The sequence below is a fragment of the Pseudomonas sp. B21-015 genome (genome assembly GCF_024749285.1).
In the GTDB taxonomy this organism is placed as follows: Bacteria; Pseudomonadota; Gammaproteobacteria; order Pseudomonadales; family Pseudomonadaceae; genus Aquipseudomonas.
Map to the genome: position 1 here is coordinate 4,401,233 of NZ_CP087196.1, position 115,343 is coordinate 4,516,575.

General features: G+C 59.4%; 92 protein-coding genes, 1 tRNA gene, 1 other RNA gene and 6 pseudogenes (2 of these 100 running past the window's edge). 52 read left to right on the forward strand and 48 right to left on the reverse strand.

Translation table 11 applies throughout. The features are described from left to right. From ccoN (LOY38_RS20065) to LOY38_RS20145, 17 genes are all read left to right on the forward strand, one after another. Positions 1 to 510, forward strand: partial view of a cytochrome-c oxidase, cbb3-type subunit I gene (gene ccoN, locus LOY38_RS20065; RefSeq protein WP_258696736.1) — the end only. The gene continues 915 nt to the left of window position 1, outside the view; only the last 510 of its 1,425 coding nucleotides appear in the window; the start codon falls outside the window, past its left edge; the stop codon is at positions 508 to 510. A 10-nt stretch (positions 511 to 520) separates the two neighbouring features. Further along, the gene (ccoO, locus tag LOY38_RS20070) at positions 521 to 1,129 is read left to right on the forward strand and encodes a cytochrome-c oxidase, cbb3-type subunit II (protein WP_258696737.1); all 609 of its coding nucleotides are present in this window, start codon (positions 521 to 523) and stop codon (positions 1,127 to 1,129) included. A gap of 5 nt (positions 1,130 to 1,134) precedes the next feature. Next, a complete protein-coding gene (locus LOY38_RS20075) occupies positions 1,135 to 1,341 on the forward strand; it encodes a cbb3-type cytochrome c oxidase subunit 3 (protein ID WP_258696738.1) in 207 nt (68 codons plus the stop codon). Further along, positions 1,338 to 2,291: a cytochrome-c oxidase, cbb3-type subunit III gene (gene ccoP / locus LOY38_RS20080; RefSeq protein ID WP_258696739.1), complete on the forward strand. Its 954-nt coding sequence runs from the start codon at positions 1,338 to 1,340 to the stop codon at positions 2,289 to 2,291. The genes LOY38_RS20075 and ccoP (LOY38_RS20080) overlap by 4 nt, the downstream gene beginning before the upstream one ends. Before the next feature lie 482 nt (positions 2,292 to 2,773). Next, entirely contained in the window at positions 2,774 to 4,216 is a 1,443-nt protein-coding gene (gene ccoN / locus LOY38_RS20085; protein ID WP_258696740.1) for a cytochrome-c oxidase, cbb3-type subunit I, read from the forward strand. After that, a complete protein-coding gene (ccoO, locus tag LOY38_RS20090) occupies positions 4,216 to 4,824 on the forward strand; it encodes a cytochrome-c oxidase, cbb3-type subunit II (RefSeq protein WP_009042961.1) in 609 nt (202 codons plus the stop codon). Before ccoN (LOY38_RS20085) ends, ccoO (LOY38_RS20090) begins: the two co-directional genes overlap by 1 nt. A gap of 5 nt (positions 4,825 to 4,829) precedes the next feature. Continuing rightward, complete coding sequence (locus tag LOY38_RS20095; protein ID WP_003175465.1) at positions 4,830 to 5,015, forward strand: CcoQ/FixQ family Cbb3-type cytochrome c oxidase assembly chaperone; 186 nt, start codon at positions 4,830 to 4,832, stop codon at positions 5,013 to 5,015. Beyond that, positions 5,012 to 5,995 (forward strand): cytochrome-c oxidase, cbb3-type subunit III, encoded by a 984-nt coding sequence (gene ccoP / locus LOY38_RS20100; RefSeq protein WP_258696741.1) that lies wholly within the window; start codon positions 5,012 to 5,014, stop codon positions 5,993 to 5,995. Before LOY38_RS20095 ends, ccoP (LOY38_RS20100) begins: the two co-directional genes overlap by 4 nt. A 178-nt stretch (positions 5,996 to 6,173) precedes the next feature. Continuing rightward, positions 6,174 to 6,395 carry a hypothetical protein gene (locus tag LOY38_RS20105; protein WP_258696742.1) on the forward strand — a complete coding sequence of 74 codons (222 nt, stop codon included), beginning with the start codon at positions 6,174 to 6,176 and terminating at the stop codon, positions 6,393 to 6,395. Between the two features lie 388 nt (positions 6,396 to 6,783). After that, positions 6,784 to 8,199, forward strand: coding sequence for a cytochrome c oxidase accessory protein CcoG (gene ccoG / locus LOY38_RS20110; RefSeq protein WP_258696743.1), 1,416 nt, complete (start codon positions 6,784 to 6,786; stop codon positions 8,197 to 8,199). Between the two features lie 11 nt (positions 8,200 to 8,210). After that, positions 8,211 to 8,750 (forward strand): FixH family protein, encoded by a 540-nt coding sequence (locus LOY38_RS20115; protein WP_258696744.1) that lies wholly within the window; start codon positions 8,211 to 8,213, stop codon positions 8,748 to 8,750. Between the two features lie 140 nt (positions 8,751 to 8,890). Continuing rightward, complete coding sequence (locus LOY38_RS20120) at positions 8,891 to 11,341, forward strand: heavy metal translocating P-type ATPase (RefSeq protein WP_258696745.1); 2,451 nt, start codon at positions 8,891 to 8,893, stop codon at positions 11,339 to 11,341. Positions 11,342 to 11,363: 22 nt separating this feature from the next. Next, positions 11,364 to 11,582 (forward strand): cbb3-type cytochrome oxidase assembly protein CcoS, encoded by a 219-nt coding sequence (gene ccoS / locus LOY38_RS20125; protein ID WP_007905420.1) that lies wholly within the window; start codon positions 11,364 to 11,366, stop codon positions 11,580 to 11,582. Beyond that, complete coding sequence (locus tag LOY38_RS20130) at positions 11,575 to 12,258, forward strand: sulfite exporter TauE/SafE family protein (RefSeq protein WP_258696746.1); 684 nt, start codon at positions 11,575 to 11,577, stop codon at positions 12,256 to 12,258. The genes ccoS and LOY38_RS20130 overlap by 8 nt, the downstream gene beginning before the upstream one ends. A 200-nt stretch (positions 12,259 to 12,458) precedes the next feature. Further along, positions 12,459 to 13,841 carry an oxygen-independent coproporphyrinogen III oxidase gene (hemN, locus tag LOY38_RS20135; protein ID WP_258696747.1) on the forward strand — a complete coding sequence of 461 codons (1,383 nt, stop codon included), beginning with the start codon at positions 12,459 to 12,461 and terminating at the stop codon, positions 13,839 to 13,841. A gap of 94 nt (positions 13,842 to 13,935) precedes the next feature. Continuing rightward, entirely contained in the window at positions 13,936 to 14,670 is a 735-nt protein-coding gene (fnr, locus tag LOY38_RS20140; protein ID WP_258696748.1) for a fumarate/nitrate reduction transcriptional regulator Fnr, read from the forward strand. Between the two features lie 79 nt (positions 14,671 to 14,749). After that, on the forward strand, positions 14,750 to 15,298 hold the full coding sequence (locus LOY38_RS20145; RefSeq protein WP_258696749.1) for an adenine phosphoribosyltransferase: 549 nt from the start codon (positions 14,750 to 14,752) through the stop codon (positions 15,296 to 15,298). 22 nt (positions 15,299 to 15,320) lie between these two features. On the opposite strand, the gene recR is transcribed toward LOY38_RS20145, so the two are convergent. From recR to dnaX, 3 genes are all read right to left on the reverse strand, one after another. Next, positions 15,321 to 15,923, reverse strand: a complete 603-nt coding sequence (gene recR, locus LOY38_RS20150; RefSeq protein ID WP_258696750.1) for a recombination mediator RecR — start codon at positions 15,921 to 15,923, stop codon at positions 15,321 to 15,323. Positions 15,924 to 16,248: 325 nt separating this feature from the next. Continuing rightward, entirely contained in the window at positions 16,249 to 16,587 is a 339-nt protein-coding gene (locus tag LOY38_RS20155; protein ID WP_008028561.1) for a YbaB/EbfC family nucleoid-associated protein, read from the reverse strand. 67 nt (positions 16,588 to 16,654) lie between these two features. Beyond that, positions 16,655 to 18,736: a DNA polymerase III subunit gamma/tau gene (gene dnaX / locus LOY38_RS20160; RefSeq protein ID WP_258696751.1), complete on the reverse strand. Its 2,082-nt coding sequence runs from the start codon at positions 18,734 to 18,736 to the stop codon at positions 16,655 to 16,657. 269 nt (positions 18,737 to 19,005) lie between these two features. Here dnaX and LOY38_RS30385 point away from each other — a divergent pair. Beyond that, positions 19,006 to 19,182: pseudogene (locus LOY38_RS30385) on the forward strand (amino acid ABC transporter substrate-binding protein); the annotation flags it as partial. 63 nt (positions 19,183 to 19,245) lie between these two features. Here the strand turns inward: LOY38_RS30385 and LOY38_RS20170 are convergent. Then, the gene (locus tag LOY38_RS20170; RefSeq protein WP_258696752.1) at positions 19,246 to 21,006 is read right to left on the reverse strand and encodes a bifunctional diguanylate cyclase/phosphodiesterase; all 1,761 of its coding nucleotides are present in this window, start codon (positions 21,004 to 21,006) and stop codon (positions 19,246 to 19,248) included. 407 nt (positions 21,007 to 21,413) lie between these two features. On the opposite strand from LOY38_RS20170, the gene LOY38_RS20175 reads away from it, so the two are divergent. Then, complete coding sequence (locus LOY38_RS20175; protein WP_258696753.1) at positions 21,414 to 21,728, forward strand: helix-turn-helix domain-containing protein; 315 nt, start codon at positions 21,414 to 21,416, stop codon at positions 21,726 to 21,728. Between the two features lie 186 nt (positions 21,729 to 21,914). Here LOY38_RS20175 and ffs read toward each other — a convergent pair. The 6 genes from ffs to LOY38_RS20205 form a co-directional block, all read right to left on the reverse strand. Continuing rightward, positions 21,915 to 22,011, reverse strand: an RNA gene (gene ffs, locus LOY38_RS20180) — signal recognition particle sRNA small type. A 199-nt stretch (positions 22,012 to 22,210) separates the two neighbouring features. Next, the gene (locus tag LOY38_RS20185) at positions 22,211 to 23,374 is read right to left on the reverse strand and encodes a putative zinc-binding metallopeptidase (protein ID WP_258696754.1); all 1,164 of its coding nucleotides are present in this window, start codon (positions 23,372 to 23,374) and stop codon (positions 22,211 to 22,213) included. Between the two features lie 187 nt (positions 23,375 to 23,561). Continuing rightward, the gene (ligA, locus tag LOY38_RS20190) at positions 23,562 to 25,919 is read right to left on the reverse strand and encodes an NAD-dependent DNA ligase LigA (RefSeq protein WP_258696755.1); all 2,358 of its coding nucleotides are present in this window, start codon (positions 25,917 to 25,919) and stop codon (positions 23,562 to 23,564) included. 161 nt (positions 25,920 to 26,080) lie between these two features. After that, a complete protein-coding gene (gene zipA, locus LOY38_RS20195) occupies positions 26,081 to 26,932 on the reverse strand; it encodes a cell division protein ZipA (protein ID WP_258696756.1) in 852 nt (283 codons plus the stop codon). A 258-nt stretch (positions 26,933 to 27,190) separates the two neighbouring features. After that, positions 27,191 to 30,679 carry a chromosome segregation protein SMC gene (gene smc, locus LOY38_RS20200; protein WP_258696757.1) on the reverse strand — a complete coding sequence of 1,163 codons (3,489 nt, stop codon included), beginning with the start codon at positions 30,677 to 30,679 and terminating at the stop codon, positions 27,191 to 27,193. Positions 30,680 to 30,681: 2 nt separating this feature from the next. Next, a complete protein-coding gene (locus tag LOY38_RS20205; RefSeq protein WP_258696758.1) occupies positions 30,682 to 31,341 on the reverse strand; it encodes a GntR family transcriptional regulator in 660 nt (219 codons plus the stop codon). Positions 31,342 to 31,607: 266 nt separating this feature from the next. Between LOY38_RS20205 and xdhA the strand changes: the two genes are divergently transcribed. The 4 genes from xdhA to guaD all read left to right on the forward strand — a co-directional run bounded on the left by xdhA (position 31,608) and on the right by guaD (position 37,735). Beyond that, positions 31,608 to 33,062, forward strand: coding sequence for a xanthine dehydrogenase small subunit (gene xdhA / locus LOY38_RS20210; protein WP_258696759.1), 1,455 nt, complete (start codon positions 31,608 to 31,610; stop codon positions 33,060 to 33,062). Continuing rightward, the gene (gene xdhB / locus LOY38_RS20215) at positions 33,055 to 35,451 is read left to right on the forward strand and encodes a xanthine dehydrogenase molybdopterin binding subunit (protein WP_258696760.1); all 2,397 of its coding nucleotides are present in this window, start codon (positions 33,055 to 33,057) and stop codon (positions 35,449 to 35,451) included. Before xdhA ends, xdhB begins: the two co-directional genes overlap by 8 nt. A 125-nt stretch (positions 35,452 to 35,576) precedes the next feature. Further along, positions 35,577 to 36,422, forward strand: coding sequence for a xanthine dehydrogenase accessory protein XdhC (gene xdhC / locus LOY38_RS20220; protein WP_258696761.1), 846 nt, complete (start codon positions 35,577 to 35,579; stop codon positions 36,420 to 36,422). 8 nt (positions 36,423 to 36,430) lie between these two features. Then, positions 36,431 to 37,735, forward strand: a complete 1,305-nt coding sequence (gene guaD / locus LOY38_RS20225; RefSeq protein ID WP_258696762.1) for a guanine deaminase — start codon at positions 36,431 to 36,433, stop codon at positions 37,733 to 37,735. A 176-nt stretch (positions 37,736 to 37,911) separates the two neighbouring features. On the opposite strand, the gene LOY38_RS20230 is transcribed toward guaD, so the two are convergent. Next, complete coding sequence (locus LOY38_RS20230) at positions 37,912 to 38,676, reverse strand: GntR family transcriptional regulator (protein WP_223484660.1); 765 nt, start codon at positions 38,674 to 38,676, stop codon at positions 37,912 to 37,914. 269 nt (positions 38,677 to 38,945) lie between these two features. Here LOY38_RS20230 and LOY38_RS20235 point away from each other — a divergent pair, with 269 nt between their 5' ends. Next, positions 38,946 to 40,136, forward strand: a complete 1,191-nt coding sequence (locus tag LOY38_RS20235) for a benzoate/H(+) symporter BenE family transporter (protein ID WP_258696763.1) — start codon at positions 38,946 to 38,948, stop codon at positions 40,134 to 40,136. An 84-nt stretch (positions 40,137 to 40,220) separates the two neighbouring features. Here the strand turns inward: LOY38_RS20235 and LOY38_RS20240 are convergent, their stop codons facing one another. Continuing rightward, positions 40,221 to 40,565, reverse strand: coding sequence for a YggL family protein (locus tag LOY38_RS20240; RefSeq protein ID WP_258696764.1), 345 nt, complete (start codon positions 40,563 to 40,565; stop codon positions 40,221 to 40,223). 234 nt (positions 40,566 to 40,799) lie between these two features. Between LOY38_RS20240 and dacB the strand changes: the two genes are divergently transcribed. Beyond that, positions 40,800 to 42,260 carry a D-alanyl-D-alanine carboxypeptidase/D-alanyl-D-alanine-endopeptidase gene (dacB, locus tag LOY38_RS20245; RefSeq protein WP_258696765.1) on the forward strand — a complete coding sequence of 487 codons (1,461 nt, stop codon included), beginning with the start codon at positions 40,800 to 40,802 and terminating at the stop codon, positions 42,258 to 42,260. Positions 42,261 to 42,434: 174 nt separating this feature from the next. Here dacB and LOY38_RS20250 read toward each other — a convergent pair whose 3' ends face one another. Both LOY38_RS20250 and rlmKL read right to left on the reverse strand, forming a co-directional pair. Then, positions 42,435 to 44,825 carry a GGDEF domain-containing protein gene (locus LOY38_RS20250; protein ID WP_258696766.1) on the reverse strand — a complete coding sequence of 797 codons (2,391 nt, stop codon included), beginning with the start codon at positions 44,823 to 44,825 and terminating at the stop codon, positions 42,435 to 42,437. Positions 44,826 to 44,969: 144 nt separating this feature from the next. Next, positions 44,970 to 47,240 carry a bifunctional 23S rRNA (guanine(2069)-N(7))-methyltransferase RlmK/23S rRNA (guanine(2445)-N(2))-methyltransferase RlmL gene (gene rlmKL / locus LOY38_RS20255; protein ID WP_258696767.1) on the reverse strand — a complete coding sequence of 757 codons (2,271 nt, stop codon included), beginning with the start codon at positions 47,238 to 47,240 and terminating at the stop codon, positions 44,970 to 44,972. A gap of 530 nt (positions 47,241 to 47,770) precedes the next feature. Here rlmKL and rmf point away from each other — a divergent pair. Continuing rightward, the gene (gene rmf, locus LOY38_RS20260) at positions 47,771 to 47,986 is read left to right on the forward strand and encodes a ribosome modulation factor (RefSeq protein WP_003223300.1); all 216 of its coding nucleotides are present in this window, start codon (positions 47,771 to 47,773) and stop codon (positions 47,984 to 47,986) included. Positions 47,987 to 48,134: 148 nt separating this feature from the next. Here the strand turns inward: rmf and LOY38_RS20265 are convergent, their stop codons facing one another. Beyond that, a complete protein-coding gene (locus tag LOY38_RS20265) occupies positions 48,135 to 49,163 on the reverse strand; it encodes a quinone-dependent dihydroorotate dehydrogenase (RefSeq protein ID WP_258696768.1) in 1,029 nt (342 codons plus the stop codon). Positions 49,164 to 49,392: 229 nt separating this feature from the next. On the opposite strand from LOY38_RS20265, the gene LOY38_RS20270 reads away from it, so the two are divergent. From LOY38_RS20270 to cobA, 8 genes are all read left to right on the forward strand, one after another. Continuing rightward, positions 49,393 to 50,604 carry a CmpA/NrtA family ABC transporter substrate-binding protein gene (locus LOY38_RS20270; protein WP_258696769.1) on the forward strand — a complete coding sequence of 404 codons (1,212 nt, stop codon included), beginning with the start codon at positions 49,393 to 49,395 and terminating at the stop codon, positions 50,602 to 50,604. A gap of 15 nt (positions 50,605 to 50,619) precedes the next feature. Beyond that, positions 50,620 to 51,195 carry an ANTAR domain-containing response regulator gene (locus tag LOY38_RS20275; RefSeq protein WP_007940646.1) on the forward strand — a complete coding sequence of 192 codons (576 nt, stop codon included), beginning with the start codon at positions 50,620 to 50,622 and terminating at the stop codon, positions 51,193 to 51,195. A 392-nt stretch (positions 51,196 to 51,587) separates the two neighbouring features. Continuing rightward, complete coding sequence (locus tag LOY38_RS20280) at positions 51,588 to 52,799, forward strand: NarK/NasA family nitrate transporter (protein WP_258696770.1); 1,212 nt, start codon at positions 51,588 to 51,590, stop codon at positions 52,797 to 52,799. A gap of 7 nt (positions 52,800 to 52,806) precedes the next feature. Then, complete coding sequence (locus LOY38_RS20285) at positions 52,807 to 54,477, forward strand: bifunctional protein-serine/threonine kinase/phosphatase (protein WP_258696771.1); 1,671 nt, start codon at positions 52,807 to 52,809, stop codon at positions 54,475 to 54,477. 403 nt (positions 54,478 to 54,880) lie between these two features. Further along, a complete protein-coding gene (gene nirB, locus LOY38_RS20290) occupies positions 54,881 to 57,334 on the forward strand; it encodes a nitrite reductase large subunit NirB (protein WP_258696772.1) in 2,454 nt (817 codons plus the stop codon). Continuing rightward, on the forward strand, positions 57,331 to 57,648 hold the full coding sequence (gene nirD, locus LOY38_RS20295; RefSeq protein ID WP_007902067.1) for a nitrite reductase small subunit NirD: 318 nt from the start codon (positions 57,331 to 57,333) through the stop codon (positions 57,646 to 57,648). The genes nirB and nirD overlap by 4 nt, the downstream gene beginning before the upstream one ends. Then, a complete protein-coding gene (locus LOY38_RS20300) occupies positions 57,648 to 60,365 on the forward strand; it encodes a nitrate reductase (protein ID WP_258696773.1) in 2,718 nt (905 codons plus the stop codon). The genes nirD and LOY38_RS20300 overlap by 1 nt, the downstream gene beginning before the upstream one ends. A gap of 10 nt (positions 60,366 to 60,375) precedes the next feature. Continuing rightward, complete coding sequence (cobA, locus tag LOY38_RS20305; RefSeq protein WP_258696774.1) at positions 60,376 to 61,131, forward strand: uroporphyrinogen-III C-methyltransferase; 756 nt, start codon at positions 60,376 to 60,378, stop codon at positions 61,129 to 61,131. Positions 61,132 to 61,299: 168 nt separating this feature from the next. Here cobA and LOY38_RS20310 read toward each other — a convergent pair whose 3' ends face one another. The 8 genes from LOY38_RS20310 to ppsA form a co-directional block, all read right to left on the reverse strand. Next, complete coding sequence (locus LOY38_RS20310) at positions 61,300 to 62,334, reverse strand: OmpA family protein (RefSeq protein ID WP_258696775.1); 1,035 nt, start codon at positions 62,332 to 62,334, stop codon at positions 61,300 to 61,302. A gap of 107 nt (positions 62,335 to 62,441) precedes the next feature. Next, the gene (gene sigX / locus LOY38_RS20315) at positions 62,442 to 63,032 is read right to left on the reverse strand and encodes an RNA polymerase sigma factor SigX (RefSeq protein ID WP_017337463.1); all 591 of its coding nucleotides are present in this window, start codon (positions 63,030 to 63,032) and stop codon (positions 62,442 to 62,444) included. An 86-nt stretch (positions 63,033 to 63,118) separates the two neighbouring features. After that, positions 63,119 to 63,943 carry a mechanosensitive ion channel family protein gene (locus LOY38_RS20320; RefSeq protein WP_007902078.1) on the reverse strand — a complete coding sequence of 275 codons (825 nt, stop codon included), beginning with the start codon at positions 63,941 to 63,943 and terminating at the stop codon, positions 63,119 to 63,121. A 2-nt stretch (positions 63,944 to 63,945) separates the two neighbouring features. Further along, positions 63,946 to 64,194 (reverse strand): hypothetical protein, encoded by a 249-nt coding sequence (locus LOY38_RS20325; protein ID WP_007940635.1) that lies wholly within the window; start codon positions 64,192 to 64,194, stop codon positions 63,946 to 63,948. Between the two features lie 63 nt (positions 64,195 to 64,257). Beyond that, a complete protein-coding gene (locus tag LOY38_RS20330; protein ID WP_258696776.1) occupies positions 64,258 to 65,253 on the reverse strand; it encodes a zinc transporter ZntB in 996 nt (331 codons plus the stop codon). A 38-nt stretch (positions 65,254 to 65,291) separates the two neighbouring features. Continuing rightward, positions 65,292 to 65,783 carry a ribonuclease E activity regulator RraA gene (rraA, locus tag LOY38_RS20335; protein WP_258696777.1) on the reverse strand — a complete coding sequence of 164 codons (492 nt, stop codon included), beginning with the start codon at positions 65,781 to 65,783 and terminating at the stop codon, positions 65,292 to 65,294. Positions 65,784 to 65,975: 192 nt separating this feature from the next. After that, positions 65,976 to 66,965 (reverse strand): lysophospholipase, encoded by a 990-nt coding sequence (locus LOY38_RS20340; RefSeq protein ID WP_258696778.1) that lies wholly within the window; start codon positions 66,963 to 66,965, stop codon positions 65,976 to 65,978. 93 nt (positions 66,966 to 67,058) lie between these two features. Continuing rightward, the gene (gene ppsA, locus LOY38_RS20345; protein WP_258696779.1) at positions 67,059 to 69,434 is read right to left on the reverse strand and encodes a phosphoenolpyruvate synthase; all 2,376 of its coding nucleotides are present in this window, start codon (positions 69,432 to 69,434) and stop codon (positions 67,059 to 67,061) included. A gap of 174 nt (positions 69,435 to 69,608) precedes the next feature. Here ppsA and LOY38_RS20350 point away from each other — a divergent pair, with 174 nt between their 5' ends. Next, positions 69,609 to 70,427 (forward strand): pyruvate, water dikinase regulatory protein, encoded by an 819-nt coding sequence (locus tag LOY38_RS20350; RefSeq protein WP_258696780.1) that lies wholly within the window; start codon positions 69,609 to 69,611, stop codon positions 70,425 to 70,427. Between the two features lie 133 nt (positions 70,428 to 70,560). Here LOY38_RS20350 and prpD read toward each other — a convergent pair whose 3' ends face one another. The 6 genes from prpD to LOY38_RS20380 all read right to left on the reverse strand — a co-directional run bounded on the left by prpD (position 70,561) and on the right by LOY38_RS20380 (position 79,185). Further along, positions 70,561 to 72,045: a 2-methylcitrate dehydratase gene (prpD, locus tag LOY38_RS20355; RefSeq protein WP_258696781.1), complete on the reverse strand. Its 1,485-nt coding sequence runs from the start codon at positions 72,043 to 72,045 to the stop codon at positions 70,561 to 70,563. A gap of 203 nt (positions 72,046 to 72,248) precedes the next feature. Next, positions 72,249 to 73,451 carry a 2-methylaconitate cis-trans isomerase PrpF gene (prpF, locus tag LOY38_RS20360; RefSeq protein ID WP_258696782.1) on the reverse strand — a complete coding sequence of 401 codons (1,203 nt, stop codon included), beginning with the start codon at positions 73,449 to 73,451 and terminating at the stop codon, positions 72,249 to 72,251. A gap of 51 nt (positions 73,452 to 73,502) precedes the next feature. Next, complete coding sequence (gene acnD, locus LOY38_RS20365; protein WP_258696783.1) at positions 73,503 to 76,100, reverse strand: Fe/S-dependent 2-methylisocitrate dehydratase AcnD; 2,598 nt, start codon at positions 76,098 to 76,100, stop codon at positions 73,503 to 73,505. A 204-nt stretch (positions 76,101 to 76,304) separates the two neighbouring features. Continuing rightward, the gene (gene prpC, locus LOY38_RS20370; RefSeq protein WP_258696784.1) at positions 76,305 to 77,432 is read right to left on the reverse strand and encodes a 2-methylcitrate synthase; all 1,128 of its coding nucleotides are present in this window, start codon (positions 77,430 to 77,432) and stop codon (positions 76,305 to 76,307) included. 143 nt (positions 77,433 to 77,575) lie between these two features. Continuing rightward, a complete protein-coding gene (prpB, locus tag LOY38_RS20375) occupies positions 77,576 to 78,466 on the reverse strand; it encodes a methylisocitrate lyase (protein ID WP_258696785.1) in 891 nt (296 codons plus the stop codon). Beyond that, positions 78,463 to 79,185: a GntR family transcriptional regulator gene (locus LOY38_RS20380; protein WP_007902102.1), complete on the reverse strand. Its 723-nt coding sequence runs from the start codon at positions 79,183 to 79,185 to the stop codon at positions 78,463 to 78,465. The genes prpB and LOY38_RS20380 overlap by 4 nt, the downstream gene beginning before the upstream one ends. Positions 79,186 to 79,482: 297 nt before the next feature. On the opposite strand from LOY38_RS20380, the gene LOY38_RS20385 reads away from it, so the two are divergent. The 4 genes from LOY38_RS20385 to pabB all read left to right on the forward strand — a co-directional run bounded on the left by LOY38_RS20385 (position 79,483) and on the right by pabB (position 84,086). Then, positions 79,483 to 80,019, forward strand: coding sequence for an ATP-dependent zinc protease (locus LOY38_RS20385; protein WP_258696786.1), 537 nt, complete (start codon positions 79,483 to 79,485; stop codon positions 80,017 to 80,019). Between the two features lie 5 nt (positions 80,020 to 80,024). Then, positions 80,025 to 81,560 carry an inactive transglutaminase family protein gene (locus LOY38_RS20390; protein ID WP_258696787.1) on the forward strand — a complete coding sequence of 512 codons (1,536 nt, stop codon included), beginning with the start codon at positions 80,025 to 80,027 and terminating at the stop codon, positions 81,558 to 81,560. Further along, positions 81,560 to 82,546 (forward strand): alpha-L-glutamate ligase-like protein, encoded by a 987-nt coding sequence (locus LOY38_RS20395; protein WP_258696788.1) that lies wholly within the window; start codon positions 81,560 to 81,562, stop codon positions 82,544 to 82,546. The genes LOY38_RS20390 and LOY38_RS20395 overlap by 1 nt, the downstream gene beginning before the upstream one ends. A 202-nt stretch (positions 82,547 to 82,748) precedes the next feature. Then, a complete protein-coding gene (pabB, locus tag LOY38_RS20400) occupies positions 82,749 to 84,086 on the forward strand; it encodes an aminodeoxychorismate synthase component I (RefSeq protein WP_258696789.1) in 1,338 nt (445 codons plus the stop codon). 52 nt (positions 84,087 to 84,138) lie between these two features. On the opposite strand, the gene thrH is transcribed toward pabB, so the two are convergent. Further along, positions 84,139 to 84,756 (reverse strand): bifunctional phosphoserine phosphatase/homoserine phosphotransferase ThrH, encoded by a 618-nt coding sequence (gene thrH, locus LOY38_RS20405; RefSeq protein ID WP_258696790.1) that lies wholly within the window; start codon positions 84,754 to 84,756, stop codon positions 84,139 to 84,141. A gap of 173 nt (positions 84,757 to 84,929) precedes the next feature. Between thrH and LOY38_RS20410 the strand changes: the two genes are divergently transcribed. From LOY38_RS20410 to LOY38_RS20420, 3 genes are all read left to right on the forward strand, one after another. Next, a complete protein-coding gene (locus LOY38_RS20410; protein WP_008074131.1) occupies positions 84,930 to 85,670 on the forward strand; it encodes a phosphoadenylyl-sulfate reductase in 741 nt (246 codons plus the stop codon). A 578-nt stretch (positions 85,671 to 86,248) separates the two neighbouring features. Then, positions 86,249 to 87,790: an NCS1 family nucleobase:cation symporter-1 gene (locus LOY38_RS20415; protein ID WP_258696791.1), complete on the forward strand. Its 1,542-nt coding sequence runs from the start codon at positions 86,249 to 86,251 to the stop codon at positions 87,788 to 87,790. Between the two features lie 13 nt (positions 87,791 to 87,803). Continuing rightward, positions 87,804 to 88,532, forward strand: coding sequence for an aspartate/glutamate racemase family protein (locus LOY38_RS20420; protein ID WP_258696792.1), 729 nt, complete (start codon positions 87,804 to 87,806; stop codon positions 88,530 to 88,532). Positions 88,533 to 88,785: 253 nt separating this feature from the next. Here LOY38_RS20420 and LOY38_RS20425 read toward each other — a convergent pair. Beyond that, positions 88,786 to 88,902 (reverse strand): annotated as a pseudogene (locus tag LOY38_RS20425) (IS5/IS1182 family transposase); the annotation flags it as partial. A 251-nt stretch (positions 88,903 to 89,153) separates the two neighbouring features. On the opposite strand from LOY38_RS20425, the gene LOY38_RS20430 reads away from it, so the two are divergent. Continuing rightward, positions 89,154 to 91,232: a bifunctional diguanylate cyclase/phosphodiesterase gene (locus LOY38_RS20430; RefSeq protein ID WP_258696793.1), complete on the forward strand. Its 2,079-nt coding sequence runs from the start codon at positions 89,154 to 89,156 to the stop codon at positions 91,230 to 91,232. Between the two features lie 112 nt (positions 91,233 to 91,344). Here the strand turns inward: LOY38_RS20430 and LOY38_RS20435 are convergent, their stop codons facing one another. Further along, positions 91,345 to 92,721: an IS30 family transposase gene (locus LOY38_RS20435; RefSeq protein WP_258696794.1), complete on the reverse strand. Its 1,377-nt coding sequence runs from the start codon at positions 92,719 to 92,721 to the stop codon at positions 91,345 to 91,347. A 65-nt stretch (positions 92,722 to 92,786) separates the two neighbouring features. Next, a pseudogene (locus LOY38_RS20440) lies at positions 92,787 to 93,466 on the reverse strand (IS3 family transposase); the annotation flags it as partial. 95 nt (positions 93,467 to 93,561) lie between these two features. On the opposite strand from LOY38_RS20440, the pseudogene LOY38_RS20445 reads away from it, so the two are divergent. Continuing rightward, a pseudogene (locus tag LOY38_RS20445) lies at positions 93,562 to 93,711 on the forward strand (transposase domain-containing protein); the annotation flags it as partial. 131 nt (positions 93,712 to 93,842) lie between these two features. Here LOY38_RS20445 and LOY38_RS20450 read toward each other — a convergent pair. After that, entirely contained in the window at positions 93,843 to 94,751 is a 909-nt protein-coding gene (locus tag LOY38_RS20450) for a hypothetical protein (RefSeq protein ID WP_258696795.1), read from the reverse strand. A gap of 420 nt (positions 94,752 to 95,171) precedes the next feature. On the opposite strand from LOY38_RS20450, the gene LOY38_RS20455 reads away from it, so the two are divergent. Beyond that, positions 95,172 to 96,152 carry an IS5 family transposase gene (locus LOY38_RS20455; RefSeq protein ID WP_258696796.1) on the forward strand — a complete coding sequence of 327 codons (981 nt, stop codon included), beginning with the start codon at positions 95,172 to 95,174 and terminating at the stop codon, positions 96,150 to 96,152. Positions 96,153 to 96,712: 560 nt separating this feature from the next. Then, a pseudogene (locus LOY38_RS20460) lies at positions 96,713 to 97,781 on the forward strand (IS630 family transposase). Positions 97,782 to 97,902: 121 nt separating this feature from the next. Here the strand turns inward: LOY38_RS20460 and LOY38_RS20465 are convergent. Next, positions 97,903 to 98,103 (reverse strand): hypothetical protein, encoded by a 201-nt coding sequence (locus LOY38_RS20465; RefSeq protein WP_258696797.1) that lies wholly within the window; start codon positions 98,101 to 98,103, stop codon positions 97,903 to 97,905. A gap of 5 nt (positions 98,104 to 98,108) precedes the next feature. Next, a pseudogene (locus LOY38_RS30390) lies at positions 98,109 to 98,264 on the reverse strand (hypothetical protein); the annotation flags it as partial. Between the two features lie 561 nt (positions 98,265 to 98,825). On the opposite strand from LOY38_RS30390, the gene LOY38_RS20470 reads away from it, so the two are divergent. After that, positions 98,826 to 99,572 (forward strand): 3-oxoacyl-ACP reductase family protein, encoded by a 747-nt coding sequence (locus LOY38_RS20470; protein WP_258696798.1) that lies wholly within the window; start codon positions 98,826 to 98,828, stop codon positions 99,570 to 99,572. A gap of 117 nt (positions 99,573 to 99,689) precedes the next feature. Here LOY38_RS20470 and LOY38_RS20475 read toward each other — a convergent pair whose 3' ends face one another. After that, on the reverse strand, positions 99,690 to 100,385 hold the full coding sequence (locus tag LOY38_RS20475) for an HAD-IA family hydrolase (protein ID WP_258696799.1): 696 nt from the start codon (positions 100,383 to 100,385) through the stop codon (positions 99,690 to 99,692). Between the two features lie 263 nt (positions 100,386 to 100,648). Between LOY38_RS20475 and LOY38_RS20480 the strand changes: the two genes are divergently transcribed. Beyond that, entirely contained in the window at positions 100,649 to 105,514 is a 4,866-nt protein-coding gene (locus LOY38_RS20480; protein ID WP_258696800.1) for an RHS repeat-associated core domain-containing protein, read from the forward strand. Between the two features lie 3 nt (positions 105,515 to 105,517). Next, on the forward strand, positions 105,518 to 105,916 hold the full coding sequence (locus LOY38_RS20485) for a hypothetical protein (protein ID WP_258696801.1): 399 nt from the start codon (positions 105,518 to 105,520) through the stop codon (positions 105,914 to 105,916). A gap of 94 nt (positions 105,917 to 106,010) precedes the next feature. On the opposite strand, the gene LOY38_RS20490 is transcribed toward LOY38_RS20485, so the two are convergent. From LOY38_RS20490 to LOY38_RS20530, 9 genes are all read right to left on the reverse strand, one after another. Further along, positions 106,011 to 106,361 (reverse strand): hypothetical protein, encoded by a 351-nt coding sequence (locus LOY38_RS20490; RefSeq protein WP_258696802.1) that lies wholly within the window; start codon positions 106,359 to 106,361, stop codon positions 106,011 to 106,013. A gap of 101 nt (positions 106,362 to 106,462) precedes the next feature. Further along, complete coding sequence (locus LOY38_RS20495) at positions 106,463 to 106,678, reverse strand: hypothetical protein (protein ID WP_258696803.1); 216 nt, start codon at positions 106,676 to 106,678, stop codon at positions 106,463 to 106,465. 107 nt (positions 106,679 to 106,785) lie between these two features. Further along, a complete protein-coding gene (locus LOY38_RS20500; RefSeq protein ID WP_258696804.1) occupies positions 106,786 to 106,956 on the reverse strand; it encodes a hypothetical protein in 171 nt (56 codons plus the stop codon). A 128-nt stretch (positions 106,957 to 107,084) separates the two neighbouring features. Beyond that, positions 107,085 to 107,510: a glycine zipper domain-containing protein gene (locus LOY38_RS20505; RefSeq protein WP_258696805.1), complete on the reverse strand. Its 426-nt coding sequence runs from the start codon at positions 107,508 to 107,510 to the stop codon at positions 107,085 to 107,087. 185 nt (positions 107,511 to 107,695) lie between these two features. After that, positions 107,696 to 108,061: a hypothetical protein gene (locus tag LOY38_RS20510; RefSeq protein WP_008072998.1), complete on the reverse strand. Its 366-nt coding sequence runs from the start codon at positions 108,059 to 108,061 to the stop codon at positions 107,696 to 107,698. A 348-nt stretch (positions 108,062 to 108,409) separates the two neighbouring features. After that, entirely contained in the window at positions 108,410 to 108,604 is a 195-nt protein-coding gene (locus tag LOY38_RS20515; protein WP_258696806.1) for a hypothetical protein, read from the reverse strand. A gap of 168 nt (positions 108,605 to 108,772) precedes the next feature. Beyond that, positions 108,773 to 109,093, reverse strand: coding sequence for a YbjQ family protein (locus LOY38_RS20520; RefSeq protein WP_258696807.1), 321 nt, complete (start codon positions 109,091 to 109,093; stop codon positions 108,773 to 108,775). Positions 109,094 to 109,373: 280 nt separating this feature from the next. Then, a complete protein-coding gene (locus LOY38_RS20525; RefSeq protein WP_258696808.1) occupies positions 109,374 to 109,556 on the reverse strand; it encodes a hypothetical protein in 183 nt (60 codons plus the stop codon). 330 nt (positions 109,557 to 109,886) lie between these two features. After that, a tRNA-Ser gene (locus LOY38_RS20530) sits at positions 109,887 to 109,976 on the reverse strand. 308 nt (positions 109,977 to 110,284) lie between these two features. On the opposite strand from LOY38_RS20530, the gene LOY38_RS20535 reads away from it, so the two are divergent. The 3 genes from LOY38_RS20535 (at position 110,285) to LOY38_RS20545 (ending at position 113,061) form a co-directional block, all read left to right on the forward strand. After that, positions 110,285 to 110,974 carry a crotonase/enoyl-CoA hydratase family protein gene (locus tag LOY38_RS20535; RefSeq protein WP_258696809.1) on the forward strand — a complete coding sequence of 230 codons (690 nt, stop codon included), beginning with the start codon at positions 110,285 to 110,287 and terminating at the stop codon, positions 110,972 to 110,974. 214 nt (positions 110,975 to 111,188) lie between these two features. After that, positions 111,189 to 111,911 (forward strand): 1-acylglycerol-3-phosphate O-acyltransferase, encoded by a 723-nt coding sequence (locus LOY38_RS20540; protein WP_258696810.1) that lies wholly within the window; start codon positions 111,189 to 111,191, stop codon positions 111,909 to 111,911. Positions 111,912 to 112,089: 178 nt separating this feature from the next. Beyond that, entirely contained in the window at positions 112,090 to 113,061 is a 972-nt protein-coding gene (locus LOY38_RS20545; RefSeq protein WP_258696811.1) for a magnesium and cobalt transport protein CorA, read from the forward strand. Positions 113,062 to 113,192: 131 nt separating this feature from the next. On the opposite strand, the gene LOY38_RS20550 is transcribed toward LOY38_RS20545, so the two are convergent. Then, positions 113,193 to 113,927, reverse strand: coding sequence for an amidotransferase (locus LOY38_RS20550; RefSeq protein ID WP_258696812.1), 735 nt, complete (start codon positions 113,925 to 113,927; stop codon positions 113,193 to 113,195). Between the two features lie 108 nt (positions 113,928 to 114,035). Continuing rightward, positions 114,036 to 115,343, reverse strand: partial view of a 3-hydroxyacyl-CoA dehydrogenase NAD-binding domain-containing protein gene (locus tag LOY38_RS20555; protein ID WP_258696813.1) — the 3' portion only. Its footprint extends 837 nt past the window's final position; 1,308 of the gene's 2,145 nt are visible here — the last part of the coding sequence; its start codon lies beyond the right edge, outside the window — the gene reads right to left on this strand; its stop codon occupies positions 114,036 to 114,038.

Here is a 115,343-nt window from a genome sequence, read left to right on the forward strand (position 1 = left end):
ATCCTGCGTTTCCTCGTGGTCTCCCTGGCGTTCTACGGCATGTCGACCTTCGAAGGGCCGATGATGGCAATCAAAACGGTCAACGCCCTCTCCCACTACACCGACTGGACCATCGGCCACGTTCACGCCGGCGCGCTCGGCTGGGTGGCGATGATTTCCATCGGCGCGCTGTACCACATGATCCCGAAAGTCTTCGGCCGCGAGCAGATGCACAGCACCGGCCTGATCAATGCGCACTTCTGGCTGGCGACCATCGGCACCGTGCTGTACATCGCCTCGATGTGGGTCAACGGCATCGCCCAGGGCCTGATGTGGCGCGCCGTCAACGAGGACGGCACGCTGACCTATTCCTTCGTCGAAACCCTGGTGGCCAGCCACCCAGGTTTCGTCGTACGGCTGGTGGGCGGTGCGATCTTCCTCAGTGGCATGTTCCTGATGGCTTACAACACCTGGCGCACCGTGCGGGCCTCACAGCCTGCCGAAGCCGCCGCTGCTGCGCAGATCGCCTGAGGAGTCCGCCATGAAACACGAAACAATCGAGAAAAACGTCGGCCTGCTGCTGTTGCTGATGGTGCTGGCCGTGAGCATCGGCGGCCTGACCCAGATCGTCCCGCTGTTCTTTCAGGACGTGACCAACAAACCGGTGGAAGGCATGAAGCCCTACACCGCGTTGCAACTGGAAGGTCGCGACATTTACATCCGCGAAGGCTGCGTCGGTTGCCATTCGCAGATGATCCGCCCGTTCCGTGCCGAAACCGAGCGCTATGGCCACTACTCGGTGGCCGGGGAAAGTGTGTGGGATCACCCGTTCCTTTGGGGTTCGAAACGAACCGGACCTGATTTGGCGCGAGTGGGCGGTCGCTACTCCGAAGACTGGCATCGCGCGCACTTGTACAACCCGCGCAACGTGGTGCCGGAGTCGAAGATGCCGGCCTACCCGTGGCTGGTGGCCAATCCGGTCGACAGCAGCCACACCGAAACCAAGCTCCGCGCCATGCGTACTCTCGGCGTGCCGTACACCGATGAGGACATCGCAGGCAGTGTCGAGTCGCTCAAGGGCAAGACCGAAATGGACGCGCTGGTTGCCTACCTTCAAGTGCTCGGCACTGCCATCAAGAGCAAGAGGTGAGCCCCATGGTCTTTGAAATGAGCAGTGGAATGATCCGCGGCCTGGGCACGGTCGTGGTGTTCGTGGCCTTCGTCGGCCTGACGCTGTGGGTGTTCAACGGCAAGCGCGATCCGGCATTCGCCGAAGCGCGCCTGCTGCCGTTCGCCGACGAACCGCAACAAGGCAACGCCACCACCCAAGAACCTGCAACAACAAGGAGTACCCGGCCATGACCACCTTCTGGAGTACGTGGATCTGCGTACTGACCATCGGCAGCCTGATCGGCCTGACCTGGCTGCTGATCGGCACGCGCCGAGGGGAAACCAAGGGCAGCACCGACCAGACCATGGGCCACAGTTTCGACGGCATCGAGGAGTACGACAACCCGCTGCCGCAGTGGTGGTTCATGCTGTTCGCCGGCACGCTGGTGTTCGCCGTGGGCTACTTGATCCTTTACCCGGGCCTGGGCAACTGGAAAGGCATCCTGCCGGGTTACGAGGACGGCTGGACCGGCGTCCACGAGTGGGAAAAAGAGATGAACAAGGCTGACGCGAAGTTCGGACCGATCTTTGCCAGGTTTGCGGCCATGCCCGTGGAAGAAGTTGCCAAAGACCCGCAAGCGCTGAAAATGGGCGGTCGTCTGTTTGCGTCCAATTGCTCGGTGTGCCACGGCTCGGATGCCAAGGGCGCGTTCGGCTTCCCCAACCTGGCGGACAGCGATTGGCGCTGGGGCGGGGGCGCCGAGACGATCAAAACCACGATCATGGGCGGTCGCATGGCTGCGATGCCGGCGTGGGGTGAAATCCTCGGGGACGCGGGCGTGAAAAACGTCGCGGCGTATGTGCGTCACGAACTGGCCGGCCTGCCCTTGCCGGAAGGCAGCACCGCCGATCTGCAAGCCGGACAGCAAGTGTTCAGCACCACCTGCGTAGCCTGTCATGGGGCAAACGGCCAGGGCACTGAAGCCATGGGCGCGCCGAATCTGACGCACCCGGCCGGTTTTATCTACGGTACTAGCCTGGCGCAACTGCAACAGACTATTCGCCATGGCCGCCAGGGCCATATGCCAGCGCAAAACGAACTGCTGGGCAACGACAAGGTGCAATTGCTGGCCGCTTACGTGTACAGCTTGTCCCACGGAGTCAGCACCGAGCGTTTGCAGGCACAAGGCAAAAGCGAATAATTTTTGACCGCTCTACTGCCGCATTCTGCGGAATGCGGCAGTTCCCTGCCTCTTTGCGACCCATTGTCGCACCCTCCCATTCCCCTTCCTTTCGGTTCACCAGATTCGGGTCTAAGCTTCCTCGGTGCGGACTGGCATGAGTCGGTTCCAGGTCGATTTTACCCGATGTGTTCGACGATTCTGCTCGATGACAGGCCGCAAAGGCTGGTAGATACCGGCTGTCGCGCACATTGCCGTCTGTCCCTCGATCTTTGCGTTTGAACACACACCGTTACATCTGACCTGACCCCTTCGCTTTTTTCATCCGCTGCGACATTTTGTCAGAGGGCAATTTTGTCCTTACGCGGCGCATGGAAAGGCCGCAGAATCAGCTTTTGAAAGCATTGACCCAGGTCATGGCGCGTTGCAATGACCCCCCGCTTTCTACATACTTGCGGCCGATTTTTACTCCTAATAAAACACCCAAACCGTGGAACCTTAGAATGAGCACAGCAATCAGTCCGACTGCTTATAACTATAAGGTAGTCCGCCAGTTCGCCATCATGACGGTGGTCTGGGGGATCCTTGGCATGGGGCTTGGTGTCTTCATCGCCTCACAGCTCGTATGGCCGGAATTGAACTTCGGTCTGCCGTGGACGACTTTTGGACGCTTACGCCCGTTGCACACCAACCTGGTGATTTTCGCCTTCGGTGGTTGTGCCCTGTTTGCCACTTCCTATTACGTCGTGCAGCGAACCTGCCAAACGCGACTGATTTCCGACAGCCTCGCGGCCTTCACCTTCTGGGGTTGGCAAGCGGTGATCGTCGGCGCGATCGTTACCTTGCCGCTGGGTTACACCACCACCAAGGAATACGCGGAACTGGAATGGCCTCTGGCTATTCTGCTGGCCATCGTCTGGGTCACCTACGGTCTGGTGTTCTTCGGCACCATCGTCAAGCGCAAGACCAAGCACATTTATGTCGGTAACTGGTTCTACGGTGCTTTCATCGTCGTGACCGCGATGCTGCACATCGTCAACCACATGTCGCTGCCGGTCAGCCTGTTCAAGTCCTACTCGGCCTACTCGGGCGCGACGGACGCGATGATCCAGTGGTGGTACGGCCACAACGCCGTGGGCTTCTTCCTGACCACCGGCTTCCTGGGGATGATGTACTACTTCGTGCCGAAACAGGCCGAGCGTCCGATCTACTCCTATCGCCTGTCGATCGTGCACTTCTGGGCGCTGATCACCCTGTACATCTGGGCAGGCCCCCACCACCTGCACTACACCGCACTGCCGGACTGGGCTCAGTCCCTGGGCATGGCGATGTCGATCATCCTGCTGGCACCAAGCTGGGGCGGCATGATCAACGGCATGATGACCCTGTCGGGCGCCTGGCATAAGCTGCGCACCGACCCGATCCTGCGTTTCCTCGTGGTATCGCTGGCGTTCTACGGCATGTCGACCTTCGAAGGCCCGATGATGGCCATCAAGACCGTCAACTCGCTGTCGCACTACACCGACTGGACCATCGGCCACGTTCACGCCGGCGCGCTCGGCTGGGTAGCGATGATCTCGATCGGCGCGATCTACCACATGATCCCGAAACTGTTCGGTCGCGCGCAGATGCACAGCATCGGCCTGATCAACACGCACTTCTGGCTCGCGACCATCGGTACCGTTCTGTACATCGCGTCGATGTGGGTCAACGGCATCACCCAAGGCCTGATGTGGCGTGCAATCAACGACGACGGCACCCTCACCTACTCGTTCGTCGAAGCGTTGCAAGCCAGCCACCCTGGTTTCATCGTTCGCGCCCTGGGCGGTGCGTTCTTTGCCAGCGGCATGCTGTTCATGGCCTACAACGTGTTCCGTACCGTTCGTGCCTCGGACCCGGTTGAAGCCGAAGCCGCCGCCAAGATTGCTGTAGTTGGAGCTCACTGATGAAGCATGAAGCAGTCGAGAAGAACATTGGCCTGCTGGCCTTCTTCATGGTTATCGCCGTCAGCATCGGCGGCCTGACCCAAATCGTTCCGCTGTTTTTCCAGGACGTCACCAACAAGCCGGTCGAGGGCATGAAGCCTCGCACCGCCCTTGAGCTGGAAGGCCGCGACGTGTACATCGCCAACGGTTGTGTCGGCTGCCACTCGCAGATGATCCGCCCGTTCCGTGCTGAAACCGAACGTTACGGCCACTACTCGGTCGCCGGTGAAAGCGTTTGGGACCACCCGTTCCTGTGGGGTTCCAAGCGCACCGGTCCGGACCTGGCCCGTGTCGGCGGTCGTTACTCCGATGACTGGCAGCGTGCGCACTTGTACAACCCGCGCAACGTAGTGCCTGAGTCGAAAATGCCGGCCTACCCGTTCCTCGTGGAAAACAAGCTCGACGGCAAAGACACCGCCAAGAAAATGGAAGTCTTGCGCACGCTCGGCGTCCCTTACACCGACGAAGACATCGCCGGCGCCAAGGATGCTGTGAAGGGCAAAACCGAAATGGACGCGCTGGTGGCCTATCTGCAAGGCCTGGGCACCATCATCAAAAGCAAACGGTGATTTAGATGGATATCGGGATGATTCGTGGCCTGGGCACCGTTGTTGTGATGGTGGCCTTCATCGGTCTGGCGTTGTGGGTGTTCAGCCCCAAGCGCAAGTCGGAGTTTGAAGACGCGACCTTGCTGCCTTTCGCGGATGATCCCGAAGCCATCAAGCACGTCGAGCAAGCTTCTAGGAGTAACAAAGAATGACTACGTTCTGGAGTCTGTACGTCACAGTCCTCAGTCTCGGCACCATCTTCGCCCTGACCTGGCTGCTGCTGTCCACCCGCAAAGGTCAGCGCGCCGAGCAGACCGACGAGACGGTCGGCCACTCCTTCGACGGGATCGAGGAGTACGACAACCCACTGCCGAAATGGTGGTTCATGCTGTTCGTGGGCACCATCATCTTCGCCTTGGGCTACCTGGTCCTGTATCCGGGCCTGGGTAACTGGAAAGGCCTGCTGCCGGGTTATAACTACCTCGATAACGACAAGCAGACCGCGTTCGCCAACGGCCAGACCGGCTGGACCGGCGTCCACGAGTGGGAAAAGGAAATGCTCAGGTCGGACGCCAAATTCGGCCCGATCTTCGCCAAGTTCGCTTCCATGCCGATCGAAGACGTGGCAAAAGACCCGCAAGCCCTGAAGATGGGTGGCCGCCTGTTCGCCTCCAACTGCTCGGTCTGCCACGGTTCCGACGCCAAAGGCGCCTACGGTTTCCCGAACCTGACCGACGCCGACTGGCGCTGGGGCGGCGAAGCACAAACCATCAAGACCACTATCATGGGCGGTCGTCACGCCGTGATGCCAGCCTGGGCTGAAGTGATCGGCGAACAAGGCGTGAGCGACGTTGCCGCTTACGTGCTGACCACCCTCGATGGCCGCAAGCTGCCGGAAGGCGCCAAGGCTGACCCGGTTGCCGGCCAGAAGCTGTTCGCTGCCAACTGCGTGGCGTGCCACGGTCCGGAAGGCAAAGGCACCCCAGCCATGGGCGCCCCCAACCTGACCCACCCGGCGGCGTTCATCTACGGTTCGAGCTTCGCTCAACTGCAGCAGACCATCCGTTACGGCCGTCAGGGCCAGATGCCTGCGCAAGAACAGCTGCAAGGCAACGACAAGGTTCACCTGCTGGCCGCTTATGTCTACAGCCTGTCTCACGGTGAGAAGGCTTCGGCGGCGGATGCCCAGTAAGACACGCGTTTGATGCAATAAAACGGCCCCGCCCATGAAAATCGGCGGGGCTTTTTTTGTCTCGGCAATGTGCTCATGACTTGAGACAAATGCTCAATAGACTCGAACTTCAGTGCCCTATAGCGTTCATTCCCACCCCGATGACCAACGTCAGGGCCAACTTACATGGAAGAACTACATGTCAAAGAATGACGACAACACTATGCATGACGACTTTGAACCAGCGCTTCAAGACGCTGTAGACGTTGAACCTGAAGACTCAACGACAGGTGCGAGCGCGCAAAATGCTCGAATCAGGTCTTTCACCCACATAACTGACGTAGATGACGCCAATGGCGTAGATAAAAAACGTGGTAACGGCAGTGGTCTGGATAACCTGGGAGGTGGCAGGCTGCCCTGATTCCCGGCACCGACCACCAAACAGTGACCGAAGCCACAAAAACGGCCCCCTCATCTGATGGGGCCGTTTTCGTGCAAGCCGACAGCGTTAAAGGTCGTGATCTCCGAAGCGGGTGACCACAAGCAGGGGTGAGCGATTTTCAGTCCAGCGGTGCTGCACTGATCAATCCATGGGACGAATGAGCTCGCCGCCCCTTCAAAACCGACCATAATTCACAAGTCAATTGATTCAAGTCACTACACTGTCAGTTGATTTCCACCAACGTGACCAAAGGTCGCACCCTTGTGCCAGAGCGACAGGCGTATCATTGCACCACTGCAACACCTCTTTTTGACCGCGGTTGGCACGTACTGACCGGGGCATTTTTCCACTGCCGTGGGATGCAATGATGAGCAATCAGATTCCGGTACACGACGTCACTCCGCCTGCCAAGAACGCGAACAACAGCGTCGACCTCTACGCCTCTCGAGAAAAGATCTACACCCGCGCCTTCACCGGCCTGTTTCGCAACCTGCGGATGATGGGTGGTGCCGCGCTATTTCTGCTGTATTTCGGCACGGTGTGGCTGAACTGGGGCGCTCATCAAGCCGTCTGGTGGAACCTGCCAGAACGTAAATTCTTCATTTTTGGCGCGACCTTCTGGCCTCAGGATTTCATCCTGCTCTCGGGCATTCTGATCATCAGTGCCTTTGGCCTGTTCTTCATCACCGTGTATGCCGGTCGTGTCTGGTGCGGCTACACCTGCCCGCAAAGCGTCTGGACCTGGATCTTCATGTGGTGCGAAAAGGTCACCGAAGGCGACCGCAACCAGCGCATCAAGCTCGACAAGGCGCCGATGAGCGCCAACAAATTCCTGCGCAAATTCAGCAAGCACACGATGTGGCTGCTGATCGGTTTCGTGACCGGCATGACCTTCGTCGGCTACTTCTCGCCGATTCGCGAACTGGTGATCGACTTCTTCACAGGCGAAGCCGATGGCTGGTCGTATTTCTGGGTCGGTTTCTTCACCCTCGCCACTTACGGCAACGCCGGTTGGTTGCGCGAGCAGGTGTGCATTTACATGTGCCCGTACGCACGCTTCCAGAGTGTGATGTTCGACAAGGACACGCTGATCGTCTCCTACGACCCGCGTCGTGGCGAAAGCCGTGGCCCGCGCAAGAAAGGCATCGACTACAAGGCTCAGGGCCTGGGCGATTGCATCGACTGCACCATGTGCGTCCAGGTCTGCCCCACCGGCATCGACATCCGCGACGGCCTGCAAATCGAATGCATCGGCTGCGCGGCGTGCATCGATGCCTGCGACAGCATCATGGACAAGATGGATTACCCGCGCGGCCTGATCAGCTACACCACCGAGCACAACCTGTCGGGGCAAAAAACCCATAAACTGCGCCCGCGCCTGATCGGCTATGCCCTGGTGTTGCTGACCATGATCGCGTTGCTGGTGACCGCGTTCTTCATGCGCTCGCTGGTCGGTTTCGATGTCAGCAAAGACCGCGTGTTGTATCGCGAGAATGCCGAAGGCCGGATCGAAAACGTCTACAGCCTGAAGATCATGAACAAGGACCAGCGCGACCACACGTACGTGCTGGAAGCCACCGGCCTGCCGGACCTCAAGCTGCAAGGCAAGCGTGAGATCAAAGTCGCCGCCGGGGAAATTTTCAGCCAGCCGGTCGAGTTGTCCAGTGCACCGGAGCAACTGCCGTCGAGCACCAACGAGGTGAAATTCATCCTCAAGGATGCCGACGACGCCAACGTCCACGTTGAAGCCAAGAGCCGATTCATCGGCCCACAAATTCGTTGAGAGAAATGATCATGCCCGCAGCAACTGCCGCAAGCCCCTGGTACAAGCACCTTTGGCCGTGGATCATCATCGCCATCCTGGCCTGCTCGGTGACCTTGACCCTGTCGATGGTGATCATCGCGGTGAACAACCCGGACAACCTGGTCAACGATAACTATTACGAGGCCGGCAAAGGCATCAACCGCTCCCTGGACCGTGAACTGCTGGCCCAGACCCTGCAACTGCGTGCCAGCGTGCACCTGGATGACGTGACCGGCGAAGTCGATCTGCGCCTGAGCGGCAACAGCCAGCCCAAAACCCTTGAGCTGAACCTGATTTCACCCACCCAGCCGGAGAAAGATCGCAAGATCACCCTGGCCCGCAGCGAAACCGAACAGGGCCGCTACATCGGCCAGTTGAGCGACAAGGTTGAAGGCCGCCGTTTCGTCGAATTACTGGGCGTGCAGGATGACAAGATCTGGCGCATGTTCGAGGAAGAACAGGTCAGCCATGCCAAGGATCTGCTGCTCGGTGATGAGCCGTTGCAAGGCGCGGAAGACCTGAAAAAATAAAGTCGCGCTTCGCGCATCGCGAGCAGGCTCGCTCCCACAGTAGATCTGCGGTGTACATGCATTTTGTGCACGACATAGATCAAATGTGGGAGCGAGCCTGCTCGCGATGAGGCCCTCCCGGACGATATAGATTCCAGCTCATGAGTACCCCAACCCCCTGCTACCACTGTGCCCTGCCCGTCCCGGCCGGCAGCCGCTTCACGGCCGCCGTCCTCGGGGATACCCGCGAGTTCTGTTGTCCGGGTTGCCAGGCGGTGGCCGAGGCCATCGTGGCCGGTGGGCTGGAAAGCTATTACCAGCATCGCAGCGAAGCCTCGGCCAACCCCGAAGCATTACCGGTGCAATTGGTAGATGAGCTGGAGCTCTATGATCGCGCCGATGTGCAGCAACCCTTTGTTCGTCACGAAGGCGAACTCGCCGAAACCACCCTGTTGATGGAAGGCATCAGTTGCGCCGCCTGCGGCTGGTTGATCGAAAAGCATCTTCGCAGCCTCCCGGCAGTGGCCGAAGCACGCTTGAATTTGTCCAACCATCGTCTGCATGTACGCTGGGCCGATGCGCAATTGCCATTGAGCCAAGTGCTCAGCGAATTGCGCCACATCGGTTACGCCGCCCACCCTTATCAGGCCGACCGCGCCAGCGAACAACTGGCCAGCGAAAACCGCCTGGCCCTGCGTCAACTCGGGGTCGCGGGGCTGCTGTGGTTCCAGGCGATGATGGCGACCATGGCCACCTGGCCGGAATTCAACATCGACCTCAGCCCGCAGCTGCACACCATCTTGCGCTGGGTCGCGCTGTTTCTGACCACCCCGATCGTGTTTTACAGCTGCGCGCCGTTCTTCAAAGGGGCGATGCGCGATCTGCGCACCCGTCACCTGACCATGGACGTTTCGGTGTCGCTGGCGATCGGCAGTGCTTACATCGCAGGGATCTGGACCTCGATCACCGGGGTCGGCGAGCTGTATTTCGATGCGGTGGGGATGTTTGCGCTGTTCCTGCTGGCCGGGCGCTATCTGGAACGCCGCGCACGGGAACGCACAGCCGCCGCAACCGCACAACTGGTCAATCTGTTGCCCGCCTCCTGCCTGCGGCTGAGTGCTGACGGCCAGAGCGAGCGAATTCTGCTCAGCGAATTGCGCGTGGGCGATCAGGTGCTGGTGCATCCCGGCGCGACTCTGCCAGCCGACGGCAAGATCCTCGACGGCCAGTCGAGCATCGACGAATCCCTGCTCACCGGCGAATACCTGCCACAACCACGAACCCTGGGCGATGCCGTCACCGCCGGCACCTTGAACGTTGAAGGTGCACTGACCGTGGAAGTCTTGGCGCTGGGTCAGGACACGCGCCTGTCGGCCATCGTCCGCCTGTTGGATCGCGCCCAGGCCGAGAAGCCGCGACTGGCGGAAATCGCCGACCGCGCCGCGCAGTGGTTTTTACTGCTGACGCTTATCGCAGTGGCCGCCATCGGCCTGCTCTGGTGGGAACTGGACTCATCGCGAGCGTTCTGGATTGTCCTGGCGATGCTGGTTGCCACCTGCCCATGCGCTTTGTCCCTGGCCACGCCGACCGCCCTCACCGCCGCCACCGGCACGCTGCACAAACTGGGGCTTTTGCTGACGCGCGGCCATGTACTGGAAGGCCTGAACCAGATCGACACAGTGATTTTCGACAAGACTGGCACCCTCACCGAAGGTCGCCTGGCCTTGCGTTCGATCCGCCCGCTTGGGGCCCTGGCCAGTGATCAATGCCTGAGCCTCGCCGCCGCCCTGGAAAACCGCTCCGAACACCCGATCGCCCGGGCGTTTGGCCGCGCGCCGCTGGCCGCCGAAGAAGTCCACAGTACGCCGGGCCTGGGGCTTGAAGGGTTGGTCGGTTTACAACGCCTGCGCATTGGCCAACCGGGGTTTGTCTGCGAGCTCAGCGGTGCTCAAGTGCCGGTGATGCCCGATGAGCCCGGCCAATGGCTGCTGCTCGGCGACAGCCAAGGGCCGCTGGCGTGGTTCGTGCTCGACGACCGTTTACGCGCCGACGCACCCGCCCTGCTGGCGGCGTGCAAGGCGCGCGGCTGGCGCACACTGCTACTGTCCGGCGACAGCTCGCCGATGGTCGCCAGTGTCGCCGCCGAATTGGGCATCGACGAGGCCCGTGGGGGCTTGCGTCCGGACGATAAATTGCAGGTGCTGCAACAGCTGCACCAGGAAGGTCGCAAGGTGTTGATGCTCGGCGACGGGGTCAACGACGTACCGGTGCTGGCCGCCGCCGACATCAGCGTGGCGATGGGTTCGGCCACCGATCTGGCGAAAACCAGTGCCGACGCGGTGCTGCTGTCGAACCGCCTCGACGCGCTGGTGCAAGCCTTCAGCCTGGCTTGTCGCACCCGCCGGGTCATCATCGAGAACTTGCTGTGGGCAGCGCTGTACAATGGCCTCATGTTGCCGTTCGCCGCCCTCGGCTGGATCACTCCAGTATGGGCCGCAGTCGGCATGTCCATCAGTTCGTTGACCGTGGTGCTGAATGCCTTGCGCCTGACTCGCCTGCCGTGCGCGCCGGCTGCCGGCACCACGCCAGAAACCCGTCCGCTGCCGGCCTGAGCCGCACGGGCATGGAGTCCAGATGCCAGCTCTCTACGTGATGATCCCCGCCGCGCTGCTGATCGTGGCCATCGCTATCTACATCTTCTTCTGGGCGGTCGATAGCGGTCAGTACGACGACCTCGACGGCCCGGCCCATAGCATCCTGTTCGACGACCAGGACCCGAACCACAAGGCTGCGGTCGACGAGGCCAGCGGCCATCCGGCCAAACCGGACGACAAGGCGCCGCCCCATGCTTGAATTGGCGCCACTGCTGGTATCGGCGCTAATCCTCGGCCTGCTCGGTGGCGGACATTGCCTGGGCATGTGCGGTGGCTTGATGGGCGCGCTGACCCTGGCGATCCCCAAGGAACAACGCAGCCGACGCTTTCGATTGTTGCTGGCCTACAACCTGGGGCGAATTCTCAGCTATGCCGCTGCCGGCCTGCTGATCGGCCTGGCCGGCTGGGCCGTGGCCAATAGCCCGGCGGCAATGTTCATGCGCATCCTCGCCGGGCTGCTGTTGATCGCCATGGGGCTGTACCTGGCCGGCTGGTGGAGCGGCCTGACCCGCATCGAAAGCCTCGGTCGCGGCCTGTGGCGGCATATCCAGCCGATTGCCAACAGACTACTGCCGGTATCGAACCTGCCCCGCGCCCTGCTGCTGGGCGCGCTGTGGGGCTGGCTGCCGTGCGGGCTGGTTTACAGCACATTGCTGTGGTCGGCGAGTCAGGGTAATGCGCTGGACAGTGCGTTGCTGATGCTGGCATTCGGGCTGGGCACCTGGCCGGTGCTGCTCGCCACAGGGCTGGCGGCCGAGCGCGTCACGGCACTGCTGCGCAAACGCAGTGTGCGCATGACCGGCGGCTTGCTGGTGATGGTGTTCGGTATCTGGACCTTGCCGGGGCCGCATCAGCATTGGCTCATGGGCCACTGACCTGTGGCGAGGGAGCTTGCTCCCGCTGGGGCGCGAAGCGACCCCAAGAAATGGGACTGCTGCGCAGTCCAGCGGGAGCAAGCTCCCTCGCCACAGAAACCCACCACAACCACCAACCACCGTTGATTCAAATCAAGATGCCTCAACGCCGCCCCCCCTAGACTCGCCGACACTGCCAGCCTATCCGGGGGAATGCCCGCATGCTCGACGCCATTCGTTGGGACACAGATCTGATCCGCCGTTACGACCTGGCGGGACCGCGCTACACCTCGTATCCGACCGCCGTGCAATTCGACAGCCAGGTCGGCACCTTCGATCTGTTTCATGCCCTGCGCGACAGCCGCAAGGCCCTGCGGCCGCTGTCGCTGTATGTGCACGTGCCGTTCTGCGCGAACATCTGCTACTACTGCGCCTGCAACAAAGTCATCACCAAGGACCGCGGCCGCGCCCTGCCCTATTTGCAGCGCCTGGAACAGGAAATCCAGCTGATCGCCTGCCACCTCGACCCCACGCAGAAAGTCGAGCAACTGCATTTCGGCGGCGGCACGCCAACCTTTCTCAGCCACGACGAACTGCGCCAGTTGATGGCTCAGCTGCGCAAGCATTTCAATCTGCTGAATAACGATTCCGGCGACTATGGCATCGAGATCGACCCTCGCGAGGCCGACTGGTCGACCATGGGCCTGCTCCGGGAACTGGGCTTCAACCGGGTCAGCATCGGCCTGCAAGACCTCGACCCGGCGGTGCAACGAGCGGTCAATCGCCTGCAAAGCCTGGAAGAAACCCGCGCCGTGATCGACGCCGCCCGAACCCTGCAATTTCGCTCGATCAACATCGATCTGATCTATGGCCTGCCGAAGCAGACGCCCGAGAACTTCGCCCGTACCGTCGACGAAGTCATCAGCCTGCAACCGGATCGGCTCTCGGTATTCAACTACGCCCATCTGCCGGAACGCTTCATGCCGCAACGGCGAATCAACGGCAACGATCTACCGGCGCCGGCGCAGAAGCTGGAAATGCTCCAGCGCACCATCGAACAGCTGACAACCGCCGGTTACCGCTACATCGGCATGGACCATTTCGCCCTGCCCGACGATGAACTGGCGATTGCTCAGGAAGAATCGACCCTGCAACGTAACTTCCAGGGCTACACCACCCACGGTCATTGCGATCTGATCGGTCTGGGGGTATCGGCCATCAGCCAGATCGGGGATTTGTACTGCCAGAACAGCAGCGACCTGACCCAGTACCAGAACGCTTTGGCGTCTGCGCAACTGGCCACCAGCCGTGGCCTGGTGTGCAACGCTGACGATCGCTTGCGCAGAGCAGTGATTCAGCAACTGATTTGCCATTTCAGCCTGGAATTCACGGAAATCGAGCAGGCCTTCAATATCGATTTTCGTGGTTATTTCGGTGAACTTTGGCCACAGCTGCAGGACATGGCCGAGGACGGGCTGATTAAGCTGAACAACGATCGAATCACCGTACTCCCCGCAGGCCGGCTGCTGGTGCGCTCGGTGTGCATGGTGTTCGACGCGTATCTGGAACACACCAATCGCCAGCGTTTTTCACGAGTTATCTAGACCCCCTATGGCTAAATTGTCGCAGGCTGGCCCGAATGTCCTCCCGTAGGGTACCCTTACGGCTTATGTGTGTTTTCCCACAAGGATTAAAGAAATGTCCGAGCCAGTAAAACTGCGCGCTCATAACCAGGCCCATTGCAAGGATTGCAGCCTGGCCCCTCTCTGCCTTCCACTTTCTCTGAATCTGGAAGACATGGATGCGCTGGACGAAATCGTCAAACGTGGCCGACCGCTGAAAAAAGGCGAGTTCCTGTTTCGCCAGGGCGACACGTTCGATTCCGTTTATGCAGTACGCTCCGGCGCCCTGAAGACCTTCAGCCTGAGCGATGGCGGCGAAGAACAGCTCACCGGTTTCCATTTGCCGAGTGAACTGGTCGGCCTGTCAGGCATGGACACCGAAAAACATCCGGTTTCGGCGCAAGCCCTGGAAACCACCTCGGTGTGCGAAATTCCTTTCGAACACCTCGACGAACTGGCCCTGCAATTGCCACAACTGCGCCGTCAGTTGATGCGGGTGATGAGCCGCGAAATTCGTGACGATCAGCAAATGATGTTGCTGCTGTCGAAGAAAACCGCCGACGAGCGCATCGCCACCTTCCTGGTCAACCTGTCGGCACGTTTCCGCGCCCGGGGGTTCTCGGCCAACCAGTTCCGGCTGAGCATGTCGCGCAACGAAATCGGCAATTACCTGGGCCTGGCGGTGGAAACCGTGTCCCGGGTGTTCACCCGCTTCCAGCAAAACGAACTGATCGCCGCCGAGGGCAAGGAAGTGCACATCCTCGACCCGATCCAGCTCTGCGCCCTGGCCGGCGGCTCGATCGACGGCTGATCCTGGCGACGGCGGCTGAGCGAAACGGTTCAGCCGCCGTTATACTGCGACGTTTGCAGCCCGCCAGGACACTTCGACGATGGTCATCGACTCCTTCGACATCAAATCCCTGATCCGCCCCGTGATCGACTTCCCCAAGCCGGGCGTGATCTTTCGCGACATCACCCCACTGTTCCAGTCGCCCACGGCCCTGCGCCTGGTGATGGACAGCTTTGCCCATCGTTACGTCGAGGCCGACTTCACCCACATCGGCGCCATGGATGCCCGTGGCTTTCTGATCGGTTCGATCCTGGCCTACCAGTTGAACAAGCCGCTGGTGCTATTCCGCAAGCAGGGCAAATTGCCCGCCGACGTGCTGGCCGAGGGTTATCAGACCGAGTACGGCGAAGCCTTCCTCGAAGTCCACGCCGACAGCCTGTGCGAGGGCGATTCGGTGGCGATGTTCGATGACCTGATCGCCACCGGCGGCACCCTGATTGCGGCGGCCAACCTGATCCGGCGCATGGGCGCGCGGGTGCATGAAGCGGCGGCGATCATTGACTTGCCGGAGCTGGGTGGCTCACAGCGCCTGGAAGACATGGGGATTCCGACGTTTTGCCTGACGCAGTTTGCGTTGAGCGATAAGTAACGCGAAGGCGTCAGTTCAGGCGCTACAAGGCAATCGGCTTACGCCCGGCAAACGAATGCGCCAATGTCCCGCCATCCACCAGTTCCAGCTCGCCACCCAACGGCACGCCATGGGCGATGCGCGAGGCGATCAGGCCTTTGTTGCTGAGCAACTGGGCGATGTAATGCGCCGTGGCCTCGCCTTCCACCGTGGGGTTGGTGGCGAGGATAACTTCGGTAAACGTGCCCGCCTCTTCGATTCGCGCCATCAGTTGTGGAATGCCGATGGCTTCCGGCCCCAGCCCGTCCAGAGGCGACAAGTGGCCCTTGAGCACGAAGTAGCGACCGCGGAAACCGGTCTGCTCCACCGCATAAACGTCCATTGGACCCTCCACCACACACAGCAAGGTGTCGTCGCGGCGTGAATCAGCGCATTGCGGGCACAGATCGTCTTCGGTCAGCGTGCGGCACAAGCGGCAGTGGCCCACCCCTTCCATGGCCTGGCTCAGCGCTTGAGCCAGTCGCAAGCCGCCGCTGCGATCACGCTCAAGCAGTTGCAATGCCATGCGCTGGGCAGTTTTCTGACCCACACCCGGCAAAATTCGCAGGGCATCGATCAGTTGGCGAATCAAAGGGCTGAAGCTCATGGGGAAAAAGTCCGACATAACAACGAGACGCGGTTTATACCCGTGCCTCTGTTTAGCGTCAAATAACAGCGTCTCCTTGATCGACGAATCCGACCGAATAGGGAGCAGACCTTTGTGGGGGTGTCGCGTTCGATGTTTCGTCAGTGGTACCGAGGTGACTTCATCGCGGGCAAGCCACGCTCCCACAGGATTTAGGTGATCCCTGTGGGAGCGGGCTTGCCCGCGAAGGCTGCCTCACAGGCACCACACTTCCAACAGACAGAAACAAAAATGCCAGGCGCGATGCCTGGCATTTTTTGTAACCGATCCAATGCGCGTTGGCGAATCAGAATGGCAGTTTCATACCCGGTGGCAGTTGCATGCCAGCGGTCATGCCGGACATTTTGTCCTGGCTGTTGGCTTCGATCTTGCGCACAGCGTCGTTGACGGCAGCGGCGAATACAGCTTCCAGCATCTCTTTGTCGTCTTCGCTCAGGCCTTCGACCAGGCTTGGGTCGATGGTCACGCGCTTGACGTCGTGACGACCGGTCATTACCACGGTGACCATATCGCCACCGGCTTTACCGGTGACTTCGGCGTTGGCCAGCTCTTCCTGCATCTTGGCCATTTTTTCCTGCATCTGCTGCGCCTGCTTCATCAGGCCGGCCATGCCACCTTTCATCATGGGAATCACCTCAAAAGTACTTGGATAAAAACAGCGCCCGGCCGTTGGGGCCAAGCGCCTTCAGTTATTAGCCCTGACTGACCAGAGCCTCGACAGGTTCAATAGTATCGTGACGGACCACCGCCCCGAACTGCTGCATCATTTGCTGGATGAACGGATCGCCATGGATCGACTCCTCGGCCTCGCGCTGACGGTTGGCCCGACGCCGGGACGCGGCCTGGGCCGGGGTTTCCTGCTCGGGCTTGATCAGCTCCATGCTCAGGGTCAGCGTACGCCCATGAAACTGGTTCAGCGCATCATTGAGGCGACGTTGTTGCGTGGCGTTGAACAAGGCGCTGTGGGCCGGGTCCAGGTGCAACAGCCAGTTGTCGCCATCGACGGCGATCAGCGTGCAGTTGGCGGCGATGCTGCCGGTCATGCCGGACACCGGCAATTTCGGGAACAGCTCCAGCCATTGCAGGGCCAGGCCCGTGGCTGGCATCGCGGCCGGTTCAGGCTCGGGTTCCGGCGCAGGTTCGGCGGTGTGCTCACTGGCCAGATCGTCGAGGTAGCTGTAGGCCGAATCCATGTCCGGCTCGATGTAATCCTCGTCCAGCGGCGGCTCGTCGTCCGGGTCCATGCCTGGCGTCGCGGCATCGACTTCGGCCACGGACGGTTCCGGGATCGGCGCAGCGGCCCATTCCGGGGCGTCCGGCACCACGCTGTCCGGCGTCGGCATGGGCATCGGTGGCAATTCGGGTTGTTCGCCGGCCGTTTCCAGCACCGGCTCGACAGCGGGTTGCTGGACAACCTCGGGCTCTACCGGATCGTTCCAGGGCAGATCAACGACTTCCTCGATCGCTACGGGCTCGACCACAGGCTCGGGCTCAGGCACGGCCACGACCACGGGCGCAATTGATTCAGGCTCAACTGCCGGGACAGGGGCCAGTGCAACCACGGGCGCCACCGGAGCCGGTGCAACCGCCGCAACGACTACCGGCGCGGCAGCCACTGAGTTTGCGGAATCAACTGTGGCCTGGCTGATCCCCACTGGCTTTAGCGGTTGCCTCGGCGCGTCCGAGGTGTCTGCCGGCCGGAACGCGAGCATTCGCAGCAGGACCATTTCGAAGCCGCCGCGCGGGTCCGGTGCCAGCGGCAAATCCCGGCGACCAATCAGGCCCATCTGATAATAGAACTGCACGTCTTCGGCCGGCAGCGCCTGGGCCAGTGCCAGCACCCGATCGCGATCGCCATGGCCGTTGTCGACACCTTCAGGCAAGGCCTGGGCGATGGCGACGCGATGCAGCACGTTGAGAATTTCCGAAAGCACGCCGTTCCAGTCCGGGCCTTGTTCGGCCAGATGCCGCACGGCCTCGAGCAACGCCTTGGCGTCGCCTTCGATCAGCGCATGCAGGACGTCGTAGACCTGGCCATGATCGAGGGTACCAAGCATTGCGCGCACGTCGGCGGCCAGCACCTTGCCTTCACCGAAGGCGATGGCCTGGTCGGTCAGGCTCATGGCGTCACGCATCGAACCGTCGGCAGCGCGGCCCAGCAGCCACAGTGCGTCATCTTCGAACGGCACGTTCTCGACGCTCAGCACGTGGGTCAGATGCTCGACCACCCGCTCCGGGGTCATGTTCTTCAGGGAGAATTGCAGGCACCGCGAGAGAATCGTTGCCGGAAGTTTCTGCGGATCGGTGGTGGCCAGGATGAACTTGACGTAGGGCGGCGGCTCTTCGAGGGTTTTCAACAGCGCATTGAAGGAATGGCTGGAGAGCATGTGCACTTCGTCGATCAGGTAGACCTTGAAGCGCCCACGACTCGGCGCGTACTGCACGTTGTCGAGCAGCTCGCGGGTGTCTTCGACCTTGGTCCGGCTCGCGGCGTCGATCTCGATCAGGTCGACGAAGCGGCCTTCATCGATCTCGCGGCACACCGAGCACTCGCCACAGGGGGTCGAAGTGATACCTGTTTCACAGTTCAGGCATTTGGCAATGATCCGCGCGATGGTGGTCTTGCCGACCCCGCGCGTACCGGTAAACAGGTACGCGTGGTGCAGCCGCTGGCTGTCCAAGGCATTGATCAGAGCCTTGAGCACATGGGTCTGGCCGACCATTTCGCCGAACGAGCGCGGACGCCATTTACGTGCAAGAACCTGATAACTCATCGAAAACCGTCGCAACGAAGGAACAGAAGCGGCTAATGCTAGCGGAGCAAGGCCAAAATTGCATCCGGTGCGCTCGTCTAATCTGGCTAAGCTGCATGTTGAAGAGCTTTTATCGGCCCAGGATTGAGCCGTTCCGGAGCATTTATGCGTTTTGCCTTGGGGGCACTGCTATGGGTCAGCCTGAGCGTCGCGGCCGCCGAAGCGCCGTTGCGCTTCGTGGTGGCCGACAGTTTGGCCATGCCCATGGCGCAAATCGAGCACGGCCGGCCGACCAGCAACTGCAAAGCCTGGCGCTGGTGCATGAACAAGCCGTCGGTTGTTATGTGCGCAACGACCCCAAGGTGCCTGTACAACGCATTCTGCGTACGTTGCTGCAAATGAAAATGTCCGGGGAGATCGATGACATCATCCGGCTCTATACCGGCATCCCTGATACCAACCCGTAGCAGCTGCCGAAGGCTGCGTTCGGCGGCGTAGCCGTCGTCAGAACAGGCTCTGCGGTCTTTCAGTTAAACCGTGAACTCAGGATTTACGACTGCTGCGCAGCCTTCGGCAGCTGCTACAGGGAGCGCTTGATCGCGGTCGAGTGCCTGCCATTGCAACGGAGCGACAAACCCCGCCACCCAGTCCAGCACTTCCCCGGGCGGCATGGGGCGGGCGATGAAATAGCCTTGAGCAACGTCGCATCCCAGCCGCAACAGCAATGCACCGTGCTCAAGGCTTTCCAGCCCCTCGGCGATCACCTGCCGGTCGAACGCCCGGGCCAGGCCAATGACCGCCGTGGTCAGGGCCAGATCGTCACGATCGATCAGAATGTCGCGCACAAACGACTTATCGATCTTGATGGTTTGGGTTCGTAAACGCTTGAGGTAGCTCAGGGACGAGCACCCCGTGCCAAAGTCACCCAAGGAAAACTGCACCCCCAACGCCTGACAGGCCTGCAAACAGGCGCTGACATGCTGAATATTCTCGATCGCCACCGACTCGACGATTTCCAGATCGAGCATCTGCGGAGCGACCTGGGCATGTCGAGCGAGTACGTGCCTGAGCCGGTCGACGAAATCCGCGCGCTGAAAATGTCGCGCCGCAATGTTGATGCTGACCGGCCAGCCCTGCCCCACTTGCTGCCAACGATGCAACTGCGACAGCACCTGGTCCATCACCCATTCGCCGATATCGATGATCAGGTCCGTATCCTCCACCAGCGGCAAAAACTCCCGAGGTGGCACCATGCCGTTTTGCGGATGCTCCCAACGCAGCAATGCCTCGAAACCGACGACCTCGCCACGGCGCATGTTCACCTTGGGCTGAAAATGCAGGCGCAACTCACCGGCGACCAGCGCTTGACGCACCCGCTCGACGGTCTGGTGAGTGGCCTTGACCTCCTGATCCCGGGAAACATCGAACAGATGAAAGCGGTTTCGCCCGCTCTGCTTGGCCACATACATCGCCTGATCGGCGTGCCGCAGAAGGGTTTCGGCATCTTCGTTGTCGTGGGGGAACAGGGTGACGCCGATACTGGCGAACACATTGATGTCCTTGCCGTGCAGCGTGTAAGGCGCCGAGATCGCCCCCAGCACACGGTTCAGCGCCCCGCACAATTCCGGCAGATCACGCACGTAACGCAACACCAGCACAAATTCGTCACCGGCCAGTCGCGCTACCACGTCTTCGCCGCGCACAATGTCGCGCAGACGCTTGGCCACTTCCACCAGCAACATATCGCCACTGGCATGACCGTAACCATCGTTGACCGCCTTGAACCCGTCGAGGTCGAGCATGCACACCGCCAGCGGAATGTTTTCATCCCGAGAGAATTCCAGCGCCTGATCCAGCAAATCCGACAGGAAAGCGCGATTGGGTAGCCCGGTCAGCACATCATGCCCGACCCGCCATTGCAGGGATTGCAGCAGTTGGCGTTTCTCGCTGATATCGAAACGAATCGACAGGTATCGGTGAATGCACCCGGTGTCATTATCGAGCACTGGCACCATGGTGCTGTCGACCCAATACAGGCTGCCATCCTTGGCGCGATTACAGATTTCGCCCTTCCAGATATTGCCCAGGGCGATGGTGCGCCACATGGCGGCGAAGAAATCAGCGGAATGCAGGCCGGAGTTCAGCAAGCTATGGTTCTGCCCGAGCAACTCCTCGCGGCTATAGCCGGACACAGCACAGAATTGATCGTTGACGTAGGTAATCCGGCCGTTCAGATCGGTCTCGGAAAAAATGGCGGCAGCATCCACGGCCCTGCGGTATTTCTCATCCATGAGTCAGGCTCACTGTCGCTAGCGGTGGTACCGCTCGACCAGCGCAGGATGCCCGGAAGAGATGTTTTGAGACGTACTGCGCAGAGACACGTTATCACTCCATGAACAGCATTTGATGGCCCCCGGACCAAACAGGCTCAAAGGCCTCGGGCAAGGCAGCAACACCGACTCTGGTAACATTTCGCGAGGATTTCAGATCGCTAACGGCTTCTCCATATACCCGCCAAAGGAGGACAATGCTGGCTGTTTCATATCGCCTAAACTTCAGAAAGCAGCTCATCAAAACCTCCTTCGAAGCGGCGATTCTACGAAATGCATCACATTTTGCAAAGCAAGGTGATGGATCATGCAGTTGCCTAATGCAAAAATCTATCGTTAAGTTCTTGATTCTAAATGGGAATTGAGCGATGCAAATTTCAAGTTTGGGTCTGGCCATCCGACGCTACCGCAAGGTCGCAGGGCTTACTCAGGCTGAACTCGGCGAAAAAACCGGTTTTGACCCCAAAACCATCAGCCGCTTCGAAACCGGCACCTATACCCCCAGCGTGGAAGCACTGTTTTTGCTAGCCGACGTGCTGGGCGTGAAGCTGAAAGCCTTTTTCGCAGATCTGGGCGACGAAGATGAACAGCGGGCGTACCTGTTCAGCGTCATACACAAAGCCACCCCGAAGGATCTGGGAAAGCTGATCGCAGCGGTTGACCAGGCCTTGTCCAAGCCTTAGTGCCAGTAAATGAAAAAAATAGAGGCCGAGCTGTCGAATGCGACAGATCGGCCTCTTTTTTATATCCCGCTCTTCAATTCGGAAACGACGAAACACCGCCCTGGATGAGCTCCATGGCAGGGGAAACAAAACAGTATTTTTAGATAGAAAACACGAAAGAGGGTTCGTGTTGCGTTATGGAGGCAACCCCACCAGCCACACCCCGGCACACAATGTTCCCGCTGTGGCTGCTGCCTTCCGGCTCTGACCAGGTTCACGGGTAATCGTTGCGGGGGGACCGATGGGGTCACCATAACGACGCTCACCTGACGGCGAGCCGCGCCATTGTACCTATCTGAGACGAAGTTACAACCGTTCGGGTGGATTAAAAAATATGAGCCGCTTCAAGGACATGCGCCGACCTTAAAAGATCGCAGCCTGCGGCAGCTCCTACATGGATCGGCGCACATCAAGGAGCTGCCGAAGGCTGCGATCTTTTGATCCTATTGCGCCAACACCTCATCCGCCCTGCCGCCCTCTTGCTGGATCACCAAGTGAATGAAGTGCAACTTGGCAATCACCGCCGATGGCAGGACGAACGGATAGAAATCCGGCTGGCCCATGCTGCGTGACAATTCATTGAGCATGCCGGCCAGTTCGATCCATGCATTGACGAACGACAGGAACGCCGGGGCGCCGGGGTGCTGCGGATCGAATAGCGTGCTGGGCGCAAACGGCTGGTAATCGAAATCCATTTCCCGGGCACTCATGCCAAAACCCAGCGCAGTGTCCACCGCATCCATCATGTGCAGGTAGTGAGCCCAGGTTTCCGCCCAGTCTTCCCAGGGGTGCATGGTGGCGTAGGCGCTGACGTAATGTTGCTGCCAGTCGAGCGGCGCGCCTTGCCGGTAATGCCGATCGAGGGACTCGGCATAACGCTCACGCTCGTCGCCGAACAGGCTGCGGAACGGTTCCAGCCAACCACTGTTGGCGAGCAGCCGATCCCAATAGTAATGCCCTGTTTCATGGCGAAAATGCCCCAGCAGCGTGCGATAGGGTTCGTGCATTTGCACGCGAACCTGCTCGCGGTGGGCGTCGTCGGCCTCTTTGATATCGAGGGTGATCAAACCGTTGGCATGCCCGGTGGTCGGCGTTTTGCCTTTGAGGTCGATACCGATGAAATCGAAGGCCAGACCGGTCTCTTCGTCCACGGCTTTCGGAATGACCTGCAATCCCAGACTGAGCAACTGCGCCACCAGACGACGCTTGGCGATTTCCACTTTGCGCCAGCGCTCGTGATTTTCCGGGACCGACAGATCGGGGATGGTGCGATTCAGGCTACAGGCGATGCACAACCCGTCATGATCATTGGCCGGCAGCAGCCAGTTGCAGGCGGCCGGGGAATCGAGATTGGCGCAACGGCGGAACACACCGGCGTCAGGATCGGCGTCGAGCAACCAGGTATCCACTTGCGGGCCAGATTGCAACGACGACAAGCGACTCTGCTGCGGCTGATAGCCCAGCGCCGCCGAGCAGGCCAGGCACTGGCTGTTGCGAAAGAACAGCGACTGCCCGCAGCGACAATGCCAGACCTTGCCATTGCGCGAATGCTCTCCCATGAAGGGCGCGGCGATGCGCGAGCTGAGCTGTTCGAAGAAGCGGTACATGGCGATCTCTCCCTGGGGCCTGCAAAGACTAGATCATTCCCACACGAAGATCTTGTGGCGAGGGAGCTTGCTCCCGTTGGGCTGCGTAGCAGCCCCAGAACCAACAACCGCGATTTGTCAGACATACGCAGGTCTTGCGACGGCTTCGCCGCCGAACGGGAGCAAGCTCCCTCGCCACAGGTCTCTGTTAGATCGAGATGTTGTATTCCTTCAGACGAGCCACAAACGCTTCTTCATCCAGCACCTTCAACCCCAGCTCATTGGCCTTGGCCAGCTTCGAGCCCGCGCCCGGCCCGGCGACCACGCAATAGGTCTTGGCCGACACGGAACCGGCCACCTTGGCGCCGAGGCTTTCAAGTTTGTCCTTGGCCACATCGCGACTCATCAGCTCCAGCGAACCAGTCAGCACCCAGGTCTGCCCGGCCAGCGGCAACCCTTCGACGACCTTTTTCTCGCTCTGCCAATGCATACCGAAATCACGCAGCTGCTTTTCCGCCGCCTCGGCGAGTTGACGATTTTCCGTGCCCGCAAAAAACTCGCGAACCGAAGTCGCTTGTTTCTCCGGTAGCGCCTGACGCATGTCCAGCCAATCAGCACTCATCACCGCCTCGAGCGAGCCGAATTTGTCGGCGAGTTTCTGCGCCCCGCCCGGCCCGACCGAAGGAATGTGCAACTTGTCGAGGAAGCCGCCCAGTGTGGTACTGGCGGCGAACTCCGCACCCAGCTCGCCCTGATCCTGAATCTGCAAGCCGTGCTTGAGCAGATCCTTGATCACTTGCCGGTTATGCGCGTCTTCAAAGAAGCTGTGAATCTCGTGAGCCACTTCCAGCCCAACATCCGGCAAGTACGTGAGCACCTGCGGCAACGCCTGCTGAACCCGCTCCAGCGAGCCGAGAGAACGTGCGAGCACCTTGGCCGTTTCTTCACCGACATCGGGAATGCCCAAGGCGTAGATAAACCGCGCCAGACTTGGTTGCTTGCTGTCTTCGATGGCGCCGAGCAGGTTCTTGCTCGACAGCTCGGCAAAGCCTTCCAGGTCGACGATCTGCTCGAACGTCAGGGCATAGAGATCGGCCGGCGAACTCACCAGGCCCTCGTCCACCAGCTGCTCGACGCTCTTCTCGCCCAGCCCTTCGATGTCCATCGCGCGGCGCGAAACGAAGTGAATGATCGCTTGCTTGAGTTGCGCACCGCAGGCCAGACGACCCACGCAGCGATACACCGCGCCTTCGCTGATGGTCTCGCGCCCCTTGCTGCGCTTGATCAGTTGCGTGCGTTCGACATGGGAACCGCAGACCGGGCACTGCTCGGGAATCTGTACTGGCCGGGCATTCTCCGGACGGCGCTCGGCGACCACTTGCACCACTTGTGGAATCACGTCACCGGCGCGGCGGATGATCACGGTGTCACCGATCATCAGCCCCAGCCGGGCAACTTCATCCATATTGTGCAACGTCGCATTGGCCACGGTGACACCCGCGACCTTGACCGGCTTCAAACGTGCCACCGGCGTCACGGCACCGGTGCGGCCGACCTGGAATTCCACATCGAGCAATTCGGTGAGCTCTTCCATGGCCGGAAATTTGTGGGCAATCGCCCAGCGCGGCTCGCGAGCGCGAAACCCCAGCTCGCGCTGGGACGCAATGCTGTTGACCTTGAACACCACGCCGTCGATCTCATAGGGCAACGCGATACGACGCTCGCCGATGTCACGGTAGTAATCCAGGCATTCATCGATGCCATGGGCCAGTTTCAGCTCATGGCTGATCGGCATACCCCAGGCTTTGAGTTGCTGCAGATTGCCAATGTGCGTGTCGGCAATATCCGCCGAAATCTGGCCGATACCGTAGCAGCAGAATTCCAGCGGACGGTTGGCGGTGATCTTCGAATCCAGCTGCCGCAAGCTGCCCGCCGCCGCGTTACGCGGGTTGGCGAAGGTCTTGCCGCCGACTTCCAGTTGCGTGGCGTTGAGCCGCTCGAAACCAGCCTTGGACATGAACACTTCGCCGCGCACTTCCAGGGTCGCCGGCCAGCCGCTGCCATGCAGTTTGAGCGGGATATTGCGCACGGTGCGCACATTGACGCTGATGTCTTCGCCGGTGGTGCCATCGCCGCGAGTGGCGCCACGCACCAGCATACCGTCCTGATACAGCAGGCTGACCGCCAGACCATCGAGCTTGGGTTCGCAGCTGTATTCCACCGCCGCGCCAGCGCCGAACAGGTCACCGACCGGCAGGTCCAGCCCTTCCGTTACCCGACGATCGAATTCGCGCATGTCGGTTTCTTCGAATGCGTTGCCAAGGCTGAGCATCGGCACTTCATGACGCACCTGAGTGAACGCCGACAGCGCCGCGCTGCCGACACGCTGGGTTGGCGAGTCGCTGGTGATCAGTTCGGGATGGGCTGCTTCGAGGGCTTTGAGCTCATGGAACAACCGATCGTATTCGGCGTCCGGAATGCTTGGTTCGTCCAGCACGTGGTAACGGTAGTTGTGCTGATCGAGCTCGGCGCGCAGCTCTAGAATGCGGGTTTTGGCGGCGGTCATGGGTGTTCTCTCATAAAGCAAAAGAGCAGCCGAGGCTGCTCTATCTCATTTCATCAAGATCAAGATCAAGAGATCGCAGCCTCGTTTCACTCGACAGCTCCTACAGAAAATCGCGAACCCTGTAGGAGCTGTCGAGTGAAACGAGGCTGCGATCTTTTGACTCAGCGCTTCTGGGTCAGGGCGCGACGTTCGAACTCGACGATGCGCTGACGGTAGTGCTCAATCGTTTGGGCAGTCAGTACGCTGCGCTGGTCGTCTTTCAGTTCACCATTCAGTTCCTGGGACAGTTTGCGTGCCGCAGCCACCATCACGTCGAAGGCTTGCTTCGGATGACGCGGGCCTGGCAGGCCGAGGAAGAAGCTCACCGCCGGAGTGCTGAAATGATCGATGTCATCCAGGTCGAAGACACCCGGCTTGACCGCGTTGGCCATGGAGAACAGGACTTCGCCGTTACCGGCCATGCTTTCGTGGCGGTGGAAAATGTCCATCTCGCCGAAACGCAGACCGCTTTCCAGAATGTTCTGCAACAGCGCCGGGCCCTTGAAGCCTGCCGGGTCGCGGCAGATCACGCTGATCACCAGCACTTCTTCGGCTTGCGGCTGATCTTTATCGGCCGGGCCGGCGGATTTGGTGTCATCCGGGAAATCGTTGTCACGGCTGCTGAAGCTCGGGCCGCCATCGAGGTCCAGGTTGAGGTTCAAGTCGCCTTGCGATGGCTCGCCATGGCCACGCTTGCCGCGCTTGGAACCCGACTCGCGAGGTTCACGGGCAGGCATGCTCACCGACGGCAGATCGTGCTCGTCCAGTTGCGGTTCTTTATGGGTATCCAACACCCGGGGCGGGCCCAACAGCTCGGCGCTGGTGTCCTCGTCCGGCAGGTTGGACAGACTTCGGTCAAGACGGAATTTCAGTTTTCCCTTGCCGCCGCGCATGCGACGCCAGCCATCGAAAAGAATACCGGCAATGACAATAATGCCGATGACGATCAGCCACTCGCGCAGACCGATTTCCATGTAATCCCGTGCCTCTATAAAAAATGCTGAAAAATAAGGGGTTTACATTGTGTAAACCGCTTTAAAACGTGGCGCCAACTCTATGTTCTGACAGGCGTTTTGCCCACGTATACGAAAAATTGACATTAAACTAGCACGACCAAAGATAACTTTACACCGTCTGTCACAGTGGCTTGCGCGAATTATGTCGAATGGCCAGCAAGTTAAGGCAGGTAAAAAGCCCTACAACTCAAAATTACTTGCCCTACATGCAATGACTCAAGCGTCCACCATCGCCATCGCCTCCTCCACATCCACTGCCACCAGACGCGAGCAACCCGGTTCGTGCATCGTCACCCCCATCAATTGGTCGGCCATTTCCATGGCGATCTTGTTGTGGGTGATGTAGATGAACTGCACCGTCTGCGACATCTCTTTGACCAGCCGTGCGTAGCGCCCGACGTTAGCGTCATCCAATGGTGCGTCAACCTCATCGAGCATGCAGAACGGCGCCGGGTTCAACTTGAAGATGGCAAATACCAGGGCCAATGCGGTCAGGGCCTTTTCGCCACCGGAGAGCAAATGGATGGTGCTGTTCTTCTTTCCTGGCGGCTGCGCCATGATCGTTACCCCTGTATCGAGTAGATCTTCGCCCGTCAGTTCCAAATACGCGCGTCCTCCACCGAAAACTTTTGGGAAAAGGGCCTGTAAACCGCCATTGATCTGATCAAAGGTATCCTTGAAGCGGTTTCGGGTTTCCTTGTCGATCTTGCGAATCACGTTCTCGAGGGTGTCCAGCGCTTCCACCAGATCGTCGTTCTGCGCATCCAGATAACGTTTACGCTCGGATTGCTGCTGGTATTCGTCGATGGCCGCGAGGTTGATCGCGCCGAGGCGCTGAATCCGCGCGGCAATGCGCTCGATTTCTTCCTCGGCGTCTTTCTCGTTGGCCCCGGCCACCAGCGTGGCGAGCACGCCATTGAGGTCGTAGCCGTCCTCGAGCAATTGATCCTGCAAGGTCTTGCGCCGCACCGTCAGCGCTTGCCATTCCATGCGTTGCTGTTCGAGCTGACTGCGAATCAACTGGGATTGCTGCTCGGCCTGGGTACGGCGCTTTTCCGCATCGCGCAGTTCGCGGTCGGCGTCTTCCATGGCGATTTGCGCGGTCTTGAGTTCTTCGTCGACGGTCATGCGTTTGTCGAGCAACTCTTCGAGCTTCAGCCGCAGCTCTTCCAGCGGCGCCTCGCCCTCTTCCAGGTTGAGGCTCAGCTGCTCGCGCTTCTCGGTCAGGCGCTCGGACTGCATTTCCAGCCGCTCCAGCGCCTGACGCGTCGAGTCGTGTTGCGCCTTCAGCGAACCGAGGCGCACCGCCAATTGATGCGCATGGTCCTTGTGCTGCCGGGCTTCCTGACGCACCCGATCGAGGCGCTCGCGCAGGCTGTCGCGCTGGGCCAGCAGCAACTCGCGCTGCTCGGTATCCAGCGCCATGGCGTCGAGCGCTTCCTGCAATTGCAGGCGCGCTTCGCCGATGTTTTCGTGTTCCAGGGCGCGCTGCTCGCTCAGCTCCGTGAGCTCTTCATCGAGACGGGTGCGGCGCAGGGTCAACTGTTCGACCTTGGCTTTGCCGGCGGACAACTGGGCTTTCAATTCGCCTTGCTGACGGGCTTCGTCTTGCAGCAGACGACGCAAATGTTCGCGGCCGTTTTCCTGCTGACGCTGTTGCGCCCTGAGATTCTGAAGTTGGGTTTCCAGGGTTTCGACCGTGGCTTCGCGCTCTTCGCGCTCAAGGCCCAGCCGCTGGATTTCCTGACCACGGGCGAGCACGCCGCTTTCCGCTTCGCTGGCCCGGCGCACACGCAAGAAGTGTCGGCCGACCCAGTAACCGTCGCGGCTGATCAGGCTTTGCCCGGCGGCCAATTGCCCGCGCAAGGCCAAGGCCTGCTCAAGGCTGTCGACCGGCTTGACCTGCCCCAGCCACGGCGACAGATCGATCTGCGCCTCGACCTTGTCGAGCAAACTGCCGGGCACGCGCGCGCCATCGCTGGCCGGGCTGAGCAAACGCAAATCGCCTTGGGCAAACCCGGCCAGATCGAAATCACCGAAGTCATCCACCAGCACCGCTTGCAGGTCGGCACCGAGTACGGTTTCCACCGCCAGCTCCCAACCGGCCTCGACCTTCAGGCCTTCGGCCAGACGCGGACGATCCGCCAGATGCTGTTCGCGCAGCCATTCGGCGGTGCCGGTACCCGGATCGAGCGCGGCTTGCTGCAAGGCCTCAAGCGATGCGAGACGCCCGTTGAGCCGCTGCAAATCACCCTGCGCCTGCTGCTGCGCCGAGAGCGCTTGCTGCAATTCCTGACGCAGTTGCTCGAGGCGTTCGACTTGCGCTTCTTCACTGGCCTGCAAGTCTTCGAGCGTGGCCTCGGACGCGGCCAACTGCTCGCTGAGTTCCATGATCGCCGCGTCTTCCGGGTCCGCAGAAAGTAACGCGCGCTCTTCGCCAAGGCGCTTCTGGCGATCGGCCAAACGCTCCATGCTGGTTTCCAGCTGCTGGATCCGCGACTGCTGAACTTCGGCCTGACGGCGCGGCTCGGCGGCGGTGAGGTTGAAGGTGTCCCACTGCTCCTGCCAGCCGTGCATGGTGGTTTCGGATTCTTCGAGCGCGGCAGCCGCTTCTTCGGCGGCGGCGCTGGTGACTTCCTGTTCCGGCGTGAGCATGTCCAGCTCTTCACCCAAGGTCAGCAGCAACGTGCGGTCGTGGCCCAAGTGAGACTCGGTTTCCAGCCGTGCGCGCTCGGCTTCTTTCAGGTCGTCCTGCAATTGACGCAAGCGCTGCTGACCGTGCTGGATGCTCTGCTCGACCCGGGCGATGTCGCCGCCGACCGAGTAGAAACGCCCCTGCACCAGATTGAAGCGCTCGGACAAGTCGTGATGCCCGTCACGCAGACGCTCGATGGCCGCGTCGGCGTTGCGCTGCTCGGCCACCAGGGCTTCGAAGGTGATTTCCTGGGTGCCGATGATCGACTCGCGCTGGCCGACCTGCTCGTTCAACGCCTGCCAGCGCAGAGCCGACAGCTGGGCCTTGAGCTGACGCTCTTCGCCCTTGTATTCCTGATACTTCTTGGCGGCCTCGGCCTGGCGGTGCAAGCGTTCAAGCTGACGCTCGAGCTCTTCGCGCAGGTCGGTCAGGCGGGCAAGGTTTTCGTGGGTGCGACGGATGCGGTTTTCGGTTTCGCGTCGGCGCTCCTTGTACTTGGAAATGCCCGCCGCTTCTTCGATAAAGTTACGCAGGTCTTCGGGCTTGGACTCGATCAGCTTGGAGATCATCCCCTGCTCGATAATCGAATAGCTGCGCGGGCCGAGGCCGGTACCCAGAAAGATGTCGGTGATATCGCGGCGGCGGCACTTGGTGCCGTTGAGGTAGTAGGTGGTCTGGCTGTCGCGGGTTACTTTGCGGCGAATGGAAATTTCCGCATAAGCAGCCCATTCGCCGAGCAGGGTGCCGTCGGAGTTATCGAACACCAGCTCGATGCTCGCCTGGCTCACCGGTTTACGGCTGGTCGAGCCGTTGAAGATGACGTCGGTCATCGACTCGCCGCGCAGGTTCTTGGCCGAGCTCTCGCCCATCACCCAACGCACGGCGTCGATGATGTTCGACTTGCCGCAACCATTGGGCCCGACCACCGCCGCCATGTTACTGGGGAAGTTCACCGTGGTTGGGTCGACGAAGGATTTGAACCCCGCCAGCTTAATGCACTTGAGCCGCACGCTTAAGCGACCGTCAAGGCAGAAACCACCAGATCGCAACTGCGCTGGGCATACGCCGTCAGCACCACACGGATCTGCGCAAAGTTACGGGCCAGCACGGCGGCGAGCAAGCGTTCGAACAGCTCCAGAAACTCGCTCATCGAGGCCTTGCGCTGGTCCAGTGCGAGGAAATACGCGCGGCTCATGGCCGGCTGCAGATTCTCGACGGTTTCCTGCAAGTACGGGTTATTGGCGAACGGATACGCAGCGCGCATCACGCTGAAGCTGTCGTCGACGAAGGTGCGGATATCCTGGCGCTCGTAGCTGGCGGTCAGGCGCTGCTGGATCTGCACGAACGGCGCCATGTCGGCCTGGACTTGCCAGCCGCTGGCCACGGCGTTGCCAAGCAGGATGTACAGCTCGCTCATCAGCGTGCACAGGCTCTGCACCTTGTGCGCCGTCAGCTCGGTCACATGGGCGCCACGTCGCGGCAAAATCGCGATCAAGTGGCGGCGCTCGAGGATCAGCAAGGCCTCACGGACTGAACCGCGGCTGACATTGAGGGCCAGCGTGACCTTCTGTTCCTGGATGCGCTCCCCCGGCTTCATTTCGCCGCGAATGATACGTTCGGCGAGGTGGTGAGCGATTTGCTCGGCGAGGCTGTCCGGCGCCTTGAACGTCATGGTTTTCCTTCAAACTCTTCGATCTGCACAAGCGGCGCAGTGTAGCGCAATTGATGGGTCATGGCGGAGTGCCCACCCAGCGGTTTTTGGCACGATTCAAGCAAAAAGCAGGCTATCGCGTGAGGGTCAATAATGAAGGAACGAGTCGTTGATCGACAAAATGCCTTTTCCTGACCTTTAAGTCAGAAAATTATTGACCGAAAAGTCAGACCTGATAAATTCGGCGCATGTCGGTTAACAACAATAATGAGTTTGCGAGGCCTTCCGTGATCCAGTTTTTACTCAACCAGGAACTCCGTAGCGAGCACGCCCTGGACCCGAACCTGACCGTGCTCAATTATCTGCGCGACCATGTGGGCAAACCCGGCACCAAAGAAGGCTGCGCCAGCGGTGACTGTGGCGCGTGCACTGTGGTGGTCGGCGAGCTGCAGACGGATGACGATGGCCGCGAACACATTCGCTATCGCAGCCTCAACTCGTGCCTGACGTTCGTCTCCTCCTTGCACGGCAAACAACTGATCAGCGTCGAAGACCTCAAGCACAAAGGCCAACTGCACAGCGTGCAGAAAGCCATGGTCGAGTGCCACGGCTCGCAATGCGGCTTCTGTACTCCCGGCTTCGTCATGTCGCTGTTCGCGCTGCAAAAGAACAGCGACGCACCGGATCATCACAAGGCCCACGAAGCCCTGGCCGGCAACCTCTGCCGCTGCACCGGCTATCGGCCGATCCTCGCCGCTGCCGAACAAGCTTGCTGTAGCAAACAACCGGACCAGTTCGATGCCCGCGAGGCCGACACCATCGCTCGCCTGAAAGCCATCGCCCCCACCGACATCGGCGAACTCAACAGTGGCGACAAGCGCTGCCTGGTGCCGTTGACCGTAGCCGATCTGGCCGACCTCTACGACGCTTATCCACAGGCTCGCCTGCTGGCTGGCGGCACCGATCTGGCACTGGAAGTCACGCAGTTCCATCGCACCTTGCCGGTGATGATCTACGTCGGCAACGTCGCCGAAATGAAACGCATCGAACGCTTCGACGATCGCCTGGAAATCGGCGCCGCCACCGCCCTCTCCGACTGCTACGACGCCCTGAAGGCCGAGTACCCGGACTTCGGTGAATTGCTGCAGCGCTTCGCTTCGTTGCAGATTCGCAACCAGGGCACCCTCGGCGGCAACATCGGCAACGCTTCGCCGATCGGTGACTCGCCACCGCTGCTGATCGCCCTTGGCGCGCAGGTCGTGCTGTGCAAAGGCGAGACTCGCCGCACCATGGCCCTGGAAGATTACTTCATCGATTACCGGGTCACCGCGCGCCAGGAAAGCGAGTTCATCGAGAAGATCATCGTGCCGCGTGCCAGCGCCGAACAACTGTTCCGCGCCTACAAGGTGTCGAAGCGTCTGGACGATGACATTTCCGCGGTCTGCGCGGCGTTCAACCTGCATATCGACAATGGCGTGATCGCCGACGCCCGGGTCGCCTTCGGCGGCATGGCGGCGATCCCGAAACGCGCCAAAAGCTGCGAAGCCGCGCTGGTTGGCGCACCGTTCAACAACGCCACCATTGAACGCGCCTGCGCTGCATTGGCCGAAGACTTCACGCCACTCTCGGACTTCCGCGCCAGCAAGGAATACCGCCTGCTCAGCGCACAGAACCTGCTGCGTAAATACTTCATCGAACTGCAAACACCGCACATCGAGACTCGGGTGACCGCTTATGTCTAATCATCATGCCGTAGAGAAGACCCAAGCCGAACTGGCTGAATTGTTCGCCAAGGACCTGACCACCGGTGTCGGTCGCAGCGTCAAGCACGACAGCGCCGACAAGCATGTATCCGGTGAAGCGCAGTACATCGACGATCGGCTGGAATTCCCCAATCAGCTGCATGTTTACGCTCGGCTGTCGGACCGCGCCCACGCGAAAATCATCAGCATCGACACCAAGCCCTGCTACGCCTTCGAAGGCGTGCGCATCGCCATCACTCACAAAGATGTGCCAGGCCTGAAAGACATCGGCCCACTGTTGCCGGGCGACCCATTGCTGGCCATCGATGACGTGCAATTCGTCGGTCAACCGGTACTGGCCGTGGCGGCGAAAGACCTGGAAACCGCGCGCAAAGCGGCCATGGCCGCGATCATCGAATACGAAGATCTCGAACCTGTATTGGACGTGGTCGAAGCCCTGCGCAAACGCCACTTCGTGCTCGACAGCCACACCCACCAGCGCGGCGATTCGGCCACCGCGCTTTCTACTGCAGAGCATCGCATCCAGGGCACGCTGCACATCGGCGGCCAGGAACACTTCTACCTGGAAACCCAGATCTCTTCGGTGATGCCGACCGAAGACGGCGGCATGATCGTTTACTGCTCGACCCAGAATCCCACCGAAGTGCAGAAACTGGTGGCGGAAGTGCTGGACGTGTCGATGAACAAAATCGTCGTCGATATGCGCCGCATGGGCGGTGGTTTCGGCGGCAAGGAAACCCAGGCGGCAAGCCCGGCGTGCCTGTGCGCGGTGGTTGCGCACCTGACCGGCCAGCCGACCAAAATGCGCCTGCCGCGGGTCGAAGACATGCTGATGACCGGCAAGCGTCACCCGTTTTACGTCGAGTACGACGTAGGCTTCGACAGCACCGGTCGCCTGCACGGCATCGCCCTGGAACTGGCCGGCAACTGCGGTTGCTCGCCGGACTTGTCGGCATCGATTGTCGACCGCGCGATGTTCCATGCCGACAACTCGTACTACCTGGGCGACGCGACCATCAACGGTCACCGCTGCAAGACCAACACCGCCTCGAACACCGCTTACCGTGGTTTCGGTGGCCCGCAAGGCATGGTCGCCATCGAAGAAGTGATGGACGCCATCGCCCGCCGTCTGGGCCTCGATCCACTGGCGGTGCGCAAGGCCAATTACTATGGCAAAACCGAGCGCAACGTCACCCATTACTACCAGACCGTCGAGCACAACATGCTCGAGGAAATGACCGCGGAACTGGAAGAAAGCAGCCAGTACGCCGAACGTCGCGAAGCGATTCGTCGCTACAACGCCAACAGCCCGATCCTGAAAAAAGGCCTGGCGCTGACCCCGGTGAAATTCGGTATTTCCTTCACCGCCAGCTTCCTCAATCAGGCCGGTGCACTGATCCACATCTACACCGACGGCAGCATCCACCTGAACCACGGCGGCACCGAAATGGGCCAGGGTCTGAACACCAAGGTTGCGCAAGTCGTGGCTGAAGTGTTCCAGGTGGAAATGGACCGGGTGCAGATCACAGCGACCAACACCGACAAGGTGCCGAACACTTCGCCAACCGCTGCTTCGAGCGGCGCCGACCTCAATGGTAAAGCTGCGCAAAACGCGGCCGAAATCATCAAGAAACGCTTGGTGGAATTCGCCGCGCGGCAGTACAAGGTCAGCGAAGAAGACGTGGAATTCCACAACGGTCACGTGCGGGTTCGCGATTACATTCTGACGTTTGAAGCGTTGATCCAGCAGGCGTACTTTGCTCAGGTTTCGCTGTCGAGCACCGGCTTCTACAAGACCCCGAAAATCTACTACGACCGCAGTCAGGCCCGGGGTCGGCCGTTCTATTACTACGCCTTCGGTGCGGCCTGTGCCGAGGTGATCGTCGACACCCTGACCGGCGAGTACAAGATGCTGCGCACCGACATCCTCCACGACGTCGGCGACTCACTGAACCCGGCCATCGACATCGGTCAGGTCGAGGGTGGTTTCATCCAGGGCATGGGTTGGCTGACCATGGAAGAACTGGTGTGGAACAACAAAGGCAAACTGATGACCAACGGCCCGGCCAGCTACAAGATCCCGGCGGTGGCGGACATGCCATTGGACCTGCGAGTGAAGCTGGTGGAAAACCGCAAGAACCCGGAAGACACGGTGTTCCATTCCAAAGCCGTGGGTGAGCCGCCGTTCATGCTCGGTATCGCCGCGTGGTGCGCGATCAAGGACGCCGTGGCCAGTTTGGGCGACTACCAGCATCAACCGAAAATCGACGCACCGGCAACGCCGGAGAGGGTGTTGTGGGGCTGTGAGCAGATGCGTCAGTTGAAAGCGGTGAAAGCCGTGGAAGCTGAATCCGAGGTGGTGGTTTGATCGTTCCCACGCTCTGCGTGGGAATGCAGCCCGCGACGCTCTGCGTCGCATTGTGAACAGCGGACGCGGAGCGTCCAGAGATGCATTCCCACGCAGAGCGTGGGAACGATCTTGAGAGGTGAAACATGTACAACTGGATCGACGCCCTCGCCGACCTGCAAACCCGGGGTGAACCCTGTGTGTTGGTGACCATCATCGAAGAGCTCGGCTCGACGCCGCGCAATGCCGGTTCGAAGATGGTCATCAGCGCCACGCAAACGTTCGACACCATCGGTGGCGGGCATCTGGAATACAAGGCCATGCAGATCGGCCGCTTGATGCTTGCCAGTGGCCGGCAGGACACCCATCTGGAGCGCTTCAGCCTCGGCGCCAGCCTGGGCCAGTGCTGCGGTGGCGTGACCGTGTTGCTGTTCGAACCGATGGGCCAGGTCCAGGCGCAAATTGCGGTATTCGGCGCCGGCCACGTCGGCCGGGCACTGGTGCCACTGCTCGCCAGCCTGCCGTGCCGGGTGCGCTGGATCGACTCGCGGGAAGCGGAATTCCCCGAGCAGATCCCCCACGGCGTGCGCAAAATCGTCACCGAAGAACCGCTGGATGAAGTCGATGACCTACCCACCGGCAGCTACTGCATCGTCATGACCCACAACCACCAGCTCGACCTTGAACTCACCGCCGCGATCCTCAAACGCAACGACTTCGCCTACTTCGGCTTGATCGGTTCGAAGACCAAACGGGTGAAGTTCGAACACCGCCTGCGTGATCGCGGTTTCGACAGCACCGTGCTGCAACGCATGCGCTGCCCGATGGGCCTGGGCGAAGTCAAAGGCAAGTTGCCTGTGGAAATCGCCATCTCCATCGCCGGCGAAATCATCGCTACCTATAACGCCAATTTCGGCCAGCACACTGCCAGCGCCGGATCATCGATTGCCAAATTGCTGCCTGCTTCACGCCGCAGCCAGGCAACCAATTGAGAACCCCCATGCCTCTGACTCGCAAAGCCTACCGCGCCACCATTCTGCACAGCATCGCCGACCCTGCCGAAGTGGGCATCGAAGCCTCTTACGAGTATTTCGAAGACGGCCTGCTGGTGGTCGAGAACGGCCAGATCAGCGCCATCGGCCACGCCAGCGAATTGCTGCCGACCCTGCCGGCCGACATCGAGATCACTCATTACCAGGACGCGCTGATCACCCCAGGCTTCATCGACACCCACATCCACCTGCCGCAAACCGGCATGGTCGGCGCCTACGGCGAGCAACTGCTGGACTGGCTCAACACCTACACGTTCCCATGCGAAAGCCAGTTCGCCGACAAGGCCCACGCGGATGAAGTCGCGGATATTTTCATCAAGGAACTGCTGCGCAACGGCACCACCACCGCGCTGGTGTTCGGCAGCGTGCATCCACAATCGGTGAATTCGTTTTTCGAGGCCGCCGAACAGCTGGACCTGCGGATGATCGCCGGCAAGGTGATGATGGACCGCAACGCGCCGGACTACCTGATCGACACCGCCGAATCGAGCTACGTCGAAAGCAAGGCGCTGATCGAGCGCTGGCACGGCAAGGGCCGCTTGCACTATGCAGTTACCCCACGCTTCGCCCCGACCAGCACCCCGGAACAACTGACTCTCGCCGGTCAGTTGCTCAGCGAATACCCGGATCTGTACATGCAGACCCACATCAGCGAGAACCTCAAGGAAGTCGAGTGGGTCAAGGCACTGTTCCCGGAGCGCAAGGGCTACCTGGACGTCTACGATCACTACCAATTGCTCGGTGAGCGTTCGGTGTTCGCCCACGGCGTGCACCTGTGCGACGACGAATGCGCGCGCCTGGCGCAGACCGGGTCGGCCATCGCCTTCTGCCCGACCTCCAACTTCTTCCTCGGCAGTGGCTTGTTCAATCTGCCGATGGCCGAGAAGCACAAACTCAATGTCGGCCTCGGTACCGACGTCGGGGGTGGCACCAGTTTCTCGCTGCTGCAAACCCTGAACGAAGCCTACAAAGTCATGCAACTGCAAGGCGCGCGGCTGAGCCCGTTCAAGTCGCTGTACCTGGCCACCCTCGGCGGCGCCCGCGCGCTGCGCCTGGAAGACAAGATCGGCACCTTGCAACCAGGCACCGACGCGGACTTCCTGGTGCTGGACTACAACGCCACGCCACTGCTCAGCTATCGCCTGAAACAGGCCAATAACATTGCCGAAACGTTGTTTGTATTGATGACACTGGGGGATGACCGGACGGTGTTGCAGACGTATGCGGCGGGGAATCTGGTGCATCAGCGCTAAGATCTTCCGGGCTGATCGTTCCCATGCTCCGCGTGGGAATGCCTCTAGGGACGCTCCGCGTCCAGTGACGCGGAGCGTCACGGGCTGCATTCCCACGCAGAGCGTGGGAACGATCTGATACTCAAAAAAATCCCCCGCAACCGGAAGGCTGCGGGGGATTTTTTATCATCGGTACTTCAGAGCTTCGCGACAGGCCGCCCCGGCTTCTTGGTCTGCAACAAATGCGAAAACACCGCATGCAAATCATCCGACGCACTTTCTTCGTCGAGGTTGAGCTTGCTGTCGATGTGGTCCATGTGATGCATCATCAGGTCCACCGCCAGGGTCGCGTCCCGCGCTTCGATGGCGTTGATCAACTGGGTGTGTTCATCGTAGGAACAGTGGGAACGGTTGCCGCTCTCGTACTGGGCGATGATCAACGAAGTCTGGGACACCAGGCTGCGCTGGAAGCTGATCAGCGGCGCGTTTTTCGCCGCTTCGGCCAGCTTCAAGTGAAACTCGCCCGACAGACGGATTCCGGCGCCACGATCGCCACGGGAGAAACTGTCGCGCTCGTCGTTGACCATCTGCCGCAAGTCGGCAATCTCCTCGGCCGTGGCATGCTGCACCGCCAGTTCAGTGATCGCCCGCTCCACCAGACGCCGTGCCATAAACACCTGACGGGCCTCTTCGACACTCGGGCTGGCGACGACAGCACCGCGATTCGGTCGCAGCAACACTACGCCTTCATGGGCCAGACGCGACAGCGCACGGCGAATGATGGTGCGGCTGACCCCGAAAATTTCCCCCAGCGCTTCTTCGCTCAACTTGGTGCCGGGCGCCAGACGCTGTTCGAGGATGGCCTCGAAGATATGCGCATAGACAATATCGTCCTGGGTACCGGTGCGGCCGGCTTTGCCTGCTCGCGGTTGTTTCTTGAGGGGTTGCAACTGTTCGTTCATGGGCACTCGAGTCGGGAGAACTGCGGCGAATTGACCGTGACTGTAATACGGCACAGTGGGTCGCTGGCAAGTATCGCGTAAAAAACACTGCAATTGTACACAATGGACGGTGGCAACACGACTGTACGGCTGTTTGTCGCCTTCGCTGTATTGCAACGACCGGTTACTTTTCAGTTTAGGCTTGAACGCAGAATCCGCAGCCTGAACACAATCCCACAGGGTTCAGCGTCGCTTCGGACATCTTCACCCGTATAAGGAACGCCGCTGTCATGACCGACGCCACGCACACGCAGCTTCGCCCCCTGACTGATACGTCACCTTCGGCCATCGTCGCCGGGTTCATCGCCATGATGACCGGCTACACCAGCTCACTGGCGCTGATGTTCCAGGCCGGGCAAGCGGCGGGCCTGAGCAGCGGGCAGATTTCGTCGTGGATCTGGGCGATATCCATCGGCATGGCGGTGTGCTCGATCGGCCTGTCCCTGCGCTACCGCACCCCGATCACCATCGCCTGGTCGACCCCCGGCGCGGCGTTGCTGATCACCAGCCTGGGCGGTGTCAGCTACGGCGAGGCCATCGGCGCCTACATTACTTGCGCGGTGCTGGTGACCCTTTGTGGTTTGACCGGCAGTTTCGAACGGCTGGTGAAAAAGATTCCGGCCTCATTGGCGGCGGCGTTGCTGGCGGGGATTCTGTTCAAGATCGGCAGCGAGATTTTCGTCGCCGCCCAGCACCGCACCGCGCTGGTCCTGGGGATGTTCTTCACGTATCTGCTGGTCAAGCGCCTGTCACCGCGCTACGCCGTGCTGGCGGCACTGTTGATTGGCACCGCGCTGGCCGGTTTCATGGGGTTGCTGGATTTCAGTGGTTTTCACCTTGAAGTCGCGACGCCGGTCTGGACCACGCCGCATTTCTCCCTGGCCGCGACCATCAGCATCGGTATCCCGCTGTTCGTGGTGGCGATGACCTCGCAGAACATGCCGGGCATCGCCGTATTGCGCGCCGACGGTTACAACGTGCCGGCCTCGCCGCTGATCACCACTACCGGCATTGCCTCGTTGCTGTTGGCGCCGTTCGGTTCCCACGGGATCAACCTGGCCGCCATCAGCGCGGCGATCTGCACCGGGCCGCATGCCCATGAAGATCGCAACAAGCGCTACACGGCAGCGGTCTGGTGCGGGATTTTCTACGGGATTGCCGGGGTGTTCGGTGCGACATTGGCGGCGTTGTTTGCCGCATTGCCTAAGGAACTGGTGCTGTCGATTGCCGCGCTGGCGCTGTTCGGCTCGATCATCAATGGCTTGAGCATTGCCATGGCGCAAGTGCAGGAACGGGAAGCGGCGTTGATTACCTTTATGGTGACGGCGTCGGGGCTGACGCTGTTTTCCATCGGTTCGGCGTTCTGGGGGATTGTGGCGGGGGTGTTGACCTTGCTGATCTTGAACTGGCGCAAGGCCTGAGGGCCCCTTCGCGGGCCAAGCCATGCGCCTACAAAAAGCAGGCATAAAAAAACGGCGACCCTTGGGGCGCCGTTCTTTAGAACATCAAGCTACCGGATTGATCGGCTTTTCCGGGTACCAGACGTCGATCAGCGGGCTGACAGTCGCTTCTGTCAGTTCGCTGCGGCCTTTGAGCCAGGTTTCAACAGCGGCACGCTGCTCTTCGGATACCGAGCCACGCTTCTGCAGGCAAACCAGACCGAAATCGTCGCCGCCGACATAGCCCAGACCGTTGGCTTCCATGGCTTCTTTCAGGAACGCGTCGAGGAAAGCATCAATGGCTTCATCAGCCAAATCTTCTTTGAAATCCAGGTTCAGCTCGAAACCCAGCTCTTGAAATTCATCGACGCACAGTTTTTTGCGCAGACGCTGGGAACGGTTAGTCGCCATTGGAACAATCCTCATAAGTAATAACGGGCCGCACTTTAGCAGTTTAAGGCGCCGATTGCCCGCCTCAGAACGGTGCGACGCCTACCGTCGGTAAAAAAATACCGGATTAGGCGACCAAGGTACGGCACAAGCCGTTCCACCTTGGGGCATAATGCCGACACTTTCATGACCGCTGAGGGAGTTTATCGCCATGCCCTCGTCTTTTTTCCCCTCGGCTGTAGGGTTTTATTTCAGATGATCAAATCTTTGCGTCCATTGCTGCTGGCCAGCCTTCTTCTGCCTCTGGCCCTTCCTGTTTCCGCCGCGCCGATCAACACCGCCCTGTCACCCAACGTCGAAAAGGCCCTCAAGGCCAGCAAACTGCAGGACAGTGCCCTGTCGCTGGTGATGATCCCGCTCAACGGCCCGGGCACCCCGACCATTTTCAATGCCGACGTTTCGGTCAATCCGGCCTCGACCATGAAGCTGGTCACCACGTATGCCGCGCTGGAAATGCTTGGCCCCAACCACCAGTGGAAAACCGAGTTCTACACCGATGGCACCCTCAGCGGTGGCATCCTCAACGGCAACCTCTACCTCAAGGGTGGCGGCGATCCGAAGCTGAACATGGAAAAACTCTGGCTGCTGATGCGCGACTTGCGCGCCAATGGCGTGACCCAGGTCACCGGCGACCTGGTGCTGGACCGCGGCTTCTTCACACAACCGCAACTGCCCCAATTCAATGACGACGGCAATGACGAGAACAAACCGTTCCTGGTCAAGCCCGACGCGCTGCTGGTCAATCTCAAGGCCCTGCGCTTCGTGGCGCGCAACGACTCGGGCAAGGTCCTGGTGTCGGTCGAGCCGCCGATTGCCAGCATCCGTATCGACAATCAGGTCAAGGCGCTCAACTCCAAGCAATGCACCGGGGGCGTGCGCTACAACCCGGTGACCCAGGCCGATGGCAGCGTCACCGTGACCGTCGGCGGCCAGTTGGGCGAAGGTTGCAGCTCCCAGACCTACCTGTCGCTGCTCGACCATGCGACCTACACCGCCGGTGCTGTGCGGGCGATCTGGAAGGAGCTGGGCGGCAGCATCCAGGGCCAGGACCGTCTGGCACCGACGCCGAGCAGCGCCAAAGTGCTGGCCCGAGCCTACTCGCCAGACCTGGCGGAAATCATTCGCGACATCAACAAATACAGTAACAACACCATGGCTCAGCAGTTGTTCCTGAGCCTGGGCCAGAAGTTCCGCACTGACGCCGACGGTGACGACGCCAAGGCGGCCCAGCGTGTGGTGCGTCAGTGGCTGGCGCAGAAAGGCATCACCGCACCGCACCTGGTGATGGAAAACGGCTCCGGCCTGTCCCGCGCCGAGCGAGTGAGCGCCCGTGAAATGGCCGCGATGCTGCAAGCCGCCTGGCACAGCCCGTATGCCGCCGAGTTCATCAGCTCAATGCCGATTGCCGGCACCGACGGCACCATGCGCAAACGCCTGAAGACCACCGCGATGCGTGGTGAAGCCCACGTCAAGACCGGCACCTTGAACACCGTGCGCGCCATTTCCGGCTACAGCCGCGACATCAATGGTAATACCTGGGCAGTGGTGGCAATCCTCAACGACAAGGCGCCATTTGGCGCCTCCTCGGTGCTGGATCAGGTGCTGCTGGATCTGTATCGCCAGCCGAAACTGCCGACTACGGCTTCGGTGCTGTAATCCCCAACCTGATCGTTCCCACGCTCTGCGTGGGAATGCAGCCGGTGACGCTCCGCGTCCCTGCCGAAGCGGACGCGGAGCGTCCATTGAGGCATTCCCACGCAGAGCGTGGGAACGATCACAAGCCCCCTCGCCACATAGGCTCGCTCCCACAGGGATTGCATGCAGCCTGGGTTAATTCATCTGCCCCTCAACCCGATCCCGGCCCGCCTGCTTCGCCGCATAAACCCCCGAATCCGCCCGCAACAGCAACGCATCCGCGCCCTCTCCGGCCTTCCAGCTGGCAATCCCGAAACTCGCGGTGACGATCCCGACCTCGTCGATCGGCGCACTGCGCAACCCTTGCCACAACTCCACGGCTAATACATGAGCCCGTATGCCGTCGATATCTGGACAGAGCACCATGAACTCTTCGCCCCCCAGGCGGCAGAACACATCGGTGCGTCGCAGGCGACCGCCAATGCGCTGACACACCGCCTGCAACACGCGATCGCCCACGGCATGACCGTGCTGGTCATTGATGCGCTTGAAGTGATCGATGTCGAGCATGATCACCGACAACTCGCCCCCACCACGCTCGACTCGAGCCATTTCGGTGATCAGGCGCTCCTGGAAGTAGCGGCGGTTATGAATCCCGGTCAGGGAGTCGGTCACTGACAGTGCGCGCAATTCCTCTTCCACGCGCTTCAGGTCAGAGATGTCGGAAATGTAGCCATGCCACAGCACGCCACCACCGGGCAGTTCCTCCGGAGTCGCTTCGCCGCGGACCCAGCGCAGGCCACGCTCGGGCAATTGCACGCGGTACTCTTCACGCCAGGGGCTGAGGGTGTCAGCCGAGGCCAGGATCGAAGCGCGGACCCGACGTGCGTCCTGAGGATGAATCCGCGCGAACACCGCTTCGGCATTGCGCAGCAGCACATCCGGCTCGAGTTCATAGATATCGCGCATACCGTCGCTGGCGTAGATCACGCTGAAGCGCCCATCGAATTCCATCTTGAACTGGTAAATCCCGCCGGGCACATGGGCGCTGAGCTTCTTCAACAACAGGTCCCGTGCCGCCAGGGCTTCGTGGACGCGCTTGCGCTCGGTGATGTCGATACAGATCGCCAGGTGCCCGACCCACAAGCCTTGCTCGTCAAGGACCGGGGTCGCCAGCATGTTCACCGCCAAGTGACTGCCGTCGTGGCGGACCAGCGTCCACTCCCGGGCTTCGTGACCGCCCTCTTCCCCGCCTTCGACCAGCATCGCCTGACACGTCGGGATCGGCTTGCCATAGCGCGCGCTCAACTCCGCCGACCGCGCCTCGAGTTCCCGGGGCAGGTGCAGGTTTTCCAGGGTCATGTGGCCCACGGCCTGTGCACTGGAGTAACCGAGCATGTGCTCTGCACCGGCGTTGAAGGTGCTGATGATCCCACGCAGGTCGGTGGCGATGATTGCCACCTGAGTCGCGGCATTCAGCACACCGCGTAACTGGCCATGAGTGCCGCGCAACTCTTGCTCCCGGGAGCGTAGTTCCTGGGTCCGCTGTTCCACCACCTGCAGCGCCCGTTGGCGCTGGCTGACCAACACATAGAGCAACACAGTGAGCAGCAGACTGAGCAAACCGCCGAGCACCACCAGGCTGGTCACCGAAGAATGGTTGGCTTGCAGGAACGCGATGCTGGGCCGCATATCCACTTGATATTCGTGGTCCGCCAGACGCAGCAATCGCGTGGAGGACAAGTCACTGGCCCCTGCCGTGTTGCTCGACTCGTACAACACTTCGTGCTGATCATCGGTGGATAAGTCGAGGATGCCCACCGAGAGAAAGTCATGATCGTCTTCCGGCAGCCCATCCGCCAGCAGCTGGCGCATGCTAATCACCGCCATGACATATCCGTCGGATACGGCGCTCGGGGTTTTCTGACGGTTGACCGGCGCCACCAGCAACACGCCTCGCGAATAGGCGGGCTCGATGCCTGCCAGATGCAACGGTTGCGACACGACCATGCTGCCATTGCGATCGGCCCGTTCCAAGATCGAACGACGCAGGGGCTGGGCCAGCAGGTCGTAACCCAGCTGCGTGGGCAGTCGGCTCTGGGTTTGAGTATAGAGCACCGGCACGTACTCGCCCCGCTCGCCGGCCTGTTGCAACTGGCCGTCGGCGTTGAGTTCGCGAAAGGTAAAATCGTTGAAGCCTTCTTCACGCACGGCGCGCTCAAGCATTGGCCGTTCGGTGCCGGAAACCCGCGGTGCCCAAGAGTAGGCCTGGGTGCGACGCAAAAGAGGTTTGGCGTACCCGTCGAATTCCTCGCGGGACACCGACTTGGAATTGGCGAAGAACCGCCGCAGGCCGTCGAGGCGCTGCTCCTGATCTTCGAAACGCTCTTCGATACGGCTGTAACGTTCACTGGCGAGCAACTGGAAACGTTGCCGCAATTGCTGGTGAAACTGATTGAGCGTCGCCCAGGCCAGCAAACCCGTGAGAATCCCGCCCACGAGCAATACCAGCAGTGCGACCAGCCAGGCCGAAACATCTTCGCGGATAAAACCCAGGATCTTGGGGCGCACGGCGTGCAACGACATAGAGACAGCTCAAAACGCCAGGTGCCGGAAAAGCCCATTGGCCGTGGGATGAGTTATAGCTATTAGCCACTAATTTGACCAGCACTGAAAGAACCCAAGAGCCTTTAAAAATCAAGGCTCTGTGGATCCAATCGTGCTCAAGTGTCAGCGAGCAGTGATTTTCCAGGCACGGTGGATCTTGCCATTGCGGGCGAAATCCGGATCGATGGTCTGGGTGGTGATTTCTTCAACGGCATAACGCTCGGTGAGGTTTTCCTCAAGCGCGAACTTGCGGAAGTTGTTGGAGAAGTACAACACCCCGCCCGGCGCGAGCCGCGCCATGGCCAGGTCGATCAACTGCACCTGGTCACGCTGAACGTCGAAGATCCCTTCCATCCGCTTGGAGTTGGAGAAGGTCGGCGGGTCGATGAAGATCAGGTCGTACTCTTCACGGCAGGCGTCGAGCCAGGCCATCACATCGCCCTGCTCCAGACGGTTCTTGTCGGAGAAACCGTTCAGCGACAGGTTGCGCCGCGCCCAGTCCAGGTAGGTTTTCGACAGGTCGACGCTGGTGGTGCTGCGCGCGCCGCCCTTGGCCGCATGAACGCTGGCGGTCGCGGTGTAGCAATACAGGTTGAGGAAGCGCTTGCCGGCCGCCTCTTTCTGAATTCGCATGCGCATCGGCCGGTGGTCGAGGAACAGCCCGGTGTCGAGGTAGTCGGTGAGGTTCACCAGCAGCCTCACGCCGCCTTCATTGACTTCGTTGAACTTGCCCTGAGCGCTCTGGCGTTCGTACTGCTTGGTGCCGCTCTGACGCTCACGACGTTTGACCACCACGCGGCTCTTGTCGATGTTCAACGCTTGCGGGATTGCCGCCAGGGCATCGAACATCCGCGCCGAGGCTTTTTCCGGGTCGATGGATTTCGGCGCGGCGTATTCCTGAACGTGGACCCAGTCGTGATACAGGTCGATGGCCATGGAATATTCCGGCATGTCGGCATCGTAAACGCGGTAGCAGTCGATGCCTTCACGCTTGACCCACTTGCCCAGCGCCTTGACGTTCTTTTGCAGACGGTTGGCAAACATCTGCCCGCCTTCGCTCAGGCGCGGCTGCTCGACCACCACCGGTGCCGGTTTGATCGGGTTGCCGTTCTTGTTGTACTTCTCGTACTTGCCCGGCGCTTCGATGTTCGACGGTGCATTGGACTCAGCCTGTTCGCGTTCGATCTGGCGTTGTTCCGGGGTGCGACGCTCGCCAGTGACGAACTGGTCCGGCGTGACCTTGATCAGTAGCAACTTGCACGGCAAGGCGCCGTTCCAGAACGAATACTGCTTGTGGCTGCGGATGCCCATGCGCTTGCCCAGGTCCGGGGCGCCAGTGAACACCGCTGCTTCCCAGTTCAGGCAGGCCTGACGCAGACGCTCGCCAAGGTTCTGATAGAGGTAAAGCAGGCTCGCCTCGTCGCCCAGACGCTCACCGTACGGAGGATTGCAGATCACCAGGCCTTTCTGATTCTGGTCCGGGCGCGGCTCGAAAGTCGCCACTTCGCCCTGGTAGATCTTGATCCACTCGCTCAGACCGGCACGTTCCACGTTGTTGCGGCCCGGTTGAATCAGCCGTGGGTCGGCTTCGTAACCGCGAATCCACAGCGGTGGCTTGGCCAGGCCGGCCGCGGCGCGTTCGGTGGCTTCTTCGTGGAGCTTTTTCCACAGCGCCGGCACGTGACCGAGCCAGGCGGTGAAGCCCCATTGCTCGCGACGCAGGTTCGGCGCCATGTCGGCGGCGATCATGGCGGCTTCTACCAGGAACGTGCCGACACCGCACATCGGGTCAGCCAACGCGCCGCCATCGGCGGCAATCCGTGGCCAGCCGGAACGGATCAGAATCGCCGCCGCGAGGTTTTCCTTCAGCGGCGCCGCGCCCTGCTGCAAGCGATAACCGCGCTGGTGCAGGCTATGGCCGGAAAGGTCGAGGGACAGAATCGCTTCGCCACGGTCCAGGCGCAGGTGAATGCGCAGGTCCGGGTTGAGCTTGTCGATGGACGGGCGATCACCTTGTGGAGTGCGCAGTTTGTCGACGATGGCGTCCTTGACCTTCAAGGCGCCGAAATGGGTGTTATCAATGCCCGAACCGTGACCGCTGAATTCGACAGCCAGGGTGCCATCATTGAGCATGTGGTCTTGCCACTCGATGTCCAGCACGCCGTGGTAGAGGTCTTCGGCGTCTTTCATCGGGAAGCGCTTGAGCACCAGCAGCACCCGGTTCGCCAGACGCGACCACAGGCACAGGCGATAGGCGGTTTCCATGGTGGCCATGCCGCGCACAGCCGAGGTGTGCTCGCGTGCGTCTTCAAGGCCAAGCCCGACGGCTTCCTCGATGAGCAGGCCTTCAAGGCCTTTGGGGCAAGTGAGGAAGAGTTCGAAACGATCGGACATGGTAATTCCAGAGCCTTTAGCTAAGTGAACCGGCAACGCATTGCCGATCCGGTTTTCAATCAGGCGCTTTTCTAAAAGAGCGCCCGCGTGGCACGAAGGTGTGCCGTCCCACCCTGACTGCTCGGGTTAAAAGAGCTTAGATGCCAGGGCAGATAAAAAAGTTGATGCAACAAAATGTCATAAGTCGACCCTTCGTCGAATAGTCCCCAAGAGCAACGGGTGTCATTCTCGTTAAAGGCCCAACCCCATCACCCTGCGCAGGGCCGATCATACCGGGGTTTGGCCAATAAACACGGGACAAATATCGTGTTACTTATGGCCATAGCATCTTTATGGTTACGTTCTTATGACAAAACGATCATTCCCTCGATGTGACGCATTGGTTAGAACTCAACTCAGGTTGACGTCGCAACGGCGTCAACACCTTGGCTCGCGACGCCGGCAGCGAGCCACCAACGGCAGAGTTTTTCTGCCTGACCTCGATTGAGGTCGACGCGATAAATACAGTCAACAAGTGAGGGCAACACCCTATGAGAAGACTTAAGCGTGATCCGTTGGAAAGAGCATTTTTGCGCGGATATCAATATGGCGTTGGTGGTAAATCCCGTGAGCTTTGCCCTTTTACTCTACCGTCGGTACGCCAAGCCTGGATCAATGGCTGGCGAGAAGGACGCGGCGACAATTGGGACGGTATGACCGGCACTGCGGGAATCCACAGACTCAACGAACTTCACGCCGTCGGCTAATACAGGGCACACACTCCGACACGACAATCTGATTACGTAACGACTTAACCACGCACGTCCCATCCGGACGGCGGGCTTCGGCCCAGGGGCTCCTTCGAGGAGCCCTTTTTTATGCCTGCCAGAAACTCAATCTCGAGCTGCAAACACATTATCTGTGGGAGCGCAGGGCGGCGATGGCATCCACCGATTCACGAATCAGCGCCGGGCCTTTATAGATAAAGCCGGAGTAGATCTGCACCAGGCTCGCACCCGCAGCGATTTTTTCAGCCGCGTGATGGCCTTCGGTAATGCCGCCCACGGCGATGATCGGCAAGCGACCGGCCAGTTCCGCGGCCAGCACCTTCACGGTGTGGGTGCTCTTTTCGCGAACCGGCGCACCGGACAACCCGCCCGCCTCATCACCATGTTCCAAGCCTTCGACGCCGACGCGGCTCAGGGTGGTATTGGTGGCGATCACGGCGTCCATCCCGGTTTCGATCAATGCCTGGGCGACTTGAACGGTTTCTTCATCGGTCATGTCCGGCGCGATCTTGATCGCCAGCGGAACATGCTTGCCGTGGCGCTGGGCAAGTTCCGCCCGGCGCGTGGCCAGGTCGGCGAGCAATTGTTTGAGCGAGTCGCCGAATTGCAGGCTGCGCAGGCCCGGGGTGTTCGGTGAGCTGACGTTGACCGTCACGTAGCTGGCGTGGGCGTAGACCTTGTCCAGGCAGATCAGGTAATCGTCGACCGCACGTTCAACCGGAGTATCGAAGTTCTTGCCGATGTTGATGCCCAACACGCCCTTGTACTTGGCCGCCGCCACGCGAGCGAGCAAGTGATCGACGCCGAGGTTGTTGAAACCCATGCGGTTGATGATCGCCTCGGCTTGCGGCAAGCGGAAAATCCGTGGTTTCGGGTTTCCCGGTTGCGGGCGCGGGGTAATGGTGCCGATTTCGACGAAACCGAAACCCAATTGGGCAAACCCGTCGATTGCCGCGCCGTTCTTGTCCAGACCGGCCGCCAGCCCCACCGGGTTCGGAAACTCCAGGCCCATGACCGTCACCGGCAGTTTCGCCGGTGCCTTGCACAGCAAGCCGTTGAGGCCCAAACGCCCGCCCGCGCCGATCAGGTCCAGGGACAGATCGTGGGAGGTTTCCGGGGAAAGTTTGAACAGCAGCTGACGGGCCAGGGTGTACATGGGCAGGCTTGACTCGGTTGACGATGAGAGGCGGCGATTATAGCCGTGCATCGGCTCCACAGGCGAGGCACGCGACAAAATCAGCCAGCGATGGCATATGCCTTGCACCGTTACAGGCATCAGCACTCATGCCAACGACGGAATGAGTGGAAGGACAATGGCGTCGTCACCCGGCTTTGCGCACGCAAGGGCCTTGGGACGACGCTTTTTTTTGGAAGGTGCGAAATCGATGAACGAACCATCAGCCGGCCCACTGGCCTGGGTCAACGGCAGCGATGCCCCGGAAAAAACCGCAATCAACCTCGGCTTCATGGCCCTGAGCGACTGCGCCTCAGTGGTGGTCGCCGCCACCCAGGGCTTCGCCCAGCCCTATGGCCTGACCCTGAACCTCAAGCGCCAGTCGTCGTGGGCCAACCTGCGGGACAAACTGGTCAGCGGCGAACTCGACGCCGCCCACAGCCTGTACGGCCTGATCTACGCCGTGCACCTGGGCATCGGCGGCGTAGCGTCCACCGACATGGCCGTGCTCATGGGCCTGAACCAGAACGGCCAGAGCATCAACCTCTCCCACGGCTTGCAGGCCCTGGGCGTGACCAGTCCTGAAGCACTGGATCGGCACGTGCACCAAAGTCGCCCAAAACTGACCTTCGCCCAGACATTTCCCACGGGCACCCACGCCATGTGGCTGTATTACTGGTTGGCGAGCCAGGGCATTCATCCGTTGCAGGATGTCGACAGCGTGGTGGTGCCGCCGCCGCAAATGGTCGCGCACCTGCAAGCCGGGCGCATTGACGGCTTCTGCGTCGGTGAGCCATGGGCCGCCAGCGCAGTGCAGCAGAACCTCGGGTTTACGATGGCCACCACCCAGACCCTCTGGCCCGATCACCCGGAAAAAGTCCTCGGCTGCACCCGCGCCTTCGTCGAACAATACCCCAACACCGCCCGGGCCTTGGTGATGGCGATCCTCGAAGCGAGCCGGTTCATCGAAGCCAGCCGCGAAAATCGCTGCAGCACCGCGCAACTGTTGAGCGCCCCTGAATACCTGGATGCCCCGTTCGACTGCATCGAACCACGCTTGCTCGGTGACTACGCAGACGGTTTGGGCAATCGCTGGCAAGACCCGCACGCGATGCGTTTCCATGGCGGTGGCGAGGTCAACCTGCCGTATTTGTCCGACGGCATGTGGTTCATGACCCAGTTCCGTCGCTGGGGGTTGCTGCGTGACGACCCGGATTACCTCGGCGTGGCCCGTCAGGTCCAGCAACTAGACTTATACCGTGAGGCCGCCACCGCTATCGGTGTGCCCGCCCGGAGTCAGGAAATGCGCAGCAGTCAGCTGATCGACGGCAAGGTCTGGGACGGCTCGGACCCGGCCGGCTACGCCCGCAGCTTCACGCTGCACGCCATGAGCGACAGCGCTCCCCTTCTCGCCAGCCGCTGACAGGAGCCTGCGAATATGTTGCGTATCCTGCTGATCAACGACACCGCGAAGAAAGTCGGGCGTCTGAAAGCGGCCCTGATCGAGGCCGGGTTCGAGGTCATCGATGAATCCGGCTTGACCATTGACCTGCCCGCGCGCGTCGAAACGGTGCGCCCGGACGTAATCCTGATCGATACCGAGTCACCGAGCCGCGACGTGATGGAGCAAGTGGTGCTGGTCACCCGCGACCAACCACGGCCGATCGTGATGTTTACCGACGAGCACGACCCCGGCGTGATGCGCCAGGCGATCAAGTCTGGCGTCAGTGCCTACATCGTCGAAGGCATTCACGCACAACGCTTGCAGCCGATTCTCGACGTGGCCATGGCGCGCTTTGAAAGCGACCAGGCCCTGCGCGCGCAACTGCACGCCCGCGACCAGCAACTGGCCGAGCGCAAGCGCATCGAGCTGGCCAAGGGGCTGCTGATGAAGATGAAGGACTGCAACGAAGAAGAGGCCTACACCCTGATGCGCCGCCAGGCCATGAGCCGCCAGCAGAAGCTGATACAGGTGGCGGAGCAGATTATTGCCATGAGTGAGTTGCTTGGCTGAAGCCTTACCTCTGTGGCGAGGGAGCTTGCTCCCGCTGGGCTGCGAAGCGGCCCCAAAACCAGCCAACCCGGTAAATCAAACACAACACGGAGGCAGGATTTACGACTGCTTCGCAGCCGAGCGGGAGCAAGCTCCCTCGCCACAACGACCTCTATAGCCACAACCACCGATTGTTGGCACAGATCTCGCTAAGTAAATCACTGCAAGGTAACCAACGGCGGTTGCCCCACCTACGACAAAGACGTCGCTCACCTCATTCGCCCCCTGGCGGATCGGGTAGCGGCGTTTTTTCGTTTTGGCCCCAGAGACCGGGGCTGGTGGTGCGGCCATTGTGGCGCCCCACCTGCAAGCTCATGACTCCTTCTTGATACGCCTGACAGCTGAGGTGCGCGATGAATTCAAGCTTCTGGAAATCCGGCCATACCCCGACCCTGTTCGCAGCCTTCCTCTATTTCGATCTGAGCTTCATGGTCTGGTATCTGCTCGGCCCAATGGCGGTGCAGATCGCCGCTGACCTGCACCTGACCACCCAACAGCGCGGGCTGATGGTGGCCACGCCAATTCTGGCCGGGGCCGTGTTGCGCTTTGCGATGGGCCTGCTGGCTGATCGCCTGTCGCCAAAGACCGCCGGAATCATCGGCCAGGTGATCGTCATCTGCGCCCTGTTAGTCGCCTGGAAACTCGGGATTCACAGTTACGAGCAGGCGCTGTTGCTGGGCCTGTTCCTCGGCATGGCCGGTGCGTCCTTCGCCGTCGCCCTGCCATTGGCCTCGCAATGGTATCCGCCCCAGCATCAAGGCAAAGCCATGGGCATCGCCGGTGCCGGCAACTCGGGCACCGTGCTCGCTGCGCTGATCGCCCCAGTGCTGGCTGCCGCATTTGGCTGGAGCAATGTGTTCGGCTTCGCCCTGATCCCGCTGATCCTGACCCTGATCGTCTTCTACTGGCTGGCCAAGAATGCGCCTGAGCGCCCGAAAGCCAAGTCCATGTCCGACTACTTGAAGGCCTTGGGCGACCGCGACAGCTGGTGGTTCATGTTTTTCTACAGCGTAACCTTCGGCGGCTTCATCGGTCTGGCCAGCGCCCTGCCCGGCTACTTCAACGACCAATATGGCCTGAGCCCGGTGACCGCAGGCTACTACACTGCTGCTTGTGTGTTCGGTGGCAGCCTGATGCGTCCTTTGGGCGGCGCACTGGCAGATCGCTTCGGCGGGATTCGCACCTTGCTGGCGATGTACACCGTGGCAGCGATCTGCATCGCGACGGTGGGTTTCAATCTGCCAAGTTCCTACGCCGCATTGGCGCTTTTCGTCTGCACCATGCTCGGTTTGGGTGCAGGCAACGGTGCCGTATTCCAGCTGGTCCCGCAGCGTTTTCGTCGGGAGATCGGTGTAATGACCGGGTTGATCGGCATGGCCGGCGGCATCGGTGGCTTTGCACTGGCGGCTGGCATGGGCGCGATCAAGCAAAGCACTGGCAGCTATCAAATGGCCTTGTGGTTGTTCGCCAGCCTTGGCGTACTTGCCTGGTTCGGTCTGCACGGTGTGAAACGTCGCTGGAGAACCACTTGGGGTTCGGCAGCCGTCACCGCTGCACGGGTGTGAGGACTGAATGAGCCTGCAACTGAGCTTCGCCGAACACAGCGCCATCGGCCCCCGCGAGGAGAACCAGGACGCTCTGCGCCTGGTCACTCCGGCCCCGGCGCTGGCGGCAAGCAAGGGTTACCTGTTCGCCATCGCCGACGGCGTCAGCCAATGTGCCGATGGCGGCCTCGCGGCCCGTTCGACCTTGCAGGCGCTGGCACTGGACTACTACGCCACCCCGGAAACCTGGGGTGTCGCCCAGGCACTCGATCGCCTGCTACTGGCGCAAAACCGCTGGTTGCAGGCCAATGGCGGCGGGCAACCGCTGCTGACCACGGTCAGTGCCTTGGTGATGCGCGGCAGACGCTTCACCCTGGCGCATGTCGGCGACTGCCGGGTTTACCGCTGGCACGCCGACACGCTGCAACGGGTGAGCGAGGATCACGTCTGGGACCAGCCGGGCATGCAGCACGTGCTCAAGCGGGCCCTGGGGCTGGATCAACATCTGGTGCTGGATTTTCTCGATGGCGAACTGCGCCTGAACGAGAGTTTCGTGCTGCTCAGCGACGGCATCTGGGCCGTGCTGGGCGACACCGCCATTGCGGCGATTCTGCGCGATCAACCTGACCTGGACAGTGCCGCGCAGACACTGGTCAGCGCGGCGCACCTGGCCGGCAGTCAGGACAACGCCAGCGCCCTGCTGGTGCGGGTCGATGCCTTGGGTGAAACCAGCATTGGCGACGCGCTGATTCACTTGCAGCAATGGCCACTCCCGCCTGCGCTGAAACCGGGCCAGACCTTCGAAGGCTGGCAGGTCGAAGGGATCCTCGGCCAGAGCCAGCAATCGCTGCTCTACCGGGTGCGCGACGCACAACAACAGCGTTGGCTGCTGAAAACCTTGCCCGGCGCTCTACGTGACGATCACCGGGCTGGGCAGGCATTGTTGTCGGAGGAATGGTTTCTCAAGCGTGTGGCCGGGCGGCATTTCCCTGAAGTCCATGCCGCCAGTCAGCGTCAGCATTTGTACTACGTGATGCGTGAATATTCCGGGTCTACCCTGGCTGAGCTGCATGAGCGTGTCGCAACGCTGCCATTGGCTCAATGGCAGGATCTGGCCGAACGCCTGCTGCGGGCGGTCGGCATGCTGCATCGAAGGCAGATTCTGCATCGCGATATCAAACCGGAGAATCTGCTGCTGGGGGACGACGGCGAGCTGCGCCTGCTGGATTTCGGCCTCGCCTACTGCCCCGGACTGTCCGAGGATCAAGCCTTCGCCCTGCCCGGAACGCCCAGCTATATCGCGCCGGAAGCCTTTCGTGGAGACACGCCGACACCGCAACAGGATCTGTATGCGGTCGGCGTGACCTTGTATTACCTGCTCACCGGGCATTATCCCTACGGCGAAATCGAAGCGTTCCAGCGTCCACGCTTTGGTGTGCCGGTCAGCGCCAGTCGCTACCGGCCCGACCTGCCGGAATGGATCGCACAAAGCCTGGAGCGCGCGGTGGCGGCGGCTCCGGATCAGCGCTTTGAAACGGCGGAAGAATGGTTGCTGGTGCTGGAACAAGGGGAACGACGCAGCTTGAGCGTGCGCCCCAGACCGTTACTGGAGCGCGAGCCGTTGAAGGTCTGGCGGACGTTGGCGCTGGTGTCGTTGCTGGTGAATCTGGTGCTGCTGTTTTTGCTGTTTCATGGTTGAGTTTTTTACTGCCCCCAAAAGATCAAAAGATCGCAGCCTTCGGCAGCGCCTACAGGTGCCCACGATCTCCCGTAGGAGCTGCCGCAGGCTGCGATCTTTTGACTTTTTTGCTTCATAACCGGGCATAGCGCCTTGAACCGGTGCACGCAAACACCCTCCTCCCGCGCTGAGAGCCCATAAATTCGGCATTTGTGCGACTTGGCACAACCACTGCATTACCTTTCCCAACATACATAAAGCCCGGCCTTCAACGTAGAAGGCTGCGCTGCCCGAGAGAACGGGACAAGGACAAAGGCGTCCTCGCTAGTGAGCTAGCGGGACGCCTTTTTTTGTTTGCGCAAAATTTTGTCGAGCAAGGCCTGAATGCCCTGATGAGGCAGGCCCGAGCTCCCCGGAGAACCTGATGAAAAAACTAAAACTGGTGATGATCGGCAACGGCATGGCCGGGGTGCGTACCCTGGAAGAGCTGCTCAAGCTGAGTAATGAACTGTACGACATCACGGTCTTCGGCGCCGAACCCCATACCAACTACAACCGCATCCTGCTGTCCCCCGTACTGGCCGGCGAACAGACATTCGAAGAGATCGTGCTCAACGATCTGGACTGGTACCTGGACAACAACATCAAGCTGCTGCTCAACCGCAAAGTGGTGGAGATCGACCGGGTCAAACGCCGGGTCATCGCCGAAGACGGCACCGAGGCCGAATACGACCGCCTGCTGATCGCCACCGGCTCGACCCCGTTCATCCTGCCGATCCCCGGCAATACCTTGCAGGGCGTGATCGGCTACCGCGACATCGCCGACACCCAAGCGATGATCGACACCGCCAAGACCCACAAGCACGCCGTGGTCATCGGCGGCGGCCTGCTGGGCCTTGAAGCCGCCAACGGCCTGATGCTGCGCGGCATGCACGTCACCGTGGTGCACATCGGCGAATGGCTGCTGGAGCGGCAACTGGACAAAACCAGCGGCCAACTCCTGCAAACCGCCCTGGAAGCCCGCGGCCTGCACTTTCGCCTGCGCGAACAGACCCAGGCCCTGCACGATGCCGGCAATGGCCGGGTCGGCTCGGTGCAGTTCAAGAACGGCGACATCATCCCCGCCGACCTGGTGGTGATGGCCGCCGGTATTCGCCCCAATACCGAACTCGCGGAAAAATCCGGCATCCCGTGCAGTCGCGGGATTCTGGTCAACGACACGATGCAAACCTACGACCCTCGGGTTTATGCCATCGGCGAATGCGCCAGCCACCGTGGAATCGCCTACGGCCTGGTCGCGCCACTGTTCGAACAGGCCAAGGTGTGCGCCAACCACCTCGCCCAACTGGGCTTCGCCACCTACAAGGGCTCGGTGACTTCGACCAAATTGAAAGTCACTGGCATCGACCTGTTTTCTGCTGGCGACTTCATGGGCGGCGAAGGCACCGAGACCATCACCCTCTCCGACCCGATCGGCGGCGTTTACAAAAAACTGGTGATCAAGGATGACGTGCTGGTCGGGGCCTGTCTGTACGGCGATACGGCAGATGGCGGTTGGTATTTCCGGCAGATCCGTGAGAACCATGGCATCGGCGAGATCCGCGATCACCTGATGTTCGGCGAAAACGCCCTCGGCGACGTAGGACACCAAGGCCAGGACAAGGCCATGAGCATGGCCGACACCGCCGAAGTCTGCGGCTGCAACGGCGTGTGCAAAGGCACCATCGTCAAGGCCATCCAGGAACACGGCCTGTTCAGCGTCGACGACGTGAAAAAACACACCAAGGCCGCCAGTTCTTGTGGCTCATGCGCCGGCCTCGTCGAGCAGATCCTGATCAACACCGTGGGCGGCGCGGCGGACGTCAAACCGAAAAGCGAAAAAGCCATCTGCGGTTGCAGCGACCTCAACCACGGGCAAATCCGCCAGGCCATCCGCGACCAGCACCTGCTGACCCTCTTCGGCACCATGACTTATTTAAACTGGCGCACCCCGAACGGTTGCGCCACGTGCCGTCCGGCGCTCAACTACTACCTGATTTCCACCTGGCCGGGCGAGGCTAAGGACGATCCACAATCGCGCCTGATCAACGAACGCGCCCACGCCAACATTCAGAAAGACGGCACTTACTCTGTAGTCCCGCGGATGTGGGGCGGTGTGACCAATCCTTCAGAGCTGCGGCGCATTGCCGATGTGGCCGACAAGTACAACGTGCCGATGGTCAAGGTCACCGGCGGCCAGCGCATCGACTTGCTGGGGATTAAAAAGCAGGACTTGCCAGGGGTCTGGAAGGATCTGGACATGCCGTCCGGCCACGCCTACGGCAAATCCATCCGCACCGTTAAAACCTGCGTCGGCAGCGAGTTCTGCCGCTTCGGCACCCAGAACTCCACGCAACTGGGCATCGAGCTTGAGCACGACCTGTTCAACATGTGGTCGCCGCACAAAGTGAAACTGGCCGTCTCCGGTTGCCCACGCAACTGCTCGGAAGCGGGAATCAAGGACGTCGGCATTATCGGCGTGGACTCCGGCTGGGAGATGTACATCGGTGGCAATGGCGGGATCAAGACCGAGGTCGCGGAGTTCTTCGTCAAGCTGAAAACCGCCGAAGAAGTGCGCGAATACAACGGCGCGTTCCTGCAGCTGTACCGCGAAGAAGCCTTCTACCTCGAGCGCACCGTGCATTACCTGCAACGGGTCGGCATGGAACACATCAAGAAAGCCGTGCTGGAAGACCCGGTACGGCGCAAGGCACTCAACGAACGCCTGCAATTCTCCCTGTCGTTTGAACAGGACCCGTGGAAAGAACGCCTCGAACAGCCGCTGCTGAAAAAAGAATTCGAGGTCATTCCCGTGAAGAACCTGGAGGTGTCGGTATGAACTGGCTGGATATCTGCGCACTGGAAGAGATCAACACCCTTGGCTCGCGGATCATCGCGGGACCGAAAGGCGACATCGCGATTTTTCGTACGAGCGACGATGAGGTTTTCGCCCTCGACGACCGCTGCCCGCACAAGGGCGGGCCGCTGTCCCAGGGTTTGATCTACGGCAAACGGGTGGCCTGCCCGCTGCACAACTGGCAGATCGACCTGGAAACCGGCGAGGCCCAGGCTCCGGATATCGGCTGCGCCCACCATCACTCGGCACGGGTCGAGAATGGCCGGGTGCTGCTGGCCCTGCGGGAAGCAAGCTGATGGACCGTCAAATTACCGCTTCCACCTGCTGCTACTGCGGGGTCGGCTGCGGCGTGCTGATCGAGCACGACGGCGAGCGCATCCTCGGCGTCAGTGGCGATCCGACGCACCCGGCCAACTTCGGCAAATTGTGCAGTAAAGGTTCGACCCTGCACCTGACCGGCGACTTGGCAGCACGGGCGTTGTACCCGGAGCTGCGCTTGGGCAAAGGCCTGGCCCGCAGCCGTACCGACTGGGACACGGCTCTCGATCACGCCGCCAGCGTATTCGCCCAAACAATTGTCGAGCACGGCCCGGACAGCGTCGCGTTCTACATCTCCGGGCAATTGCTGACCGAGGATTACTACGCCTTCAACAAACTGGCGCGGGCGCTGGTGGGCACCAACAACATCGACAGCAATTCACGGCTGTGCATGTCTTCGGCGGTGGTCGGCTACAAGCGCAGCCTCGGCGCCGATGCTCCGCCTTGCAACTACGAAGACCTGGAATTGAGCGACTGCGTGATGATCGTCGGCAGCAACATGGCCTACGCCCACCCGATCCTCTTTCGTCGCCTGGAAGAAGCCAAATCCCGCCGCCCACAGATGAAAGTCATCGTTATCGATCCTCGGCGCACCGACACTTGCGATCTGGCTGACCTGCACCTGGCGATTCTGCCCGGTACCGATGTCGCCTTGTTCCATGGAATTTTGCACTTGCTGCTGTGGGAAGACTGGATTGACCGCGACTTCATCAAGGCTCACACCGAAGGCCTGGCCGAGCTGAAAAGCCTGGTGCGCGATTACACCCCGGCAATGGTTTCGCAGCTCTGTGGCATCAGCGTCGAGCAATTGCAGCAATGCGCGGAATGGGTTGGCACGTCACCGAGTTTTCTGTCGCTGTGGTGCATGGGGCTGAATCAGTCCACCGCCGGCAGCGCGAAGAATAGCGCGCTGATCAACCTGCACCTGGCCACCGGGCAAATCGGCCGTCCCGGTGCCGGACCTTTCTCACTGACCGGTCAGCCAAACGCCATGGGTGGCCGGGAAACTGGCAGTTTGTCGAACCTGCTGCCAGGCCATCGCGAAGCGGCCAATGCCGAACACCGCGCAGAAGTAGCTGCCTACTGGGGTGTCGATCAACTGCCCGAGCACGCCGGGCTCACGGCCATCGAACTGTTCGAGCAGATGCGCAGCGGCAAGATCAAAGCCCTGTGGATCGCCTGCACCAACCCTGCCCAGTCAATGCCGGACCAGACCGCTGTGCGCGAGGCACTGCAAGCCTGCCCGTTCGTGGTGTTGCAGGAAGCCTTCCACACCACCGAAACCGCCGCGTTCGCCGACCTGCTGCTGCCCGCCGCCAGTTGGGGCGAAAAGGACGGCACGGTCACCAACTCCGAGCGGCGCATTTCCCACGTCCGTCGGGCCATCGGCGCACCCGGTGAAGCGCGTTCCGACTGGGCGATCACCGTGGATTTCGCACAGCGTCTGGAAAAACATCTGCGCCCTGGAGCCACCAGTCTGTTTGCCTTTGAAACCCCGGCGCAAGTCTTCGACGAATACAAACACCTGACTCGCGGCCGCGACCTCGATCTGTCCGGGATCAGCCATGAGTTGATCGACCGGCTCGGTCCGCAGCAGTGGCCCTTCCCCGCCGGTGCCCGCGAAGGCACGGCGCGGCTGTACCTCGACGGGGTTTTCCCGACCGCCAGCGGGCGTGCACAGTTCGTGACCGACCCGTATCGCGCCGCCAAGGAGCAGCGCGATGCGCGGTTCCCACTGACCCTGATCACAGGCCGCCTGCGCGATCAATGGCACGGCATGAGCCGCACCGGCACCGCCGCGCAGTTATTCGGCCATGTCAGCGAAGCTGTGTTGAGCCTGCACCCGGATGAGCTGCGCCGGCATCGCCTGCAACCTGGCGATCTGATCAATCTGAAAAGTCGCCGGGGCTCGGTCATCGTGCCGGTCAGCAGCGACGACAGCGTACGTCCGGGCCAGGCCTTTCTGCCGATGCATTGGGGTGATCGCTTTCTCAAGGGTGGTGTGAATACCCTCACTCTTCCCGCCTTCGATCCGTTGTCGAAACAACCGGAACTCAAACACAGCGGTGTGCGCCTCGAGCCAGTGCAATTGCCTTGGCAGCTTTTCGCCCTGATAGAGGGTGATGTTCAACAGCATTTAGAGACGCTACGACCGCTCTGTGAGGCGCTTTCCTACGCCAGCCTCAGCCTGGCCGGTCGTGAACGTCCTGCGCTGCTGATACGCGCCGCCAGCGCCACCGCACCCGATCCGCAACTGTTGCGTGATATCGATCAATGCCTGGGCCTCAACGAGGGCCCGGTATTGGCCTACGACGATCCCCGGCGTTCGATCGGCAAACGGGTGCGCATCGAGAATGGTCGGATCACCGCGATTCGCCTGGCCGGTGAAACCCTCGCCCAGCACTGGCTGCAAAGCCTGTGGCTTGAAGGTCGCGCCGACGAACAACTGCGCCGTTGGCTGCTGGCGCCCTTGAGCGCGCCACCGGGCAACGCTGGCGGTCCGACATCCGACACCAAAACCCTGTGCAACTGCATGAACGTCAGCCAGAGCGCAGTCTGTGTCGGCATTGGCCGTGGCCTGGACTTGCAGGGTTTAAAACAAGAACTGGGCTGCGGCACGCAATGCGGTTCCTGCGTTCCGGAAATCAAGCGTTTACTGGCCGCCACCGCGCAGCCAGTCGCCGTCATCTCGTGAGGAAAACACTATGAGCGCAAAAGTCTGGCTGGTGGGTGCGGGTCCCGGCGACCCTGAATTGCTGACCCTCAAGGCGGTTCGAGCGTTGCGCGAAGCGGACGTGGTGCTGATCGACGATCTGGTCAATGACGCGGTACTGGAGCATTGCCCAAGCGCGCGAATTATTCCTGTGGGTAAGCGCGGCGGCTGTCGCTCCACGCCTCAGGCATTCATTCATCGCCTGATGTTGCGCTATACCCGCCACGGCAAATGCGTGGTGCGCCTCAAGGGTGGCGATCCGTGCATCTTCGGGCGTGGCGGTGAAGAAGCGCAGTGGCTACGCGAGCGCGGTGTCGAGGTTGAGCTGGTCAATGGCATCACGGCGGGTCTTGCCGGCGCGACCCAATGCGATATCCCCCTGACGCTGAGGGGCGTCGCGCGTGGCGTGACACTGGTCACGGCGCACACTCAGGATGACAGCACTCTGAATTGGCAGGCCCTGGCTCAAGGGGGCACCACGCTGGTGATCTACATGGGCGTGGCGAAGCTCAGTGAAATTCGCGAGCAACTGCTGGCCGGCGGTATGGCTGCCAATACACCCGTGGCGATGATCGAAAATGCTTCCCTGCCGCACCAACGGGAATGTCGGAGCGACCTGACAGCCATGGAGGACGATGCCCATAGCTTCCAGCTGAAAAGCCCGGCGATCCTGGTAATCGGCGCTGTGGCGGCCTGTGATGAGATCAAAAGATCGCAGCCTGCATTGGTTCGGTTCTCATCCCTGTAGAAACTAAAAGATCGCAGCCTTCGGCAGCTCCTACATTTGAAATGCGATCCCTGTAGGAGCTGCCGAAGGCTGCGATCTTTACGAAACACCGAAAACCCTCGCTGAAACCCAAATCGCAGACAAAGAAAAGCCCGGCCTGAGCCGGGCTTTTCCAGAGCTGCGAGCTAATTACTTAGCGTTAGCTTCAACCTTCGCTTCTACGCGACGGTTTACAGCACGGCCAGCGTCAGTGGCGTTGTCAGCTACTGGGCGGGATTCGCCGTAGCCAACAGACTGAACGCGGGACGATTGAACACCGTACTGGTTGGTCAGAACTTGCTTAACGGCGTTTGCACGGCGCTCGGACAGTTTCTGGTTGTAAGCGTCAGGACCGACGGAGTCAGTGTGACCTTCAACAACAGTAGTGGTGGATGGGTACTGCTTCATGAAGTCAGCCAGGTTCTTGATGTCGCCGTAGCTGTTAGGCTTGACTACCGACTTGTTGAAGTCGAATTTCACGTCCAGCTCAACACGAACAACTTCAGCAACTGCTGGGCAGCCATCAGCGTCAACAGTTACGTTGGCCGGGGTGTCCGGGCACTTGTCAACGTTGTCGCAAACGCCATCGTTGTCGCTGTCGGAGCAAACTTCAGCTGGTGCTGGAACTGGAGCAGCAGCAGGCTTGGAGCCGCCACCGAAGTTCACACCGATACCGACGCTTGGAGCCCACTCGGTGTCGCCCTGGTCGATGTTGTACTGAGCTTCAACGCCGGCACGGGCGTAGAAGTTCTCGGTGAAGTACAACTTGGCACCGCCGCCAACGTTGGCGAAAGTGGAACGGTTACGACCGCCACCGCCGTTCTGGCCAATGCTCTGGTCCGAGAAACCTGCGGAAACGTAAGGACGGATCATGTCGCCCGGGTTGTTGAAGTGGTACAAAGCATCCAGAGCGGTGTCCGCGCCCTTGATGTTACGACCGTCGTCGGAGCGCACGTTGTGCACTTCGTCGTAGGCCAGACGCACTTCAACGTCGTCAGTAATGAAGTAGCCGACAGAAGCGCCGAACAGGTTGCCGTTGTTCTTGAAGTCACGATCGCTGTCGTACTGTTCTTTCTTGGCGAAGCCTTCGATTTCAACTGCGCCTTGGCCTTGTGCCAGAGCGCCGAACGAAGTGGCGGCAATGAGAGTACCAATGGCCAAGCCCAAGGTGTTTTTCAGTTTCATCCGTTAAATCCCCATCTGGTGATTGTGAAGCAGTCCCGCAAACCGGGGGACAACTCGGCGGCAAGTCTATCAGAACTTGCCTACACGCAAGAGAAATTTGCGCCGAACTAAGTTTCAGCAATGCCTGCAAATTTCTCACGCAATTTGTCTAGAGCGCGCTTGTACCGCATTTTTGTCGCACTCAAACCCATGTGCATGATGTCTGCGATCTCCTGAAACTCCAGCTCTGCGACAAATCGTAGCACCAGAATTTCACGGTCAATCGGGTTCACATACACCAGCCAGCGATCAAGTCCGCCCTTCTCCTCGGGTTTCGGCGCCTTTTCTTCAGACGCTTCCTCGAGGGGGTCCAGACTCAAAGCGTCCATCAAGCGACGCTTTCGCCGTTCTTTCCGATACTGCGTGATGCACTCGTTGTACGTGATGCTGTAGAGCCACGTCTTGAACTTCGATTTGCCCTCGAAGTTCTTCAGGCCGTACAGCACCTTCAACATCACTTCCTGACAGACATCATCTGCATCACGATCGTTCCCCAGATATCGTGCACAAACGTTAAATAATGTTCGCTGGTAACGCCGCATCAGTTCTTCATAGGCGCGCGTTACGTGAAACAGCTCGGTGTGCGAGCGCGCGACCAACTCCTCATCAGAGAGCTCGCGGGGGTCGTAGCGCGTGGAGAGCGATTGAGCTTTATTCAAAACAAGTCGGGCCGACAGTCAGGTCAATGTCCGCCGCAGCCCCTCAGGGCATTTTGCGGCGGCATACATTAGCAGGATTTGCCGGGTTAGCGGCTACTCACATGCTGCTCCAGGAGAATCCGATTCGAGAGAGAGACTAGCTCACCCTCGTCGGTCAGCACGGTGGTTTTCACCGTCCCGATCTCTTCGATCTGACCTTCGACCTCGCCAACTCGCACTTGTTGCCCAACCTGATACAACTCACGCACATAGATTCCCGCAAGAATCTGACCGGCAATTTCCCGGCTTCCCAACCCCATGGCCAGCGCAACCGCCAGACCAACGGTAATCAATACGATCACGATCACATGGTTGAGCAGGTCAGTCTTGACCTCCAACTGGCTGATCGCAACCGAAATACTGATGATGATCACCAGGCCCTGGGCAATTCGCCCCAGGCCCGCGGCGTAATCAAGCCCTACGCCTTCCGCCGCGCCGCGCACCAGCCCATTGGCCAGCTGCGCCAGCAAGACACCCACCAGCAGCACCAGCGCCGCGCCAAATACTTTCGGCAAATACAGCGCCAACATGTCCAGCGTAGCCGAAACTCGCTCAAGTCCAAGTGATTCTGCGGCTGAAACCAGAAAAATCAGCAGAACGAACCAATAAACGATCTTGCCGATCAATGTCGAGATAGGCACCTGAAGGCCGGCACGCGACAACAGTTTGGTCAGCCCGGTACCGCCCATCAAGCGATCGAGGCCCAGTTTGGCGAGCAATTTGGAGAGTAGCGTGTCCAGCAGCTTGGCCACGACAAAACCCAGCAGCAGCACAACCAGTGCGCCGAACAGGTTCGGAATGAAGTTCGCAACTTTGGTCCACAACGCAGTCATTGCAGTGACGAGGCTCTGAGTCCAGAGGTCAAGTTCCATATTCAATCAGCCTTATCAGCAGTGCGAGCGGTAGGTTTGCGCAGACGAGAAACCGGCGCGACATGGGCCGATCCGTTATTCAGGGCGATCATCAGCGCGGGCAGCCAACGGCCCAGCAGGCTGAACAGATCGCCGGCACCGACCTGGCGGTTGGCGGTTTTCAGCACGCGACCCAGGCAGGCATCGTCGTCACGGCTGGACGGCGAGGCTTTGAGCATGTCACGCAAAGACTGTTCAAACGGATCGTGCATACGCACCTCTCGTGATATCTGTGAAAGACGCGGTCAAATTTGGTCGGGTCACATGACTCATCATCAGAACCAGCGCAAACGTCGGAATAGCCACCACTGCCCCAGCGCTACCAAGCCCGCCACCAAGCATGCGATCAGGAAGCCATAAGGGCTGGTAGAGAACGGAATGCCGCCGACGTTAATCCCCAAAAGACCGGTCAGAAAACTCATCGGCAAAAAGATCCCGGTGATGATCCCGAAGCGGTACATCGTGCGGTTCATACGCACGCTCAGACGTCGGTCTTCGGTCTCCAGGACCAGCCCCACGCGCTCCCGGGTCAATTCCAGCTCCTCGAGATAACGGGTCAGGCTGTTGTTCAATTCGTTCCAGTAATCGCCATCGTCTTCGACGAACCACGACAGTTTTATCCGGGTCAGTTGCCCGAAAATATCCCGCTGCGGTGCCAGAAAACGTTTCAGCGCGGCCGCCCTGCGACGGATCTGCAAAACGGCCCCATGCTCCGGTGTATACCGTTCGTCGGCATCCAGCTTTTCTTCTTCCTCATCGACGATTTCCGAGAGGCAGCTGACCAGATCCTGCACTTTATTAGTGAGGTACTGCGCCATATAAAGGATCAATTCGGAAGCAGTTCTCGGCCCTTTGCCTTCGGCCAGTTGCACCAGCAACTCATCGGTGGCGCGCAACGGCCGCAGACGCAGGGAGATCACCCGCTGGGCCGAACCGAAGATCCGCACCGAGACCATGTCTTCCGGCTCCGCGCCCGGGTTCAGGTTGATCCCGCGCAGAAACAGCAGCAGTTCGGAGTCCGGCAGCGGCAAAAGACGCGGCCGAGTGTTCTCTTCCAACAACAAGTCGCAACTGAATTCACTCAAACCGCTGGACTTACGCAGCCAGGTCTGGGTTTGCGGGTGGCTGCGATCCCAGTGCAGCCACAGGCTTTCATGGGCCTGCAGCTGCAAGTCATCGAGTTCAGTCCGGGCTATCGAACGCGCACCGCCTTTACCATCCAGCACCAGGGCATGCACCAGCCCCCACTGCGCGTTTTCTTCCTCGAACATCCTCACCCCTATTCTTGAAACAAAAAGCTGGCAGTGCTTTATTCAGGCATCGCAAGCGGGCTTGGCGAGATGATCACGCCATTGTTGTCCGCATAAACGTAGTGGCCCGGGTGAAAGGTCACGCCTGCGAAGGTCACGGCAACGTTGAGTTCACCGACACCGCGCCTGTCGGTTTTCATCGGATGACTGGCCAGGGCCTGAACCCCCAGATCGGTTTGCGCAATGACGTCGACGTCGCGGATGCAACCGTAGATCACCAGCCCTTCCCAACCGTTCTTCGCGGCTTTCTCGGCCAGCATGTCGCCCAGCAGCGCGCGGCGCAGGGAACCGCCACCGTCGACCACCAGCACCTTACCGTTGCCCTTGAGCTCGACTTGTTCCTTGACCAGCGAGTTATCTTCGAAACATTTGACGGTCACGATTTCGCCGCCGAAAGAATCACGGCCGCCAAAATTGCTGAACATCGGTTCCAGCACCTGCACCAGCTCCGGGTAGGCATCGCACAGGTCAGGCGTGAGGTAATGGTTCATCGAGAAACTCCTGTAAAAAGGAAGACAATCGAGTATGCAGCATACTCGGCCCGAGACTGGACGACTGTAAATCGCTCCGCTTGCACGAACATAGCGGCCGAATCGGCCACCAAAAGTGACCAAAACCTCTAAATTCGTCACATCTTAGCCGCAAGCCGATCAGAGCGAAATGCCCTTTTTAGAGCATCAAGCTCAAATCGCTGTGGCCAAATCCGGCGTACCACCCAGCAAAGGCGTCTGTTGATCCGCCAGCCAACGCGCCACCAACGGCCAGACTTCAGTCTGCGCAGCCTTGCTGACCAGCATTTCCACATGACCGAAATTATCGCCAAAGCCTTGCTCGCGGCCAAGGGTGATGAATTGCTTGTGCTCGGAGCCGACCTGATCGAACAGCTTGTGGCAGGCCCACGTCGGGTCTTGATGATCGCCCGCGGCGCTCACGGCCAGCACTGGCAACTGAACCTCGGCCAAACCCGCCCACCAGTCCTTGTCGGCATCGCCAAAACGGCCGAACAGCCCGTACCAGCGCATGCTTTCCAGGGCCAGGCCAATCGGCTCGTCCTCCGGGCCGCGCTTGAGGCGTGAACCCGACAGCTGGGCAAACCGCTTGAGAATGAAGCGCCCGCTCCACTCCACCGGTGGAAACTTCAACGGCCAGTAGGTACGGCTGACCTGCGTGCCGAAGAACGCCGCAGACGCAACAACAGGCTCGCCGATGTATTCCCCACCCAGCGCCGCCGCCAGTGTAATGCCACCCAGCGAGTGACCGATCCAGTGTGGGACCTGGCCGCTTTGCTCGCGCACGAACGCGCCAATGGCCGGCAAATCGTAACGCGCATAGTCGGCGACGCGGTTCTGACGATAGCCCTGATTGCGCTGAGACAAGCCGTGACCGCGCATTTCCGGAATCCACACATCAAATCCCAGGCGCGTCAGATAAGCGCCCAGGCCCAGACCTTTGGGAGAGAACCAGAACCGTCGATTGGAAAAGCTGCCGTGCAACAGAATCACCGGCACGCCACGCACCGCTGGCTCGTCGGCCAGGCCCAGGCGCGTCACAGCCAGTTCGACGGTGCCGTCGGGGCTGTTGCCGGGTTTCAAACGATAGACGTCTTCGCTCAGATCGCCGCGCCGCTCGGCGCTGATCAGGGCGACAGGAAATAGGTTGCTGCTGCTTTGCATAATGCTCTTGCACAAAAAAGGGCGGCATCCAACGGAGCCCGCCCTACTTGAATCTTAAAGCCTCGGCCACTTGACCGAGGCTTCATTCACGAATCAGGCCGAAGCCTGACCTTCAGCCAGGAAGAACCAGGTTTCCAGTACGGAATCGGGGTTCAACGAAACGCTTTCGATGCCCTGCTCCATCAGCCACTTGGCCAGGTCCGGGTGGTCCGAAGGGCCCTGACCGCAAATGCCGATGTACTTGCCCGCCTTGTTGCAAGCCTGAATTGCGTTGGCCAGCAGCTTCTTGACCGCAGGATTACGCTCGTCGAACAGGTGCGCGATGATCCCAGAGTCACGGTCCAGGCCCAGGGTGAGCTGGGTCAGGTCGTTGGAGCCGATGGAGAAACCGTCGAAGAACTCGAGGAACTCTTCAGCCAGGATCGCGTTGGACGGCAGTTCGCACATCATGATCACGCGCAGACCGTTGTCGCCACGGGCCAGACCGTTTTCGGCCAGCAGATCGACCACCTGGCTCGCTTCGCCCAGAGTACGAACGAACGGCACCATGATTTCAACGTTGGTCAGGCCCATCTCGTTACGCACGCGCTTGAGGGCGCGGCATTCGAGCTCGAAGCAGTCACGGAACGATTCGCTGATGTAACGCGAAGCGCCTCGGAAGCCCAGCATCGGGTTCTCTTCTTCCGGCTCGTAGAGTTTGCCGCCGATCAGGTTCGCGTATTCGTTGGACTTGAAGTCCGACAGACGCACGATGACCTTTTTCGGCCAGAACGCTGCCGCCAGGGTGCTGATGCCCTCGACCAGTTTCTCGACGTAGAAGCCGACCGGGTCGTTGTAACCGGCAATGCGCTTGTCGACGCTGTCCTTGATTTCCTGCGGCAGGCCGTCGTAGTTCAACAGTGCTTTGGGGTGCACACCGATCATGCGGTTGATGATGAATTCCAGACGGGCCAGGCCCACACCGGCGTTCGGCAGCTGCGCGAAGTCGAAGGCGCGGTCCGGGTTGCCGACGTTCATCATGATCTTGAACGGCAGATCCGGCATGGCATCCACGGAGTTTTTCTTGATGTCGAAACCAAGCTCGCCTTCGAAGATGTAACCGGTGTCGCCTTCAGCGCAGGAAACGGTCACGCCCTGGCCGTCTTTCAACAGCTGGGTGGCGTTGCCGCAACCGACCACTGCCGGGATGCCCAGCTCGCGAGCGATGATCGCCGCGTGGCAGGTACGGCCGCCACGGTTGGTGACGATGGCGCTGGCGCGCTTCATGACCGGTTCCCAGTCCGGGTCGGTCATGTCGGAAACCAGAACGTCGCCCGGCTGGACTTTGTCCATCTCGGACACGTCCTTGATGATCCGCACCTTGCCAGCGCCGATACGCTGGCCGATGGCGCGACCTTCAACCAGCACGGTGCCGGTCTCTTTCAACAGGTAACGTTCCATGACGTTGGCCTGGGTGCGGCTCTTCACGGTTTCAGGGCGAGCTTGAACGATGTACAGCTTGCCGTCGTCACCGTCTTTGGCCCATTCGATGTCCATCGGGCACTTGTAGTGCTTCTCGATGATCATCGCTTGTTTGGCCAGCTCGCTGACTTCGGCGTCGCTCAGGCAGAAACGCGCCCGATCGGCTTTGTCCACGTCGATGGTCTTGACCGATTTACCGGCCGTGGCCACTTCGCCGTAAATCATCTTGATGGCTTTGCTGCCCAGGTTGCGACGCAGAATGGCCGGCCGACCGGCTTCCAGCGTGCCTTTGTGAACATAGAATTCATCCGGGTTCACCGCGCCTTGTACGACGGTTTCACCCAGGCCGTAGGCGCCGGTGATGAACACCACGTCACGGAAGCCCGATTCGGTATCGAGGGTGAACATCACGCCGGCGGTGCCGGTTTCGGAGCGGACCATGCGCTGCACGCCGGCCGACAGGGCTACCAGCTTGTGATCGAAGCCCTGGTGGACACGGTAGGAAATCGCACGGTCGTTGAACAGGGAAGCGAACACTTCCTTGGCGGCGCGAATGACGTTTTCGACACCACGGATGTTCAGGAAGGTTTCCTGCTGACCGGCGAAGGAAGCGTCCGGCAGGTCTTCGGCGGTAGCGGAAGAGCGCACGGCCACGGCCATGTCAGGGTTGCCGGCCGACAGCGTGGCGAACGCGGTGCGGATCTCGGCGTTGAGCTTCTCGGGGAACTCGGCTTCCATGATCCATTGACGGATCTGGGCGCCGGTCTTGGCAAGGGCGTTTACATCATCGACGTCCAGGGCGTCGAGGGCAGCGTGGATCTGATCGTTCAGGCCGCTCAGTTCCAGAAAATCACGATAAGCCTGAGCTGTCGTGGCGAAGCCACCGGGCACCGATACACCGGCACCTGCAAGGTTACTGATCATCTCGCCCAGGGATGCGTTCTTGCCCCCCACATGCTCTACATCATGGACGCCGAGCTTATCGAGGGAAACTACGTACTCTACCAAGGTGATCTCTCCACTAACTGTGTTGGAAAAGCTCAGAAGCCGGCGACTCGGGGGAGCATTTGCCGGCTGTATGGCCTGGACCTGGAAAATAAGTGAGAATGCGGGCCATTGGCGGCCGACAAATCGCGCCTACTATATCCAAGAATCGTCACTAGCTTAAGGCCCAAGGTGCAAATGAAACGATCTGCTTTCTTTATCTCCGATGGCACGGGCATTACCGCCGAAACCCTCGGCCAAAGCCTGCTGGCGCAGTTCGAAAACATTACCTTCAGCAAAATCACGCGGCCCTACATCGACAACGCGGATAAAGCGCGGGCCATGGTACAACAAATCAACAAAGCCGCCGAAAACGATGGTTTTCGTCCGATTATTTTCGACACCATTGTCAATCAGGACATTCGTGAGATCCTCGCGACCTCGAATGGCTTCATGATCGACATTTTCTCGACCTTCCTGGCGCCCCTTGAACAGGAACTGACCGAGCATTCTTCCTACACCGTCGGCAAATCCCACTCCATCGGTGGCAACTCCAATTACATGGAGCGGATCGAGGCGGTGAACTTCGCCCTCGACAATGACGATGGCGCCCGCACCCACTATTACGACAAAGCTGACCTGATACTAGTAGGCGTGTCGCGATGCGGCAAAACACCGACGTGTTTGTACATGGCCATGCAATTCGGTATCCGCGCGGCCAATTACCCGCTGACCGAAGACGACATGGAGCGCCTGCAACTGCCGACCGCCCTGCGCGCCCATCAGCACAAGCTGTTCGGCCTGACCATCGACCCGGACCGCCTCACCGCCATCCGCAACGAACGCAAGCCCAACAGCCGCTACTCGAGCTACGCCCAGTGCGAATTCGAAGTGCGCGAGGTGGAGAATCTGTTTCGACGCGAGAACATTCCCCACATCAATTCCACGCATTTCTCGGTGGAAGAGATCTCGGCGAAGATTCTGGTGGAGAAAGGTGTGGAGCGGCGGTTCAAGTAGATTTTCGGCGCCTGTTCCACCGCCATCGCGGGCAAGCCCGCTCCCACAGGGTTCTGTGTTGAATGCAACATTTGCAAACAATGGAGAACCTGTGGGAGCGGGCTTGCCCGCGATTGAACGATAACGCGGTCCCTCAAATTACAAACAAATCCACAAACCGGTTCACCGGCGTTGCCTCAAGCGCAACCTGGTCCTTGCACAACGCAAAGATCTCGGCACTTCGCTGAGCCGTGAAGCGCGTTGCCAGATTGGCCTTGAACTTGTCTTCCAGCAGCGGGATACCATCGGTGCGGCGACGACGATGGCCAATCGGGTACTCCACTACCACGTTTTCGGTGCTGGAGCCGTCCTTGAAAAACACCTGCAGCGCATTGGCGATGGAGCGTTTGTCCGGCTCCAGGTATTCGCGAGTGAAGCGCGGGTCTTCGACGATGACCATTTTGTCGCGCAGCACGTCGATGATCGGATGTGCGACGTGGAAATCGTCTTCGTACTGCTCGGCCACCAGATCGCCGAAGGCCAGCGGTACGGCGGTCATGTACTGGATGCAGTGATCGCGGTCCGCGGCATTTGCCAGAGGGCCGACCTTGGAGATGATGCGGATCGCCGATTCGTGGGTGGTGATGACAATTTTGTCGATTTCGTGCAGGCGGTTTCTGACCAGCGGGTGCAGGGTGACGGCGGCCTCGCAGGCCGTTTGCGCATGGAACTCGGCGGGAAAGCTGATCTTGAACAGCACGTTTTCCATCACGTAGCTGCCGAACGGCCGGGAAAAGCTGAAGGCACGTTTGTCTTCAGGCTTGAGCGCCAGGTCGTTGTTGGTGTGGCTGAACAGCACATCGTAGAACCCCCATTGTTTGGCGGTCAGTACGCCGGGGATGCCCATTTCACCACGCATAGCGATGTCCGCCAGACGCACACCACGGCTGGACGCATCCCCTGCCGCCCAGGACTTTCGCGACCCGGCATTCGGCGCATGCCGGTAAGTGCGCAGCGCCTGGCCGTCGGCAAACGCGTGGGACAACGCCGACAGCAGTTGCTCGCGGTTGGCGCCCATGAGTTTGGCGGTGACGGCGGTCGAGGCGACTTTCACCAGAATCACGTGATCGAGGCCAACGCGATTGAACGAATTTTCCAGGGCGATAACACCTTGAATCTCGTGAGCCATGATCATGGCTTCCAGCACTGCGCGAACGGTCAACGGTGCGTCGCCATTGGCCAAATATTTTTGCGACAGGTGATCGGCCACCGCGAGAATACCGCCCAGGTTGTCGGACGGATGCCCCCATTCAGCAGCGAGCCAGGTGTCGTTGTAATCGAGCCAGCGGACGATGCAACCGATGTCCCACGCGGCCTTGACCGGATCGAGACGATAACTCGTACCCGGCACGCGCGCACCGAAAGGCACGACCGTGCCTTCGACGATCGGCCCCAGGTGTTTGGTGCACTCGGGAAAACGCAGGGCCAACAGACCGCAGCCGAGGGTGTCCATCAGGCAGTTGCGGGCGGTATCAAGCGCCTCTGAAGATTGGATTTTGAAATTGAGGACGTAGTTGGCGATGTCCTGCAGGACTGTGTCGTAGTCGGGGCGGTCGTTCAGATCGACGTTGGCGCTCATGTTTGATTCACTCGGTCAGTGGTTCGCTGATGGGACCTCGGTTCAGGTTAAATCTCAGTCAGTCGCTACTTTCTTATTTTGGTAATCGAGATCAACTGTGGGAGCGAGCCTGCTCGCGAAGGTGGTGTGACAGGCAACATTGATGCTGAATGTCATGGCCTCTTCGCGAGCAGGCTCGCTCCCACATTGGCTCTGTGTCGGGATTAGAAAGAATCACCCGGCACACGGACGTAACCTTCCATCAACACCCGCGCACTGCGGCTCATGATGGCTTTTTTCACGGTCCACTCGCCGTTCACCTGGCTGGCCTCTGCGCCCACGCGCAAGGTGCCGGACGGATGACCGAAGCGTACAGCGTTGCGCTCGATGCCGCCCGCCGCCAGGTTGACCAGCGTGCCGGAAATCGCCGCCGCCGTGCCGATGGCCACTGCTGCCGTGCCCATCATCGCGTGGTGCAGTTTGCCCATGGACAGCGCGCGCACCAGCAAATCGACGTCGGTTGCCGCAATCGCCTTGCCGCTGGAGGCGACGTAATCCGCCGGCATGGCGACGAACGCCACCTTCGGTGTGTGCTGACGCTTGGCGGCTTCGTCCAGGTGCTGGATCAGCCCCATGCGCAGCGCGCCGTAAGCGCGGATGGTTTCGAACATCGCCAGGGCTTTCAGGTCGCCGTTGATCGCGCCCTGCAACTCGGTGCCGGTGTAGCCGATGTCTTCGGCGTTGATGAAAATCGTCGGGATGCCGGCGTTGATCAGGGTGGCCTTGAGCGTACCGACGCCCGGCACTTCGAGGTCATCCACCAGATTGCCGGTGGGGAACATCGAACCACCGCCCCCCTCTTCTTCCGCCGCCGGGTCCATGAATTCGAGCTGCACTTCGGCCGCCGGAAAAGTCACGCCGTCGAGTTCGAAGTCGCCGGTTTCCTGGACCTCACCGTTGGTGATCGGCACATGGGCGATGATGGTCTTGCCAATGTTGGCCTGCCACACGCGCACTACCGCCACACCGTTGTGCGGAATGCGGCTGGCGTCCACCAGGCCGTTGCTGATGGCGAACGAACCGACCGCCGCCGACAGGTTGCCGCAGTTACCGCTCCAATCGACGAAGGGCTTGTCGATGGAGACCTGACCGAACAGGTAATCGACGTCGTGATCGGCCTTGATGCTTTTCGACAAGATCACGGTTTTGCTGGTGCTGGATGTCGCACCACCCATGCCGTCGATTTGCTTTTCGTACGGATCGGGGCTGCCGATCACCCGCAGCAATAACGCATCGCGAGCCGGCCCTGGAATTTGTGCCGCTTCGGGCAAGTCTTGCAGGCTGAAGAACACGCCTTTGCTGGTGCCGCCACGCATATAGGTGGCGGGGATCTTGATCTGCGGTGCAATTTGAGATGCGTGAGCCATATTGATCCTGTAGGCCAGCGCGGGACTCAAGATCCCGCGCGGCTCGTCGTGTTAAACGGCAACCGCCGATTCTTCGAGGAAGTCTTGAGCGAAACGCTGCAACACGCCGCCGGCCTCGTAGATCGAGACTTCTTCGGCGGTGTCGAGGCGGCAGGTCACCGGCACTTCGACGCGCTCGCCGTTCTTGCGGTTGATCACCAGCGTCAGTTCGGCGCGCGGAGTGCGCTCACCGATCACGTCGTAGGTTTCGCTGCCATCGATGCCCAATGTCTTGCGGTCGGTGCCCGGTTTGAACTCCAGCGGCAACACGCCCATGCCCACCAGGTTGGTGCGGTGGATGCGCTCGAAACCTTCAGCGGCAATCGCTTCCACACCCGCCAGGCGCACGCCTTTGGCCGCCCAGTCCCGGGACGAACCCTGGCCGTAGTCCGCGCCAGCAATAATGATCAGCGGCTGCTTGCGTTCCATGTAGGTTTCGATGGCTTCCCACATGCGCATCACTTTGCCTTCCGGCTCGACGCGAGCGAGAGAACCCTGCTTGACCTTGCCGTTTTCCTGAACCATTTCGTTGAACAGTTTCGGGTTGGCGAAGGTTGCGCGTTGCGCGGTCAGGTGGTCACCGCGGTGCGTTGCATAAGAGTTGAAGTCCTCTTCCGGCAGGCCCATTTTCGCCAGGTATTCGCCCGCCGCGCTGTCGAGCATGATCGCGTTGGACGGCGACAGGTGATCGGTGGTGATGTTGTCCGGCAGCACCGCCAGCGGGCGCATGCCTTTGAGCGGACGCGCCCCGGCCAGCGCGCCCTCCCAGTACGGCGGACGGCGGATGTAGGTGCTCATCTCGCGCCAGTCATACAGCGGCGTGACCTTCGGACCGGTGTCTTCGTGGATGGCGAACATCGGGATGTACACCTGACGGAATTGCTCCGGTTTGACCGAAGCTTTCACCACCGCGTCGATCTCTTCGTCGCTCGGCCAGATGTCTTTCAGGCGGATTTCCTTGCCGTTCGCGTCCAGGCCCAGCACATCTTTTTCGATGTCGAAACGGATGGTGCCAGCGATGGCGTAAGCCACCACCAATGGCGGCGAAGCCAGGAACGCGTTTTTGGCGTACGGGTGAATCCGCCCGTCGAAGTTGCGGTTACCGGACAGCACTGCCGTGGCATACAGATCGCGGTCGATGATTTCCTGTTGGATCACCGGGTCCAGCGCGCCGGACATGCCATTGCACGTGGTGCAGGCGAAAGCCACGACGCCGAAGCCGAGTTGCTCCAGCTCGGTGGTCAGGCCCGCTTCGTCCAGGTACAGCGCCACAGTTTTCGAGCCCGGCGCCAGGGACGATTTGACCCACGGTTTGCGGGCCAGCCCGAGCTTGTTGGCATTGCGCGCCAGCAGGCCTGCGGCAATGACGTTGCGCGGGTTGCTGGTGTTGGTGCAACTGGTGATGGCGGCGATGATCACCGCGCCGTCCGGCATTTGGCCGGGCACGTCGTCCCACTGGCCGGAGATGCCTTGCGCCGCGAGATCGGACGTGGCGACACGGGCGTGCGGGTTGCTTGGACCTGCCATGTTGCGCACCACCGAGGACAGGTCGAAGCTCAACCCGCGCTCGTATTGCGCGCCTTTGAGGCTGTCGGCCCACAGGCCCGTGGTCTTGGCGTAGCTCTCGACCAATTGCACCTGCTCGTCTTCACGGCCGGTGAGTTTCAGGTAGTCGATGGTCTGCTGGTCGATGTAGAACATCGCCGCCGTGGCGCCGTATTCCGGAGCCATGTTGGAGATGGTCGCGCGGTCGCCCAGGGTCAGGTTTGATGCGCCTTCGCCGAAGAATTCCAGCCACGCGCCGACGACTTTTTGTTTGCGCAGGTATTCGGTCAGCGCCAGCACCATGTCGGTGGCGGTGATGCCCGGCTGCAGTTTGCCAGTGAGCTCGACGCCGACACTTTCCGGCAGACGCATCCACGATGCGCGACCGAGCATCACGCTTTCCGCTTCCAGACCACCAACACCAATGGCGATCACGCCCAGCGCATCGACGTGCGGGGTGTGACTGTCGGTGCCGACGCAGGTATCAGGGAAGGCCACGCCGTCACGCACCTGGATCACCGGCGACATTTTCTCCAGATTGATCTGGTGCATGATCCCGTTGCCCGGCGGGATCACGTCGACGTTCTTGAACGCCTTTTTGGTCCAGTTGATGAAGTGGAAACGGTCTTCATTGCGACGGTCTTCGATGGCGCGGTTCTTTTCGAACGCCTCAGGATCGAAGCCTCCGCGCTCAACAGCCAGGGAGTGGTCGACGATCAGTTGCGTCGGCACCACCGGGTTCACTTGCGCCGGATCACCGCCTTGCAGGGCGATGGCGTCGCGCAGGCCGGCGAGGTCCACCAGGGCGGTCTGCCCCAGAATGTCGTGGCACACCACGCGGGCCGGAAACCACGGGAAGTCGAGGTCGCGTTTGCGCTCGATGAATTGCTTCAGGGATTCGGTGAGCGTGGCCGGGTCGCAGCGACGCACAAGGTTTTCCGCCAGCACGCGGGAGGTGTACGGCAGGGTGTCGTAGGCGCCAGGCGTAATGGCATCGACCGCCGCACGGACGTCGAAATAATCCAGGTGGCTGCCGGGCAGCGGTTTGCGGAATTCTGTGTTCATCGTCAGGACTCGGTCACGGTGGTTTCAAAGGGTGGGGCCTGGCGCAGCTATTGAAGCAAACACAATCCACTGTGGGAGCGGGCTTGCCCGCGATAGCGGTGTATCAGTCGACATCCATGTTGGATGTCAGTCCGTCATCGCGGGCAAGCCCGCTCCCACAGGGATCTGCGTTTTGTTCCGGTTCCTGTGCCGGCGCCCTCCCGGTCAGCGTTGTTCGATTGGCACGAACTTGCGCTGTTCGACGCCGACGTACTCGGCGCTCGGACGGATGATGCGGTTGTTGGCACGTTGTTCGAACACGTGGGCCGCCCAGCCGGTCAGGCGCGAGCAGACGAAAATCGGCGTGAACAACTTGGTCGGAATGCCCATGAAGTGGTACGTCGAGGCATGGTAGAAGTCGGCGTTCGGGAACAGTTTCTTCTGTTCCCACATGGTTGCGTCGATGGCTTCGGAAACCGGGAACAGCACGGTGTCGCCCACTTCGTCGGCGAGTTTTTTCGACCAGGCCTTGATCACCTCATTGCGCGGATCGTTGTCTTTATAGATCGCGTGGCCGAAGCCCATGATCTTGTCCTTGCGCGCCAGCATGCCGAGGGTGCCCTCGACCGCCTCTTCAGGCGACGAGAAGCGTTCGATCATTTCCATCGCCGCTTCGTTGGCGCCGCCGTGCAGCGGGCCGCGCAGGGAGCCGATGGCCGCCGTGATGCAGGAATACAGATCCGACAGGGTCGAGGCACACACCCGGGCGGTGAAGGTCGAGGCGTTGAACTCGTGTTCCGCGTAGAGAATCAGCGAAACGTTCATCACCTTGACGTGCAACTCGCTCGGCTTCTTGTCATGCAACAGGTGCAGGAAATGGCCGCCGATGCAGGCTTCGTCGGTCACGCAGTTGATGCGCTTGCCGTCGTGACTGAAGCGATACCAGTAGCACATGATCGCCGGGAACGCGGCCAGCAGGCGGTCGGTTTTGTCGTGCTGTTCGGTGAAGTCTTGCTCGGGCTCGATGTTGCCCAGAAACGAGCAACCGGTGCGCATCACGTCCATCGGATGGGCGTCGACGGGGATGCGCTCCAGCACTTCTTTGAGCGCTTGCGGCAGGTCACGCAGTTTGCTCAGCTTCTGGGTGTAGGCAGCGAGTTGCGCCTTGGTCGGCAGTTCGCCGTACAGCAGCAGATAGGCCACCTCTTCGAACTGTGCGTCAGCCGCCAGTTCGCGAACGTCGTAGCCGCGATAGGTCAGGCCGGCGCCCGACTGGCCCACGGTGGACAGTGCGGTTTGCCCGGCCACCTGGCCACGGAGCCCGGCGCCACTGAGTACTTTTGCTTCGGCCATTGCTGTCTCCAGTTTTTGAATTTGTCAGGGAATCTGCAATTTTTGGGTGATGCCGAAAAGATCGCAGCCTTCGGCAGCTCCTACATTGACCGAGCCTGGCGACATCTCTGTAGGAGCTGCCGAAGGCTGCGATCTCTTGATCTTTATTTCTTCGCGGCAAACAACGCATCGAGCTTCTGCTCGAACGTGTGGTAATCGATACGATCGTAAAGCTCCATGCGCGTCTGCATGGTGTCGATGACATTCTGTTGCGTGCCGTCGCGGCGGATCGCGGTGTAGACGTTTTCCGCGGCCTTGTTCATCGCGCGGAACGCCGACAGCGGGTACAGCACCAACGACACGTCGGCACCGGCGAGCTGCTCGGTGGTGTACAGCGGCGTCGCGCCGAACTCGGTGATGTTGGCCAGGATCGGCGCTTTCACGCGGCTGGCGAACAATTTGTACATCTCAAGCTCGGTGATCGCTTCCGGGAACACCATGTCGGCGCCGGCCTCGATGCACGCGGCCGCGCGTTCCAGCGCAGACTCCAGACCTTCCACCGCCAAGGCGTCGGTGCGGGCCATGATCACGAAGCTGTCATCGGTGCGGGCATCGACGGCCGCTTTGATGCGGTCGACCATCTCCTGCAGCGAGACGATCTCTTTATTAGGACGATGACCGCAGCGCTTGGCGCCAACCTGGTCTTCGATGTGAATCGCCGCCGCGCCGAACTTGATCATCGACTTCACGGTACGGGCGACGTTGAACGCCGAGGAACCGAAACCGGTGTCCACGTCCACCAACAGTGGCAAGTCGCAGACGTCAGTGATGCGACGCACGTCGGTCAACACGTCATCCAGACCGGTAATCCCCAGGTCCGGCACGCCGAGGGAGCCGGCAGCCACCCCGCCGCCCGACAGGTAAATCGCCTTGAAACCGGCGCGCTTGGCCAGCAGTGCGTGGTTGGCGTTGATCGTGCCTACCACTTGCAGCGGATGCTCGCTGGCGACCGCATCGCGGAAACGCTGGCCTGGAGTGCTCTTGCTGGAACTCATGACTCACCTCGTTCAGTGGCTGTCGGGTTAGCGCCGTCCTGATAGTGACGGGCGATATTGCGTTTGGAGGCGCCGATGTGACGGCGCATCAACAACTCGGCCAATTCACCGTCACGGTCGGCGATGGCATCAAGAATGCGGTGATGCTCGGCAAACGCCTGGCGCGGCCGATTGGGCGTGGTGGAAAACTGGATGCGGTACATGCGCACCAACTGATAGAGCTCGCCACAAAGCATCTGGGTCAGGGTGCGGTTGCCGCTGCCCTGGATGATCCGGTAATGAAAGTCGAAATCGCCTTCCTGCTGGTAATAGCCGACGCCTGCCTGAAATGCCGCATCGCGCTCATGGGTTTCGAGCACCCGGCGCAGTTCGTCGATTTCTTCGACCGTCATGCGTTCGGCCGCCAGACGGCAGGCCATGCCTTCCAGGGACTCGCGAATTTCGTAGAGCTCCAGCAGCTCGGCGTGGCTCAGCGACACCACCCGCGCCCCGACGTGCGGCACGCGAACCAGCAAGCGCTGGCCTTCCAGACGGTGAATCGCCTCACGCAACGGCCCGCGACTGATGCCGTAGGTGCGCGCCAGCTCCGGTTCGGAGATCTTGCTGCCCGGGGCGATCTCACCCTTGACGATAGCCGCCTGAATGCGTCGGAAGACATTTTCGGAAAGTGTTTCCGAGTCGTCCTGAACCGTGACCGGGGGATCGAGTTGATCCAGCATATTGTCGACACCTTGAAAACCAATGTGGCAAAAACTAGCGAATAAGACCAGTTGCGTCAAAGGATAAATAGGTATTGTCGACAATCGTCTAATAACTGGCCGCACCATAACGAAGCAGACCCCCTGTTTATAGCCGCCCGCCAGCGCTGGCGCCATAAAACCACCGTGCTAGAATGCCGCCCGCATTTGCTTGTCATCTGCATTGCCGGTCATAAAAAGTGGACAGGCATACGAGGGAGCTTGTGCAGCAATGCCAGGGCCTTGAATTGAAGAACGGACCGCTGCGCATCAGGATTTATGAGACTCAAGCTCTTCACCACATTCCTTTGTCTTCTTGGCCTGTCAGGTTTCACCGCGGCAGGGGAAAAGACTGTGTACGGCCTCAATGAGTACGCTTCGCTGGACGGCATCAACCTGGAAGTCGCCGCCAAACTCGACACTGGGGCGAAAACCGCTTCGTTGAGCGCCCGCGACATCAAGCGTTTCAAACGCAATGGCGAATCCTGGGTGCGTTTCTATCTGGCCATCGACGCCGCGCATTCGCACCCGATCGAACGACCTCTGGCCCGTGTCAGCAAGATCAAGCGCCGGGCCGGCGACTACGACCCGGAAGAAGGCAAGAAGTACACCGCCCGTCCGGTCATCGAGCTGGATATTTGCATGGGTTCGGCTTTACGCAGTATCGAAGTGAACTTGACCGACCGCAGTGCCTTCCAATACCCGCTCCTGATCGGCTCCGAGGCGCTCAAGCGCTTCGACGCGCTGGTTGACCCAAGTCTTAAATACGCTGCTGGCAAACCTGCCTGCGCCACCGACGCACATACCGCAGAGTAATTCCAATGCGCTCTCTTACCCTCCACCTGAAATTGCTGATCGCCATCCTGGTGGTGCTGGGCATTTCAGTTACGGCCTATCAGATTTTCGTGCTCGGAATTCCGGTAACCGAAGACGCCACGGACGACTTGTGGAACATCGACGCCAAGGTCGAGTTCGTCGCCAACGCCAAAGACCCGATCAAGATCCAGATGTTCGTGCCGCCGCTGAGCCGCGACTATGTGAGCCTCAACGAGAGTTTCATTTCCAATAACTACGGCGTGGCGGTGAACCGCGTCGACGGCAACCGCAAGGTCACCTGGTCGGCGCGTCGGGCCAAAGGCAACCAGACCCTTTATTACCGTCTGGTGCTGACCAAGCGCTACAGCGGCGAAAAATCCAAGGTCAAAGGGCCGACCTTCCGCGACAGCATCGCCGTCGAAGGCCCTGAAAAAATCGCTGCCGAAGCCCTGCTCGCACCGATTCGCCAGCATTCGGCCGACGTCGAAACCTTCATCGGCGAAGCCATCAAGCGCGTCAACAATCTCAACGATGACAACGTGAAACTGCTGCTGGCGGGCGATCCGTCCACCGTGAACAAAGCCAAAATCGTCGAGCTGGTACTGTCCATCGCCCACGTGCCGGTGGAAAAGGTCCACACCATCCGCCTGGTGGCCGATCAGCCGCAAATGCCTGAACTCTGGTTGCGCAGCTTCAACGGTACCGACTGGCTGTACTTCAACCCGGAAACCGGCGAACAAGGCCTGCCCACTGACCGTTTGCTGTGGTGGACCGGCGATGAAAACCTGATCACCGTCGATGGCGGCAAAAAAGCCAACGTCACGTTCAGCCTGAACAACAGCGAAATGAACGCCATTCGCCTGGCCAAGCTGACCGACGAAAACTCCGACGCCAATTTCCTCGATTACTCGCTGTACGGCCTGCCGCTGGAAACCCAGCAGACCTTCATGATCATGGTGATGATCCCGATCGGCGTGCTGGTGATCCTGATCCTGCGCAACCTGATCGGCATTCAGACACTCGGCACCTTTACCCCGGTGCTGATCGCCCTCGCCTTCCGGGAAACCCAGCTCGGCTTCGGCATCGTGCTGTTTACCATCATCACGGCGCTGGGGCTGTCGCTGCGCTCCTACCTTGAGCACTTGAAGCTGCAAATGCTGCCTAGGCTGTCGGTGGTGCTGACCTTCGTGGTGGTGCTGATCGCGGCGATCAGCCTGTTCAGCCACAAACTCGGCCTGGAGCGCGGGTTGTCGGTGGCGCTGTTCCCGATGGTAATTCTGACCATGACCATCGAACGCCTGTCGATCACCTGGGAAGAGCGCGGTGGCGGCCACGCGATGAAAGTGGCGATCGGCACGCTGTTCGCCGCCTCCCTGGCGCACCTGATCATGAGCGTGCCGGAGCTGGTGTACTTCGTGTTCACCTTCCCGGCGGTCCTGCTGATTCTGGTGGGCTTCATGCTGGCCATGGGTCGCTATCGCGGTTACCGCCTGACCGAACTGGTGCGTTTCAAGGCTTTCCTGAAGAAGGCTGACGCCTGATGTTCGGTCTCTGGAAGACCTGGAAAGCCCTGGAGGCCCGGGGCATCATGGGGATCAATCGGCGTAACGCAGACTACGTGCTCAAGTACAACAAGCGCAGCCTGTACCCGATCGTCGATGACAAGATCATCACCAAGGAGCGCGCCATCGCCGCCGGCATCCACGTGCCGGAGCTGTACGGCGTGATCTCCACCGAGAAGGAAATCGACAACCTCGGCGAGATCATCGGCGGGCGCACCGACTTCGTGATCAAACCGGCCCAGGGCGCCGGCGGTGACGGCATTCTGGTGATCGCCGACCGCTTCGAAGGCCGCTATCGCACGGTGTCGGGCAAGATCATCAGCCACGAGGAAATCGAGCATCAGATTTCCAGCATCCTGACCGGCCTGTATTCCCTGGGCGGTCACCGTGACCGTGCATTGATCGAGTACCGCGTGACCCCGGACCAGATCTTCAAAAGCATCAGCTATGAAGGCGTGCCGGACATCCGCATCATCGTGCTGATGGGCTATCCGGTGATGGCCATGTTGCGCCTGCCAACGCGCCAGTCCGGTGGCAAAGCCAACCTGCACCAGGGCGCCATCGGCGTCGGTGTCGATCTGGCCACCGGCCTGACATTGCGCGGCACCTGGCTGAACAACATCATCAACAAACACCCGGACACCACCAACGCGGTGGACGGCGTGCAACTGCCCTACTGGGACGGCTTCATGAAACTCGCCGCCGGCTGTTATGAGCTGTGCGGGCTGGGTTACATCGGTGTCGACATGGTGCTCGACCAGGAAAAAGGCCCGCTGATTCTTGAGCTTAACGCCCGGCCCGGGTTGAACATTCAGATTGCCAACGATTGCGGATTGACGTTGCGCACCCACGCGGTCGAAGCGCGCCTGGAAGAATTGAAGGCACGGGGGATGACCGAAACGGCGCAGGAACGCGTGGAGTTCGTTCAGGAATTGTTTGGGCATATTCCAGCGGTTGAGGGCTGATCCAAGACCGAGGTGCTGCCATCGCGAGCAGGCTCGCTCCCACAAGGACCGCGCTAAACCCTGTGGGAGCGAGCCTGCTCGCGATGGCTGACTGACAGTCACTAAAGCTCTCAACCTGCCAATCCCCGACATCCCCTCTAGGAGCAAATCCTGCAGAGGACTACAATCGCTCCCCCGCCTCGATGGCTGATCTGCCCCGCCCATGTTGACCTGTTCCGTACACCCGCTGCCCTATCGCGCCAACCCCGCCGAGTACTTCGCGGCGATTCGTCATGCCCCCGGTGCCGTGCTGCTCGACAGCGGCCGGCCGAGCGCCGAGCGCGGGCGTTATGACCTGCTCAGCGCCTGGCCGCTGGAGCAACTGGCTGTATTACCGAATGAAAGCGGCAGCCATTTCCTGCAACGCCTTCGCGACAACCTGACCCGACTCGGTGAAGCCACTGTTCCTGTCGACCTGCCTTTCGCCGGTGGCCTGATCGGCTACCTGAGCTACGACTTTGGCCGGCATCTGGAACACCTGCCGAGCCAGGCGCGGGACGACCTGCATTTGCCCGATGCACGTTTCGGGCTGTACGACTGGGCACTGATCAGCGATCACCACCTGGCCACCAGTCAACTGGTGTTCCACCCGACGCTGATCGACAGCGAACGACAGCGACTGATCGAACTGTTCACCCAACCGGCACCTCAGAACGTCCAGCCTTTCAAACTGGACGGCCCGATGAACGCCGACCTGAGCGCCGATGACTATCGGCAGGCTCTCGAACGCATTCAGCAGTACATCCAGGCCGGCGACTGCTATCAGGTCAACTTCGCCCAGCGCTTTCGCGCGCAATGCCAGGGCGATCCGTGGGCCGCCTATTGCGCGCTGCGGGCGGCGTGCCCGACACCGTTTTCCGGCTTCCAGAGCCTGCCCGACGGCGGCGCCGTGCTGAGCCTGTCGCCGGAGCGTTTCGTCAAAGTCAGCGAACGCCACGTCGAAACCCGCCCGATCAAAGGCACCCGCCCCCGCGGGCTGACCGCTGCCGAAGATGCGGCGAACGCCGCCGAACTGCTGGCCAGCCCCAAGGACCGCGCGGAAAATCTGATGATCGTCGACCTGCTGCGCAACGACCTCGGTCGTACCTGCCGCATCGGCTCGGTGCGGGTGCCGGAGCTGTTCAGCCTGGAAAGCTATCCGAACGTGCATCATCTGGTGAGCAGCGTTACCGGCGAGCTGGCGGATGACAAGGATGCGCTGGATCTGATCGCCGGCAGCTTCCCCGGCGGTTCGATTACCGGCGCGCCGAAGATTCGGGCCATGCAGATCATCGATGAGCTGGAACCGACCCGTCGTGGGTTGTACTGCGGTTCATTGCTGTACCTGGACGTGCGCGGGGAGATGGACAGCTCCATCGCCATTCGCAGTTTGTTGGTCAAGGATGGGCAGGTGTGCTGCTGGGGCGGCGGCGGGATCGTCGCGGATTCGGATTGGCAGGCGGAGTATCAGGAATCGATTACCAAGGTGAAGGTGTTGCTCGATACGTTGCAGAGCCTCTGATACCGCACTTTTATGTGGCGAGGGAGCAAGCTCCCTCGCCACAGGATCGGGTTTACAGGCTCAGGTTGCGGTTCGAAGCCTTGATGAATTCCTGCTTCAACTCGGCAAAGCTGTGCACCGCCGGGAACTGTGGAAACTCGCGAATCACATTGTCCGGCGCATGGAACAGAATCCCGGCATCCGCCTCGCCCAGCATCGTGGTGTCGTTGTAGGAGTCGCCCGCCGCAATCACCCGATAGTAGAGGCTCTTGAACGTCAACACCGACTGACGCTTGGGGTCTTTCTGACGCAACTGATAGCCCGTGACCCGACCGGCATCGTCAGTGATCAAGCGATGGCAAAGCAAAGTCGGGAAGCCCAGCTGGCGCATCAGCGGCTGGGAAAATTCGTAAAAGGTGTCTGACAGAATCACCACCTGAAAACGCTCACGCAGCCAGTCGACGAACTCGATGGCGCCCTCCAGGGGCTTGAGCGTGGCGATCACTTCCTGGATGTCGGAAAGCTTCAGGCCGTGCTCGTCGAGAATCCGCAGACGCTGCTTCATCAACACGTCGTAGTCGGGAATGTCCCGAGTGGTGGCCCTGAGGGAGTCGATCCCGGTTTTTTCGGCAAAGGCGATCCAGATTTCCGGGACCAGCACACCTTCAAGATCCAGACAGGCAATTTCCACAAGACACTCCTATTTGTACTGTTTATTGAGTCGAGCGAGCAAAGGGACTGCCGAACTCTAGCGACTAGCCTCCCTCTGTGCAACGCAGAGGGCACACCAGCCGCCGCAGGATTTTGTTACCATCAGGCACATATAGAGCGCCCAGCGCCACCGACCTGTAGGAAGCCGCCCTGATGAGCCCATCGTTCGATGTCGTGGAACTCGCCACGACCTATGCCAACAAATCCGCTCAGGACATCCTGAAACTCGCGTTTGCCGAGTTCGGCGATGACCTGTGGATATCTTTCAGCGGCGCCGAGGATGTGGTGCTGGTGGACATGGCCTGGAAGCTGAACAAAAACGTCAAAGTGTTCAGCCTCGACACCGGCCGCTTGCACCCCGAGACCTACCGCTTCATCGAACAGGTGCGCGAGCACTACAAGATAGACATCGAAGTGGTGTCGCCGGACTACACCAAACTCGAACCTTTCGTGAAGGAAAAAGGCCTGTTCAGTTTCTACAAGGACGGCCATGGCGAGTGCTGCGGCATTCGCAAGATCGAGCCGCTGCGTCGCAAACTGTCTGGCGTGACCGCCTGGGCCACCGGCCAGCGTCGGGACCAGAGCCCGGGCACCCGCAGCGCCGTTGCGGTGCTGGAAATCGACACCGCGTTCTCCACGCCGGAGCGCACCCTGTACAAATTCAACCCGCTGGCACAGATGACCAGCGAAGAGATCTGGGGCTACATCCGCATGCTGGAGCTGCCGTACAACAGCCTGCATGAGCGCGGGTTCATCAGCATCGGTTGCGAGCCTTGCACCCGCCCAGTGCTGCCGAACCAGCATGAGCGCGAAGGTCGTTGGTGGTGGGAAGAAGCCACGCAGAAAGAATGCGGGCTGCATGCGGGCAATATCATCAGCAAATCCAAGGCCTGATCCCCTCGCCCTATGCAATCCCCTGTGGGAGCGGGCTTGCTCGCGAAGGCGGACTGTCAGTCAACATCAGTGTTGAACGTGACTGCCTCTTCGCGAGCAAGCCCGCTCCCACACTGATCCTGGGTCAACCAGAATAATTATGTACACATAAATGTCACCATAAGTGCCATATTTGTGTTCACTTCTAGTTTCAAAGCCCCAAAAAGTTACATCCCCCTCTCCTGACTTCCTCAGTCGATCATTTCCAGAAAATCCCCGTCGAAATAAATACCTGTTCAATCGGTCAATTTATATCGCCATTTTTTCAGCTACTTAGCTTCAATCAATAACAAAACGAAATTAACACTGAAATTAATAGATCAGGGATTGGCACAAATCTGGCTTAAGTGAACACATGTTTTGTATACAATAAATACAAAAACATACACACACTTTAGATCCGCAAGCCTGAAGCGCCCTATCCCGTACAGGCTGCAGATGCCCCGTAACCAAGGATGCCCTCCCGCCCGCGACGAAGATTTGTCGAGCCCACGCTCATGCACAGTCATCGCGGCAACGAGCTTCAGGAGCCTGCCGGAATGCGTACTAGCCTCCCCGATAACAACATCGCGCTGGATCTGCCCTCCCCCCTTTCCACGTCTGTCATTCACGATCAAACGTTTCAACCACCCGTCGTGCTCAGCCCCCGCCTGCACAACAAGGACCTGGCACCGACCAAGGCTGAAGGCCGGCGCTGGGGTCGTTACAGCATCTTTGCCCTGTGGACAAACGATGTGCACAACATTGCCAACTACTCCTTCGCCATTGGCCTGTACGCACTGGGCCTGGGCGGCTGGCAGATTCTGCTGTCCCTGGGAATCGGTGCGGCGCTGGTGTATTGCTTCATGAACCTGTCCGGTTACATGGGCCAGAAAACCGGTGTGCCGTTTCCGGTGATCAGCCGCATCAGTTTCGGCATCCATGGGGCGCAGATTCCTGCATTGATTCGCGCCATTATCGCCATTGCCTGGTTTGGAATTCAGACGTACCTGGCGTCAGTGGTCTTTCGCGTATTGCTGACGGCGGTGCATCCCGGCTTCGCCGATTACGACCATAACTCGATCCTCGGGCTGTCGAGCCTGGGCTGGGTGTGTTTCGTGGCGATCTGGTTCGTGCAGTTGGCGATTCTGGCCTATGGCATGGAAATGGTGCGACGTTACGAGGCGTTTGCCGGCCCGGTGATTTTACTGACCGTCGCCGCCCTCGCCGGGTGGATGTACTTCCAGGCCAACGCCACCATTGCCTGGTCGATTCGCGAACCACTGACCGGCGGCGAGATGTGGCGCAACATCTTTGCCGGCGGCGCCTTGTGGCTATCGATCTACGGCACGTTGATCCTGAACTTCTGCGACTTCGCCCGCTCTTCGCCCTGCCGCAAGACCATCCGGGTCGGAAATTTCTGGGGTCTGCCTGTCAACATTCTGGTGTTCGCCGGGATCACCGTCCTGCTATGCGGTGCGCAATTTCAGATCAATGGCCGGATCATCGAAAGCCCGACGGAGATCATCGCGTCGATTCCCAATACCTTCTTTCTGGTACTCGGTTGCCTGGCGTTCCTGATTGTCACCGTGGCAGTGAACATCATGGCCAACTTCGTGGCCCCGGCCTTCGTCCTGAGCAACCTGGCGCCCAAGTACCTGACCTTCCGCCGCGCCGGGCTGATCAGTGCAACCATCGCGGTGCTGATCCTGCCGTGGAACCTCTACAACAGCCCGCTGGTGATCGTGTATTTCCTGTCCGGCCTCGGTGCCCTGCTCGGCCCGTTGTACGGGGTGATCATGGTCGACTACTGGCAGGTACGAAAAGGCCGGATCAACGTGCCGCAGTTGTACAGCGAAGATCCCGATGGCGATTATTACTACAGCTATGGCGTCAATCTGCGTGCCGTGGCGACGTTCATTCCGGCAGCCATGATCGCCATTGTCCTGGCCCTGGCTCCAGGTTTCGACAACGTATCGCCGTTCTCCTGGCTGATTGGCGCCGCAATTGCAGGGATGCTTTACCTGATCATCGGCAAACGGCAGCCCTACTACGCCGATGTCAGCGGCGAAGCCATCGCGGTCGATAATGTCAGCCATTAATAAAGGACTTCCCATGCGAATTCTCGTGGTCAACGTCAATACCACCGAATCCATCACCCAGGCCATCGCCCGCCAGGCCCAATCCGTGGCCTCGCCCGGCACGCAAATCATCGGCCTGACTCCGCATTTTGGTGCCGACTCCATCGAAGGCAATTTCGAAAGCTACCTGGCCGCCATCGCGGTGATGGATCGGGTCATGTCCTACGACCAGCCCTTCGATGCGGTGATCCAGGCCGGGTATGGCGAGCACGGTCGCGAAGGTTTGCAGGAGTTGCTCAACGTGCCGGTGGTGGACATCACCGATGCCGGCGCCAGCACCGCGATGTTCCTCGGCCATGCCTACTCGGTGGTCACCACCCTGGACCGCACCGTGCCGCTGATCGAGGATCGCCTCAAATTGTCCGGGCTCTGGGACCGCTGCGCGTCGGTGCGGGCCAGCGGGCTGGCAGTATTGGAGCTGGAGTCCGATCCAGAACGTGCGCTGGAGGCGATTGTCCACCAGGCGGAATTGGCGGTGAGCGAGGACAAGGCCGAGGTGATTTGCCTGGGCTGTGGCGGCATGGCCGGGCTGGATGAACAGATTCGTCAGCGCACCGGCGTACCGGTGGTGGATGGCGTGACGGCGGCGGTGACCATTGCCGAATCACTGGTGCGGTTGGGGTTGTCGACGTCGAAAGTGCGGACGTATGCGACGCCTCGGCCGAAGACCATTATTGGTTGGCCGGGGCGGTTGGGGCGCTGAGTTCACAACGTTGAACCGAGTTGCCTCATTCGAGAGCAAGCCCGCTCCCACAGGGCTTTGTGTCGTTTACATCATTACGATACGACTCAAAACCCTGTGGAGCTCTAGGGAAGGTCTGAAGTACCCACCTATTTTTGATGCCCTCGCCGCTCGAGGTTCAAAAAATTCCAGGTGGGCCGAAAAACAGACCCTTCCTGTCTTTAATTCACGGTTCTTTCCTCTGGTCGGGCTGTATCAGGGCGATCAGCCCGCATTACAGGCGAACCTCTCCTGCACTCAATAACTGTTTTCGCACCATCCACAGGTTCGATAAGGCGAATAAAATCGTCTGCTGCGCGATGTTTTTCACCAAGCCACGAAAGCGTACTTTCAGCTCTGATTGAAGGGGGTCGAATATTCGGTGCCAGGGAGTGAAAATGTGGTGGCAAAGGTGATGTCCAGATCCCGCCCAGAATAACCGCCATGCCCACAATGCGTCTAACTCGGCACTATGGGAGCGTAAAAGTATTTGAGATGCGCTGTCTTTAACGCGAAAGACCCGTTTATAGTGGCCCCTCAACATCAATCACGCAGCAACGCAGCAACGCAGCAACGCAGCATACAATCAAGGATGGATATTTGATGCTTCTCAGTAGCTACAACAGTGTATTTGTCGCCTTTTCTCTGATTGTCGCCATTCTTGCCTCTTACACGGCCCTTAACATGGCCAGTCGAGTCTCCGGCTCTACGGGGAAAGCATCAGCGTTATGGCTGATAGGCGGCTCGTTCGCGATGGGGTTTGGCATCTGGTCGATGCACTTTATCGGCATGCTCGCCTTCAATCTTCCCATTTCCTTGGGCTATGACGTACCTCTCACCCTCCTGTCGCTACTGATTGCCATCGCCTCATCGGCCTTTGCGCTCTGGCTGGTTTGCCAGAAGGATCTGCCTTGGGCTCGCCTAGTTCTTGGTGGCCTGTTGATGGGCACCGGCATTGCCGCCATGCACTACACCGGCATGGCCGCAATGTTGATGACGCCGAGCGTGATCTATATTCCCTGGATATTTGTCCTGTCCTTTGTCATCGCAGTTCTTGCCTCAGTGGCGGCCCTGTGGATCGCCTTCCGTCTGCGCAGAGACTCAACAAGGGCTACCTATGCCCGTATCGGTGCGTCACTGGTAATGGGTTGTGCCATCGTCGGTATGCATTACACCGGAATGGCTGCTGCGCAGTTTCCTGACGGTAGCTTCTGCGGGGCGGCAAACAACGGCATCGATACCAAGTGGTTGGCATTGCTGGTGATCGTGGTGAGTCTGGCGGTATTCGCTATTGCCTTGATCGTCTCCATGCTGGATGTGCGTACAAACCTGCTAGCGATCTCACTCGATCAGGCCAACAGCGAACTGGTTCAGCTGGCATTGCACGACAACCTGACCAAGCTGCCCAATCGTGTCCTGCTAAATGACCGGCTGGAGCAAGCCATTCAAAAATCTACGCGGGAAAAACGCCATTTTGCCGTACTGTTCTTGGACTTGGATGGCTTCAAGGCCATCAACGATGTCTACGGGCATCACGTTGGCGACCTTCTACTGATCGACGTCTCGCGACGCATCCTCGACACCAAACGCTGCGAGGACACCGGTGCGCGTCTGGGTGGTGACGAGTTTGTCTTGTTGATTGATCCGGGTGAGCCCGAAGATACTGCGGCGCTGGCACAAAGGCTGATCGAAAGCATTGGCAGCCCCTTCAGTATTGCTCGCAATAGCCTGCATGTATCAGCCAGTATTGGTATTGCATTGTTCCCAAATGATGGTCTTACCGCGCATGAGCTGATGGTCAACGCAGATGCCGCGATGTACCACGCCAAGGAACTGGGGCGTAATGGCTACTGCTTTTTCGAAAGCACAATGAACACCAATGCGCATCAACAGATGCAACTTCAACAAGATCTGCGCCAGGCGCTGGATCGAGGTGAGTTCCTCCTGCATTACCAGCCTAAAATGCTCGCCCCCAACGGCCCGATGATCGGGGTCGAAGCTTTGTTACGCTGGCAAAGTCCTGAACTGGGCCTAGTCCCGCCGGATCGTTTTCTACCACTCGCGGAAAGAACTGGCTTAATTATTCCCATTGGCAATTGGGTAATCAACGAAGCTTGTCGCCAAATGCGTGAGTGGCACGACGAAGGCCATCAGGACTGGAGCATTGCGGTCAATCTGTCCACCGTTCAACTGGGGCATGCCAGCCTGGTGAATGTCGTGCGCACGGCTCTGGCGCGTCATTCGCTGGATGCTCGCCACCTGATTCTTGAGGTCACTGAATCTACGGCCATGCGCGATGCCGAAGCCAGCTTGGAGATCTTGGAACGACTGTCGGAACTGGGGCTGAGCATTTCCATCGACGACTTCGGGACGGGCTACTCCAGTCTGCTCTACCTTAAACGTCTACCTGCCAATGAACTGAAAATCGACCGGGGCTTTGTCACCGAATTGGTTCAGGGCAATGACGATGCTGCGATTGTTTCGGCAATCATTGCACTGGGCAAGACGTTAGGTCTAAAGATTGTGGCAGAAGGTGTGGAGACCGTAGAACAGCAAGAATTGCTCACTCGCTTAGGCTGTAACACTTTACAGGGGTATTTACTCGGAATCCCGTTGCCGGCAGAACTGTTGCTCAAAAGTCTAACTGCAACAGCGATTTCCGAGTCTACGCTGACTGATTGATGCGTTTCAGACTCGTGCTGCACCTCATATCGTTGGAGGATTCGATCCTGCCTCTCGACGTACACGTTTCTAAACTCATTTAGGCGCTGTTTGTAGTGGTCAACTGGCGAATTCAACCGGTCGTCGCAACACTGGATTGTTGGACAGATTGTAGATACTCATTCAGTGCTTCTGCAGGTGTTTTCCATCCCAGTGTTTTCCGGGGTCTCATGTTCAACACATTAGCTACGGCCTGGATCTCATGGGCACTCCAACGAGACAGGTCAGTGCCTTTCGGAAAGTATTGCCGTAGAAGGCCGTTCGTATTTTCGTTCGTGCCGCGCTGCCATGGACTATGGGGATCAGCGAAGAAGACCTTCACTCCAGACTCGATGGTAAATCGAGCGTGATCCGATAGCTCCTTCCCTCGATCCCAGGTCAAAGATCGCCACAGTTCGACGGGAAGGTCATTCACTGTTTTCTTCAGTGCGTTGGCCATGCTAATAGCCCCGCAGCCAGCAAGAGCCGGCCCATTCTTCGTCCTGGGAATTAGCCCATAGTCTTCCTCACGAGGAAGATGGACGAGCATGGTGAATCGAGTTGAGCGCTCTACCAGTGTACCGATCGCGGATCGGTTCAAACCGATGATAAGGTCACCCTCCCAATGTCCTGGTACAGCACGATCTTCCACCTCAGCAGGGCGACTGGAAATCATGACCTCCTCACTGACATGCGCCCACGCTTTGGCCTGTGACCTAGCTCTCGGCACACGTAATGCACGCCCTGTGCGCAAACAGCTCACCAGCTCGCGCTTGAGAGCCCCTCGTCCTTGGATGTAGAGAGCCTGATATATCGCCTCGTGGGAGATACGCATGGATTTATCGTCCGGGAAATCAATCTTTAGCCGATTGGTGATCTGTTCGGGCGACCAGCCGTTGACCCATCTACGGTCAGCACGATGTGGTTTATTTCGTCCTTTGAACGGAGCTTGTCGAGGGCCTGTAATCTCACGCCCATTAATGTCGTGAACCTTGCCTTCCAAGCGGTCTTGCACATAGTGGCGCAGTTGCGAGTTAGTCACCAGTTTCACGGGCTTTGGCCTCCTTGCAACCAGCTCTGCCTTCCATTGTGCTACTGAAGCTCGATACTCAAGTCGACTGCTACGGGTTGCGGCATTACGCGTTAGCTCCCGCGAGATTGTCGACGGGCTTCGTCCAAGGCGCCGGGCAATTTCACGCACGCCGAAACTTTGCGCCTGAAGCAACCCAATCTCTTCTCGCTCTGCAAACGACAAGTACCTTCCCGATATCTGGTTTGACATGAATAATGGCATCCCGCCCCGATGACGGAACCAGCGTGTGCCTACCGGGGTAGATACGCCAACAGCATCCGCCGCCTTTTCGCTTGTAATACCGGTTGCGATCTTCGCCCAAAACAGCCGCTCGATATCATTACGAAGTGACGGCGCACCAGGCGAGCGCATCGCTCTCCGTCCAGTCAATTTTTGCATCCATCCTGCGGGTCGCCCCATAAACACCTCGGTCAAAGGTGTTGCGACGACCGGTTGAATTCGCCCTGCGGCCCTTGATCCGAAGGTCTTCCACGTTGCTCATAGGCCATATCCAGCGCCTTGATCACCAGATACGTATCTGGTTTGTTCGACAGCGCCCAGCCCACAATTCGGCGCGCGTAGAGATCCAGGACGACCGCCAGGTAATGCCATTTACCTTGAGCCCAGATGTAAGTGATGTCGCCGCACCAGACCTGATTGGGCGCAGGAACATCGAACTCCCGACTCAGCGTATTCGGGATATCCAGCCGTTCGACCGTTGCTCGTTTGTACGCGTGAGAACCTGGCTGTTTACTCACAAGCTCAAGTTCGCGCATTAAGCTACGAACCTTGAATCGGCCCAGTTGCTCACCGTCTTCACGCATCATCGACAAAATGCTGCGGCTGCCCGCAGCACTGCGACTTTGCGTGAACAGTTCATTGACCCGACTGCGCAACCGAAGCTGCTCAACATCAGGAGTCCGGCGTCTGAGACGCTGGGCGTAGAAACACGAGCGGGTGACTTCAAACACCTTGCACAGCCAATCAACCGGCTCGTGGACGCTCAGTTGGTCAATCAACGCGAACGCTCGTGATCTTCCGACATCAAGAGTGCGGTAGCCTTCTTTAGGATGGATTTCTCTCGCTCAAGTCGAGCGATACGAGCTTCCAGTTCCTGGATTTTCTGTTGTTCAGGGGTCAGTGCTGTTTTAGCGGACGCGATAGCCTTTAACGTCAGGATTTCCATGCGCTACCGAAGCTCTTACCCCAAACCGTTCAAAGCCCAGGTTGTTCAGGACGCGGGCGGTTGCAATCATGAGCTTGATCCAGTCGGCGCGCATGAATGGGCATGATCCGTATGCTTATCTCAACGATGTGCTGACGCGGTTGCCGACACAGCGGGCCAGTGAAATCAGGCAGCTGCTACCGCATCAGTGGATGCCGGCCTGACTTACGCAAGGTGAGAGGGGGCGGACGCTTACGCCCAGCGGACGGGTTTCGAAGAAACAGCGACCGGATGCTGAGCTCCGGTCGCTGTCGTGAAGGGTTACGCTATGCAGGCATTAAGCGCTTTTGTATTTTTAATATTTGTCGGAGCGAACCCATTCCCCCAGGCCTACGTTCCTCCAGTCGGGTGCGATTGCACTGGATAGTGCCCCTGAGCCCGTCCGTGATGTATCGATGGTTCCTATGTCGGAAAACGAAACCGTGTCGCGCCGACCTTCATAGACAGTGCTTCTCAGCACGAACGTCCCGTTCTTCTCATCGATGCTTTCCAGTATGCCTTGTACGGCCAGTGGATTCCCGTTTCCGGTGGTTGTCACGCGCCAGACGAGCAGATACCGGTTGAGTGATTGCTTGAGTTGGGCCGCCACTTGAGCACGGGTAACATACTCATTGACATAAGCATCACACGCTTCCTTCACAGGGCTGGTGATATTTCTGATCTGCCGCTCCCTGTCATAGTATTCCTGATAAGGGTCTCCACTAGGCCCTTCGGAGCAATAGATGACGTTTTGGCTTGCGAGGTGATGCTCGATGTCGGCCGAGGCCATTTCGGCGGCGGCAGCATCGGCAATGGCGTCGATGCCGTTCTTACCGGGTGCAGCCTTGGCTGCGTCATCGGTTACGGATTTGATGGCGTCGTTGATGAGGTTGTTGTCAGCACCTAGGGCCTCGTGGTGAGCGGTATAGGCTGCCTCGTAGGCGATGTAGGCAGCTTCAAGAGTTTTGTTATCTGCGCTCGCTTGAGCGGCCTCGAGTGCCTTGATGGCTTTGTCATAGGCGACTATCGGCGCCCCCTGGTCGAGAGCGACAGTAAACACCCCCCAGACCAGTGCATACACCTGGGCATCCCGCAGCGCCCGCACCACATCAGGGTCAGTAGCAGCGTCCTTTTTTTCTGTGACGATAGCGAGGCGATTTTTTACCGCGTCGTAGGTTTTGCAGTCACGAATATTTGAGAGCAACGCGTCCAGTTCTGTAGCCATAAAACGGACTCCTTGTCCGATCAAATTGGAAAAGCGCTGGCACTTCTGTTTGCCAGCCTGTCCATGTATAGGCCACCTTTTGAGAGGCTGCCACTGCCAGTTTGTTTTTTCTTACAACGACTTACAGATGATTGGCCGGTAGATAGATCCAAGAGTGGACTTCGAAAACGACACAGCGAACAGCCTAGGTTCTGCCACCGTCCGCGCGGCACGGGGGATCTACGAGGTAGATTTTCTTCTCCCAGACAAACGCTGAACATGAGCAAGATGTGTTTCGCAGACGCTTACCAGTTGGGTAGTCACCAGCCCTTCTATTGGAGGGCTGTCCGCTGATATGTTTGCGGCTTCTCCCTAAGAAAACCCTCAAAAAGACTTCCTGATTTTGGCAAAATACCCCGACTCCACCCGCCGAGTTTTCCGATGAAGCAAATGACTTTCGCCGATGCCGAGTACGCCGGAAAACGCAAGCAGACCCGTAAAGAGTTGTTCCTGATCGAGATGGATCGGGTGGTGCCGTGGAAGGGTTTGATTACTCTGATCGAGCGGCACTACCCGAAGGGTGATGGTGGTCGTCCGGCCTATCCGCTGATGGCGATGCTACGTGTCCATCTGATGCAAAATTGGTTCGGCTACAGTGATCCAATGATGGAAGAGGCACTGTACGAGACTACTATTCTGCGCCAGTTTGCTGGGCTGAACCTGGAGCGCATTCCCGACGAAACCACCATCCTCAACTTCCGTCGCCTGCTGGAAAAGCACGAGCTGGCGGCAGGGATTCTGGGCGTGATCAATGGCTACCTGGGTGATCGCGGCCTGTCGCTGCGCCAGGGCACTATCGTCGATGCCGCGCTGATTCATGCGCCGAGTTCGACCAAGAACCAGGACGGCAAGCGCGACCCGGAAATGCACCAGGCCAAGAAAGGCAATCAGTGGTACTTCGGCATGAAGGCTCATATCGGTGTGGATGACGAGTCGGGCCTGGTGCATAGCGTGGTGGGCACGGCGGCCAATGTGGCAGATGTCACGCAGGTCGATAAGCTGCTGCACGGCGACGAAAACGTGGTCTGTGCCGATGCCGGCTATACCGGAGTGGAGAAACGCCCCGAGCATGAAGGTCGCCAAGTCATCTGGCAGATTGCCGCCCGGCGCAGCAACTACCAGAAACTGGGCAAGCGCAGCGTCCTGTACAAAGCCAAGCGCAAAATCGAAAAAGCCAAGGCGCAGGCAAGGGCGAAGGTCGAGCACCCGTTCCGGGTGATCAAGCGCCAGTTCGGTTATGTGAAGACGCGCTTCCGTGGCCTGGCCAAGAACACGGCACAGCTGGTGACGCTGTTTGCGCTGTCGAATCTGTGGATGGCCCGCCGACATTTACTGGGCAATACAGGAGAGGTGCGCCTGTAATGTGGGGAATAGCCGCTGGGAGGTGCTCGCCGCGGCTAAAAAGACAGGAATGAGTGAGTGATCTGAGCGTTTTGGATCGATTCGCCACCTTCAAAATCGGCGGTGGCCGAAGTCAGCCAGAAATACATGGCTACTTCAGACCATCCCTAGAGCTTTCGGTTGACTCGAAGGCAGTGGGCAGAACTCCACGGGGGGTCAGCACCTGATACTTCTGACAGTTGTGCCACTGTAAAGAAGCTCGTTTACTCCAGATTCGGCAAATCGGTTCATGGCAGTACGAGTTGCTTTTATGCACCACTAGGAAGGTAAATATGAAAAATCTAACTGCTCGTCTTTATGCCCTATTGATCCTCTGCATCACCTTGGCATTTTTCCACAGCACAGCGGCAATTGCCTGTGGTCTAACTTGGTGCCCATAAAGATAATTCGTAAGTATTAGGATTATTGTCGTTACCACTGAGACTTCAATAATGTCTGTTAATCTAGTGTGCTGTTCTCGAAATAACTTTTCTGCGGTTTAGCCACACTTTCTCTGTCATTCAGCGCTCGGGGGAACGCCAGTGAACGCCCAAGAGATCATCCTCAGCCCAGAAGAACAAGCCGAACTGAGCCGACGAGCACGCTCGGCTACCATCAGTCAGCGCGACGGTCGTCGCGCCCGGCTGATCCTGCTGGCAGCCCAAGGTTGTTCGCGGATAGAGATCACTCGTTTGACCGGCCTCTCACTCCCCACAATCACCTGTTGGTGCCAGCGTTTTCAAACGCTGAGATTGGACGGTTTGCTCGACAAACCGGGTCGTGGGCGCAAAACGTCCTTGCCGGCTGACGCCGTGTGTCCTTGAACAGGTCACTCAGCCGCGAATAGGTGAGCCTCGATGGAGCTGCCGGAGCATGGCCCGAGTCGCCGGGATCTCGTCCACCAGCGTGCACAGACCCTGGGCCGCCAATGACCTGAAACCGCACCTGACCCGCACCTTCAAACTGTCCAATGATCCGCATTTTGAAGAGAAGTTTTGGGATGTTATCGGGCTGTATCTCGACCCGCCAGACAAGGCGTTGGTGCTCTGCTGTGATGAGAAAAGCCAGGTTCAAGCCTTGGAGCGCACGCAACCTGGTTTGCCTCTGGGGATCGGACATATCCGTACGCAATCGCATGACTATATCCGCCACGGCACGGTTACCTTGTTCACTGCACTGGATTATCTTCAAGGACGCTTGATCAGCTGCATCGAGCGACAACACCGGCATCAGGAGTGGCTGGAGTTTCTCAAAAAGATCAATCGCGAAACGCCCAAGCATCTTCAGTTGCATCTGATCGTGGACAATTACGCCACCCACAAACACCCGAAAGTGAAGGCTTGGCTTGAGAAGCACAAGCGCTTCCACATGCATTTCACCCCGACCTCCAGCTCGTGGATGAACATGGTTGAGCACTTCTTTCGTGACATCACGGTGTACTTACGCGAGGGCAGTTTTAGCTCGGTTCGCGAATTGGAGAGTTCGATTACCACGTTCCTGGCACTGCGAAATGCGCAGCCAACCCGCTATGTGTGGAATGCAAAGGGAGAGGATATCTTGAACAAGATACAGCGAGCCCGTGAGGCAATGGCCTCACAGGCTGGCGGGTAAGTTATTTTCAAAACTGCACACTAGGGCGGATTGCCAAGTACCACAATGCATCCCGATATCTGTCTGCGGATATCTGATTATCGAAGGCAGGCTCGCAGCCCGGATTCATGGCGTGCTGATCTTATGGATCCAGCCAGGTGTCGCGAATGCCTTTATGGCGCCGGTACAGGTACAGGCTCACGCGTGCAATCAACATCAGAGTGATCACGATGATCGCCGGCCACCATGAGTCGCCAAAGTATATCTCCAGAATGTTGTAGAGCAACGCGAAGGGCAGAAAAATGACTGCGTAGAGCAAAATTTCCTTGATGGTCTGAACCATGATTATTAGCACTCGTCTTCTTCATCTTTGGACACACACTTGACAATGGCTTTGCTGACCTGGAAACCCGCCTGAACTTTCACGGCTGTTTTGATCGTGTCGGCATGAGCCGCCTTGCGCACGGCCAGTTTTGCGGCTCGATTGGCCGTGTTGGCGGCCTGGTCAGCCTTCTCCCACGACCTGGTGAGACTCGCTGATCACGATGAGCGACTTGCCCCGATGTACCAAGCAAAAGCTAGATACAAGGTCTGCGTCGACACCGGCTTCGGATGTTGTGTCGCCAAGCGTGCCAATCCAAACATAACGGTGGGTTTCGAGACAGGCCAAGTAGTAGCCGGTGGACATAGCACTGCTCCATCGAGGTAATTGGGGCCCCCCAAGCGTTCTGGAGTTATAGAAGACAGACGCAAGCAATGCAAAAAAACGTCAGAAAATTCCTGCCTAACGTAGTCGCTGGTTCGCTCAACGGAAAGCTGTACATCCGACAGGCGTGCTCGCAAAACGGAGGTCATGCAGCTCGTAATGGACTCATAAAAAACAAAAAAAGTTACTATCTGTAAGTATATGAATAAATTTATAAATACTGAATTTAACTGTTAATAAGGCTCCATAAGCTGTGGTTTACACAGACTATAGCAATAACGGTCTACCCTCAGGGTAATGCGAGGCCGATACTCGACTCCGACAACAAGGCAGCCCGCCTTGAATTTCTGGAGATCGACATGACCACTCAACACCTCAGCGGTAAAGTAGCTCTGATTCAAGGCGGCTCACGCGGCATCGGTGCTGCCATCGTCAAACGCCTGGCCTCCGAAGGCGCTACCGTCGCCTTCACTTACGTCAGCTCTACCGCCAAAGCCGAAGACCTGCAAAACAGCATCACCAGCGCCGGCGGCAAAGCCTTGGCCATCAAGGCCGACAGCGCCGATGCCGTCGCGATTCGCAATGCCGTTAATGCCACCGTCGAAGCCTTCGGCCGCCTGGACATCCTGGTCAACAACGCAGGCGTTTTGGCCGTCGCACCGCTGGAAGACTTCAAACTCGAAGACTTCGACCAGACCCTGGCCATCAACGTGCGCAGTGTGTTCATCGCCACTCAGGAAGCGGCCAAACATATGACCGAAGGCGGTCGCATCATCAACATCGGCAGCACCAATGCCGAGCGCATGCCTTTCGCCGGTGGTGGTCCGTACGCCATGAGCAAATCGGCGCTGGTCGGCCTGACCAAAGGCCTGGCTCGCGACCTCGGTCCACGGGGTATCACCATCAACAACGTGCAACCGGGCCCGGTCGACACCGACATGAACCCGGCCGACGGTGATTTCGCCGAAAGCCTGATCCCGCTGATGGCCGTGGGCCGTTACGGCAAAGCAGAAGAAATCGCCAGTTTCGTGGCCTACCTTGTCGGTCCCGAAGCCGGCTACATCACCGGTGCCAGCCTGACCATCGACGGTGGTTTCGGCGCCTGATGCAGCTCACTGTGGGAGCGGGCTTGCTCGCGAAGGCGTCGTATCAGTCGACATTGATGTTGCCTGACACGCCCTCTTCGCGAGCAAGCCCGCACCCACATTTACCGGCTACCGGCGTTAAACCCACTCGAGCGCCGGCAAGCCACATGCACTGGGCTTGAACGCCTTCAACGTACGAAGAATGCCATCGGCATGCGCGTATTTTTCGTCGGCCATCGCCGCATCCGGGACCGCAATCGCCGTCATCCCCGCCGCTTTCGCGGCAGTGACGCCGAACGGCGAATCCTCGAACACCAGGCAATCCCGGGGCGCGACACCCAAGCGCCGCGCCGCTGTCAGGAAAATATCCGGTGCCGGTTTGGCCGCGCCCACTTCCGGGTCGTCAGCGGTGACAATGAAGTCGAACAACGCGAACCAGTCGCGGTGCAAAGTGGTTTTCTGACCGAACGACTGACGCGACGAACTGGTGCCCACCGCAATAGGAATGTGGTTGGCTTTCAAGTGCCGAACCAGCTCCTCTGCGCCGGGCATCGCCAACGCCGTCGGAAAACGCTCGCACATCAGCGGCTCGCGGATCACCAGAAACTCTTCGGCGGTGATCGGCAGGTCCAGCGCCTCGACCACATAGCGCGCCAGATCACCCGCGCCGCGGCCGATGATGTTCTGTTTGACGCTCCAGTCGAAGGTCCGGCCATAACGCTGGGCAATGATGGAGGTGACCTCGGTGTAAATGCCCTCGGTATCCAGCAGCAAGCCGTCCATATCGAAAATCACGGCCTTGATCGGGCCGAACTCATCCAAGGGTGCATTCATCGCATCTGATCCGTTTTCTCATGACATCCCAGGAGCGGCTCAGGCACGACCGGGTCCGTGGTGGATTAAAGGGTTCAGCAGCATAGCGAGCGCACTTGGCAGAGAGCAACGGGCAATGCCTGACGGATACAAAAACCTGTATCGAGGCGCCTGCGATGATTTAGCGATTTCCCCTACACCAAACACCTCCTTTCCTGACTTCTTTCCTTTTTGATCCCCCGCAAAGTCTCTCGCTCCAAATTAATCGGCGCGAGGGATTGCGAATGTTCGAACCTGACAAGGTCCTGGCCTTGAACAACGCCATCGGCCTGCTGGTGGTCGCCGCCATGAACCCCGAGCAGCCGGACGTCGAAGCGCTGCTCGGTGATTTCCGACTCTGCCTCAACGACTACGAGGCCTGGGCGGAAAACTTCTGGACCGCTGGCGCGCTGAACGTCGAGCAAGTGTTCAAGGTCGGCAACGAAGTCCGGCTCAGCGCGCCGAAGGACTCCACCGTTCCTGTCAGCTCGACGCTTGCCATGTGCCCGGCCAGTGGTCCGTTGACCCTGGTGCATATGTTTGAAGCCGCGCGTTTCGTGCCGATCGGCGATACGCCGGTGATGCTCGAGCCGGTTATCTCGCAGCGCAATGGTGAACTGATCTTCGGTGAGCCCGTCCACGCAACCATCGGCCCCAGCGGCATTCTCGAAATCCCCGAATGCTGGCGTGGCCATCGCTATCGCATCACCTTCTTTCCCAATGTCTCCACTGAACACGTCAAAGCGCTCTACGCCTCCTATCAAAGCGTGATCGGCGAGCTGGAAGGCTGGTTGCGCAATGAATGGACGAGCGAATTCGAACCTTTGTGGGCGGGGTTTTCCGAGGCAGGGTTCACCCAGCGCTACGGCTTGCTGCAACAGGCTGACTGGCGCGGCTTCGAGCATTCGCTGCACGGTTTGTGGGATGACGTGAAACAGGTCTACGCCCTGGTGGCAGACCTGCAAGGCAACAGCGAAAAACTCCTTGAGTACCTGACCCAAGGCGAGCTTGAGACGCTGCTGAACGCTTCGGCTGAAACCATTGCCAATGTGTTGCTGATGTTGAGCGATGAGCCATTGATGTTCATCCATCTCGCGGCGTTCACCAGTTGGCTGAGGATGTTGCCGCCGCAGTACATCGCCGAAGTCGTGGCGCAAATTCGTACGGAAATATTGATCAGCTTCCTGTTGGTACGTCTCATCGGTCCTACGGGCCTGAAGCTCGGCATGAGCGCCAAATTACTGGACAAGATCAAGTCCCCGCGGGCTCGGCAGTGGTTGGCGGCGGCCAGTTTGCGGTTGGCCGGGCTGACGGCCAAATCCGACCTGACAGCCCACGCTGGCGCGCTCAAACCGCTTGTGGTCAGCGTGCGGAATGTACCGCTGAAACCTGCACCGACGGTTCCGCTACAGATCAGCGCCGGCGTCTCACCGATTGTGCAGGTGAGCAATCCGGTTGCCATTGCTCGCGATAAATCCACAGACATGACCCGGCTGGGTCGTCACGAACCTCACGACGATGCACCGAATCAGGCAAAAAACCCCAACGGCGACAGCGCGACTTGTGTGCCGTCGACCTGCAAGAACGGGTGCCCGGTATCGATGGTCACCGGCGAAGAACTGTTGACCCTCACCGATGGTTCGCTGGACGGCATCCTGCCGTTCGACTTCACCCGGCTCTACCGCACCAGTGCCGCCGAGATCGACTGCGGCCTCGGCTTTGGCTGGAGCCATTCGCTCGCCCATCGGTTGGAAATCGACGGCGACACCGTCACCTGGATCGACCACGAAAACCGCCGCACCACGTTCCCGCTGCCGAGTGTCGAACGCCCTGCGATCCATAACAGCCTGTCGCGCGCGGCGATTTATCTGGGCGATGCACCCGAAGAGCTGATCCTCGCCCAGGCTGGCGACGACACGCGTTTCTACCACTTTCACAACGGCTGGCTGACGGCGATCAGCGATGCCTACGACAACCGATTGCGCATCACCCGCGACCGGCAGGAGCGCATCCAGCGCCTCGACAACGGCGCCGGGCGTTCGTTGTTGTTTTGCTATGAGCGCAGGCACCTTGTGGCCGTCGAATACCAGTCGTTTCACTCCGGCGATGCCCCGGGTGAAGCCTGGCATACAGAGCAGACACTGGTTTCCTATCGCTACGACGCCCGCCAACGCTTGATCGCAGCGACCAATGCCGCAGGGGAAAACGAGCGCTACGACTACGACGACCGGCACGTCATCCTGCAGCGGCAACTGGCCGGTGGCGCGAGTTTCTTCTGGGAGTGGCAGCGGTCCGGCAAGGCGGCACGCTGCGTGCGGCATTGGGCGTCGTTCGCGCAAGTGGACACGCGCTACGCCTGGGATGACCAAGGCAGCGTCACGCTCCAGAACATCGACGGCAGCGAAGAAGTTTACGTCCATGACGACCGGGCGCGACTGGTGCGCCGGGTTGAGCTCAATGGCGGCGAACAGCTCAAGGCCTATGACGAGCAGGGTCGGTTGGTGGCCGAGCAGGATCCGCTGGGGGCCGTCACCGAATACCGCTACGACGAAGTCGGACGGCTGGTGGCGTTGATTCCACCGCAAGATGAGCCAACGACCTACGAATACCGCAACGGTTTTCTGCATGCGCGCAATCGCGGCCAAGCAGTGTGGAAATACCAGCGCAATGCTCAGGGCGATGTCACCGAGGCCACCGATCCCGATGGCCAGGCCACTCACTATCACTACGACCCTCAGGGCCGGCTGTTGTCGATCCGCTACCCGGACGCCAGTCGCCATGTATTCGTCTGGAATGCCTTGGGCCAGTTGCTTGAGGAAACACTGCCGGACGGTGGGCAACGACGCTTTTCCTACGATGCGCTGGGGCGGCAGACGACTCGTCAGGACGAACACGGTGCGGTCACCCGCTACCAATGGGACGCCGTCGGCCGACTGGTCCAGACGACATTGCCTACCGGCGCCACGCGCGCGTTCAGCTACAACGCCTACGGCAAGGTCACCGCCAAACGCGACGAGCTGGGCCGCGTCACCCGTTACGAATACGTCGACGATTTGCACCTGGTCAGCCGCCGGATCAACCCCGACGGCACCCAGCTCAAATATCGCTACGACAACGCGCAGCTGCTGCTCACGGAAATCGAGAACGAATCCGGAGAACGCTATCGGCTGGACTACACGCCCAACGGATTGATCCGACAGGAAACCGGCTTCGACGGTCGCCGCACCGCCTATGCCTATGACCTCAACGGCCATCTGCTGGAGAAAACCGAGTTCGGCGACGACGGCTCGCAGCTGGTCACGGGCTATCAACGGGATTTGGCCGGACACCTGTTGGTCAAGACCCTACCCGACGGGACTCAGATCGCGTACCGCTACGACCGCCTCGGCCGACTGACCAGCGTCGACGACGGCCACGACCACCCGCTGGAATTCGAATACGACCAACAAGACCGCCTGATCACCGAACACCAGGGCTGGGGCACCTTGCGTTATGGCTACGACGCCTGCGGCCAGCTCAACCGCCTGCGTCTGCCAGACGGCAGCAAACTCGATTACCACCACGCCAAGGGCGGCGCGCTGACCGCTATCGACCTCAATGGCACACGCCTCACCAGCCACCAATTTGTCTTCGGCCGCGAACAGCAGCGTCAACAGGGTCTGTTGCTCAGTGAATACGCCTACGACGAACAGGGTCGCCTGAAGGCCCACGCCGTCGGCCAACACCAACATCCGCTGTATCGCCGCGACTATGCCTACAGCCTCAATGGCAATCTCGACAGCATCGCCGACACCCGCCATGGCCAACGTAGCTACCAGTACGACTCGCTGAACCGCCTGATCCGCGTGCGCCACTCTCGCGATCAGCCACCGGAAAGCTTCGCCCACGACCCGGCCAGCAACCTGCTGATGCAGGACCGCCCGGGCCCGGCCACCGTCAAAGGCAACCGCCTGTTGATGCACGGCGACTGCCACTTCGATTACGACACCTTCGGCAACCTCATCCGCGAACGCCGTGGTACCAGGCAGAAACTCGTCACTGAATACCGTTATGACTGCCAGCATCGGTTGGTCGGCGTCACCATCCCGGACGGTCGTTGCTCAACTTATCGCTATGACGCTTTCGGCCGTCGCATTACCAAAACCGTCGACGGTAAAACCACCGAGTTTTTCTGGCAGGGCGACAACCTTGTCGCTGAAAGCAGTCGCGAGCACTACCGCAGCTATGTCTATGAACCCGACAGCTTCCGCCCGCTGGCGATGCTCGACGGCAAAGGCCCGCGCAAGGCCTGCCCGTTTTATTACCAACTCGACCACCTCGGCACCCCGCAAGAACTCACCGACTACAGCGGCGACATCATCTGGGCCGCTCGATACACCGCGTATGGCCGCCTCACCCGCCTCACCCGCGACACCCATCAGGTCCTCGATCAGCCGCTGCGCTTTCAAGGGCAGTATTTCGACGCGGAAACCGGCCTGCATTACAACCGGCATCGCTACTACAATCCGGATGTCGGGCGGTACCTGACGCCGGACCCGAGCAAGTTGGCGGGCGGGTTAAACGGGTATCAGTACACGCGCAATCCGGTGGGTTGGGTTGATCCGTTGGGGTTGAGTGAGTGCCCTGGGGGGGATGGGTGTAAGAAGCCGTCGTTTGGGGATGAGGAGCCGGCGGGTAAGGCTGGGGTTGATGAGGGGGATGCTCAACTTCCCTCATATACGGAGGAAAAGTATTCATATCGTGGAGATAGTCGCCATCCAGATGAAATTTTTTACCAAGGCTTTAAAACCAAGGGCGACAGCAATGACTTGCTGCTTCACTCACTTGACAGCAATAAGCCACCGAGCAATTTTGTTAGTACTTCTCCAAAAAGAGAAGTTGGAATTGATTTCGCGACTAAATTCAATATGAGAAGTGGTTTTTTGTACACCATACGAATGATTCCAGGTAGAGATCTAGTAAAGGAACTGGGGAAAAAATACAAATTCAGTAATGAAAGGGAGGTAGCAATTCAAGGTGGAGTCAAAAGAGAAGATATTCTCGGTGTCACCCCTATTGGTGCTGATGGTCGCCCCACTAGTTACACCACCTTAAATCCGAACAGGAAATAGAAAGTGGACAGCGTGGAAATTGTGATAATCAAAAACGGTAGACGCCAGATCGCGAAACTTTTCTGCGACTCGGAAGCGCTGACTATTAATTTTGTGATGGAGGATGGATATAGCAAAACTTATGCAGGAGGAGATTTTTACGAGTGCCTTGGCAATATCAGAAAGGAGCACTGCAATGTAGTTTTCCTGTGCAAAGGTGCAAAAATAAACGTACACCCTTCCAGCATGTCCTCGCAGATGTCGCTTGGAGTAAAAGCATATGAACTCACATTAGGTAAGTATGCAACAAGGAATGACCTGGTAAATATTTTTGACTATGAAGAAAATAACCTTACCAACGATCCGGAGGTTCAGCGAGACTTCTTTATGCGCTGGTTTGAATCAGATATTGAAGAGGATTAGCGGTCGAAAAAGAGATCAGGAAACTTTGAACTCCTGTGCAAACACCGAAGCCCAGCTCGACGCTGGGCTCAGTGCAACGGTAAAGAATCTGACTTCAGCCACCCGAATTACCGGTTTTATCTGCCCTGCCTCCACTCACTCCAGAACCACCTGACTCTCCAGACCCACTTCCAGAACCACTCCCCATCGAACTTCCACCATTCATCGACCCACTTCCCTCCTCCGGGCTGGTGCTACTCCCGTTGGCTTCGCCGCCATTCCCACCACCAATGGTGTCCGGTGGCAGCGCCTTCCCATCCGAAGTACCCGCATTCATTTCCGAGTAAGGTGGCATCCCCCCCTTGTCGACCGGCGCATCGCGGCCAGTAGATTGAGCAAACGCCGCCAATGAACTGATCGACAATAAGCCAACTACCGTCAGCGCTGTCAGTTTTGACCTGATCATGATGCATCTCCTTTAAAGAGTGCTTTACCTGACCTCTGGCAGTGATCGCCTTTTAAAGGTGCCGCGCAATCGACAAGCGGCGATGCACCACCGCACAGGCTTCAGCTCGGTTCACCCGAGGCGTCATCACCGGCAATGTCCGGGTCTTCCGGGTCGGCTTCCACATTCCCACGCTTCACATCATCGGCGGGCACTTGCTCCACAGCCGTGTCGTCATCGTCGGGCGGGCGCTGGTCACGGCGCAGGGAATTGGTGGGAGAAGGCAGCGGATATTCGGGGGTATCGTCGATATCGGAGTCTTTCGGGTCAGCGTTCATAACGCACCTCTCATTGGACCTGCAAAGCAGGTCCTGACCTTTCGAGGACGACACGATAGACGCGTTCGATCAGAAGGACGATTGGTCGTCCCGCCCCCAAAACCCGATCACTCGTCGTCTTCCTCGTCATACTCATCATTCTCGTAGTTGCCCACGTCGCCAGCGTCATCGGCATCGTTGAGCGGCACTGTGGCGTCGTCCATCAGAGACCCCGGATCTTCATTGCCGGGATCGTTGATCGGGCCTTCATCTTCCTTGTCTTCGGTTTCCGGGGTCATGGCATGCCTCACAACGTTCAGGTGTATATAAAGTTCGAAACGTCCTACAGCCAATCGTTCCAGAGTCCTATCGACAGAAATGAAAAACCCGGCACAGGGCCGGGTTTCTACTGTCACTCGATATCGAGTTAGCGATGCTTGTACTTATTTTTATGCTTGTGTTTGTAATTGCCGCCACCGGAATGCGAGCCGCCGCGATCATCACCCAGGCTGCTGCCCACCGCGCCACCGGCTGCACCGCCCACGCCTGCACCAATGGCCGAACCAGTGGAGCCGCCCAGGCTGTTGCCGATCACCGAACCGCCCGCCGCGCCGAGACCACCGCCAACAGCCGCTTCAGTACGACTGCCCTTGCGCGCACCGACCGCACTGCCTGCCGCACCGCCGACGCCAGCGCCCACCGCAGCTCCGGTGCTGCCGCCCAACTGCCCGCCGACTACGTTGCCCAACACACCGCCAAGACCACCGCCGACTGCAGCGTCGCCGTTGCCGGCCGCCATTGCGCCCTGAGCGACCAAAAGCCCTAGAAACACCGTGGACAATGTCAAACGCATGATATGCACCTCTAATTTCCGCATTGGGGAAGAGAACATGCCGCGGATAGCCTCAGCTGGCATCTGCGTCTGTTGAACAGCAAATCAAACACCGACTGTACGAGATTTGAGCCACATGCGGGAAAAACGTTCCAAAACGAAAAAGCCCGGCATCGAGCCGGGTTTTTTCAGCGGATCATTCAGGATCAGTGACCCTTTTTGGACAGGTTGCTGCCCACGCCGCCGCCCAATGCACCACCCAGGCCTGCGCCGATGGTGGAGCCGGTCTTGCCGCCCAGGCTGTTTCCGATCACCGAACCGCCCGCCGCGCCGACACCGCCGCCGATGGCCGCTTTGGTGCGGCTGCCTTTACGTGCGGCAACAGCGCTGCCGGCTGCGCCCGCTACGCCAGCACCAATGGCGGCACCAGTGCTGCCGCCCATTTTCTGGCCGATCACATTACCCAACGCACCACCCAAACCACCACCGAGCGCAGCCGTGCCGTCACCGGCAGCCATCGCACCTTGAGCAACCAAAAGGCCCAGAACCAGAGCAGGCAGTGTCAAACGCATCACAAGAACCTCAAAAAAAAGGGGAACGGAAAGGCCGGAAATTGAATGCTTTAGAGGAGGCAAAGTCCAGACACAAAACCGGAACAACCTCGCCATTGGCGACGGTTGGACAGCGTTTATGCAAAAGGTTTTATGACAGGCAAAAAAAAGCCCGCTGGGGAGACGGGCCAGGGTACTGCTTTCTAACGGATGAGCTGAGCCTACGTAGGCCGGTGTGAAAAGTTTGTGAAAAAACCACCAACGCTCGAAAAGTTGTAGGACATTTCTCGGCATTGCCAACGAGCCACGCTTTCAACCCTTCAAAAACAAGAAACCCCGCTCAATGGCGGGGTTCGTGCTGTTACTGGTTTACTTCCTGGAAGGCGCCCCCAGCTTGGGCATGAATTTCGATTTGGGCCCTCGGGTTCGAGGCACTGCGGATTTGATTTTGTTGATCTGGACACGGTCTTCACCGAAGCTCGGCACATAGTCCGTCTGACCACACTGCACGCAATCATTGATTGGAAACTCTGCCCCGTCGTCTTCGATATACGGCTCAGCCATATCTTCGCTCCTCTCAAAACGGGTCGATACCGGCAAGCCCTTTTTGCCTGAAAAATATCGACCACCCTGGATTTTGAGACTAGCCGGTCATTCCCAGACTTGTGATTCAGATCGTTACATGCCCGACGAATGGCCAGCACCGCGCGCCCAAGATCGGCTTACAGCGACCTACCTCAGTTTGACCGCCGTCCCGGTCACAAACACCACCACCATCCCCCCCTTGCCGGCCGGCATGCTGATCTCATAATCGAGCCCCACCACCGCATCCGCCTGAAGCGCCCGCGCCCGCTCCTTGATCTCGTCGGTCGCCTGAGTCCGCGCATCCTTCAATGCCCGCTCCAACGTCTGAGAACGCCCACCGAAAAAATCCCGCATTCCGGCGAACATATCGCGGATCACGTTAACGCCCTGCACCGACTCGGCGCTGACGATGTCCAGGTAAGCGGTGATTTGCCGGCCTTCAATGGTGTGGGTTGTGGTGGTGATCATGAGGTTTCCTTCTTCATAGAAGCGCGCATTATTCCTCGGTAGCCAGGTGATGAAAACAAAAAGCCCGGCATCAGTTGAACTGGGGATAACGACTCAAGGCAACCCGGACATCAGCGGGTGGTGGGGAGCCGACCATTCCAGCCGAGCTTTGCCGGGTCGCTGGTGGCTGCGTCGGGGAAGGTTTCAGGGGTGGCTGCGATGGCAAGTGATGACATGGCGCACATCAGCAGAGCCGTGATCGATAAGGTGAAACAACAGGAAACGGCGCTAGAATTGGGTATTAGAGCAGCTTGATCAACACCGCAGTAACGGTAGCTACCGTACCAATCAGCCCAACAGCAACTGCCACCGGATACCAAAAAGTCTCACGGGTCATCTTGCCGGCCTCGGCGTTCAGCTTGCGCTGTTCAGCGATCAGTTTGACGATCTCCACATGAACCTTTTCCAGCTCTGCCTGTTTCATGGTCATTTCCTGCATAACGTGCGTACGTCCGCTCCGGATAATGGGGGCGTCATTTGTGCTGCCCTTTGATTCATTTTGTACCCTAGAGGCGCAAAAAAAATACCCCTTCCCGAGATGGCTCATGTGAGGTGCTGAAACCTATGGAAGCACCCAACCGCCTGGCTTTCCAGCATTACTTCCCACACGCCTGGCACTTGTCCTACATCATTTTCGGACGCGCCTTTACTGATGCGCCTGAGCCAGCGGCGCCCATGATTGAAAAATCCAGACACCAGAAACCACAAAACCCCTGATTTCTCTCGAAATCAGGGGTTTTGTGTACATCGAATTTGGCGGTGAAGGAGAGATTCGAACTCTCGATACAGTTTCCTGTATACACACTTTCCAGGCGTGCTCCTTAAGCCACTCGGACACTTCACCGTATCTCGTCAAACATGTTCTGTCTGTCGAGGCGCGCTAATGTAGTCGAAAGCTTTTCTGATGGCAAATTTTTTTTGCAGAATTTTCATGCGGTTAGCGATTTAGTCGTTCCGGTGGGTGCCGTGCCATGGCAAACCCGCCAATCTCCGGCTTCGCGCCCTCTTCTATATAGAGGGGAATGCGCGGCTGGCGTGGCCGGCAACGCTTGCCGGGCGGGGAAAAGGGTGACCGGGCGGTCAGTCACGGCGCTTTACCTGACCTACAGCGGTGGGTAACGTCTGCCCTACTTTATTTGAAGGATTAGCGTCATGAGTGAGTTGATTTCCTACCATCTCGAAGACGGTATCGCGACCCTGACCTTGAGCAATGGCAAGGTCAATGCCATCTCGCCGGACGTGATTGTTGCGTTTAACGCTGCGCTGGATCGGGCGGTGGAGGATCGGGCGGTGGTGATCATTACCGGTCAGCCGGGGATTTTGTCGGGTGGTTATGACTTGAAGGTGATGACGGCCGGCCCTAACGAGGCCATGGCGCTGGTGGCTGCGGGTTCGACCCTGGCTCGTCGTCTGCTGTCGCACCCGTTCCCGGTGGTCGTGGCCTGTCCTGGGCATGCGGTGGCCAAGGGTGCATTTATTCTGTTGTCGGCCGACTACCGCATTGGTGTCGATGGCCCGTTCAGCATTGGCCTGAACGAAGTGCAGATCGGCATGACCATGCACCACGCCGGTATCGAGCTGGCCCGTGATCGTCTGCGCAAGTCGGCGTTTCATCGCGCGGTGATCAACGCCGAGATGTTCAACCCGCAAAGCGCCGTGGATGCCGGTTTCCTCGATAAGGTGGTGTCGGCCGAAGAGCTGCAAGGCGCAGCGCTGGCGGCGGCTCGTCAGTTGAAGAAGCTCAACATGATCGCCCACAAAAACACCAAGTTGAAAACGCGCAAAGCGCTGCTGGAGACGCTGGACAACGCGATCATCCTGGATCAAGAGCACATGGGTTAAGCCCGAATGCGTTGCACCGAAAAGCCCGACCGTCGTGCCGGGCTTTTTCTTGCGTGTTTGGTTTAAAACCTTACAACCGCTCTAGGCCACATCTGACCAATAAGTCGGGAACATGCACTCAAACATCGGCCATCTCCCACTTCTATAGCGGCAATTGCCGAAAACAGTGCACATCCGTACACTGCGCCACCTTTTGTCCCGGTGGGCCCTTTAAATGCTGTTTGTGTTTCGTATGCTATTGATGGGCCTGCACTTTATTCTGGCCGGTGTGCTCGGGGTGATCCTCGGTCTGTGCCGGCCGTTTAATCCGGACAACAGCCGTTTATGCGCGCGTCTGTATGCGTGGCCGGCGATGTGTATTTTGCGTTTGCGGGTGAAGGCCGACGTCGGGCCGTTGATGGATAAACCCGACAGCTGCGTGATCATCGCCAACCATCAGTCCAACTACGATCTGTTTGTGTTCGGCAATGTGGTGCCCCGCCGTACCGTGTGCATCGGCAAGAAGAGCTTGAAGTGGGTGCCGCTGTTCGGGCAATTGTTCTGGCTGGCCGGCAATGTGCTGATCGACCGCGGCAATGCGCACAAGGCACGCCAGTCGATGCTGACCACCACTCACACCTTGCAAAATGAAGACACCTCGATCTGGGTCTTCCCCGAGGGCACCCGCAACCTCGGTGAAGAGCTGCTGCCGTTCAAGAAAGGCGCGTTCCAGATGGCGATTGCCGCCGGGGTGCCGATCGTTCCGGTATGTGTCAGCAGTTACGTCAAACACATGCGATTGAACCGCTGGCGCAGTGGGAGGATTCTGATCCGTTCGCTGCCGGCGATTCCCACGGCTGGATTGAGCCTGGATGACATGCCGATGCTGATCGCCCAGTGCCGTGAGCAGATGCGCGAGTGCATCGACTCGATGGATCGGCAACTGCAAGCCGCCTGAAAGAAACCCCGCTCCCACAGGTTCCGCGTGCATTACCCGCCCTGCGCGGGTTTTCTTTTGCCTGCGAACTCTACAGATTTTGCTGACTCTCAAGCAGTAGACAAGGTTAAGCTGAAACCTGCCTGGCACCGCCAGTCTTTACCAATAGAAAGCGGCCAATAAGAAGTGAATTACCATCATGGGTAGAGTCGTTGCTGCTGCGGTTTACAGCGCCGGTAAAAAAGTCACCAACATTACCCTCGACGAAGGCGCTGCCTGGGCTGCCAAGCCTGGCCACTTTGTGTGGATCGGCCTCGAAGAGCCGAACGCTCAGGAGTTGTTCAACCTGCAACGCCAGTTCAACCTACACGAACTGGCCATCGAAGACGCTCTGGAAAAACACAGTCGACCGAAGCTGGAAACCTTCGGCGATGCACTGTTTATCGTCACGTATTCGCCGATCCGCAATGAAGGCAAATTGCAGTTCATCGAGACGCATATCTTCGCCGGCAAGGGCTACATCATTACTGCACGTAACGGTCATTCCGCGTCCTACGCCCATGTCCGACAGCGTTGTGAGGCGCGGCCTCTGTTGCTGGAGCATGGGGAAGATTTCGTACTCTATGCCATCCTCGATTTCGTGATTGAAAACTACCAGCCGATGGGCGAAGCGATCCATGCCGAGATCGATGAACTGGAAAGCAATGTCATCTGCGGTTCCCTGAACGAGCGTGACATCCAGAAACTCCACGGCCTGCGCCGCGATGTATTGCGCTTGCGCCGGTATGCGGCACCGATGGTGGAGATCGGTGAGGAACTGCAAAAGCTGAGCTTTCCGTTTATCGACAAAAACATGCGCCCGTATTTCCGCGATGTGCAGATTCATGTCACGCGGCAGATGGAAGATCTGACGACCCTGGCAGACATTGCCAGCCAGACCATCGAGGTCGGGGTGTTGCTGGAGGCGTCACGGCAAAGCGTGGTGCAGCGCAAGTTTGCCGCGTGGGCGGCGATTCTGGCGTTTCCGACGGCGGTGGCCGGGATTTACGGGATGAACTTCCAGAACATGCCGGAGTTGAGTTGGCATTACGGGTATTTCGCGGTGCTGGGGTTTATCACCGTTGGGTGCGTCGGTTTGTGGGCGAGTTTCAAGCGGTCGGGGTGGTTGTAAGGCCGTGTGTTTTCGGTGAGAAACGGTTGCCCCCATTCGCGAGCAAGCCCGCACACATTGGATCTGTGTACGACGAAGATCCAATGTGTGCGGGCTTGCTCGCGAAGCTTTTAGCTTTTAGCTTTTAGCTTTTAGCTTTTAGCCGCTTCACCCTCAGGCTTGTGCGCCACAAACCGCATCATCCACTCCGCAACGGTGGCGCCATGGTGTGGATGCTCCAGGCTCGCCACGCCCTTCTGATAAACCTGTTCGCCCAGATGTTGCTGACGGATTTCCAGCAGCGCCCGTGAGTAATCGTGAATGAACTCCGGATGCCCCTGGAAGCACAGCACTTGATCGTTGATGTGGTACGCGGCGAACGGGCAGAAATCGCTCGAGGCAATCACCGTAGCGTTTTCCGGTAGCGCGGTGACCTGATCCTGGTGGCTGATCAGCAACGTCAGCTCTTCCCTCACCGGGCTCATCCACGGCGCCTTGGCCGCGAGTTTGTAATTGTGGGTGCCGACGCCCCAGCCCTGGGTCGCCCGCTCGCTCTTGCCGCCCAATAGCAGCGCCAGCAGTTGATGGCCGAAGCACACGCCCAGCAGTTTGTCGCCACGTTCGTAGCGCTTGAGCAGGTACGTCTTGAGGGTTTGAATCCACGGATCGGTGCCAAAGGAATCGGCCTTGCTGCCGGTGACCAGATACGCATCGAAGGTCAGGTCATCGCTGGGATAATCGCCCTGCATCACGTTGTACACGGTGAATTCGGCCGCGATGGGTTGCTGCGAAAACAGACGCTGGAACATCTGCCCGTAACCCTGATATTGATCGACCAGTTCCGGACGCAGGATGTCGGTTTCCAGAATGCAGATGCGTAACGACATAAAAAATACCTGACACATGAAGGGAATAATGCACACCCGAGAGCCTGCCTCGAAACACGGTGGCAAGGCAAGCCCCGGAGCGCGTCATCGGTCCCTTAGAACGTCCCCTTAGAACAAGGCGTTTTTGGCGGCTTTCTCCAGCAGCAGCGCGGGCGGCGTGAAGCGCTCGCCGTACTGCTCGGCCAGGTACTGGGCGCGGGCGACGAAGTCTTTCACGCCGTACTGGTTGATGAATTGCAACGCACCGCCGGTCCAGGCCGCGAAGCCGATGCCAAAGATCGAGCCGACGTTGGCATCCGCCGTCGAGGTCAGCACGCCCTCCTCCATACAACGCACGGTTTCGATGGCTTGCACGAACAGCAGCCGATCGCGCACATCCTGCGGCGAAATCTGCCCGTCGGCTTTCTCGAAACGGGTTTTCAACTCTGGCCACAGATGTTTCTGCCCGGCCGCCGGGTAATCGTAGAAACCTCCTCCAGCGGCCTTGCCCGGACGCTTGTATTCCTTGAGCAGCAAGTCAATCACGGCGAACGCCGGGTGCTCAATCAGCGGTTTCCCTTCCGCTTGCAGGTCTTGGGCGGTTTGCTGGCGGATATGGCTCATGAGGCTGAGGGAAACTTCGTCGGAGATCGCCAGAGGCCCGACAGGCATGCCAGCCTTGCGCGCTTCGGTCTCGATCATCGGCGCGCTCACCCCTTCACCGAGCATGGCAATACCTTCATTGGTAAAGGTGCCGAATACCCGCGAGGTGAAGAAACCGCGACTGTCGTTGACCACAATCGGGGTTTTCTTGATTTGCAGGACGAAATCGAACCCGCGAGCCAGGGTTTCAGCACTCGTGTGGGCGCCTTTGATGACTTCCACCAGCGGCATTTTCTCCACGGGACTGAAGAAATGCAGGCCGATGAATTTCGTCTGGTCCGGCACGGCGGTGGCCAGGCCGCTGATCGGCAAGGTCGAGGTGTTGGAAGCAATGACCGCGTCCGGGCCGACAACTGCTTGTGCCGCCGATGAGACTTTGGCTTTCAGTTCGCGATCTTCAAACACCGCTTCAATGATCAAATCGCAACCGGCCAGGTCCGCATCGGTTTCGGTGGCATGGATTCGCGCCAGAATCGCCTCGCGCTGCTCCCGGCTCATCTGACCACGGGTGACTTGCTTGTCCAGCAGCGCCGCCGAGTGGGCCTTGCCCTTCTCTGCCGCAGCGAGGTTGATGTCTTTGAGCACCACGTCGATGCCGGCCGAGGCGCTGACAAACGCGATGCCCGCGCCCATCATCCCGGCGCCAAGCACGCCGACTTTTTTCGTCACGTAAGGCGCGACGCCTTGGGGCCGCGAGCCACCGGCATTGATCTCATTGAGCTGGAACCAGAAAGTGCCGATGAGATTTTTCGACACCTGGCCGGTGGTCAGTTC

Bases quoted from the DNA above. Each gene is read 5' to 3' on its own strand.
- ccoO (WP_258696737.1), top strand. From the start codon at position 521: ATGAAACACGAAACAATCGAGAAAAACGTCGGCCTGCTGCTGTTGCTG.
- LOY38_RS20075 (WP_258696738.1), top strand. From the start codon at position 1,135: ATGGTCTTTGAAATGAGCAGTGGAATGATCCGCGGCCTGGGCACGGTC.
- ccoP (WP_258696739.1), top strand. From the start codon at position 1,338: ATGACCACCTTCTGGAGTACGTGGATCTGCGTACTGACCATCGGCAGC.
- ccoN (WP_258696740.1), top strand. From the start codon at position 2,774: ATGAGCACAGCAATCAGTCCGACTGCTTATAACTATAAGGTAGTCCGC.
- ccoO (WP_009042961.1), top strand. From the start codon at position 4,216: ATGAAGCATGAAGCAGTCGAGAAGAACATTGGCCTGCTGGCCTTCTTC.
- LOY38_RS20095 (WP_003175465.1), top strand. From the start codon at position 4,830: ATGGATATCGGGATGATTCGTGGCCTGGGCACCGTTGTTGTGATGGTG.
- ccoP (WP_258696741.1), top strand. From the start codon at position 5,012: ATGACTACGTTCTGGAGTCTGTACGTCACAGTCCTCAGTCTCGGCACC.
- LOY38_RS20105 (WP_258696742.1), top strand. From the start codon at position 6,174: ATGTCAAAGAATGACGACAACACTATGCATGACGACTTTGAACCAGCG.
- ccoG (WP_258696743.1), top strand. From the start codon at position 6,784: ATGAGCAATCAGATTCCGGTACACGACGTCACTCCGCCTGCCAAGAAC.
- LOY38_RS20115 (WP_258696744.1), top strand. From the start codon at position 8,211: ATGCCCGCAGCAACTGCCGCAAGCCCCTGGTACAAGCACCTTTGGCCG.
- LOY38_RS20120 (WP_258696745.1), top strand. From the start codon at position 8,891: ATGAGTACCCCAACCCCCTGCTACCACTGTGCCCTGCCCGTCCCGGCC.
- ccoS (WP_007905420.1), top strand. From the start codon at position 11,364: ATGCCAGCTCTCTACGTGATGATCCCCGCCGCGCTGCTGATCGTGGCC.
- LOY38_RS20130 (WP_258696746.1), top strand. From the start codon at position 11,575: ATGCTTGAATTGGCGCCACTGCTGGTATCGGCGCTAATCCTCGGCCTG.
- hemN (WP_258696747.1), top strand. From the start codon at position 12,459: ATGCTCGACGCCATTCGTTGGGACACAGATCTGATCCGCCGTTACGAC.
- fnr (WP_258696748.1), top strand. From the start codon at position 13,936: ATGTCCGAGCCAGTAAAACTGCGCGCTCATAACCAGGCCCATTGCAAG.
- LOY38_RS20145 (WP_258696749.1), top strand. From the start codon at position 14,750: ATGGTCATCGACTCCTTCGACATCAAATCCCTGATCCGCCCCGTGATC.
- recR (WP_258696750.1), bottom strand. From the start codon at position 15,923: ATGAGCTTCAGCCCTTTGATTCGCCAACTGATCGATGCCCTGCGAATT.
- LOY38_RS20155 (WP_008028561.1), bottom strand. From the start codon at position 16,587: ATGATGAAAGGTGGCATGGCCGGCCTGATGAAGCAGGCGCAGCAGATG.
- dnaX (WP_258696751.1), bottom strand. From the start codon at position 18,736: ATGAGTTATCAGGTTCTTGCACGTAAATGGCGTCCGCGCTCGTTCGGC.
- LOY38_RS20170 (WP_258696752.1), bottom strand. From the start codon at position 21,006: ATGGATGAGAAATACCGCAGGGCCGTGGATGCTGCCGCCATTTTTTCC.
- LOY38_RS20175 (WP_258696753.1), top strand. From the start codon at position 21,414: ATGCAAATTTCAAGTTTGGGTCTGGCCATCCGACGCTACCGCAAGGTC.
- LOY38_RS20185 (WP_258696754.1), bottom strand. From the start codon at position 23,374: ATGTACCGCTTCTTCGAACAGCTCAGCTCGCGCATCGCCGCGCCCTTC.
- ligA (WP_258696755.1), bottom strand. From the start codon at position 25,919: ATGACCGCCGCCAAAACCCGCATTCTAGAGCTGCGCGCCGAGCTCGAT.
- zipA (WP_258696756.1), bottom strand. From the start codon at position 26,932: ATGGAAATCGGTCTGCGCGAGTGGCTGATCGTCATCGGCATTATTGTC.
- LOY38_RS20205 (WP_258696758.1), bottom strand. From the start codon at position 31,341: ATGACGTTCAAGGCGCCGGACAGCCTCGCCGAGCAAATCGCTCACCAC.
- xdhB (WP_258696760.1), top strand. From the start codon at position 33,055: ATGTCTAATCATCATGCCGTAGAGAAGACCCAAGCCGAACTGGCTGAA.
- xdhC (WP_258696761.1), top strand. From the start codon at position 35,577: ATGTACAACTGGATCGACGCCCTCGCCGACCTGCAAACCCGGGGTGAA.
- guaD (WP_258696762.1), top strand. From the start codon at position 36,431: ATGCCTCTGACTCGCAAAGCCTACCGCGCCACCATTCTGCACAGCATC.
- LOY38_RS20230 (WP_223484660.1), bottom strand. From the start codon at position 38,676: ATGAACGAACAGTTGCAACCCCTCAAGAAACAACCGCGAGCAGGCAAA.
- LOY38_RS20235 (WP_258696763.1), top strand. From the start codon at position 38,946: ATGACCGACGCCACGCACACGCAGCTTCGCCCCCTGACTGATACGTCA.
- LOY38_RS20240 (WP_258696764.1), bottom strand. From the start codon at position 40,565: ATGGCGACTAACCGTTCCCAGCGTCTGCGCAAAAAACTGTGCGTCGAT.
- dacB (WP_258696765.1), top strand. From the start codon at position 40,800: ATGATCAAATCTTTGCGTCCATTGCTGCTGGCCAGCCTTCTTCTGCCT.
- LOY38_RS20250 (WP_258696766.1), bottom strand. From the start codon at position 44,825: ATGTCGTTGCACGCCGTGCGCCCCAAGATCCTGGGTTTTATCCGCGAA.
- rlmKL (WP_258696767.1), bottom strand. From the start codon at position 47,240: ATGTCCGATCGTTTCGAACTCTTCCTCACTTGCCCCAAAGGCCTTGAA.
- rmf (WP_003223300.1), top strand. From the start codon at position 47,771: ATGAGAAGACTTAAGCGTGATCCGTTGGAAAGAGCATTTTTGCGCGGA.
- LOY38_RS20265 (WP_258696768.1), bottom strand. From the start codon at position 49,163: ATGTACACCCTGGCCCGTCAGCTGCTGTTCAAACTTTCCCCGGAAACC.
- LOY38_RS20270 (WP_258696769.1), top strand. From the start codon at position 49,393: ATGAACGAACCATCAGCCGGCCCACTGGCCTGGGTCAACGGCAGCGAT.
- LOY38_RS20275 (WP_007940646.1), top strand. From the start codon at position 50,620: ATGTTGCGTATCCTGCTGATCAACGACACCGCGAAGAAAGTCGGGCGT.
- LOY38_RS20280 (WP_258696770.1), top strand. From the start codon at position 51,588: ATGAATTCAAGCTTCTGGAAATCCGGCCATACCCCGACCCTGTTCGCA.
- LOY38_RS20285 (WP_258696771.1), top strand. From the start codon at position 52,807: ATGAGCCTGCAACTGAGCTTCGCCGAACACAGCGCCATCGGCCCCCGC.
- nirB (WP_258696772.1), top strand. From the start codon at position 54,881: ATGAAAAAACTAAAACTGGTGATGATCGGCAACGGCATGGCCGGGGTG.
- nirD (WP_007902067.1), top strand. From the start codon at position 57,331: ATGAACTGGCTGGATATCTGCGCACTGGAAGAGATCAACACCCTTGGC.
- LOY38_RS20300 (WP_258696773.1), top strand. From the start codon at position 57,648: ATGGACCGTCAAATTACCGCTTCCACCTGCTGCTACTGCGGGGTCGGC.
- cobA (WP_258696774.1), top strand. From the start codon at position 60,376: ATGAGCGCAAAAGTCTGGCTGGTGGGTGCGGGTCCCGGCGACCCTGAA.
- LOY38_RS20310 (WP_258696775.1), bottom strand. From the start codon at position 62,334: ATGAAACTGAAAAACACCTTGGGCTTGGCCATTGGTACTCTCATTGCC.
- LOY38_RS20320 (WP_007902078.1), bottom strand. From the start codon at position 63,943: ATGGAACTTGACCTCTGGACTCAGAGCCTCGTCACTGCAATGACTGCG.
- LOY38_RS20325 (WP_007940635.1), bottom strand. From the start codon at position 64,194: ATGCACGATCCGTTTGAACAGTCTTTGCGTGACATGCTCAAAGCCTCG.
- LOY38_RS20330 (WP_258696776.1), bottom strand. From the start codon at position 65,253: ATGTTCGAGGAAGAAAACGCGCAGTGGGGGCTGGTGCATGCCCTGGTG.
- rraA (WP_258696777.1), bottom strand. From the start codon at position 65,783: ATGAACCATTACCTCACGCCTGACCTGTGCGATGCCTACCCGGAGCTG.
- LOY38_RS20340 (WP_258696778.1), bottom strand. From the start codon at position 66,965: ATGCAAAGCAGCAGCAACCTATTTCCTGTCGCCCTGATCAGCGCCGAG.
- LOY38_RS20350 (WP_258696780.1), top strand. From the start codon at position 69,609: ATGAAACGATCTGCTTTCTTTATCTCCGATGGCACGGGCATTACCGCC.
- prpD (WP_258696781.1), bottom strand. From the start codon at position 72,045: ATGAGCGCCAACGTCGATCTGAACGACCGCCCCGACTACGACACAGTC.
- prpF (WP_258696782.1), bottom strand. From the start codon at position 73,451: ATGGCTCACGCATCTCAAATTGCACCGCAGATCAAGATCCCCGCCACC.
- acnD (WP_258696783.1), bottom strand. From the start codon at position 76,100: ATGAACACAGAATTCCGCAAACCGCTGCCCGGCAGCCACCTGGATTAT.
- prpC (WP_258696784.1), bottom strand. From the start codon at position 77,432: ATGGCCGAAGCAAAAGTACTCAGTGGCGCCGGGCTCCGTGGCCAGGTG.
- prpB (WP_258696785.1), bottom strand. From the start codon at position 78,466: ATGAGTTCCAGCAAGAGCACTCCAGGCCAGCGTTTCCGCGATGCGGTC.
- LOY38_RS20380 (WP_007902102.1), bottom strand. From the start codon at position 79,185: ATGCTGGATCAACTCGATCCCCCGGTCACGGTTCAGGACGACTCGGAA.
- LOY38_RS20385 (WP_258696786.1), top strand. From the start codon at position 79,483: ATGAGACTCAAGCTCTTCACCACATTCCTTTGTCTTCTTGGCCTGTCA.
- LOY38_RS20390 (WP_258696787.1), top strand. From the start codon at position 80,025: ATGCGCTCTCTTACCCTCCACCTGAAATTGCTGATCGCCATCCTGGTG.
- LOY38_RS20395 (WP_258696788.1), top strand. From the start codon at position 81,560: ATGTTCGGTCTCTGGAAGACCTGGAAAGCCCTGGAGGCCCGGGGCATC.
- pabB (WP_258696789.1), top strand. From the start codon at position 82,749: ATGTTGACCTGTTCCGTACACCCGCTGCCCTATCGCGCCAACCCCGCC.
- LOY38_RS20410 (WP_008074131.1), top strand. From the start codon at position 84,930: ATGAGCCCATCGTTCGATGTCGTGGAACTCGCCACGACCTATGCCAAC.
- LOY38_RS20415 (WP_258696791.1), top strand. From the start codon at position 86,249: ATGCGTACTAGCCTCCCCGATAACAACATCGCGCTGGATCTGCCCTCC.
- LOY38_RS20420 (WP_258696792.1), top strand. From the start codon at position 87,804: ATGCGAATTCTCGTGGTCAACGTCAATACCACCGAATCCATCACCCAG.
- LOY38_RS20430 (WP_258696793.1), top strand. From the start codon at position 89,154: ATGCTTCTCAGTAGCTACAACAGTGTATTTGTCGCCTTTTCTCTGATT.
- LOY38_RS20435 (WP_258696794.1), bottom strand. From the start codon at position 92,721: ATGCAAAAATTGACTGGACGGAGAGCGATGCGCTCGCCTGGTGCGCCG.
- LOY38_RS20450 (WP_258696795.1), bottom strand. From the start codon at position 94,751: ATGGCTACAGAACTGGACGCGTTGCTCTCAAATATTCGTGACTGCAAA.
- LOY38_RS20455 (WP_258696796.1), top strand. From the start codon at position 95,172: ATGAAGCAAATGACTTTCGCCGATGCCGAGTACGCCGGAAAACGCAAG.
- LOY38_RS20465 (WP_258696797.1), bottom strand. From the start codon at position 98,103: ATGGTTCAGACCATCAAGGAAATTTTGCTCTACGCAGTCATTTTTCTG.
- LOY38_RS20470 (WP_258696798.1), top strand. From the start codon at position 98,826: ATGACCACTCAACACCTCAGCGGTAAAGTAGCTCTGATTCAAGGCGGC.
- LOY38_RS20475 (WP_258696799.1), bottom strand. From the start codon at position 100,385: ATGAATGCACCCTTGGATGAGTTCGGCCCGATCAAGGCCGTGATTTTC.
- LOY38_RS20480 (WP_258696800.1), top strand. From the start codon at position 100,649: ATGTTCGAACCTGACAAGGTCCTGGCCTTGAACAACGCCATCGGCCTG.
- LOY38_RS20490 (WP_258696802.1), bottom strand. From the start codon at position 106,361: ATGATCAGGTCAAAACTGACAGCGCTGACGGTAGTTGGCTTATTGTCG.
- LOY38_RS20495 (WP_258696803.1), bottom strand. From the start codon at position 106,678: ATGAACGCTGACCCGAAAGACTCCGATATCGACGATACCCCCGAATAT.
- LOY38_RS20500 (WP_258696804.1), bottom strand. From the start codon at position 106,956: ATGACCCCGGAAACCGAAGACAAGGAAGATGAAGGCCCGATCAACGAT.
- LOY38_RS20505 (WP_258696805.1), bottom strand. From the start codon at position 107,510: ATGCGTTTGACATTGTCCACGGTGTTTCTAGGGCTTTTGGTCGCTCAG.
- LOY38_RS20510 (WP_008072998.1), bottom strand. From the start codon at position 108,061: ATGCGTTTGACACTGCCTGCTCTGGTTCTGGGCCTTTTGGTTGCTCAA.
- LOY38_RS20515 (WP_258696806.1), bottom strand. From the start codon at position 108,604: ATGGCTGAGCCGTATATCGAAGACGACGGGGCAGAGTTTCCAATCAAT.
- LOY38_RS20520 (WP_258696807.1), bottom strand. From the start codon at position 109,093: ATGATCACCACCACAACCCACACCATTGAAGGCCGGCAAATCACCGCT.
- LOY38_RS20525 (WP_258696808.1), bottom strand. From the start codon at position 109,556: ATGAAACAGGCAGAGCTGGAAAAGGTTCATGTGGAGATCGTCAAACTG.
- LOY38_RS20535 (WP_258696809.1), top strand. From the start codon at position 110,285: ATGAGTGAGTTGATTTCCTACCATCTCGAAGACGGTATCGCGACCCTG.
- LOY38_RS20540 (WP_258696810.1), top strand. From the start codon at position 111,189: ATGCTGTTTGTGTTTCGTATGCTATTGATGGGCCTGCACTTTATTCTG.
- LOY38_RS20545 (WP_258696811.1), top strand. From the start codon at position 112,090: ATGGGTAGAGTCGTTGCTGCTGCGGTTTACAGCGCCGGTAAAAAAGTC.
- LOY38_RS20550 (WP_258696812.1), bottom strand. From the start codon at position 113,927: ATGTCGTTACGCATCTGCATTCTGGAAACCGACATCCTGCGTCCGGAA.